This window comes from Paeniglutamicibacter gangotriensis Lz1y, from assembly GCF_000348945.1.
GTDB classification, from domain to species: domain Bacteria; phylum Actinomycetota; class Actinomycetes; order Actinomycetales; family Micrococcaceae; genus Paeniglutamicibacter; species Paeniglutamicibacter gangotriensis.
Genome location: NZ_AOCK01000005.1, coordinates 56,300 through 170,061 on the forward strand (window position 1 = coordinate 56,300; position 113,762 = coordinate 170,061).

Sequence of the window (113,762 nt, forward strand, 5' to 3'; positions counted from 1 at the left end):
GCTGGCCAAGTACAACGACGACTCGGTCACCAAGATCGGTTCCATGAAGGAACCTGACTTCGAAGCCATCTCCAACGGCAACCCCGATCTGATCATCATCACCGGTCGCACCGCCACCTCCTACGAGGAACTCTCCAAGATCGCCCCAACCGTTGACTTGTCGGTGGATATCAAGAAGCCACTGGATTCCTTCAAGGAGCAGGCAGGCAAGCTCGGGACGATCTTCGCTGCCGAAGACAAGGTCACCGAGAAGCTCACGGCACTGGAAGCCAAGATCACCGATACCAAGTCCAAGAGCGCAGACGCCGGCAAGGGCCTGATCGTCATGACCTCCGGCGGTGAGCTCACCGCCTACGGCGCAGGCTCACGCTTTGGCCTGATCCACGACGTACTCGGGGTGGCAACCGTTGCCGACATCAAGTCCGAGGGTTCCCACGGCGAAGCGATCTCCTTCGAGTTCCTCAAGACCAACAACCCCGATACCCTGTACGTGATTGACCGCGATTCGGCCATGGGCACCTCCGGCGACGCGGCCAAGGCCGTGCTGGACAACGAGCTGGTCAAGTCCACCAACGCCGCCAAGAACAACAAGATCGTCAACCTGGATTCCAACGCCTGGTACATGATCGGTTACGGCCTGAACAACACCGACAAGATGATCGACGAGGTAGCTGCGGCTCTGTAGCCACCGAGCCACAGTCCCAAGCATCAACATGAGCGCACCAGTACTCAGCCGACCGGCCGCCGCGAATCAGGATCCCGCGGTGGCCGTTCGGCGTTCCAAAAAGCCGTCAGAAACACTGTGGCTCATCGCCGGGACGATCCTGGTGGGGCTGCTCGCCGTAGTGAGCCTGTTCGTCGGGGTCTCCGATGTCACGCTCCCCCAGCTGCTGGCCGGGGAACCCGAGGCATGGGACCTGCTGTGGATCTCCCGGGTGCCACGCACCCTGGCCGTCATCCTGGCCGGCACGGCGGTTGCCGTAGCCGGGCTGATCATGCAGCTGATGGTGCGCAACCGCTTCGTCGAACCTTCCACGGTGGGCACCGTGGAGTCCGCGACCCTGGGCATCCTGGTGATCACCGTATTGATCCCCGCCGCCCCGATCATGCTGAAGATGGGCGTGGCCTCCGTGTTTGCACTAGGCGGCACCGCGCTCTTCCTGGCCGTACTGGGCAGGCTCCCGGCCCGCAACACGCTGCTGGTGCCCATCGTGGGCATCATGCTCGGCGGGGTCATCGGCTCGGTCACCACCTTCTTCGCCTACAAGTACGATCTGCTGCAAACCCTGAGCAACTGGATGATCGGCGATTTCTCCGGGGTGCTGCGGGGACGCTACGAGCTGTTGTGGATCGTCGCGGCGCTCACCCTGGCCGGGTACTTGGCGGCCGACAGGTTCACCGTGGCGGGTCTGGGCGCCGACTTCACCACCAACCTGGGGATGAATCACAAGGCCATCATGCGTCTGGGCCTGGTGTTGGTCTCGCTGATCTCCGCCGTAGTGGTCACCACCGTCGGTGCAGTCCCCTTCCTCGGATTGATCGTGCCAAACATCGTCTCACTGCTTTTCGGCGATAACCTGCGCCGTGCCGTGCCCTGGACCGCGCTCTTCGGGGCCGGCTTCGTATTGGTCTGTGACATCATCGGACGCACCATCCGATTCCCTTATGAGGTTCCCGTGGGCATGGTGATGAGCGTGCTTGGCGCCACCATCTTCCTGGCCCTGCTGCTAAAGACCAGGAAACGCAATGCCTAAGACACTTCCACCCGCCGTCGTGCGAACCCGCCGTCCAATTCCTTGGCGCCACTTCTCCCCCGCCATGCTTTCACCCAAACGGATTTCCCCCGCCGTGGTGATCACGGTGATGGCAGTGCTCACCTTGGTGTGCATCACCCTGTTCATGACCCTGGGGCTGCGCGGGAACCTGTCCTACGCACTGAGTCTGCGCGGGATCCGCGTCGGGGCGATGCTGGTCGTTGCCGTCGCGGTGGGCCTGTCCACGCTGATGTTCCAGACCGTGACGGCCAACAGGATACTGACCCCCTCGATCATGGGGTTCGACGCGCTGTACATCCTGATCCAAACCGCCCTGGTGTTCATGCTGGGCTCCTCCACACTGCTCACCGCCGCCCCCGGGCTGAAGTTCGGGGTGGAGGTCGGGCTGATGATCGTCTTCTCCGCGCTGCTCTACCGCTGGCTATTCACCGGCGGCACCGGCTCGCTGCACCTGATGCTGTTGGTGGGCATCGTGATCGGCACGCTCTTCCGCGGGTTCTCCTCGCTGCTGCAGCGCTTGATGGAACCCAGCGAATACATTGTTCTCCAGGACCTGTTCTTCGCCTCCTTCAACCAGGTCGAACCGTTGCTGCTGGGCATCTCCGCGATCATCGTGGCATTGGTCGCCGCGGTGGTGTGGAAGCTGCGCAAGAGCTTCGATGTGCTGGCGCTGGGCCGCGAGACGGCCATCAACCTGGGCGTGGACCACCAGCGCATCGTCACAGTGGTCCTGGTGCTCTGCTCGATTCTGGTGGCCGTCTCCACCGCGCTGGTCGGTCCGGTGACCTTCTTCGGGCTGCTGGTGGTGTCGCTGGCCTACCAAATGGTTCGCAAGTTCTCCCACGCCGCCCTGATTCCCATTGTCTGCCTGCTCGGGGCCATCACGCTGATCGGCGGCCAGCTGCTGCTCGAGCGGGTCTTCGGCTTCGCCACCGCACTGAGCGTGATCATCGAGTTCGCCGGCGGACTGTTGTTCCTCTACCTGCTGTTGAAGGGTTCCCTGAAGTGATCTGCATTGATTCGGTGACCAAGTCTTACTCCGGAAAAACCGTGGTGGACAAGGTCAGCACCACCATCCCTGCCGGCGGTGTCACTTCCATCATCGGGCCCAACGGCGCGGGCAAGTCAACACTGCTGTCCATGATTTCGCGGTTGATCCCCATGGACTCCGGCGCCGTATCCATCGCCGGGCTCGACATCGGGCGCACCCCCAGCAAGGACCTGGCCAAGTCCATGGCGATCCTGCGCCAGGAAAACCACATCACGATGCGCCTGCGGGTGCGCGACTTGGTGGGCTTCGGACGCTTCCCGCACTCCGGCGGACACCCGACCAGCGTGGACGAGGACCATATCCTGGCGGCCATGGACCAGATGGGCCTTGGCGAGATGGCGGACAGGTTCCTTGACGAGCTCTCCGGCGGGCAGCGCCAGCGTGCCTACATCGCCATGGTGCTGGCCCAGGACACCGACTACCTGTTGCTGGACGAACCATTGAACAACCTGGATATGAAGCACTCGGTGGAAATGATGCGCATGATCCGGCGCCTGGCCAATGAACTGGGCAAGACCGTAGTCATCGTCATCCACGACATTAACTTCGCTTCTTGCTACTCGGACAACATCCTGGCCATGCGCGAGGGTGCCCTAGTGCACCAGGGAACGCCGGCGGAAATCATGCGCGTCGAGGTGCTGCGCGATGTCTACGACATCGATATCCGCATCGAGGAGATCGACGGAAACCGGATTGGCGTGTACTTCGCATAACCCCCAACCTGCAAAAGAATTCATCCGAATGAATGAATCGTAGGTATTTCCGGGGATCCGACGGGTAAGTTTAGCCACAGTGCCCGTTGCCCGGTACCACCCATATTTGCTGGTTGACCTGTGAACTAACGTCAATGTGCGGCGATTTTCGCGGACGTGACTGCGCGGGGTCAGCAGCCAAAAGATGCAAAGATTTATGCATGAGTACGCAAAACATTGCACCGGGCGCCACCAGGCCCACGTTGCGTCAGCAATTGGGCGCACGCAAGCCCATTGAGGCATTCATCGCCGAGGCCGGCAACGGAACCGGTGATGGGCCCCAGCTGCGCCGCACCCTGGGCCTGCTGCACCTGACCATGATCAGCGTCGGAGCCACCCTGGGCACCGGGATCTTTGTGGTGCTTTCCTCCTCGGTGCCGATGGCCGGTCCCGCTGTTTGGATCTCCTTTGCCATCGCCGGGCTTGCGGCACTCTTTGCCGCCCTGTCCTATGCGGAGATGGCAGGTGCCGTGCCGGTGTCCGGATCGAGCTACACCTACACCTACGCGACCATGGGCGAGGGGCTGGCCTGGGTCTGCGGCTGGTGCCTGGTGCTCGAATACGCGGTTTCGGTCGCGGCGATCGCGGTGGGTGCCGGTGAATACCTCAATGAGATGGCCCGCGCACTGGGTGTGAATCTACCGGCTGCCTTGACCAATCCCCCAGGCGTCGACGGCGGGATGTTCAACGTCCCGGCCCTGGCCATCGTGCTGTTCGCCACGGTCCTGCTGGTGCGCGGCACCAAAGAGTCCGCGATGGTCAACACCGTGCTGGTGTTCATCAAGATCGCGGTACTGCTCTTCTTCATCGTGATCGCCTTCAGCGCGTTTACCTCCGGGAACTTCGATCCGCTGCTGCCGATGGGCACCGCGGGGGTCTCCGCTGCCGCGGCCCGCCTGTTCTTCTCCTACATCGGCTTCGATGCTGCCTCCACGGCCGGCGAGGAAGCGAAGAACCCGCAGCGGGATCTGCCACGGGCCATCGTGCTCTCGATGGTCATCATCACCACCTTGTACATCTTGGTGGCGATCGCTGCGATCGGCGCCCGCCAGTGGACCTGGTTCGAGGGCAAGTCCGCCGCGCTGGTACAGCTGCTCGAGGAAGTCACCGGGCAGGGCTGGGTGGCGCTGCTCTTCGCCGCGGGCGCGGTACTGGCCATCGTCTCCATCGTGATCACCGTGCTCTACGGGCAGACCCGCATCCTGGTGGCGATGAGCCGCGACGGCATGGTCCCTGCGGTGTTCGCACGCATCTCCCCGCGCAACGGCGCCCCGGTGGCAGGCACCTGGATCACCGGCGGCGCCGTGGCCGTGGTCGCCGGCCTGATTCCGTTGGGCCAGCTGGCAGATGCCACGTCCATCGGCACGCTCTTCGCCTTCTCCCTCGTTTCCCTGGCGGTGATCATGCTGCGTCGTACCCAGCCCGAGTTGCCGCGCACCTTCAAGGTTCCGCTCTACCCGCTGACCCCGATCCTCGCGGTAGTCTTCTGCGGCTATCTGATGTTGAACCTGGGGGCCACCACCTGGGTGGTCTTCGGGGTGTGGATGATCGTCGGTGCGGCGATCTACCTGGGCTATGGTCGGCGCAAGTCCAAGCTTGCCGCCGCCTGGGGCACGGTGCCGAAGAACTGAGTATGCACCGGTGCCACGGCACCACAGAATAAGTGAGGCCTTGGTCCTTCCGCATGCGGAAGGACCAAGGCCTCACTCGTTATCTGGGTTTCGGCGTGGCTGCCTCAGCAGCATGAGCGTCCCTCTGAGGGGTCTCAGGCGCTCGTGCTCCGGCTCAGGGTGCCTCGTACCGGGGTGAGGGCCACTGCGCCGCGCACGGCAAGCACCCCGGCCACCAGAGTCAGCAGAATGATGGCCACCGAAAGCGGCGCGAAGATGATGGCCATCCCCGCCAGCGGGAAGACCAGTGCCGCGCTGACGATGATCGCCCCGATGCCTACACCCAGCACCGGCCCCATCACAGAACCCACCCGGGCCCGTTCCATGGTGGCAGGTTCCATGCCCAGCCGACCCAGCCCGGCATAGAGTTCCGCACGGTCAAGTGTGGCCGCGGCCTGGGTGATTGCGGTGGAGCAGGCCACCGAGATAAACGACACGGCGATGGTGATCAGTACCCCGGTCATGACATCTGCCGAGAGCAACGCGTCGGGGCTTCCCGGATCGGATTCGACCCCGGTGGTGCGCATCAATGCCGCACCGCTGCCACCGACCACTGCCACAAAACTTGTCATCGCGATGCCCGAGACCTGGCGCCAAGCCTGTGCCGGGTTTTCCAGGATCATGCGTGCCGCGAGCAGATCGGCGGGCTTTTGCGCGGCCTTGAGCTTACGCTTCCCGATCAAGCCCACGGCCCACGGGCCGATCAGGTTCAGGGCGCCCAGTCCAAGGGCGAAACCGCCCAAAAGCACCCCGATCACCACGGCCAAGGATTGGAAGGCAGATAGCTGAGAAAAGACCAGCGTGATCATGGCAATCAGAACCACCACGATCAGCGCGCGGATCCAGCGCGGCTTGGGCGTGGTATTCCGATTGCGCACGCCCAACGGGGAAACGATGATCTTGCGCAGGCCCACGGACGCGGAGAAGGCTGCCACCAGCACCACCGCGAGCACCACCAAGGCCATGATGCCGGGGTTCAGCCACATCGCGGCGCCAATGGCCGATCCTTGGAACTGGATCAGTCCGACCACCGGGGCCAAGCCTGCATAGAGCAGCACGCCGCCCACGGCGCCTACCAGCGCCGTGGCACTTGATTCGATCATCGTCATGGCGATGACCAGCCCCGGGGTTCCACCCAACAGCCGGACGGTGGAGAGCCGAGTGTCTTGGCTGCGTGCCGAGAGCCGGGCCGCTGCCGCACCGAGGACCGCCAAGGGCACCAGCAGCAGCACAACCGCCAGCCCGGCAAGCGTCTGGTACAGGCCGGTAAGCTCGTTTTGCACCCGGGTGAAGGACAGGGCCCCGGCGGTGACGGTGAGCACCAGGGCGGAGACCAGGGCATAGGACCCTGCGGTCAGCAGCAGCGGGCCGCGACGGTCGGCAGTGGGTTTGCCCAGCAACCAGGCCAGCGAGACGGCGCGCATTAGTTCACTGCCCCGGGGAATCGGTTGGTTGCCGAGGATGCCGCGGCATCTTCGGAGACGATGCGCCCGTCGCGCAGCCGGATGACCCGGTCGCATCGTGCGGCGACGTCCGCGTCGTGGGTGACCATCACCAGGGTGTTCCCGCGTCCGACGGTGGAGTCCATCAGGATTGAGAGCACCTCGGTGCCGGTGCCCGAGTCCAGTGCGCCGGTGGGCTCATCGGCGAAGATTACCTGGGCGCCGGTGACCTGGGCACGGGCGATGGCCACGCGCTGGGCTTGGCCCCCGGAGAGCTGACCGATGCGCCGTTCTTCTATCCCGCCCAGTCCCAGGGCCACTAACCATTCGGTGGCCCGCGGCAGGGCAGCGGATCGCTGCACCCCGTTGATCATCAACGCCATCGCCACGTTTTCCACGGCGGTGAGCTCGGGGATGAGCAGGCCGGACTGGAAGACGAAGCCAAAGGATTCCCGGCGCAGCTTGGAACGCTCCGACTCCCCCAGCGCCGTGATCTCCCGTGAGCTGCCCGCCGCGGAAGTGAAGAGCACCGAACCGGAGTCCGGGCGCTCGATCCCGGCCAGGGTGTGCAGCAGCGTGGACTTGCCGGAGCCCGAAGGGCCCATAATGGCCACGGATTCCCCTGCCCGGATATCCAGGTCCACGCCGTCAAGCGCCAAGGCCGATCCATAGGCGCGGCGCAGGGCCCGGGCACCAAGCACGGGTGTTGAGGAAGGATGGGCCGCCTTGGAAGCGGCGCTCTCTGATGAAGGGTTTGCGGTGATCATGCCATTAGCTTTTCAAATCCGCGCCCCCGCGGCATCGGAGCAGGTGATGAACTGTTTTCCGCTGATCTCCTACCTAGGGTGGAGAATTCGTAAGCTTCCGGCTTGCGCTCAATTTCCTAGCGGAGAAACTTTCCTCATTGAACGCGACAATTTCAGTGACTGTTTCTCTGTCGAACCCTACCGGCAGGAGGTTGGATTCGGGATCCACGTTCTTGCTACCAAGCATTCCACGAGAACCCACGCCAACTATGCACCCGGGCGCCACCGTTGTCAGCGCAAATTTAGGATTTCTTGAATGTGGGCACTTGTCATTCTGAGGTAGGTGGATACTTCTGAGGTGGACACAAGTTTTAGGGACTGCCCACAACTAATATGCTCCCAAACGTAGGCATCGGGCAATGTTGGATCGTCGTAGATCTCAGCCTTGAGAAGTAGTGCGGCTTCTTCGTCCCGGCCAAGAATATGCAGGGCCAGCATACGCTGGAATGGGTCTTGTTACAGGGGGGAAGATCAAGGGTGTGGGGTTATCATAACAATGGTGATCACGCCTGGCTCTGGCCCGTACTGCCAAAAGATTCTCCACGCCGATGGCGTGTTGTTCTCAACGTAGGAATCCCAGACATCAGTATCTGCCGGGCCCTGCGCCGAATGGTATTTGTGGGACCTCAACCCAGGATACTTAGGATCTTCCTGCAACTTACCAAGGGCCTTTCGGACCTTTTTCAACCTTTCGGCTGAGTGCCCACTCTTACTAAGCCCTTGAAGATCCTTCTGAGCCTGTTTCGTAAAGCGCAAGTTGAACGCCATTAAGCGTCGTCATCTTTGTCGATGAACTGGGTGAAGTCTCCGAGATCATCGACGTCGCCAGCTGCGGCTTCCAGGAGTCCGCGGCTGAGGGCTTCGCGAACCTGCGCATTTTCCCAGATCAACAGTTCTCGGAGGGGCACGGAAGCCAACGGTGTCAACAGTATTTCCCCGTCGTCGTTGACGGCCACTGCGTATTTATCATCGTGCCGCACACCAACCTTGCCGAAGGCCATGCGTGAGCGCCCATCGGCGATCAGTTCTCCTGCAGGCACAAAGCCACGCTCGTCCATCTTGTTAATCCCCATCGTGGTTAGAACTGCTTGCACACCATTACAGCACGTGTGGGTAATACCCACAAGCCCAATTGATCCTTTCTTGCTCATAGCACAACGGGTGCGCTGAACCAGTAGCGAAAGATGGTGCTTGCTGGTTCGCATGGGTCAATTTCCCTTCTCGTCAAAGGGCTCAACCTCAGATTCCCCGCCGGTCACCAGAATCCCGGAGACTCCTTCGAGTCCAGATAGATGCGCCGGTTTCGCAGACCAAAGCCCCTTAGGCATCCGACATCAAAGCTCAACGCATGTTTTTCAGCGAGCATGAGCTGCACCTGCTCGGAACGTATGCGAAGGTCAGCCGAAGCTAGCATCGAAAAAACGTACCGTTGCTGGCGCCCATAGCCATGCGACATGATCATGCGTTACATTCTGAGGCTCCCCAAACTCGAGACAAATCCAGCGGAACCCTGGACAATCCAGTTGTAAGGGGAATCGAATGCGTTGCTACGCGGTTGTCCCTGGATGATGGAACTGATTCTCTATACCTCTGCCTTCTGCGCGCCGTGCGTGCGGGCCCGCTCCGTGCTCCGCGATGCGGGCAGGCTGCTGCCCCAAGCGACGATCCGCGAGGTCGACGTCCTCTCCCACCTTGACGAGTCCCAGGCCGCAGGAATCATTTCGACCCCCACCTTGGTGGTGCGCAGGGACGGCACCGAGGTGTACAGGGCTTCGGGTGTGCCCAGCGTGCAGCACGTGTTGGTCGCGGCGGCGCTCGCATTGGACCAGGAACCACGAGACTCTGGCTGCGCGGGTGCACCCGTTCCACTTCCTGCGGCTTCGGGCTAAGCTGTGCTGACCAGTACGTTTTGGGCCTTTCGAGTGTGGCCTACTGCTTGAATATCTGTTCTGCTCCGGTCAAGGGGTGTGTTCATTCCCCCCTGCCTGTGCATAGCCAAAGGGGGAATGGTTGGACATGGAAAACACGACTTCGTGGACGCGGTACCTGGGGGTTTCGCTGCGCCCGTTCTCGGGGCATGCGCCCCTTTCATTGATTCTGCGCGGCGCGCTCCAGGCCGCGATCTGCATCGTGCTGCTGGTGGTGGGCATCAGGATGCGCGCCGAGATGCGGCAGCTCGCGGCGGTGGATGCCGGGGCCGCCCAATTGGGCGGGTTCCTCGTCCTGGCCGGAGTCGTGCTGGTGGTGCTGGCACTGGCCGCACTGGTGAAGATCGCCGTGGGCATCCTGGATTTGGTGCCGCGCACCTCGGTCCCCGGAACCGTCATCAGCATCTCCGAGCGCAAGTTCTTGGACTTCCTGCCCGATGTGGTGAACAACGCGCTGTGGGACCGCAAGAACAACAACGTCGGGCTGTCCTGGGCCGAGCGGCGCAGGGTCCGCCACGAGCTGGTCATCGACACCGGCAACGGGACCCGGGCGTGGACGCTGCGGAACCGGCGGAAGGCCCGCGGGTTGCTTCCCGGGCAGGCGATCACCGTGGTCGCCAGCCCGCTGGTCGGCTACGTCGAGCGGATCGAGCCCCGGACCTGAGAACCGGCCCCGGGCATCGGGCGCACGGCGCTAGGTGAGGTTTTGGTAGGCCTCTGAGAGGGAAACCGGGACCATGGCGATCCTGGGCAAGTCCGCGTGGTGGGTGGCCGCCGGCTTGTACGTGCGTAGCAGCGCCTGCCCGTCGTCGTGCCAGGAAAACCTGGGACGCGCGAGCGCTACCTGGTACAACTCGTCGACCGTGTCCGGGTGCCGGTCCGCGAGATCCTCCAGGATGAAGCAGGGGATCTGGTCATCTTCCAGGTACCCACGCAGTACCGCGGCACCCGGATCCGGGGCATCGTCGGGTGGGGTGCGGTGGGCGTCTTCGAGGGCCTCGTAGTCCACCAGGAACACCGCTGATTTCACCGGGTGATGCACCAAACGTACCTCTTGTCGTGCGGCAAACCCGGCGGGGAAACTCTCATCCGGCGCCAGCCGGAGACCGCTGCGGGCGTCGTCTTCCGGCTCGTCGTTCCCGGCCGAAGCCTCGCGCCGGCTCGCTTCAAGAAAGGTGCGGTAGGCCTCAATCATCTGGGCGCCGGTTCCCTGCAGCACGTGGGAGCCGAAGAGTCCGCCGAAGATGCGGTGGTTCTGGGCCACGGTGGCCCGGGCCGCGGCAAGCTTCTGCGGATTGTGGAACGGCAGTGCGTGATCGAGACTCAGGAGACGCGCGGCCAGGGATTTGGCGGTGGCCGCATCCTGCTGGCCGAAATTTTTGGTGGTCCCGCTGAGCGTGTAGATGTTCCCAATCGGCACGATCCGCGTCATCGCGAATCCTCCGGAGGTTAGACTGGTGATCGCGTCCGCGCCCTGCGACGCGTAAGTCTCATAGTCGAGCTCGTCGATGAGGTTGTGCAGCAGGATCCGATCCCCCGCATGTTCGGTGACCTTGAAGACACCGAAGATCCCACGGTCGCGCCAAGACTCGTAGATGGCCCGGTCTGCATCGTCGAGCGTCTTGTTGGTGCGCAGGTAGCGTTCGATCAACGGCTCGGACCCGGGGCCCCGGTCGTAGAGAATCGATTCGATGGCTTCGAAGAGGGAATTCTCCCGGCTCAGCCCGGTTTTGAGCACGTCGCCGTAGCGTGCGGCCAGGCGTTTTTTTGAATCCGGGTGACGTGGCGTAGTCGATCAGTGCCGATTTGAGCTCGGCGGCCCGGTCCATGAGGGATTCAATGACTTCAGGTGTTGGACGTCCCATGCCCGCATCTTCCCTCGCGGGACCCCGAGCACGCAAACCATTCCGTGGCACGTTGTGCCCCATCCCACCGGGGCCTCGGTCAGACCAGTGCCCTGGACGCGCCGCACCCATGATCTTGTGCCGTGAGGTACGGAGACCATCGGTGCCAAGGACCGAAGCCAGTGGTGGCGCATGCCAGCATCTATGCGGCGGCGCGCCGCCGGTTCGCGGTGTGGGGCTTTATTGTGAAGAATGGGTCAGGTGATCCCCTCGCCCGTTGAACCCGCCACTGCCGCCTGCCTGCGACGCATCGTCGCCGATTCAACGAACCGGATCGCGTGGCTGCGAGCCCGTTCGCAGGGCATCACGGCCACCGACGTTGCCAAGTTATCGACCCCCAAGTCGATCCAGTCCGCGGCCTGGGACAAGCTCAACGGGTCCGGCTTCGGCGGGAACCCCTACACCGACCACGGGCGGGCCCGCGAACCGGTGATCGCCGCCTGGGTGCACGAGAACTTCGCCATCCAGCCCTCCAGCCAGCTCTTCCACGCCGCGGAGAACCACATCCACTTAGCCACCCCCGATGGATTGGGAATCAGGGAGCACGGACGGGTGGAACTGGCGGAAATCAAGACCACCAACAAACCGTTCAAGACCATCCCGCGCAGCTATCTGCGCCAGGTGTTCTGGCAGCAATACGTCCTGGGCGCCGAACGCACACTCTTTGTGTGGGAACCGCACCGCGACTTTGTGCCCACGCACGCCGAACCGCTGACCCGCTGGGTGGACCGCGACGACGCGGCAATCGCCGACTTGATTCTCAAGGCCGATGAGATGGTGGCGGTGCTGCGCGAACGCACCGCGGCCGCCCGCGAAGCCTACGGGGCCGCGGCCCTCTACCTTTAGGCTTGCGCCGTCCCGGGCATCAACGGCTTGGGAAGCGCGTCGGGGTAGTCCCGACGCAGCTCGGAGATCAGATGTTCGCGGATGAAGTTCCGCAACTCCCACAAATCCCCCGGGTTCCTGGAACTGAGCATGATCGTGACCTTCACGATGCCGCCGACGGCATCGGTCACGTTCAGGGTACCCACGCGTCCGTCCCACAGGTCGGTGGAAGCCAGCAGCTGCTCGGTGCGCGAGCGCAGGTGCTCGATGGGGGCGTTCCAGTTCAAATCCAGCAGCACGGTTCCGTTGATCTCGGTGCTGCGGCGCGACCAGTTCTCGAACGGGGTCGTGGTGAAGTAGGTGGAGGGGATGATCATCCGGCGTCCGTCCAGCAGCAGCACCACCACGTAGGTGAGGGTGATTTCTTCGATGTTCCCACGCTCGGCCTCCACCACCACGGTGTCGTTGACCCTGATGGCATCGGTGAAGGCGATCTGCAGCCCGGCAAAAATATTGGCCAAGGACGACTGCACGGCGAGCGCAGCGACCACGGAAATCAGCCCTGCGGAGGCCAATAGCCCCGCTCCCAGCGCCCTGACCTCAGGAATCGTGAGCAGCGCACCTGCCACCGCCAGGGTCACGATCAGTGCGGAGCCGACCCGGCGCAGCAAGCCGACCTGTGTTTGGATCTTGGCCAGGCGGCGCGGATTTCCCTCGTCGGTGCGGTATTTGGCCAGCAGCATGTCCTCGAGCAGGCCCATGGACACGATCAGCAGCCAGGCGATGGAGGCGATGAGCCCCAGCAGCAACAGGAACTGCCACAACTCCGTCCACTTCGTCTCCTCGAAGGCCACCGACACCGAGACCTTGGTGAACGCAAACGAGAGTGTCAGCAGCATCGGGCTGCGCCCGGGGTTCTTGGTGGTCTCCAGACCCGGGAATCGGCGGCGGAAACGGGCCATGACAAAGGCTATGACCACCGTAATGAGCAGCGCGGCCAGTAACCCGATCGCAACCACAATCCACGGGCGGAGGGGGTCAGGTAATGCGTTTGTGTTCTCCACGACCTCATTGAGGGCGTCGTCGAGTGTTCCAGGGACAAGAATCTGCATATCAACAAGGTTGTCACACACCGATGGATGCCCGCTGGACATCGGGTGCGGCACACCGTCCACATCACCTATGCATTGCAATGCGGTGCACAGTGCATAACCCCACTTGCGGCGCCCTTTGGGTGCGCGCATCCTGATCTCACCACCGAACCGAACCACGGTCGCACTAAGCGAGGAACATCATGAAAACCAGGATCGCCGCATCATTGTCCGGAGCACTGCTCTTGGCCGGTCTGGGCATCGCCCCGGCAGCACCGGCGGCACCCCACATTCCTGCCACCGTGTCGTATTGCGGCATCGTGTGGGGGTCGATGGCCGATTCGGTCGCCGGACAGGGAACCGCCACCATCTCCAATGTCCGCACCGGACGCCATGACTGCTTCGACCGAATGGTCATCGATCTCAACGGCAAGGTGAAAGGCTACGACGTCCGTTATGTCTCGGCCGTCTACACCGAAGGACAGGGCAAGCATGTTCCGCTGTCCGGGGCAGCAGATCTGCGCATCATCCTCAAGGCACCTGCCTACACCTCCTCCGGGACTCCGACCTACTACCCCTCCAACCGGCTGAACGTACGCAACGTCTCGAACTACAGCACCTTCAAGCAGGTCGCCTTCCTGGGCAGCTACGAGGGCCAGAGTTCCTTCGGGCTAGGTGTTCGCGCCAGGCTCCCGTTTAGGACCTTCGTGCTCTCCGACGCCGACGGCGGCAGCCGGATGGTCATCGACGTGGCCCACCGCTGGTAGTACAGCGGCACCACCCCAGCCCCGGGCGCGGGTCACGCTCCACCGAATCATGAGGGAGCGGGGCCCGCGCCTCGTCCCGTGCGGGACAGGTACGCCAAGCTGCATGACAAAACGACGTCATCCGGGGCAACCGACCGGCGGATGTGTCACGATTCATTTATGAGTATTGCCCGCCCATACAAGCAAGTCGATGTCTTCTCTTCCTCCCCCTACACCGGCAACGGCCTGGCCGTGGTGCTGGACGGGCAGGGGTTAAGCGATGCGCAGATGCTGAACTTCGCCAATTGGACCAACCTGGCCGAAACGGCCTTCCTGCTGCCGAGCACACACCCCGATGCCGACTACCGCGTGCGGATCTTCACCACCACCACCGAGTTGCCCTTTGCCGGGCATCCCACCCTGGGTGCCGCGCACGCCTGGCTCGAAACCGGGGGCGTACCCAAGAACCCCGCCGCACTGATCCAGGAATGCGCTGCCGGACTCATCGAGGTCCGCCGCGTCCCCGGCGAGGAAAGCACCGACACCGAAGCACTGGCCTTCAAGGCTCCCCCACTGGTGCGGACCGGGGCCCTGGAGGAGGACGTACTCGAATGGGCGTTGGGCGGCCTGGGACTGAAGCGTGAAGACGTGTTGGCGCACCAGTGGCTGGCCAACGGACCGAATTGGGCCGGGCTGCTGCTGCGCGACGCCGATCTGGTGCTCTCCTTGGAACCTGACTACGTGGCGTTGGCCGGGCTGGAAGTCGGGGTCATCGGACTGCACACCGTCGGCGAGCGACGGGCAGGATCCTACGACCCGGCCCAGCGCGAACAGCGTCCCGCCGGCGCCCGCGAGGAATTGCGTCCGGTCTCCGACGCCGATGCCCGCCGCTCGGAGCGTTTCGGCAACGTTGTCACAGGTGCCCCGGCAGACTACGAGGTGCGCGCCTTCTGCCCCGGCGAGGGCTTGCAGGAGGACCCCGCCACCGGGTCGCTGAACGCGGGCTTCGGTGAGTGGCTTGCAGGGGCCGGGCTGGCCCCGGAGTCCTACACCGTGCGTCAGGGCACCCGGCTGGGTCGAGCGGCGATCTTGCACGTGAACCGCGACGCGTCCGGGGTGTGGATTGCCGGACATTCGGTGACTTGCATCGACGGTGTCGTCAACCTTCCCTAGACATTCGAAGCGGATCGCGGATGATGGGCTGTGAGCTTCGGCTCAGGAACCCCTCAGCACCGGATGTCCGGGCGTAAACTCTAGCGGTGATGGTGAAACAGGATGTGACGGCACAGACCGAGGACAAACGCGCCTGGGGTGCCCTCTGGGCACTGGTCATCGGGTTCTTCATGATCTTGGTGGACTCCACCATCGTCTCCACCGCGATGCCGGCGATCATGCATGGCCTGGACACCGACATCAACGGGGTCATCTGGGTGAACAGCGCCTATCTGCTGGCCTTCGCCGTGCCGCTGCTGATCACCGGGCGCCTCGGCGACAGATTTGGTCCGCGCACCATCTACCTCATCGGCCTGGTGATCTTCACGCTCTCCTCGCTGTGGTGCGGTCTGGCGCCCGATGTCACCACGCTGATCATTGCCCGGGTGGTGCAGGGACTCGGAGCCTCGCTGATGAGCCCGCAGACCATGACCTTCATTACCCGCATGTTCCCCTACGCCCGCCGCGGCGCGGCCATGGGCGTATGGGGCGCGGTGGCGGGCATCGCCACGCTAGTGGGACCGATCGCCGGCGGCGTGTTTGTCGACACCCTGGGCTGGGAATGGATCTTCTTTGTCAACGTGCCAATCGGCATCTTGGCCATCTGGCGGGTGCTGCTCAAGGTCCCGGAGCTTGAGCGCCACTCGCATTCCTTCGATTGGCTCGGCGTATTCCTCAGCGCCGCGGCGATGTTCGCGCTGGTCTTCGGCATCCAGGAGGGCAACGGACATGACTGGAAGCCGTTCATCGGCCCCATCGGTTCCTGGCATCTGATCATCGGTGGCGTGCTGCTGCTCGGGGCGTTCATCTGGTGGCAGGCGGCGACCCGGGCCGAGCCGTTGGTGCCGCTGCGCCTGTTCAAGGACAAAAATTTCTCGCTGGCCAACATCGCCATCGCGTTCATGGGCCTGTCCATCACCGCCATGAGCTTCCCAATGATCCTCTACCTGCAGTCGGTGCGCGGGCTCACCCCGACGCTCTCGGCGCTGATGCTCGCTCCCATGGCCATTGTCGCCGGGGTGCTGGCCCCGGTCATCGGCAAAAACGTGGGCAAGATCGAAGCCAAGTACTTTGCCGTCCCCGGCTTCTTCCTCTTCGGCGCCTCGATCACCGTCTACGGGCTGATCCTGCGGGCCGACACCCCGTTCTGGGTCTTGCTGATCCCACCGGTGTTCATGGGGCTGGGCTCGGCGATGATCTGGCCCTCGGTCTCACTGACCGCCACTCGCGATCTGGGTCAGGCCGATGCTGGGGCAGGATCCGGGGTCTATAACACCACCCGGCAGGTCGGCGCGGTGCTGGGCTCGGCGTTGATCGCGTTGATGATGGAATCTCGGATCGCCGTGGAATCCGAGAAGGTCATGGCTTCGATGTCATCGAGTGCCGCGGCCGCCTCGGCCGGTGCCGGTGCCTCAAATGGGGAACCGGTTCCCGAGTTCCTGCATCAGGCCTTCTCGCTGGGCCTGGGTCAGTCGCTACTGCTTCCGGGCATCGTGGCAATGGCCGCGGCACTTCTGGCACTGATGTTCCGTCAGGGTGCACGCAAGAGCCAGTAGTGCTGTGAGTGCTGTGGGCGCCGGCGCCTCTTCTCAGAAACCCATGCCGCCCAGCCACCCGAGCAATTCCTCCTCGCGTTCGGCCGAACGCTGCCGACTCCATGGCCCCAGATCACGGGACTCGACCAGCTGGCCGTCGCGGAGGTACAGCCTACGGTCCATCAGGAATCCGCTCAGGACCAGCAGCACTCCCAGCGCGAGCGTGACGGATATGTTCTTGGTCAGGTCGTTGATACCGTACCGAAGGTAGAGGAAGTCAGGCTTTTTCATGGCAAGCTGCGAGATTCTTGGCTGTACAGGCCGCGGATCAGAACCCTGCCACCGACTCGGAGCCCGGGGACCCGGTGAAATTCAAGGCCCAGCTGCGGTGCGGTCGTTCCTCGTCCTGAATCTGCGTGTCTCATGGACAATAACCTAGGCGGGGGCGCTGCCCGGAACATCGGGGATGACCCCGATCTTGGCCCCTGTCCGGCCCTGAGCGCCGCAGGCCCACCACGGCCTCGGTCCGAGGAGGCCCCTCAGCATGAATCAACGTGGGTGAAACCTGCGGGAGGATTCGAGGACTAGAATCCCCTGATGATCTTCGCTGCTCTTTTCACCTATCCGCTGAGCGGGACGGATGATGGCACATGGCGAGATCGGCCGGCCGCCTTACAACGGACCCGGCCCGCGTCTTCGCCCGCTCACAAGACAGCAGGCACCGGGCCGATCGGCCCGGTGCCTGCTGTCTTGTTACTTCGCTGTGGCGCTACTTCTTGGCCTTGACGGGTACTTCCTTGATCTTTGTCTTGTGCTTGCCGCGACCGAAGACCAAGGCCACGGCGATGCCGGCCAGCCAGAAGTCCTTGGCCATCGGCACACCGTTAGGTGTGGGGCGGATGCCGTCGGACTCGGTCAGTCCCGGAGTCTTCAGGTAGGTCGCCACAAGTCCCGCGGCGAAGGCGCCCAGTCCCAGACCCACCAGGCGGGAGGGAAGGAACGGGGTCAGCAATGCAGAACCCACGGCGATTTCTCCGACGGCCAAGGCCTTGCCGAATACCGCAGGTTCCATGTTGTCCACCTGTGGGATGGCGTTGGAGGCCATCGACTGCAGGCCTTCGGCCGATTCGGCAGGAATGCGCAGCTTGCCGATGCCGCTGTTGAGGATATAGGCACCCGAGACGAGTCGTAGTGCTACGTTGGCGATGTTCAGGCCCATGGGGGTTTCTCCTGGTCGTTGACTGCGGATCGTGCATTGCGTACTACCCCCACCTTATGGTTTTCACCGCCCCCGCCGCTAGGGCCGCCCACGGTGTGGCGCGCCGGGTTGGGCTCCCCCGGGACCTAACCTGCCTCACATTGGGTTGGCCACACTTTTATCCCGCACCGTCATGCAGGGGCCGACCCACGGGTGCCTCGTGCTAGATTCGCGTGCATGATCACCTCCTCCGCGGTTCCCGATTCCGCGCTGCGCCTGCTCGTCGAAAAGGGCTTCGATGCCACCAGCGTCGATGCGTTGGCCCAGGCCGCGGGCATCTCTCGTTCCACCTTTTTCCGGCGTTTCGGTTCCAAGGAAGAAATGGTCTTCGCCGACATGGAGACCATCATCCACCACTTAGAAACGGTGCTGGCCACCTCCTCGGCAGGACCCGTGGCCTCATTGGTGCACGCCGGGCTGACGGTCTTCGACCAACACACCGCCAGGCCCGAGGCCGCCGAGCTGCGTCACCGGCTGCTACTCGATGTCCCCTCGCTGCGGGACCGGGAGCTGGTATCCATCCACCGCTATGAACGGGTCTTCCGCAACCACCTGCGCGACCGTGGCCTGTATTCGCTGACCCACGGCCGGGCCATGTGCATCGCGTTTGCTTCCGGGGTGGTCTCGGTACACAACGACCACCTGCGTCGCTGGCTGCGGCACCCCGAGGATGCCCGACGTCCCGAGCTGGAGCGCGAGCTCACAGCGCTCGGCTCGCTCTTTGCCCCGGTGCTCGAGCCCTCCACGGCGGCCCCGGCACCCGAACCGACCACCGTGGTCATCACCATTGCCGGTGGCACCCCGGACACCGAATCGGTGCTGTCCCAGGTGCGCGACGCCCTGGACCGCAACCACAAATGAAACGCAGTCCCTTGACGTGACACTGCGTTCCAGTATGCTGGTGCTCTAGCGACATTTCCGTCGATTTCGAAAGGGCACCAGCCACCCCATGAGCACTGAAGCCAGCCTGAACACCGAATTCCCTGCAGGCGTCGTTGAACCCGAGTACGAAGTGTGGGGCGAGGTGGACGTCGACCCGGCAGGACTCTTCGAGGACATCAACGCCGCGGACCGCGAATACTGGGACCGCGCCCGCGCTTTCGGGCTCGATGAGGTCCGCCCGGTCATCGACAAGTACTGGGACGCCGCCGACTACCCGTTGGACCTGGCCACGCGCCTGGGCGAACTGGATTTGCTGCGCGACGGCCTCCCCCTGACGGGCTACCCGGACATGAGCGTGCTCGCCGCCGGATTAGTGAACATGGAACTGTCCCGAGCCGATGGCTCGGTAGGCACCATCGCCGCCGTACAGGCGGGGCTGGCCCTGCGCTCCATCACCGAGTGCGGCTCCCCCGAGCAGATCGCCACCTGGGGTCCCAAGCTGGCTAACGCCGAAATCCTCGGCGCCTTCGCCCTGACCGAGCCCACCCACGGCTCGGACTCGGTCTCACTGGAAACCCGCGCGGTACGTGTTGACGGCGGATACCGGATCAGCGGCGAAAAGAAGTGGATCGGGAACGGATCCACCGGCGGAATCACCATCGTGTGGGCTCGCGACGAAGAGAACAAGGTCCGCGGCTTCATCGTCCAGCAGGAGTGGGAGGGCTACACCGGCACCACCATCGAGGGCAAGCTTTCGCTGCGCGCCATCTGGCAGGCTCACATCCGCATGGAAAACGTCTTTGTCCCCGACTCCCACGTGCTGCCCGGCGCCAACAGCTTCAAGGACACCGCCAAGGTCCTCTTCGCCACCCGGCTGGGTGTCGCCTGGTCCGCGGTGGGCCATGCCACCGCCTGCTACGAAACCGCCGTGCAGTACGCGGCTCAGCGCATCCAGTTCGGCCGCCCGCTGGCAGCTAGTCAGATCATCCAGGAGCGTCTGGCACGCATGCACTCGGAGCTGGCCACCATGCAGCTTTCTGTCATGCAGGCAACCCGCCGCGAGGAGGCCGGCACGCTGTCCCCGGTGCAGGCCTCACTGGCGAAGTTCACCTGCACCAGGTTGGCGCGCGGCATCGCGTCCAACGCACGCGACATGCTCGGCGGCAACGGTATCTTACTCAAGCACCGGGTCGCCCGGCATATCGCCGACATCGAGGCCATCCACACCTATGAGGGCACCGAAACCGTGCAGGCCTTGATCATCGGACGTTCCATCACCGGGATCTCCGCCTTCGCCTAGGAACACGACCCGGGGGCAAGGACACCACGATGGCGTCCTTGCCCCCGGCAACCAGACCGGCCCAGTTCGCGGCGGGTAGACGAATTTTCATATGATCATTGGATGATTCAATCCCCCGCGCCGCCGCTTGCCCGGTACGTCACCGAGATCTTGTCCCCGGCAATCCTGGTCAGCGTACTCTTGCTGCTCCAGCCGTTTCTCACCTCCGCAGTCACCTGGCCTCAGGCCATGGTGGCTTTTTCTTTGTTACGGGGCTGCCCTTTGGCTCGATGCTGTGGATGAAACACCGGGGCAAGATCTCCGATCACCACGTCGGGGATCGCCGGCAGCGGGCACCGGTGCTGATCATGGCCGCACTTTCGTTGCTGGTCGGCACCGTCCTGCTTTGGGTGCTTGATGCTCCCGCCGGACTGTTCAGCGCCGTCGGCACCATCTTTTTGGGGCTGCTGCTGTGTTTCCTGGCGAACCTCGTCTGGAAGCTTTCGGTCCACAGCGCTGTGGCTGCCTATGTGGCGTTGGAGCTGCTGACACCCGTGGGGCAGATCGGCTCCGCATTGGCGCTAGCGCTGGCGGCAACGGTGGGATGGTCACGCGTCGAGCTGAAGGACCACACCTCTACCCAGGTGCTGGCCGGGCTCGCGGTCGGCTGCGCCGTGTATGCGGTGGGGCTGCTGCTTCCCTGAGCTCAGGGGCTGCGCCACCCGCGGCCGGTGCTGTCAGTCAGAGCCGGGAACAATGACTTCATCCGGTGTACCGTCTGCTACCGGCCGCTTGGGGCGCCGCCCCAGCGTGGCGATGGCCGCGATGATCAAGAAGAAGCCAATGCTCGAGGCCACCGTGGGCTTGTCCCCCAGAAAAAGCACCGCGATCAACACCGCCGTGGCGGGTTCCAGCAGCGTGGCCACCACGGCATTGGCGCTCGAGGTGGTGCGCAGCCCGGCGTAGAGCAGCCCATAGGCCAGCGCCATGGTCACCACACCCAGGTAGATGATCATCAGCCACGATCCGGTATCAGTGGTTCCCAGCGGCTCGGCATTCACCCAGGCCACCACCAGTCCGGCCGGGACCAGACAGGCCGCAGCCACGATCATGGTGATGACCGTCAGAGCAAAAGGATCCAACACCCTCGACAGCGGCACCGCCGCATCGGTGGCCAGCGCAAAGGCAGTCCCCGAGATCAACGCGGCGATGATCCCGGGTACCGGGTGCGGCGCGGCCGAAACCTCGGTACCTGCCAAGCTGACCAGCAGCAACCCGGTCAGGGCCACTGCCACCGTGGCCAACTCACCGAGCCGCGGAAAGGCCCGGGACCGCAAGGCCTTGAGCACCAGCAATAGCATCGGGGCCAGACCCAGCGCAATCACCGTGCCAACGCTGACACCCGCCCACACCACCGCCAGGAAAAAGAAGAACTGGAACGCCGCGGTCAGCGAGCCCACGGCGAGGGCCGGCCGGGCGTGAACCCGGCCCAACACCCAGCATTCGCGCAGGCGCCCGGCCACCGCTGCGGCCACCAGCAGCACGAACGCCGCGGCAGCGGCCCGATAGGAGCCCAGCATCGAAGGGGAAAGCCCGGAGGCCTGGTGCGCGAGTTGTACGGCCGGGCCGATCGTTCCCCAGGCGATTCCCGCCAGCGCCACCAGCAGCAGGCCGGAGGGACGACGCCGTTGCGCCACGGGGGTCGGGGTGGGTGCGCTCATGCCCACCAGTGTGCCATGGGGGCCTGACATGGGCGGATTAGGGCTGTCACATGCGCTTTTTCACATGCCGGGTGGCGGGCGCGCTCCACGGGTCCTCGGGCCATGGGTGCTTGGGGTAGCGGCCACGGTTCTCCGCTCGCACCTGGGTGTAGGGCCCCGACCAGAAGGATGCCAGGTCGTCGGTGACGGCCAGCGGGCGCCCGGCCGGGGAGAGCAGGTGGAAGAGCACCGGCACCCGGCCACGCACCAAGGTCGGAGAAAGCGCCAAACCGAAGCATTCCTGCAACTTCACCGCCACCACCGGAGGTGCGGCCGGGTCGGCGACGTCAGGGTAATCAATGCGGATCAGCGAACCACTGGGCACCGCCAGGCGTTCGGGCACCAACGCATCCAGCTCCGTGGCCTCGGGCCAGGGCAGCAACCTGCGCAACGCATCGGTCAACGCCAGGGACCCGGCGGGCTTGCCGCCGGCGAGCGCCTCAAGTTCCGGGGCCAACCACGTCTCTGCACTCTCCAGCAGGGAGGCCTCATCCATGGCCGGCCAGGGGGCACCAAGTTCGCGGTGCAGCAGGGAAAGCCTGTTGCGCAGCAGCGTCGCGGAGGCGGAGAACTTCAGCATGCCCAGTCCTTGCTCCCGCAGTGCCGCCAATACCGCGGCGCGTCCACCGGCGCGGGTGGGCGCCACCGGGGTGCTGGATAGTTCGATGGCGCCGAGCCGGTGGACCCTGCGGGCACTGAGCTTGCCGCGGGCATAGACGGTGCTGGTGTCCTCGGTGTTAAGGTGTGCCGCGGCAAGTAGTGCCGTGTCTTCGTTCAGGGGTGCCGCGGCGCGGATCAATGCCCCGGTTCCTGCGGCATCGCGGCCCGCGGCCCGGGCGACCTCGGCCACGGCGATCCAATCGTGGTGGGCCAGCGGGCTTGAGGCAGGTAAGCCCGCCCGGGTCCCGGAGGCCAGCAGGTAGGTGGTTCCCGACGCGCCGTGGACGCGGCGGGCCACCTGGGCGGGATAGGCCAGCGCTACCACCAGACCCAAGCCGTCGGCGGCGGGTGATGCTGGACGCTGGGTTCCTGCTGATTGTCGGGCGAAACGCTCCAGCCGGGCCGTTTCACGTTTCCATGCTGCGGAGCCGGGGTGCCCGCCCTGGCGCAGCGAAGTCCATAGTGCCCCGAGGTCAGCAGCCTGCGCCCGGTAGTCTCCGGCCAGCAGTGCCACTACTTGCGCGGCCTGTGCGGCTCCCAACAGCCCCGTACCGTCGAGCAGCGCCCTACCCAACCGCGGGTCTGCGGGGATCAAGGCCAGGCGGCGGCCCAACGCGGTGGCGTGCCCGGCATCGTCGATGGCCCCGAGCTGGGCCAACACTGTGGTGGCAGCCTCGAGGCTGGAGACCGGTGGGGCCTCGGGCAGCCGTAGCCCCTGTCCTCCTGGGGAACCCCAGCAGGCCAGCAGCAGGGCCGCGGAGGTCAGGTCCGCCACGCTGATCTCGGCCCGTGGGTGTGCGGGGGCCGCGGCGAAGGTCTTTTCCCCGAAGCAGCGCACCACGGTGCCTGGGCCCTGGCGTGCGGCACGGCCTGCACGCTGGATGCTCGAGGCGCGCGAGGCGGAGACGGTGACCAGCCCGCTCATGGAGCGTGCTGCATCCCGGCGGGGTTCACGGGCCAGACCGGAGTCGATGACCAGGCGCACTCCGGGGACCGTGAGTGAGGATTCGGCCAGTGAGGTGGAGACGATAATGCGCGCAAGCCCGCCGGGTTCCCGTCCGGAGACCGCACGATCCTGCAGGGCCGGGGTGACTTGCCCGTGTAGTTCCAGCACCTCGGTGTCTTGCACCCGGGTGCGGATCTGCGCGGCGACCTCGGCAACTTCCCAGGCCCCCGGCACAAACACCAACGCGTCGATTCCTTGCTCCCGGCCCAGAGCCTCGGTGTGCGCGGCGGCGGCGGTGGCAGCCACATGACTCAGGAAGGTGCGTGAGACCCCGCGGTCGGTCAAGCGCGGTGCCGCGGCAGGCACCCACACGATTTCCAACGGGTGCAGCGCCGCGGGGCAGTCGATGACCGGGGCACTGCCTTCCCCGTTGGCTGACCCCAGCAGGGCCGCGAAGCGCGGCGCATCAAGGGTCGCGGACATCGCCACCAGCATCAGGTCTCCGCGCAGCTCATGGACCTCGCGCAGCAGGCCCAGCAACAGATCGGTTTCCAGCCCGCGTTCATGTACTTCGTCCACGATCACCGCGTCGACGGACTCCAACCCCGGATCCGCTAACAGGCGGCGCAGCAGGATCCCCGGTGTCACAAATTCGACGAGGGTCTCCGGGCCCGCGGTGCTTTCTCCGCGCACCGTGAAGCCCACTCGCTTCGCCGGGGCGCCGGCATCGAGGGAGGACAGCCGGCGGGCCGCGGAACGGGCCGCGACGCGGCGCGGCTGGGTGACCACGATGCGTGCCGGTACCCCGGTACGTGCCGTGATGTGGTTGGCCACCAGCGGCGGAACCAGGGTGGTCTTGCCGGTTCCCGGTGGGGCCTGGATCACCGCGGTGGCGCCGGCGCCCCCGGCCTCGAGCGCCGCGGCAAGCTCGGGCAGCGATTGGGCAAAGACCAGCCCGCGACCGATGGCGCCTAAGTCGAAGTCGTGGATGGGTCGGGGGGTTTCCTGCCGGATCTGCTGCGTGCTCACCTGCCCCATTATCCAGTGTTGCCACTGGGTCTCGGATTTACGAGACTGCTGAAGCCGATGCGCAGCCGGTGACGGAGGCTTTTCTCGGGGCCTTGGGACGCTGGCCGCCATGAGCCCTCCCTATCGGGGCCCGGTGTGGCCCGGGCATACTGGGAGGAACACGCTGCTCACGGCACCGCCACGACCACGAGCCAGGGAGGGCACCATGACTGAACTGCGCGGAACAGAAAATATTCACCGGCCCCATCCGGTGCTGGTGGGTGTTTTCCCGCACCCGCATCCCGAAGTGCTGGCCACTGCCGCCCGAATGGCCGTGGCCCTGGAGCTTGATCTGGTCTGTGCCTACGCCGTCTCTGGTCTGGAGCCATCCGAGTGGACGGCGACGGACAGCATCGATTTTGAAACACTGGACCGCGACGAGCAGCAGGAAATCGGTGCGGTGGCCGTGAACCAGCTGCGCCATGAGCTCGGTGCGGCGTTAGTGGATTCGCCGGTGCGTTGGAGTCTGCGGCTACTGGTGGGAGATCCTGCCGCCGCGCTTGAGGCGTACGCCGTTGAATTGGACGCCTCGATGGTGGTCCTGGGATCTCCCCGGCCGCGGCGCCTGGGCTTCACTTCCACGCGGCTGCGCACCTCGACTTTGGCTAAAGTACTTTCCCGCCGTTCGGTTCCGGTGTTGGTGGTTCCCCCGGTACTGCCGCCCGGGAAATCAGGAAGCAGCATGCTGCCCTGAGCCAAGGGGGGGCTCGTTACGCGGTGGCTCGCAGGAACGGGAGCAACTGCTCCAGGATCGGTTGCGGCGGGAAGAGCGTGCCGCCGTGGGTACGACCTTCCAGTTCGACCAACCGGGCGTGGGGCATCACCGCGGCCATAACCCGTGAGTGGTCGATGCGCGGCCGGTCTCGGGTGCCGGTCATCAGCAGTGTCGGAGTTTTCATCTGCGCCAGCAGCAGCTCGCTCACTGCGCTTCCGGCTTCGGTGGACTCGAAGTAGGCAGCCAAGGCCAGGGCATCGTTGGAGGCGAAGGCCAAACGAGTCGCCGGGTCCAGTTTCCCGCCGTCGGATTCCATGCCGGCAATGAAGGCGTTCATGTCACCCGTCTTCAGGGCCTCGAGGTAGCCTTCGAAGAAAAGCGTGCTGATGTGTTCTGCCTCGATGGCATGGGTCCCTCCCAGCATGGTCAGCGAACGGACCATCGCCGGGTGCTTGATGGCCAGCGACAGTCCCACTCGTGCGCCAAAGGAATAGCCCACCAGGTGCACCGACTCATGCCCGGTGGCTTCGAGCACCGCCAAGACATCCTGGAGCACCAGATCTATGCAATACGAGGCAGGATCATGCGGCTTGTCAGATCGTCCGTGGCCGCGCAGGTCCATCCGAATAGTGTCGAATTCCGGTTCTAGGGCCTTGACGTATCCCAGTCCACGCCAGATCGAACGCGACAGCGCGGAACCGTGCAGCATCAACACCGGTGGGGCCCCTGTATCGCTGGCGTCGAAGTAGATAGTCTGGGCATCAACCGGGTTCACTGCATGGGGCATAGGTACGAGCCTATGACATCGAGCCGGTCTTTTCCCAAGCGAAGGAAGCACCGATGAATGACGATCTGACTCCCGTGGTTATTGGCGGGGCACGCACGCCCTTTGGAAAATTCCGTGGGGCTCTTTCCTCGCTGTCCGCCGTCGAGCTCGGCGCCCACGCGATCACCGCGGCACTTGAGCGCAGCGGAGTTCCAGCAGAGCGCATCAACCACGTCATCATGGGTCAGGTCATCTTGGCCGGCACCGGCCAGGGACCTGCCCGTCAGTCCGCGCTGAAGGCCGGAATCGGCTGGGACGTTCCGACGGTGACCATCAACAAACTCTGTCTCTCCGGGCTGACCGCTGTGATCGATGCGGCCCGGATGATCCGGGCCGGCGAAGCGGATTTCATCGTGGCCGCGGGACAAGAATCCATGTCCAACGCCCCGCATCTGGTCCGCGGGATGCGCACGGGGCTGGCCATGGGAGATAAACCCCTAGAAGATTCGTTGAACCACGATGCCTTGGCCGACCCGTTTACCGGAGAATTGATGGGGTCGGCCACCGAGGCCGGCAACGCGAAGCTGGGCATCGGCCGGGCGGAGCAAGATGAGTATGCGGCCCGCTCGCACCAGCGTGCGGCTGCCTCCGCCCAGCAGTTGGGGGCAGAGATCGCCCCGATCACCATTCCGCAGCGCCGTGGCGAGGATCTCGTGATCAGTGCCGACGAAGGCATCAGGCCAGGCACCACCGCCGAACAGCTGGCCGCACTGCGCCCCGCTTTTTCCAAGGATCCTGCCGCCACCATCACCGCAGGTTCGGCCTCTCCGCTCTCGGACGGGGCCGCAGCGGTGGTCATTTCCTCCAAGGCGGCCGCACGCCGGGCGGGCCTGAGCTGGATGTGTGAGATCGGTGCCCATGGCCAGACGGCCGGGCCCGATGGCCAACTCCATTCCCAGCCGAGCTCCTCGATCCTGGCCGCGCTGGCCAAGGAGGGCCTTGCCGCCGAAGATTTGGATGCCATTGAAATCAATGAGGCCTTCGCCTCCGTGGTCCTACAGTCCGCAGCCAACCTGGGTGTGGATCCCTCGCTGATTAATACCGAGGGCGGCGCCATCGCCATGGGCCACCCGGTGGGGGCCTCGGGCGCCCGATTGGTCCTGCACCAAGCTATGGAGCTGGCCCGGCGCGGCTCCGGGACCGGAGTCGTCTCGTTGTGTGGCGGTGGAGGCCAAGGGGACGCCTTGGTCCTGCGCGCCTAATTTCACACGTGGTTACCGGGCACCATACAGCTGGCGTAAAGGTTTGGTTCCTAGAGTAGTAACTACCTCATGAAGGTGCGAGTGATGAGAGCACCGGTCGGATATAAGGCATTCCCCCAAGCCTTCCGACTGGTGCTCAACCCTTTAAAGCTCGCCCCGAGGTTCGGGTCCGAGTGCCCCTTTCAGCCCTCGACAAGTTCAGAAGTTCGGACCAGACTGAAACAACAGGCCTCACCGGCCCGACGGACCAGATGTTCTACGGATCAAGGAGCACACGTGATGAGCGAGAAACCAGTCGGCAACGACAACGAAGAAGAGACCGCCACGGAACCCGAACAGGTGGCCAGCGAACACGACGAGGCGTTGGTCGAGGAATGGGAAGACGAATCGTTCCCGGCCTCGGATCCGCCCTCAAATTATTGATTCCCTGCTCACTACCTACCTATCCCCAGCCTCCACACAGATTCTCCTCTTAGGCTGAAGAAACCTTCTCAAGGTGCGAGTGATCAGAAGAACCGGTCGCGGCGGAGTTTCACCTCCTTAGCCGTCTCGACCGGTTCTTCACTTTAAGCGGGATCGAAGGCCCCCAACGGCAAATTCTGTTTTCCACTGGATCAGGGCACGTCGGCATGGACTATCTAGGGCATGTGGGACAAGAATGGATGCGGATGAAGCCCTCAAGGCTTCGAAGTATTTCCTCCCCACCCCTCTGTCAGGAGAACACCACCACCATGGCCGAAGAACTCCGTTATGACCCCGTCCCCGATACCCACGCACCCTTCGTGGCGGCCGCGGACCGTTATGCCTCCACCGGGTACCGCCGGGTGGGAAACTCCGGGCTGATCCTGCCCCCGATTTCCCTAGGCCTCTGGTGGAACTTCGGTGACAACCGCCCCTTCGACACCCAGCGCGAGGTCCTGCGCCACGCCTTCGAGCACGGCATCACGCACTTCGATCTAGCCAACAACTACGGCCCGCCCCATGGATCCGCCGAGGAAAACTTCGGCCGGATGATGCGCACCGACTTCAAGGCCTACCGCAACGAACTGATCATCTCGTCGAAGGCCGGCTGGGACATGTGGCCGGGCCCATACGGCATCCTGGGCTCGCGCAAGTACATCATGGCCTCCGCCGACGAGTCCCTGGCCCGCATGAACCTGGACTACGTGGATATCTTCTACTCGCACCGCCCGGACCCGGACACCCCCATCGAGGAAACCATCGGAGCCCTGGACACTCTGGTGCGCCAGGGCAAGGCACTCTACGTCGGGATTTCCTCCTACTCGCCCGAGCGCACGGCACAAGCAGCCCGCGTGGCCAAGGACCTGGGGACCCCGCTGGTCATCCACCAGCCCTCGTACTCCATGCTCAACCGCTGGGTCGAGGACGGGCTGCTGGACACCCTGAGCGAACACGGCATGGGATCGATTGCCTTCACACCGCTGGCCCAGGGGCTGTTGACCAACAAGTATCTCTCCAACGAAGCGGCTGTACCCTCCGGCGGACGCAACTCGCTGCAGGGGCATCTCACCGAGGAGAATCTCTCCAAGGCCCGCGCTCTGGCGCAGGTCGCCGAATCCCGCGGCCAGTCACTGGCCCAGCTGGCCATCGCCTGGTTGCTGCGCGAGGGCGGAGTGACATCCGTGCTGCTGGGTGCTTCTTCGACGGCACAGCTCGATGAAAACCTCGGCGCGCTGGGCAACACCACCTTCAGCACCGAGGAACTGGAAAAGATCGACAGGATCGTTGCCGGCGAAGCGGGGATCGATCACTGGCGCTCCGCCGCAACCAGCTAAACACCGATCCAGACCTCCACGGAACCCTACGGACACTAAATCCGTAGGGTTCCGTCACTTTTGCCACCGATACCGAAGTTCCTCACTAAGCCGACAGCGGATATCCGCACAAAAATCGCGTGACCGGCTTCACAAATCGTCGCATTCACGACATGATGGACGAGTACGTGGCGCGCATCGCAGTTCCCTGCGGAACTCCGCCGCCCCAGCGACTACCAGAAGGAGCATGGCCGTGACCGCCAACGCCCAGACGCCGACCGCCACCGGATACCGAGTCCAAAACCCCGCCACCGGAGCCGTGGAGGAGGAATTCGATACCGCCACCGACGCCGAGATCCAAGACGCGATCACCGCCGCCCAGACCGGATTCCAGGGCTGGAGGAACGTCGACATCAAGGAACGTGCCAAGATCGTTGCCCGCGTCGGTGAGCTCTTCGCCGAACGCGCCGACGAATTAGCCGCGACCATCACCCAGGAAATGGGCAAGCCGCTCTCCGAGTCCAAGGGCGAGGCGGAGTACTGCCAGGAAATTTTTGAATACTTCGCCACCGAAGGGCCAACCTTGGCCGCGGACGCGGAAGTCAAGACCCTCAGTGGCGGCAAGGCCATCATCCAGCGGCTGCCCGTGGGCCCGCTGCTGGGCATCATGCCGTGGAACTACCCGTACTACCAAGTGGCCCGCTTCGCCGCGCCCAACCTGATGCTGGGCAATACCATCGTGCTCAAGCACGCCGAGACCTGCCCACGTTCGGCCTTGGCCATCCAGTCGATCATGGACGATGCCGGGGTGCCGGCTGGTGTGTACAACAACGTCTTCGCCTCGCACGACCAGATCTCCACCATCATCGAGGACCCGCGCATTCAGGGTGTCTCGCTGACCGGCTCCGAGCGTGCCGGGGCCATCATCGGTGAACAGGCCGGACGCAACCTGAAGAAGGCAGTGCTGGAACTGGGCGGTTCGGATCCGTACGTCATCCTGGATTCGGCAAACATCGCCGAGGACGCAGCCACCGCCTGGGCGACCCGCATGGAGAACACGGGCCAGGCCTGCAACTCGAACAAGCGCATGATCGTCATGGAGGACATCTTCGATGACTTCGTGGGCGAGCTGACCAAGCTGGCTATCGATCTGGTTCCGGGCGATCCTGCAAAGGAGGACGAGGGCACCTTCGGTCCGCTTTCTTCCCGCGCCGCCGCCGAGGGCCTTGCAGCCCAGATCCAGGACGCCGTCGACAAGGGCGCCACCGTGCACGCAGGGGGAACCCTGCACGAGGGTCCGGGCGCCTACCTCTCCCCGACGGTGCTCACCGGCATCACTAAGGGCATGCGCGCCTATTACGAGGAGCTCTTCGGCCCGGTTGCCGTCGTCTACAAGGCCACCTCCGATGAGGAAGCCCTGGAGATGGCCAATGACACCCAGTACGGTCTGGGCGGTGCGGTGTTCGCCACCGATCAGGCTCGCGCCGCTAAGGTCGCTTCCGGGCTGGATTCGGGCATGGCCAATGTCAATGTGCCATCTGCCGAGGGCGCAGAAATGCCCTTCGGCGGGGTGAAGCGCTCGGGCTTCGGTCGCGAGCTGGGCCCGTTGGGCATGGAAGAGTTCGTCAACAAGCGTCTCTTCTACGTGGCCGACTAACCACCTGCCGCACGCTGAAACACTCAAAGCGCGGCTGCTTCCATCCCCCGATTCGGGGACGGACGCAGCCGCGCTTTTCTGCTCTCGGAGCTGTTACCGGTCCCGGTCCAACGTGCCGATGGGCTGGTCAGCAGCATTGTAGATCTGCAGGGAATCGGTGCCCAGGGTCGCTGAGGCAGCATCCGCGAGCCAGGTGTCCACGCCCTCGCACAACATCCGGGTTCCGCCCAGCGGGCCGAACTCCAGGGTGTCGCCGGTGCGTTCCCAGCTTCCAATCAGCCGGTTACACCCATCGGTGCCGCTGAGCTTGCCGTCCTGTTCCAAGACCAAGTTGGGTTCGCCGGGTACATCCGAACCCCAGCTACCCACCGGATCCAGTGGCGCATCGCCCGAGGAAGCACAGGCAGTGCTCAGCAGCACGGCGGCCAACACGGCGATCAATGCGGTTTTTTTCATTTTATTTACCCACGTATTCGAAGTGCCAGGCCTCGGCGTACGGCGATCCCTCTTCAAGGTTCTTTCGGTGCACCCAATTGAACTTCTTGGAATGCGTCTTCAGCCATTTGTAATATTTGCCGCGAAAGGAATAATTGTAGGTTTCGGGAGTATCGATCGCCGTGCCCCAGCCATGGTTGGAGGTGCCGGGACGCGCGGCAATATACGGGCCGAGCTCGCCCCAGTAGTAGTCCTGCGTCGCACGGGTCCGGTAGGCCAGGTCGATGTCCATGTTGCGGCCGAACTTCTTCTTGAAGGCGGTGTTCAGCCGGGTCAGGTCCCTCAGCGCGGGGGCCGCGATGAGGGTTTTTTCCTTATCCCAGCCGATGGCCACGAGCATCTTTTCCTGGATTTTACCGTTTGGCTGCGCCTTCAGCGTTTTCGCCCGGTGCTTGCCGGGGTTGGTTGAAGCTCTGGATTTGCGCGCTAACTGGCTGGTCTTCATCCACCCGGTCATGCCCTGGGTGCGTACGAAGACCCAGCCCTTGACGGAACCGGCGGTCTTCTCCGATTTCTTGTCCCGGTACACCACCGAGTTCCGCGGGATATCCCCGACGCGGATCTTGCCCTTGACGCTTTCGTACAGATCCTCGCCGGAGACCTTGGTCCAATATCTATCGGTCAGGCCCGCACGGTTGGTGGTGTATTTTTTGTCGCTGTAGATTTCCCGTCCCGGCTTTTTCGCGACGATCTTCAGGTATTTGCTTTGCACCCATCCGGTCTTTCCGCGACGGGTGATCTGGGCGTATCCCCTCGAAATTCCTTTGACGGTGTAGATACCGTGCTTAGGCACCGTGGCAAGACTCTTGGAAGTGGTGTTGGGCTTCGTCCGCAGGCGCAGTGCGGCGGAGGTCTTGCCCAGATCCCCGCGCATGAGGCTTTTGGGCGCGGCCGTGACCGCGCGCAGGTACGTGTTCGAGGCCCAACCGTTCTTGCCTGCATAGCGCAGCTGGCTCCACCCGGATTTCGTTGAGCTCACCACCAGAGTGGTGCCCTTGGGGATGACGACCAGCTTTTTCCCGACCGTTGACGGCTTGGAGCGCAAGTTCAAATTCGCTGTGGTTTTTACCGACTTGGCCTTGGCGCTCTGAACCTTGGATGAGGGAACCAACGTCGAGGTGATCCCGCCCGGAGCCAAAACTGCATTCCCCACTGGCCGCGGTGCCTCCATGGCCTGAGCCGGAGCCAACGTGGAAACCACGAGGACGGCGCCCAGCACCCACGCTGCGCCACGGCGCTTGATTCCCCAAGAATGCGTCCTTCGGTGTTCATCTTGCATGTTTCCCCCAGCTCACGCGGTTCTACGTCTCCTCCGGACACGGGGTCGAGTGGACACCGCGCGGTTCGCTATTAGACTAACCTTTTTCCTAAGAGGTTAGTCTGGCAGCCGCGCCGCGTCACCAAGTGCGTAGTGTGGTGTTTTTGTCAATTACGAGGAGTCACTGGATGTCAGCCAAATTTGGATTCAAGAGGAAGCCGCGCCAGCGCCCGGCTCTCGAGCCCACCGAGGCTGGTTTGGTCGCTGTCCCGCCGTCCCATAGCGTCCCGGGGATGTGGATCGACCCGTTGGGTCGTGTGGCCACCCGTTCGGTCCAAATGTTGGTAGTTCTGGTGCTTGCCTCGGCGGTGGTCTTCAGCCTGCTGCGATTGAGCCTGATCGCCCTGCCGGTGCTCATTGGGCTGATCCTCTCCTGCGCTTTGTGGCCGTTGGTGCGCCTGCTGCGCAAGGTCATGTCGCCGCTGCTGGCCGCATGGTCCGTATTCCTTGGCTCGTTGCTAGTGCTCGGAGGCATCGGCACCGCACTGGTCTACTCGGTAATCGCCGAATGGCCGGATCTGGTGGACAAGGGCGCCGAGGGCTTTGGAACACTCCAAGAGATGCTCAACCGGCTGCCGTGGAGCGTCTCTGATGACCAGATCGATCAGGCCGTCAGCCAGGTCACAGGCTTCCTGACCAGTTCACAGTTCGGTGCCGGGGCGCTGAGCGGACTATCCGCCGCCGGCAACTTCTTCACCGGTCTGGTGTTGCTGCTGGTGATCTTGTTCTTCTTCCTGAAGGACGGCGACAAGATCTGGGCGTTCTTCCTGTCTTGGATGCCGGACCACCAGATGCATCGTTGGCTGTCCACCGGTGAACGCGCCGTCCAGACGTTGGGCGGTTACATGCGCGGAACCGCGACCATCGCCGCCGTCGATGCCATCGGCATCACCGTCGTGCTGTTGATCTTGCGGGTGCCGCTGGCCATTCCGCTGGGCGTGGTGACGTTCATGGCCTCGTTCATCCCGATGGTAGGTGCGACCTTCGCCGGGATCCTGGCGACCTTGATCGCGTTGGTGACCAACGGTCCCGTGGTGGCCTTGATCGTGTTGGGCGCGGTGATCGTGGTGAATCAGTTGGAAGGCAACTTCCTGCAGCCGGTGGTCATGGCGCACGCATTGAACCTGCACGCACTGGTGATTCTGCTCGCGCTGGCCGCTGGAACCGTGCTCGGAGGCCTGGTGGGCGCCGTGATCGCGGTGCCATTGACCGCCGTGGCGTGGGCGCTGGTGAAGATCTGGTCCGGCCGTGACGTACCTGCGGCCCTCTCCGATGCCGAAACTCGCAAGAGTAAGAAGAAATCGGACGCGCAGCCGAGCGAGGAACAGGTCCTGGCTCATGCCGAGGTCGGTGCCGCCGATGCGGCTAACTCGGTCAACGCCGAACGCGAATCCGTCGCCGGGAACCCGGATTCCACCACCAAGGGACCCCTGAAGTAGGGAACATTTAGAGCAATGGGCCGTGCAAAGCCAACCACCAAGGTTGGCTTTGCACGGTCCGTTGTCGTTAAACGGCAGGTGGTTCAGCCCAGGTGCGTGCTGTGGACCCAGCCTTCAAGCCGGCCGGCCTGGACCTTGGTCCACTGTCCACGGCTGGCCAACACCCGGACTTGTTCCCCTGCCGCAAGCTGGGCCACTACCCGGTAGTTCGCGGATGACCCTCGGTACAGGGTCGTGTCAGAGGTGGTAACCGGCGTGGTGGAGGCCAGATAGCGCAATTGCAATTGGCTCGCCGGGACCCAGCCGGAGTCTTGATCGAGCATGATCCTGCACCACGGCCCTAGTTTCCCGTTGACCCGCACCAGGGTGCCGGCCTGCATGATGCGCAGGACCGGGAACCTGTCCCCTGCGTCCCGGCGGACGTTCAGCCGCACGGTGGTGGTGTATTCGGTCGGAGCCATGGGCTGGATGCCTGTGGCCGGGCGTCGCACGGTGACCCGTGCCAGATAGGCGCTGGGAACCCAGCCGACGTCCTTGCCGGTGGAGAGCTTGGTCCAGGTGCCAACCTCTTCGAGCTTGCGGACCTGGATGTTGGCGCCCAACACCCGCAACACCGAGTAGTTGGTGCCCGAGCCCTTGCGCAGGTTCAAATCAGCGGTGCTGCGATGCGTGGGAACGAAGTCCTCGTCTGGAACCTCCGGGGCGCTGGGTGCACCTGCGGACCGAGAATCGTGTTGCCCAGAGACCGGGCGCACCGGCACCTGGGCGCGAGCACGGGGCGCTTCAAGTTTTTCGAGGCATTGGGTCGGGAGCCAGCCGAAAGCCTGTCCGTGCTGCACGCTGGCCCACAATCCACTCACACGCAGCAGCTGCACCGGGGTGTCGGGTGCCAGCAGGTATTGAGTGGCGTAGTGTCGCCCCGCGCCCTTGCGAAACTTCAATTCGACGGTGGTGCGGTGGCTGGGTCCAGTGAGCCGGTGAGGTTCGGGAAGGTTCTCGGTGCGTGCCGAGTCGAACTTCTTCATCGTTTCCGGCCCGGGGTTGGCGCACTGGGGCCCGGGTTGCACGACGCGAGGCGTGAACGGACGTGGAACACGTTGTTGATGACCTCGCTGGGTAACTCGATGGGATGGGACACGGACGTGTGGAACCAAAACTGCCCCGGGACGCCGACATTCGACGCAGACCGGGGCATGGAAAAGCAGACACGCCTTCCCCTATGGTATTGCACCAACGCCGAAGGCCCCCAGCCAGAAGCCGGGGGCCTTCGTCACATCATTTTTTCAGCGCTGATTAAGCCTGGCGGGAGGCCAGTTCGCTGTCGAGGCGAAGCAGCCCGTTGCCGTCATTGCTGATCATCTTCACGCGGTCGAGAATCTCGCCAACAGTGGCTTCCTCTTCGACCTGTTCCTCGATGAACCAGTTCAGCAGCGGTATCGAATCGATTTCGCCCTCGTTCTGGGCCAGGCGGTAGAGGTCCCGGATCGATTCGGAGACCTTCTTTTCGTGGGCAAGCGAGGCCTCAAAGGCGGCCTCAACTGTGAGCACGGACAAGGCCGGGGCACCGATGGCGCCGATGGCCGGGTGCGCGCCACGGTCGGACATGTGCGTGATGAACTTTTCCGCGTGTTCCACTTCCTCGGCGGCCTGGGCACGGAACCATCCGGCGATGCCTGGCAAGCTGAGCATATCCATTTCGATGGCCAGCTGGCGGTACACCGTCGAGGCTGCAAGTTCCAGGGTGATTTGGTCGTTGAATGCGTCTGCGAGCTTTCCATTGAGTTCCATGGCACTCACGCTACCGACTCTTTCATCCCTTGTCACCGAAGTATGGCCGTACTTACCTCGCGGTAATTATGGCATGATTCGGAGCATTTCGGAGGCAAAGCAAGGTGATGCTCACCTTGGTAGCTGGGCATCAGGGTGTTGATTCTCCGGGTGCAGGTTGCGCGCTGCCGCGTTCGCTTTGTGTGCCGCGGCGACCATTGCTGCCATGATCCAGCTGAAGCCAACAGCCAACATGGCGTAGGCGGGCACCGGACCGCTCACTGATTCAAGGAGTGTTGCAGCCAAGGCCGCCAGGGCGAGCAGAAGCACCGGGGGAAGCATGTGGCACAGCGGGCCGGCCGCGGCATGGTGCCCGGCCCTCCAGCAGTCTTCGCAGTGCATGGTGGAGCTGGTACGGATGCCAATCGCCGGGTTGATATCGTATTTTCCGCGCTCGACCGCGCCGTTGATCGCCGCTACCGACCAAGCGAACAGCGCCACCAGCGGAGCCATGACCAGCACCGTGATCTGGTGTTCGCTCACCTATCGGCGCCCAATTCATCGGTGTGCATCTTGGCCAGCATGGTGTTTCCGTCACGCATTCCTAGCAACAGGCCAACGAGCATCACGAGAACGCCCAGCATCAGGGAAACCGGCTGAAGGTAGTCCAGGCTCGGGGCCAGCAGCGCGGCGACGCCGCCTGCTGCGATGATCACCGCGGCGGCCACGCAGCCGATAATGCCTTTGTGGGAGGCTGCGTGGTGTCCCAGCAACCAGCATTCATCGCAGTGCGAGAAGCTAGCGGTGCGGATCCCAATCCAGGCGTTTCGCTTAAGCTGCCCGGTGCCAGCAGCCTTCATCGACCAGGCCAGCCCTGCCATGATCAGCACCAGGAAAAGGCTCGTGATCAATTCGGTTAATGCCTCGCCATTCATTCCTGCTCTTTCCTACGGTTCGGATGCCTACATTTGGCCCCGAGGGGCGGGGTTTAGCCACTGAGTCCGGCGCGGCGCAGGGCCTCGGCCATAGCGGTGTGGCCGCCAGCAGCCTTGGCTACCGGCGTTGCTGCCGGTTTGGCTCCCCGCTGCTTTGTCGGTGTCTGGCGCGGGCCACGTGGTCCGCGCTCGACCTTCTCCGCCTTGGCACCGGGCTCGTCATCCAGACGCAACGTGAGGGAAATGCGTTTGCGTGCCGGATCCACTTCCAGGACCTTGACCTTGACCACTTGTCCGGAGGTGACGATCTCGCGCGGATCAGAAATGAATTTGTTGCTCATGGCCGAGACATGCACCAAACCGTCCTGGTGCACTCCCACATCCACGAACGCGCCGAAGGCAGCCACGTTGGAAACTGTCCCTTCAAGGATCATGCCGACTTCCAAGTCGCCGATCTTCTCCACGCCCTCCTTCAGGTTTGCGGTTTTGAAGTCGGGGCGCGGGTCGCGGGCCGGGCGCACCAGCTCGGCGATTACGTCCTTGACGGTGGGCAGACCGAACTGTTCGGTGACGAAGTCAGTGGCGTTCAACGACCCCACCGAGGTGTTCGCCGCGGTGGCGGCCTTGAGCAGGGCCTCGGCGAGCCCGTAGGCCTCGGGGTGCACGGCCGAGGCGTCAAGCGGTTGTTTGCCGCCGGTGATGCGCAGGAAGCCTGCGCACTGCTCGAACGCCTTGGCTCCCAGTCGCGGGACCTTCAACAGTGCCTTGCGGCTGATGAACGGACCGTTGGTGTTGCGGTGCTCGACGATATTGCGGCTGAGCAACGACCCAACGCCAGCGACCCGGGCCAACAATGCTGGGGATGCGGTGTTCACATCCACGCCCACGGCGTTCACGCAGTCCTCGACCACCGCATCGAGCGACCGGTCAAGCTTTGCCGGGGTCAGATCGTGTTGGTACTGGCCCACTCCGATGGATTTGGGCTCGATCTTCACTAGCTCGGCCAGCGGGTCCTGCAACCGGCGGGCGATCGACACCGCCCCTCGGATCGAAACGTCTAAGTCTGGCAGTTCGGCGCTGGCCAGTGCCGATGCCGAATACACCGAGGCGCCAGCCTCCGAGACAATGACCTTTGCGGGCTTGTTGGTCAGCTTGGTTATCACTTCTCCGGCCAGTTTGTCGGTTTCCCGGCTGGCGGTTCCGTTGCCCACGGCGATCAATTCGGTGCCGTGCTTGGCGGCCAGAGCCACCAACGTGTCAACGGACTGCGACCACTTGTTGGCCGGGGCGTGCGGGTAGATCGTGGCGATGTCCACCACCTTGCCCGTCGCATCCACCACGGCGACCTTCACCCCGGTACGCAGCCCAGGATCCAGGCCAAGCACCGCGCGGTTCCCTGCCGGTGCGGCCAGCAGTACATCGCGAAGGTTCGCGGCGAAGACCTTCACGCTGGCTTCCTCCGCGGCCTCGAACAACCGTGTGCGCAAATCAGATTCGAGCCGTGCGAGCAGGCGCCCGCGCCAAGCCAAGCGCACGGTCTGGGCCAACCATTTCCCGGCCGGGGCATCGGCGGCCGCGGTGATGCCCAGGGATTTGGCCACTGCGGCCTCATAGGTGGCACGGGCTTCTGCCAGTCCCGCATCGTCGCGCGGATCTGCCTCGGCCAGTTCAAGGTTCAGCACTCCCTCCCGTTCCCCGCGCAGCAGCGCCAGGATCCGGTGCGAGGGCTGGGTGGCCACTGGCTGGACGAAGTCCTCGTAGTCGGAGAACTTGGCGGCTTCCGCCGCTGGGGCCCCTGCCATGGTCCGGGAGGCGATCTTGCCGCGGGTCCAGAGCCGCTCACGCAATTCTGAGACCAGTACCGCGTCCTGCGAGGCGCGTTCGGTGAGGATGGCACGGGCCCCGGCCAAGGCTTCGCTGGCGGCGTTGATCTCGTGTTCGGGGCTCAGGAAGGCTGCTCCGAGCGTCTCGGGGTCTTGGGAGGGATCGGCGATCAGTGAGTCCGCCAACGGTTCGAGTCCCGCCTCCCGGGCGATCTGCGCCTTGGTGCGTCGCTTGGACTTGTAGGGCAGGTAGAGGTCTTCGAGCTCGGCCTTCGTGGTGGCAGCCCCGATGACCGTGGCCAACTCCTCGGTGAGTTTGCCTGCCTCATCGATGGCTTTAAGGATGGTTGCACGGCGTTCCTCGAGTTCGCGCAAGTAGCGCAGCCGTTCCTCGAGCATCCGCAGTTGCGTATCGTCGAGGGTCCCGGTGACTTCTTTGCGGTACCTGGCAATGAAGGGAACGGTCGATCCGGCATCAAGCAACTCGACGGCGGCTTTCACCTGCCATGGAGCGACGCTTGCCCCGGCTACCGATAGTTCTGCGGCGATGGTCTGGATTATTCTGCTCTGGCTCACCCACCCTAGTTTGCCGCATGGACCCCACACCTTGCATCCACCGGGACCCGGATCCGGGTGTGTCGCTCCCGCGGCGTTCATATGGTTGGGCAACGGGATCCACCGGTGCTAGGTTGGGCCAAGGACTCGACACGGGGTGCCGCCTGGCGGCTGAGAGTTAGACCCGTTGAACCTGATCTCGATAATCCGAGCGAAGGGATGCCGGTCCGGCATGGCCCCTGGTCGTACCCCGATTCCGGGGCGCCCGTGAGCGGGTTCAATGGCATCCTTTCGCCCAACCGAAGGATGCCTCAAAATGCTTATCAAGGACCAAATCGTACTGGTAACAGGTGCCGGCCGAGGGCTGGGCAGCGAACTGGCACGGGCTTTTGCGCGCGAAGGCGCGCGCCTGGTGCTGAACTACCGATCCAGCGAATCCACGGCGCGGGACCTTGTTGCCGAAATCGGTGCCGACCGTGCTCTCGCCCTCCGTGCCGACGTCGCTGATGCCGGGCAGGTCGCCGCGCTGGTGGCCACTGCAACTGAACACTTTGGCACCCCGATCACCACGGTGATCAACAATGCCCTTCCTGATTTTTCCTTCAACGGTGATGCCCGTGCCAAGGCCGAGGGAATCGATTACACGCAATTCGGTGCACAATTCACCGGAGTCATCGGAGGTGCCCTGAACACCATCCAGGCAACGATCCCGGGCATGAAGGAAGCGGGCTTCGGCAACATCGTGAACATCGGCACCAACCTCTTCCAGAACCCCGTGGTCCCGTACCACGACTACACGGCGGCCAAGGCGGCGTTGCTGTCTTTGACCCGCACCTTCGCAGCGGACCTCGGCCCGGAGAACATCCGAGTCAACATGATTTCCGGTGGCCTGCTGCGCACCACCGATGCCTCGGCCGCCACCCCGGAAGAGGTCTTCGAGCTGATCGCTGGCTCCACTCCCCTGCGCCGGGTTACCTCCCCCGCCGAGTTTGCCGACGCGGCACTGCTCTTTGCGTCGCCATGGTCGCGTGCGGTGACGGGACAGAACCTGGTGGTCGACGGCGGACTAGTGATGAACTAGACGGGAGGGTAAACAGCCATGAACAGCACACGTCAATTGCATCTAAATGCCTTCATCTATGGGGCAGGGCACCACACCATGGGCTGGCGCCACCCCGATTCCAGTGCCAACCGTGTCGGAGACATCGCCTACTACGAGGAACTTGCCCGGCTGGCCGAACATGGTTGCTTCGACGCGGTCTTCTTCGCCGATGGCCAAAGCGTCAACCACGAATATGCTGCCGGCATCCCCTGGTTCCTGGAGCCGGTGACGGCGCTCAGTGCCATGGCTCGGGCCACCAGCAACATCGGGCTGGTCACTACTATTTCGGCCAGCTTCTACAGCCCGTTCCACGCCGCCAGATTGTTGGCCTCGCTTGATCACATCAGTTCCGGACGCGCGGGGATCAACGTGGTGACTTCCATGTTTGATGCCGAGGCCCGCAACCATTCCATGGATGCCCTGCCCGGGCATGCGCAACGCTACGAACGAGCCGAGGAATTCGTTGAAGCGATGCAGGGGTTGTGGGATTCGTGGTCGGATTCGGCGCTGCCCGTCGACCGCGAGGCCGGCAGCTATCTTGACCCCACGCAGATTCGCCCCATCAACCACCGCGGGAAGCATTTCTCGGTGGCAGGCCCGCTGAGTGTCCCGCGGTGTCCACAGGGGCGTCCGGTGCTCTTCCAGGCTGGCTCCTCCGAAGCCGGCCGGTCCTTTGCCGCTCGGCATGCCGAAGCCATCTACTCGGTGTCCTGGGACCTGGAATCGGCTCTGGAGTATGCGGTCGACCTCCGAGCGCGGATTGATGATGTCGGAAGGGCGGGGACACAGGTCCCCATCCTTCCGGGGCTGGTCGCCTACATCGGGGCCACACGAGCCGAAGCCCTAGGCAAGAAGGAAGCCTTGGATTCCTACCTGGATTTTGACTCTGCCATTAAGCAGCTCAATATGTTTACCGGACAGGACTACTCCTCGCATCCATTGGGGGCGCTGGTTGCTCCGCTGCCGCCGGTCTCTGAGTTCTCCGGACCGCAGGGCCGCTACCTCACGGTGCAGCGCATCATCGAGACCAAGCAACCCACGCTGCGAGAGTTGTTAGGATTCCTGGCGGCAGGTGGCGGACATGCCACGATGATCGGCACCCCGACGGAGATCGCCGATGAAATCGAGCAATGGTTCCTGGCCGGTGCCTGCGACGGCTTCAACCTCATGTGTCCCAGTTTTCCCGCGGGTTTGGAAGACTTCGTGGATCTGGTCGTGCCCATCCTGCAGGAACGTGGCCTGTTCCGCACCGCGTACCCGGGGCAAACTCTGCGCGATTCCTTGGGCCTGACCAGGCCGGAGCGGTTGGACTCGGCGATGGTTCGCGGTTAGGTGTGCCCATGCTCCGAGGGGAGGCACCGGGTTTTCCCAGTGTTCTCCCTTCGGTGGCCACTATTATGGAGCTCATGAAATTTACACGCTCCACCGGAGCCACGCTCCTTGCCTCCGCCGTTATGCTGCTCTCCGTGACCGGCTGTGCGACGATCGCCGACACGGCTTCCTCCGCGGCCTCGTCGGCCGCCACGCAGCTGGTCGATGGCGCCAAGAAGGAACTGATCAAGAAGGTGTGCGAACCCATCAAGGACGGCAGCATCAATGCCTCCGACCTCAAGATTGTCTCGTCCATGGTGGACTCGGTCCGCGAGGGCGGTCTGCCCAAGGAATTCGTCAGCGCCCTAGACGATGTGGCTGCTTCCGGTGACGAGGTTCCCGCCGAGCTTCAGGAGCGACTCGTCACGGCTTGTGACAACGCGTTGGTCTAGTGCACGCAGGTAAGAGTCGCAATCACCAACAGCCGGACCCCACGACTGACTAGACTGGCGGAATGAAGCAGGCATCAAAGGCAGTCAGGATCGACGCATGGCTGTGGTCGATTCGAATCTATAAGACCCGTTCGGCGGCGACGACCGCTTGCCGTGCCGGCCATGTTCGGTTGAACGACAAGCCCGCCAAGGCCGCCCAAATCATTGTTCCCGGTGACACCATCAGGGTCAGACAGTCAGGCTTCGACCGAATCCTGGAAGTTTCCGCGGTGATCGCCAAACGGGTTGGTGCCGACATCGCTGCCCGTTGCTACATTGACCACACCCCGGTCCGCCCCAAGGAAGTCATTCCGCAGGTTCCCGTCAGGGACCGGGGAACGGGGCGCCCGACCAAGAAGGACCGGCGTGAGATGGAAAGGCTTCGAGACCAGTTCCATCAGACCGGCGACTACCATGGGAATAGCTAGCTGAAAATGCGGCTGTGACCTTGTCATGGCTGTTGTCGCGACTGAGGAGAACTATGAGCCGGAACAAGTCCTGGAACGAACTATCTGTCGTATCGCGCTGGCGCATCGCCGTCATGGGCATCACGCAGTTGACTCTCCAATTCGTGGCATTGCGAGATCTTGTCAAACGTCCCGCCGCCGAAGTCCGGGGAGCAAAGAGTGCCTGGGCCGCGGCCTCATTCATCAACTTCCTCGGCCCCGTCGCCTATTTGGTATTCGGACGCATGCGCCGAGTTAAGTAGTTCCTACTCGAAGGTGGGAGCGATCTGACGAACGTCACGACCCGACCATCCCGGAAGTCGACACCGCTTCCGGAAAAGACAGGGTCCTTCGGAAGTTTCTTCCGAAGGACCCTGTCTTTGCTTTGGAGTATTGGCTTCAGTGGAATTCAACGATCGGTGCTTCGTGTTGGCTTTGTCGCTCTCTGAAGTGGAAATCGGCCACCGCCGTTTGCCAGCCGCGCTCAGATTTCCTGCACCCTTGCCGGAGCACAGTCAGCGACGTCTCTTCGGCTCATTCGGAGTTCGCATTGCTGCCCGCGTTAGCCAACCGTTCCTGACGAGCGGGGCTGCGGATTCTTCACTGTCATTACTTCCCACTGGTCCGGTCGATGACGCCTGAGCATTCGTTGACGACCGCTTCATCGATCTGGACATTCGATTCGCCCCCGCCGCTCACCACATCGGAAAGCTCAAATTACTGTTCATCATATAACCGATGCTCAAAGTCGTTAGCGCGTGTATGCTTCGCCTTCCAGCGCACCCGATCGATGTCTTCGCCGAAGTAGGCTGTGGCGAAGATCGTGGAACCACTCGGTGTCAGCAACCGTGTCCAGCTGACAGTGCTAGCTGTCCAGGCCGGCCTATTAGAAGAATCGCGCACCAGCGTTCCACTGAGCACCGGCCCCAAACGACACGCGACTCCTCGGGCCTGACCACTTAGCCAGCATCAGTAACCCAGCCGAGCATCAAAGACGTTGATCATTTCCTCGCCAGAGAGGTATCTATGCAGGTTCTTGGTAAAGAGCTCCACGAGGCGGGCATTTTCCGCGTCGACGTTTGCCGCGGTGTGCGGCGAGAGGATGAGGTTGGGCGCGTTCCACAAGGGGTGTCCCGCCGGCAGCGGCTCCGGATCCGCAACGTCTAGAATCGCGCCACCCAGATGGCTACCGGCCAGGGAATCAACGAGTGCCTCTTGGTCAACGACCGGTCCTCGCGACAGATTAACGAGCAGCGCACCTCGCTTCATTTCCGAGATTCTCTGCTTGGAAAAAAGTCCCACAGTTTCATCCGTCAGTGGGCAGGAAAGCACGACGATGTCGTAGTTCCCCAGCTCGCAGTCTTCTAGGCGGATGGACCGTTCGAACGGTTCTCCTAGCGTTCGCACTCCGCGTGTTGTCCCGTCACACGCCACCCCCATGAAAGTCAGGGTTTCGGCCACTTCTCGGCCGATGCTTCCGGCACCGATGATCAAGGCTTTATGGCCATGTAGCGTTCGTGACGAACCGTTGGTCCATTTCTGATTTCGTCGCTGGGATTCCAGGCGCGGTAGTTCGCGAACAAAATGCAGCAACCCGGCAAGCGCAAATTCAGCCAGAGGCTTGGCATGGACACCCGCAGCAGTAGTGATCCGGACGTCTCCGTCGGTGTGCCCCATGGCTTCGGCGCGGGCACCTACCCCTGCTTGGGTGGCCTGGATCCATTCAAGACGTGGGCTATGTTGCTGCCAGGCAGCTGGTTGCCACCAATCGAAATCAAACATAATAGTCGCCTGGCCCAGGAAGCCGTGCCATTCGTTCAGCTGATCCTGTGTGAGTTCGCGCGGTACGCCCCAGTGATCGGCACCGAACTGCGGGATGGGCAACAGCTCGGGCCGGTAGATGACATCAACTTCGGGGACGTCTGCGATAAGACGGTCAACCAGCTCCGGTTGGAGATACGAACAAATCAACACCTGTGGGCGCATGGAACTCTTTGACCTCTTTCTTGTGGGTGGCCGGGATGCGTGAACAACATCAGCGGTAGTTTTTCTGCGTCACGAGAGCGACACGTCCAAAACCGGGCTCGCCCAACAGGCTATCGTGCCTGATTTCGATAGGCTGAGCTCATGACCACAAACGTCGATGATCGCACTGGACCTCGAGAGAACCCGGTTCCACGGCACCATCAACTCATCGTTTCGTTGTTCGGTCTATATGCCCGCCAACACGGGGGCGCTTTGGCCGTCGCCACGATTATTTCCCTGATGCAGGACATCGGAGTGGAGTCCAGCGGAACCCGGTCATCGATCTCACGGTTGAAGAAACGCGGGGTCATTGACAGCGTGCAGGTCAATGGCCGCAACGGCTATGCGCTGGCACCATCGGTCATTGAAACGTTCATCGAGGGTGACGAACGCATTTTCCACCCGCGCCGGGCAGCAAAGGGCGACCAATGGCTGCTGGCGACTTTCACCGTCCCGGAATCTCAACGCAATATCCGGCATAAGATCCGCTCTTCTCTGGTGCGTATGGGTTTTGGTTCGGTCACCCCGGGATTATGGATAGCCCCTGGTCACCTGCGCGACGCGGTCTTGGCCTACTTTGATACCCGCGGTCTGACCGAATTTCTCGAGTTTTTCATGGCCGACCACGTCGGTGGTGCCGATCTTCAGCAGAACATCGGCTCATGGTGGGATCTGCCCGCCCTTGATGACTTGTACTCCGACTTTCTGGCCCACAACCGCGGACTGTTGGAATCGTGGACGCGGAGGGTGGAGCTCAGTAACGATACGGAGTCCGATGCCAGTGCCTTCGCCGATTACCTAGTCTTGGTCACCCAATGGCGACGCTTGCCGTATCTGGACCCGGGACTCCCGATCGAGTTCCTTCCGGAAAACTGGAATGCGTTGGAAGCGGAAGAGCTGTTCCAGAAGCTCCACGCCCTCTTGGCCTCTCGCGCCGAACGCCACGCCGACCGCGCCATCGGCGAGCATATGCTCGCCGGGTAGCCAAGCGGCTACGCCACATGCAAGAAGCCGTGCCATGCAGCCATTCCCGCAAAGGGATTTGGTTGCGCGGCACGGCTTCTTTGTTGTTAAAAGATGCCCCGGCGAAAGCTACGCGCGGTCCTGAATCACCGCAACGCCCTGAATTTCGATCAAGGCTTCCTTCTGCCACAGGCGGCTGACACCGATTCCGGCCAGCGCGGGGTATTTGCTGCCCGCCATCTCGCGCCACAGGCGGCCAATCTCGCGACCATTGGCCAAGTAGTCATCCACGTCGGTGAGGTAGATGGTCACCGATACCAGGTCCTCGGGGAGCCCGCCGGCCTCGACGAGCGTGGCCAGGACGTTGGAGAAGGCCTGCCGGAACTGGTCCACGATGTTGCCCGGGACGATCTTCATGTCCTTGTCCAAGGCCGTCTGGCCACCTAAATACACAGTATTTCCCGCGAGCACTCCGTGCGCGAAGCCCGAGGGCTTGCCCAACGTCTCGGGGTTGATGGTGAGGTTCTGGATGAGGGTGGTTTCGGTCATCGTGCTCTCCTGTGGGTTTCGTTGGCGATCGCGGGTGTTCCGCTCTGGCGCCGGACTAGTGATGCGTGTTACATTGAGGATACGTGACGGCAGTCAAAAAGTCGACACAATAGATTTGTTAGATGGCGAAGGGGCCTAGAGAATGAAACTCGCAACGGTACGACACGGTGGACGCACCACCGCCGCGCTGGTGGTGGCAGGCGGCTACCAGCCTCTGCCCGCACGAAACCTCAGCGAGCTGCTCTCTCTTCCGCAGTGGAAGGAAATCCTCAAGGATGCATCCTCCGGCCATTGTGGACCCGATGCCCTGCCCGCATCTGCGATCGAGCTACTGAACCCGGTCCCGAACCCGACAAAGGTCATTTGCTGCGGTCTGAACTACGCCGACCACATCCTGGAGATGGGCAGGGAACTCCCCGAGTACCCCACGCTTTTCGCCAAATTCGCCGATACCCTCACCGACCCCGAGGCGCAGATCCCGGCCGATGAATCCATGGATCTGGACTGGGAAGCGGAGCTGGCCGTTGTACTCGGTTCCACGCTGCAGGACGCCACCGAGGACGAGGCCGCGGCGGCAATCGCCGGGTACACCGTGGCCAACGACATCTCCATGCGCGACTGGCAGCGCCGCACCCTCCAGTGGTTCCAGGGCAAGTCCTTTGACCGCACCACTCCGCTGGGCCCGGTGCTGGTCACTGCCGATGAACTCGACCCGGTGGCCGGCCTCGAGGTCATCTGCACTCTCAACGGCGAGGAAGTCCAACGCGGCAACACCAAGACCCTGGTCTTCTCCGCGGCCCGCCTGTTGTCCTATATCTCCACTTTCACCATCCTGCGTCCCGGCGACGTCATCCTCACCGGAACCCCCGGAGGGGTCGGCATGGGCATGGTCCCGCCGCGCTTCCTGCAGGACGGGGACGAGCTTCTCACCGAGATCCCCGGAATCGGGACCCTAAAAAACCGCATCAGCCTGCGCGTCGCCGCAACCGCCTAGACATGTTTCCACACACCACAACCACGCATCGAACCACAGAGGCAGGAGCCGAACCCATGAGCAATTCCACCCCCATCATCCACCGCAGCGAGGGTGACAACTCGATCTACGCCGGCGCCGACGGGAACGTCGTGCCGGTAGTCACCCGCAAGGGCGAAGAAGACACCAACACCGCTCAGTCCGGTGACTGCATCCGCGTCTCTGGGGTCAGCGTCCAGCACACCCCAGCCACCAAGATCTGGTTCGGCCAGGTATCCAACACCCCCGGCTACCGTTCGCTGCCGCACCACCATGGCGAGGCCGAGACCGGCGGCTACGTGCTGCGTGGGCACGGACGGATCTACTTCGGCGAAGACTACGGACAATTCCTGGATATGACCGCCGGAGACTGGGTCTTCGTCCCGCCGTTCATGCCGCATGTTGAGGCCAATATGTCCGTCACCGAGGAACTGGTGTGGCTGACCGCCCGGACCCCGGAAAACATCGTCGTAAACCTCGACGAAGTAGCAGATTCAACGTTGGAAGGATACCGCCGGGCATGAGCTCACAAATTTTTCTCGACGCCATCGACCTCACCGCTTGCGAGGCCGAGGTCTTTGACACCGCCTTCACCGCGATTCCCCAGCATGTGCCGTGGCCCAAGGCCTACGGCGGGGACATGGTCGCCCAGGGTGCCTCGGCCATGATGCGCTCGGTGACCGATGACCGGGAACTGCACTCCATGCACTCCTACTTCCTGCGCCCGGTGGATATGCACGTACCGGTCCGCTATGAAGTCGAGCTGATGCGTGATGGCCGCGGATACTCCACCCGGCAGGTGCGCGGCTTCCAAAATTCGAAGGCCGTCTACACCTCCATCGGCTCCTTCCATGTCCCGGAAGAAGGTCCCGAGCATGCAAGCACGGCCCCTGCCGAATACCTGGATATTGATCCCGAGACCCTGGCCAGCGCCGCCGCGGTGCTCGCCGAGGCCGAGGGCCCGGCCGCCGACTACTGGTCAACGGGCAGGTCCTTCGACATGCGCCATGTCCCCGGTCCCCTGTACGTGAAGTCCGACGGTGTCGAATCCGCCCACCAGGCGGTTTGGGTCAAGGCCTTCACCGAACTTCCCGACGATCCCATCACCCAGCGCGCTGCCCTGGCCTATGTCTGCGACTACACCATCCTCGAACCCCTGCTGCGCACCCAGGACCTGTCCTGGAGCACCGAGGGACTGATCACCGCCAGCTTGGATCACTCCATGTGGTTTCACCGTGCCGGGCGCGTGGATCAATGGGTGCTCTACGTCCAGGAAGCGGTCTCCAGCCAGAACAACCGTGGCCTGGCCCTGGGCCGCTTCTACACCCGAGAGGGTGCACTGCTGGCCACCGTCGCCCAGGAAGGCATGATCCGCGCACCGCGCGGCTGACCCTTCAGAACCGGCACCAACGCCCCCACTGACATCGACTCCTGGAAAGAGACGGCACGTTCATGGAACTGACACATTCGGCCCACCAAGACACCTTCACCCGCGACCACCTGCCCCCGCACGACTTGTGGCCCACCTTGGAATTCACGCTGCCCGAACTCCAATACCCCACCCGGCTCAACGCCGCCACGGTGCTGATCGACGAGGCCGTAGCGAAGTTCGGGGCGGACTCCCCCGCACTGCTGGCCCCGGACGGAACCCGGCAAAGCTACGGCGAACTGCTCACCCGCGCCAACCAGGTGGCCCAGGTCCTCACCGAGGACTTCGGAATCATCCCGGGAAACCGGGTGATGCTGCGCGCCCCCAATAATGCTTGGCTGGTCGCCTGCTGGCTGGGAGTGCTGAAGGCCGGCGCGGTGGTCGTCACCACCATGCCCGCCCTGCGCGCGGCGGAAATCACCAAGCTCGCCGAGCTGACCGGGCCCTCACTGCTGCTCAGCGACCACCGGTTCATGGACGATGCCCGCCTTGCTGCGGGCACCAACTTCCCGGTCGTGTCTGTCGGGTCCAGTGATGCCGCCGATCTGGTGGCCCTGACGGCAACCAAGTCCGGATCCTTCACCAACGTTGACACCGCTGCAGATGATGTGGCGCTGCTGGGACCCACCTCCGGGACCACCGGGGTCCCGAAGATCACCATGCACTTTCACCGTGACATCCTGGCCAACGCCGACACCTTCGCCAAGCACATTCTTGCGCCCACCGCCGACGATGTTTTTGCCGGCTCCCCTCCGCTGGCCTTCACCTTCGGACTCGGCGGACTGGTGGTCTTCCCGCTGCGCTTCGGCGCCAGCACCCTGCTGACCGAACGCACCACCCCTCTCGAGTTGGCCCAACTCTCCCACGATGCCGGGGCCACGATCTTGTTCACCGCTCCCACCGCCTACCGGGCCATCCTCAAGGAAGGCCAAGCCGAACTGCTGCGTCCGCTGCGGCTGGCGGTCTCGGCCGGGGAACACCTGCCGGCGGCAACCTGGCAGGCAGTCAAGGACGCCACCGGGCTGGAACTGATCGACGGCATCGGCTCCACCGAACTGCTGCACGTCTTCATCTCCGCCGCCGGGGACGCCATCCGCCCCGGCACCACGGGCAAGGCGGTGCCAGGCTACCGCGCCACCATCCTGGACATGGAGGGCAACGAGCTGGGACCCGACGAGGTCGGCCGGCTGGCGATCATCGGCCCCACGGGCTGCAGGTACCTCGACGACGAGCGCCAGCACGCCTACGTGTCCAACGGCTGGAACGTCACCGGGGACACCTTCGTGATGGACGCCGAGGGCTACTTCACCTATCAGGCGCGCAGCGACAACATGATCGTCTCCTCCGGCTACAACATCGGTGCCCCCGAGGTCGAAGAGGCCCTCATCCAGCACCCCGACGTGCTGGAAACCGCGGTGGTGGCCAGACCCGACGAGCAGCGCGGATCGGTGGTCTGCGCGTTCGTGGTGCTCACCGAGGGCATCGAAGGAAACCCCGCCAAGGCCAAGGAACTCCAGGACTTCGTCAAGTCGGTCATCGCACCCTACAAGTACCCGCGCGACATCCGATTTGTCGAGGAACTGCCCCGGAACCCCAGCGGCAAGCTCCAGCACTTCAAGCTCCGCGACGCCTTGGTCCAGTCTCCCGCCTCCTGAGCACTCCCTCCTATTTCTTCCCCGCTATCCCCCCTGGATTCCAGGCAGCACCGCACGCCCCTTGAAAGGAACCACCATGAAAATCGCAGTTGTTGGCGGCGGCCCCGGCGGCCTCTACTTTTCGGCCCTGATGAAGCAGCTGGACCCCACCCACGAAGTGACTCTCTGGGAGCGCAACGCCGCCTCGGACACCTTCGGCTTCGGTGTGGTGTTCTCCGATGAGACCCTGGGCGGAATCGGCAACGCCGATACCGTGATCGCCGATTACATGTCTCGGCGCTTCGCCCGCTGGAGTGATATTGACATCCACTTCCGCGGTGAAATGCACACCGTTGGAGGTCAGGGCTTTGCCGCGATGGGCCGCAAGGAACTGCTTCAATTGCTGCAGCGCCGCGCCATCGAGCTCGGTGTCGACGTGCGTTTTTCCACCATCGCCCCGGATGTCGAGGAACTCTCGGCCAGCTACGATCTGGTGCTCGCCGCCGACGGGTTGAACTCCTCTATCCGCACCCGCTATGCAGAGTCCTTTGTACCGTCGCTGGATCCGCGTACCTCCAAGTACATGTGGCTGGGCACCGACCAGGTCTTCGAGGCCTTCAAGTTCTTCGTCAAGGAAACCGACGCCGGCACCATGCAGATCCACGGCTACCCGTATTCGGATGAAGGCTCGACCTTCATCGTGGAAATGCATGAGGATGTGTGGCACGCCGCGGGCTTCGATGAGACCGCCAACGAAACCTTCGCCCCCGGGGTCAGCGATGAGAAGTCGGTGGCCAAGGTCAAGGAAATCTTTGCCGAGGAACTGGCCGGTTACAACGTGCTGACCAACAACTCGAAGTGGATCAACTTCACCACCGTGCGCAACGAAAACTGGCGCCACGAAAACATTGTGCTGCTCGGAGATGCAGCGCATACCGCGCACTTCTCCATCGGCTCGGGCACCAAGCTGGCCATGGAAGACTCGCTGGCCCTGGCTGCCTGCCTGCACGAACACGCCTCGGTCGAAACGGCGTTGGAAGCCTATGAGACCGAGCGCCGTCCGGTGGTCGCCTCCACCCAGCGCGCGGCCCAGGCCTCTCTGGAGTGGTTCGAGAACATCGGTCAGTACAAGAACCAGGACCCGGTGCAGTTCTGCTTCAACCTACTCACCCGTTCTCGCCGCATCACCTACGAAAACCTCAAAATGCGCGACACCGACTTCGCGGCCACCGTCGATAAGGACTTCGCGAGGCTCTCCGGCTCCGAGCAGATCGCTCCGGCGATGTTCCAGCCGTACAAGATCGGCCAGATGGAACTGGTGAACCGCGTGGTGGTCTCCCCCATGGACATGTACTCGGCGACCGATGGGGTACCAGGGGACTTCCATCTGGTGCACCTGGGTTCCAAGGCCATGGGCGGCGCCGGGCTAGTGATGACCGAAATGGTCTGCGTCTCGGATATTGGGCGCATCACCCCCGGTTGCACCGGCCTGTACACCGACGAGCAAGCCACCGCGTGGAAGCGCATCACCGACTACGTGCACAGCAACTCGCGTGCCAAGATTGGCGCGCAGATCGGCCACTCCGGCCGCAAGGGATCCACCCGCTTGATGTGGGAAGGCATTGATGAGCCGCTGGAGAGCGGCAACTGGGAGGTACTGGCCCCCAGCGCCATCTCCTACGGCGATGGGTGCCACGTCCCGGTGGAGATGGACAGGGCCATGTTGGATACGGTCCGCGACGAGTTTGTGGCAGCGGCCCGCCGAGCCGATGCTGCTGGATTCGACATGCTCGAGCTGCACGCCGCCCACGGCTACCTGCTCTCATCGTTCCTCTCTCCGCTGTCCAATGCGCGCACCGACGAATACGGCGGATCGCTGGAGAATCGCCTGCGCTACCCGCTGGAGGTCCTGGATGCTGTGGCAGCGGTGTGGCCGGCGCACAAGCCCATCGGCGTGCGCATCTCCGCCACCGACTGGACCGAGGGCGGGAACACCGAGGACGATGCCCTGCTGATCGCCGAGGCGTTCATCGCCCACGGGGTCAAGTCCATCGATGTGTCCTCCGGGCAGATTGTGCGCAATGAACGCCCAGCGTTCGGGCGCAGCTACCAGACCCCGTTCGCTGACAAGATCCGCAACCAGATCGCCGCCGCGGCCGGGGTCGCGGTCATCGCGGTGGGTGCAATCTCCTCCTACGACGATGTGAACTCGGTCCTGCTGGCCGGACGCGCGGACCTGGTGGCCCTGGGCCGCACGCACCTGTACAACCCCGCCTGGACGCTGCAGGCAGCCGCGGAGCAGGAATACGTCGGCGACGGCGCCACCTGGCCACTGCCGTTCAAGGCCGGAGCCCGCAAACCGCCCAGCGCGCGCACCGACGCGGTCCGCCCACGCTTGTCGCTGCTGAAGGAAGACGAACTCGACGAGCAGGTCCACCTGCGCTGGACGCCGGCCAAGGACAAGGCAACCGAGAACTTGGTGCCGAGCGCCTGAGCCTGACGGCAAGAAGGGGCAGTGGTTCAAAACGCCAAGCCGGCTCAACGAATCATTGCCCCTTCGTTTTCAGCGTCCCACCAAACGATCATGGTGTTCCCCAGCGCTCCCGGCGTGTTGAAGGCTTCCGGTATCAGAGTCCCTCGGGCGAATCCGGAATCTCCCGGCCGATGCGCCTGCGCAACAAAAAACTGCGAGGATGCCCAGAACAACGGTGACAACGAGGCTAAGTGCCAGATCCCACCCAGGCTCATGGGATAACACCAGGCGCGGCAGTCCCACGCCGAGGACGATGAGCCCGGTAACGGCGAGTGTCTTTGTGGAGCTGCCCAAAAAATAACCGGTTCGTGGTGCCGGGCTTGCGAACCAGACGGCTATGCCCACCGCGCAGGCCACGACCGCGATCACTGTCAATTGCGGAATCAGGTCATGGTTGTTGCCGGTGCGAGCTGGCCTGACGATCGAACAAACCGCCCCCCCATGCCAGCGATAATGAGCACGGAAAAAGCCAGAGGGCGAAGAGAAACTTTGGCATGACCTCACCCTAGGGCATTCCCCTTGGCGCACGTTTTACACGTTCGGAACGATCAGCCCACCCTTAGCCCGGATCCTGGGCATCGGCTGCGGGTGTTCGGAAGTACGGGGCCGTGCTGGAAGCGATGGAGGCGATCGCGGCCACGGTGGCCACGGTGGCCGCAGCCGGGCGTGGGAAAGTATGAGTCCAATCCGGAGGATGCTGCGGCCGTGGCCGCGGGGTCCGAGGACCGTGTCCGTAAGTGATAGTCGTCGGGACGCTTTCTATCAGATAGCCCTGCAAGTGATAGGAGTCATGATCTTATCTAACAGGTCGTTCAGCTCAAGAAGTGATAGTCATAGCCAGAACTTCTATCAGATAGATGCATAAGTGATAGAATGCGGTGAGAACTCTTACAGATAACGAGACCAGGATGACTCAGCAACCGCTCCATGTAGATGGGAAATTCGGGCACGTCCATAAGGACGAGGTCGACATCTCGCTTGCGTCCAGCAATTCATGGCCAGAAGCTGAGTTTGAAGAAGTGACCTGGAATGGTGGAGCCGGAGATTTTCACGACCTCAGATTCGTGTCCGGAATGCGGGGCCAGAATTACAAAGCCTTCGTCCCTCCGCGCATCGCAAATGTTGACTACACACCTTCGTCTGCAGTTGCGTCTCTCGCCGAAGAAGCGAGCCGCGAGATCAGTCGCTTTGATGAAAAATATGGTGCCAGAGTCGGCCCGTTTGCAACGATCATGCTCCGGTCCGAGTCCGTTGCCTCGTCCCAAATCGAAAACTTGACTGCCAACGCCCGTAGCCTGGGCGAGGCCGAACTTGGCGTCGAAGATAAGCTGAACGCCACACTCGTGGTGCGAAACGTTCGGGCAATGGAATCGGCTCTTGCGGCCTCCGAGAGTCTTGACACTGGAAGCATTCTCGATATGCATAAGGCCCTGATGGAGGGCACGAGAGACGAAGCCACCGCTGGTTCATGGCGGCAGGAACAAGTCTGGATTGGAACTAGTTCAAGCAGCCCCATCGGTGCGGACTTCATTCCTCCCAATCACGACAGAGTCCCCGCTTTGATGGAGGATCTGACGGTCTACGCCCGAAGAGTTGATGTGCCCCCTATGGTTCAGGCTGCGATCGCCCACGCCCAGTTTGAGACCATCCACCCCTTCACCGATGGAAACGGCCGAACAGGGAGGGCGTTGATCCACTCGATGCTCAAGCGGCACGGCGTTGCTCGCAATGTATCAACGCCGGTTTCGGCCGGACTGCTTGCGAACATCAGCTCCTACCACCGCTCTCTTGACGCGTACCGCGACGGAAACCCCGAGCCGATTGTCACGCTCTGCTCGGAAGCCTCGTTACGGGCCATCAAGAACGGCACACAGCTTGCCGAGGACGTCACTTCCATTGCAGATTCCTGGACGACCACAATCAAGGCTCGCAAGGACGCTGCCGTCTGGAAAGTGCTCGATCTGCTGGAAAGTCGTCCAGTCGTCAACGCCGCGGTCCTGGAAAAAGAGCTAGGACTCGACTACCTCAGGTCCAAGCGAGCTATGGATCTGTTGGCTGAAAATGGAATCGTCATCGGTGTCGACAAATACAAGCGGGGCAGATTCTGGCGCGCCCCCGAAATGCTGACCGCTTTAGACGCCTTCGCAGAACGTGCAGGGCGCCGGCAGCAGTCGGGCACCGTCTAGACGTGAGTTGTCGGCAACGGGCGCGCGACTCCCGCTGGCAAATACTCAGTGCCCCTTGAACGCCTCCGCGAGCCACCAGGATCCTGAGTCCGAGGCGATCTTCGCGTCGATCACCAGAGGCTTGGCAGGGTTTGAATCCAACCACGTTTGCACGGCGTCCAAATCAGCCAAGCTCCGCACGGTGATCCCCTCGGCACCGAAACCGCGCCCGATCGCTGCGAAGTCCGTGTCGGGGAACTGCACCGAACTCATGTCAGCATCTGCGTCATCGGCCCCGAAGTGGTGGACCTCCGCCGAATATGCAGCGTCGTTGTAAACGATGCATACCAACGGCAGAGAAAGGCGCACAGCGGTGTCCAGCTCGGCGATGGCCATGTGGAAGCCGCCATCCCCGGTGCCCAGCACCGGCATCCTCCCCGGTTGGGCCAGCGCCGCACCGATGGCCGTCGATAATCCCAACCCGATGGACTGAAATGCCTGGGTGAAGCAGAACCCGAATTCGTCGGGCACCGAGAGGAACTGGCTGGGATAGCCCATGAAATTCCCCGAATCCACACTCACGATCCGCTCGAGCGGCAAAAGCTCGTCAAGCCGCTTGGTCAGGGCCCGTGGATCGATGCGCCGGGCATCGGAGAGGTCCTCAAATTCGACCTGGTTCCAGTCGATCGATTCCTTGATACGCGCGGCGACCTCGGTGCTGCGGTAGCCCTCGCGGGCCTGAACGTTTCGGTCGAGCAGAGATTCAAGAACGTCCGCGGCACACTGCGCAGAGTCCCCCACCAGCCCGAGATCGATGGGCCGATTGGCACCCAGCGCCTGGTCTTCTAGATCGATCTGCACCACTGTGGTGCCTGTACCGATCAAGTGACCGTGCCGCATCGTCCACATGTTCAACGCACACCCAAAGGAAACGATCACATCCGCCCCGGTAATCAGTTCGGCGGCCAGCGGCGAGGAGAACCCTCCGGAAATCCCGAGGTTGAATTCGTCCTCGTTGAACAACCCCTTGGCCACCGCGGAGGTCGCCACCAGTGCGCCGGTATGCTTTGCCAGAGCCAGGATCTCGTCCCTAGCGCCGCGTCCTCCACGCCCTGCCACAAACACCGGGCGTTCGGCCCGTTCCAACTGCTCAGCCAGTGCTGCCACCGACGCTCGCGAGGCCCTGATCGGCTCCAGGGTGTCAAACACCACCGGTGTGCGGGCCTGCTCCTCACTAACTTCTTGGGCTTGGACATTCAGTGGAAGACTCAGCACCACGGTCCGCCGGTCATTGACCGCCCGCTTGTAGGCACGCACGGTGTCGGCGACAGCGGTTTCAGCACCGTGAACTCGCTCGGGGATCGCGTAAACGGAGGCGGCGAAGCCGTCCTGGTCCATGGCAAAGTTCGAATACACCGCAGATGGCGCAGCCTCGGCGGCCAGCACGATCATCGGGGTGCGGGATTTGGCCGCCTCCCCAATTCCGGTAGCCGCGTTAGTCAGCCCGCAGCCTTGATGCACCGAGACCAGTGCGACTTGGTCGCTGGAGCGGGCGAAGGCATCGGCCATGGTCGCGGCCCCACCCTCGTGCCGGGTCGCGGTGTAGGGCACACCGTGCTCGATCAGCGCATTGGTGAGCGTGAAGTTTCCCGAGCCCACCACCCCGAAGCAATGTCCTACCCCCAGCTCGGCCAGGGTTTTTCCGACAAGTTGTGCAACGTTCATGAATGCTTCCTTTGTAGCTGGGATGTGGCTGGTGGTGTGATTGCGGTCGTCGGTGCGCGAAGGCTCGCTTGGTGGCAGGCCAGCGTGCGCGATGGCGGCTCGCCAAAACGCTTGGTGTAGTAGGCGGAAAACCGGCCAAGATGTTCAAAGCCGACTCGTGCCGCCACGGAACTCACGCTTGGCCTGGCCTCGGGGTTCCCCGCACTGAGCAGGTCCCGGGCAGCGAGCAGGCGGACCTCGCGCAGATACTGGGCCGGGCTCATGTCAACATGCTGCATGAACACCGTCTGGAGTTGACGCGGGCTGATTCTGACCGCATCGGCGACCGAGCCGATCCCGCTGATCTGGGGGTGGTGTTCCTTGATGAAATCCAGGGCCGCGTCCAGGTAGGCGGGACGCACGGGACCGATTTCGCGGCGCGGTTCAAAGCACTTCAAGTGCGGACCCAGGCCCAGAAGCAACGTGGAAAAGAGCGTGCTCAGCAGCGCTTCCGCGGCACCCGGCAGACTGGCTGCATCGTTTTGGTCGATGATTCGGCAGCTTTCGATCCAGGTGCTCGCAAAGAGCTCGGGGGCGGCAAGCTGCAGGGGGCGTTCGGAATCCAGGTGGATGTGGCGCTGCAATTGGCGGCCGCTGATGGTGGAAAACCTCTGGCCCGCCACGGATGCATCAAGTGCCCCAATCAGCGCGCCGCGCTCCGGGTCGGGGACCATCAGCGTGTGTTCGGTGGAGCTCAGTGCGAACGGGGTGCTTGCCATCCATTGGCGGGAGGAGGATTCGACGAACATCGGGCCCTGTGGAATGACCACCAGGATCCGTTCCCCGGAGGGCGGGGACTTGATGGTCACCCCGGCACCGTAGCGGACGTCGACAAAGGCGATGGGTCCCAGTTGGGTTCCGTGCACGCGACCCTGCAGCTGATGTCCTTTGTGCAGCTTCACCAAGTGCTCGTCGTGGGTGAGCTCGTTGACGGCGTGGCGGATCACCGCGGGATCGGTGCTCGATGCCACGGGGTGCTTCCCGAGAAGCTGTTCTTGCTCGGGGCGTTCCGGCGCCACTACCTTCAACGAGCTCAACGACGCTCTCCTCACATGTGCTTTCTTGCTGGTGCTTGTCGTGCTGGGCGGCGGGCTCGTCCGTTGAAAGGCAAACCCGCCGATTTTCCTAGCGCGGCAACCGGATGCCGCGTGCTTCCAGCCGCGGCAAGACTTCCTGGCCGAAATACTCCAGTTCGCCCACATAGTCGACGAACGCCAGCGTCATGCCGTCGAAACCTGCCTTGTGCAGTGCCACAATCTGGTCCGCGACGTCGTCGGGTGTGCCGACCAGCGGCAACGAGCCGTGGCCGGATGCAAAACGGTCGCGCATGGTGGCGAGCATTTCCGGGGTGAAGGACTGGGCATGCATGCCCTGGAGCGTCATCAGGTAGTCCACGGCACCCCAGTCGGCATTCTCCCGGGCGTAGTACTCGAGGTATTCCTCGGCTTCGGCCCGGGTGGGGCGGCAGACGACGTGTCCCAGCGTGAACACCCCGACTTCCCTGTTGAAGTGCTCGCGGGCCTGTGCCTTCACGGTGGAGACGATCTGCGCGCCGGTTTCGGCGTCGGGCACGATCGTGAACACGAAGTCAGAGTTCCGTGCCGCGTAGGCTCGGCCCTGTCCCGAGGAACCGGCATTGAGGATCGGCACCCGATTGCCGTGCGGCTTCGGCTCGGACTCGGCGCCACGCAGCTTGAAGTGCTTGTTTTCAACATCGAAGATGCCGGGCTCTTCCCAGGCCTTGAGCACCACATTGCACCATTCCTGTGCGAATTCGTAGCGTGCGTCGTGTTCGTGGTCCAACAGCGCGCCCATGGCTTCATATTCGGGCTGGTTCCAGCCTGCAACGATGTTTAGGCCGGCTCGCGAGCCGCCGCCGAGCTGATCCAGGGTGGCCATCTGCTTGGCCGTCACCATCGGGTGGTTGAACGCGGTGTGGACCGTCGAAAAAACGCTGATTCGCTCCGTGCTGCTCAGAATAGCAGCGGCCCAGACGATCGGGTCGAGCACGCTTCCGTGGAAGTTGGTGTCGCCCTTGTAGCCAATCCACCGGGCAATGGGCAGCAGGAAATCGATGCCGATCTTGTCCGCAAGCTGTGCCATTCGCAGATTTTCACCCCAGGTGGCACCCCAGCGTTCTTCGATCTTGGTTACCGCTAGGCCACCCGAGCAGTTCGAAGAGAAGAGCCCGAGCTTGAAATCCTTGCCATCAAGAATCTGACGAGTCACGATTTTGTCCTGTTCTGTTTCGGTGGTCATGGTGGTCACCTGTTCTCAATGGCGTGCACTTCGCCAAGCATGATGAGGTGGTCTCCACCGTCATAACGCTTGACCAATACACAATCCATGCGCGTTCCTGCCAGTACCAATGCGGGACTTCCCACCGACGTCAGGGGTGCTTCCAGACCGCGGAATTTCTCCGCGCCTCGCTGCGCGAACCGCGTGATCCATTCCTGTTGGCCTTCGTCGAGAATGTGGACCGAGAAGGCCTCGGTGGTGCTCCACGATTCGATGGATGAAGACTTGCGGTCCACGCACCAGGAAACGAGCGGCGGATCCAGCGAAACGGAGTTGAAGGAGTTGCACACCAGGCCGACGGGTTGGCCGTGTGCGCCAGTGGCGGTCACGATGGTTGTCCCTGTTTTCCAGGCCTGCATGCCCGCTCGCAATTCCTCGGGCCGGACCGTGGTGGTCCGGCCCCCGTCAGTGGAAGAAAGACTCATATTGGCATCCCTAGCAACGACAGATTTCCCAACGCAATTGCGCTGTTGCATCCATGCTGTCAGCGACTGTGACGCGGATCTATCCGTTTCCGGATGACCGTTGTCCGCTTTGCGCTGCGTACCGGAGCTGAACTATTTCTGGACCATGGCCAGCACACGGGTCGGCGCACCGGTCCCGCCGACGATCGGCAGCGGGGCCACCACGATCAAGGCTCCGTGGGTGGGCAGCTTGTCGAGGTTCTTCAGCGAGGTAATCCCATACTTGTCGGCTCCCAACAGGTGGTAGTGCATCGGGAACGGCGGGTTCAGCACGGCGGCGTTGCCGGCGTCGATGCCCACGGTTTCCACGCCGATGCCGGAGATCTCCAGCTCCTCGGCGATCCACTTGGCACACTCGGCGGTGAAGCCCGGGGTGTGGGAGCCGTTTTCGTCCAAGTTCAGGAAGGCCTGCTTGTCGTGTCCGAACTTGTCCCAGCCGGTCCGGAAGAGCAACCAGGCGTTCGTCGGGAAGTCACCGTTTTCTTCCTGCCACGCAACCAAGTGCTCCACGTCGATGAGAAAGTCAGGGTCCGCCGCGGACTCGGCACTGAAGTCCAGCACCACGGCCGGTCCCACCAGGCGAGCCGGATCCAGCTGGGAGACGTCCTTGCCCTCACGACCGGAAATCCAGTGGATGGGGGCGTCGATGTGCGTGCCGATGTGCTCGCCGGTGTGGATGTTGTGGTGCTTCCAGAACGGGCCGGTCTCGTTGTATGCGGAGACCTCGTCGATGCTGAAGTCGATCAGGTTCGAGAACGGCTCGGGCAGCACCAACGTCGGGGTCTCTGCGGACAGCGGGGCCGTCAGGTCGTGGATTTCAACGGCACCGGTGGCCAGCGACGCAAGGACTTGTTGTACGGGACTCATCGGAACTCCAGTGTTTGGGATGGAGGGCGCCTACGCGTCCACCGGTCTTGACTGTCGAAATATTGTGACGATCGTCACGGACATGCGACTTATGAACAACCTACCAGCGCGTCGGGGCTAACAGAACCCCCTTCTCACATTGCGGATCATAGGCGTTTGGAACGTTTACCCGCGCGGATCAATTGCTGGGCCACCAGGTGCCCGGAACCTCCGCCCAGGCCGGGTCCCGGATGCGTTGCCGCGCCGATGTGCCAAAGGCCCTTCACCGGCGAGCGCCCCTTGCCCAGCCTCGGAAGCGGGCGCCACAAGAGATTTTGATACAACTCGGCAGCCCCGCCGTACGGGTCGCCGGCCACGGCATTCCGGTTTGCCTGGCTGAGCTGCTGCGGGCTGAACGCCTTGGTGCCCAGCGCCAGTTCGCCAAGTCCCGGTGCATACTGCTCAATGGTGGACAGCACGCGCTGGATGAATGCTTCGGTGAGTTTTTCGTCCCACCCCGCACTGGTGTCGAGTTCCCCCGCGGCGTCGCCGTCGGGTTCGAAAGGAAGCTCCTGCAGTTGGAGCCACAGGGTTGCTTGGCCCTCCGGTGCGCGCGAGGGATCGAGCACGCATTGCTGGCCCACCACGATGGTCGGGTTTGCCGGAAGCAGCCCGGCCTCGGCCTGTGCGCAGGCGATGGCAGTTGAATTTGAACCCGTAGAGATGTGGACCAGCGGGGTTTGGGCCAGCCGTTCGTCGCTCCACGGCACGGGGCCCGAAAGCGCGACGTGTATTTGCATGGCTGCGCGGCCGGGCCGGTGGGCGCGGACCTCCCTCCGGGTTTGTTCCGGAACCACGGGTGCCTCGAGCAATTCGGTGTAGAGCTGCGGCACCGAGACGGAGGCCAGCACGCCCTTGCGTGCAGTGATGGTTTCATTTGCGGTCCGCACGGCCCTTGCCCTGCCGCCGGTGACAACCACGCCCTCGGCGCGGGTGCCTTTGCGGATCACCACGGCGTGGTCGGTGAGCAGTGATTCAAAGGCCGCAACGAACCGCGCGGCCCCGCCCTGCACCACGGGCAAGCCGAATTGATGTATACTCGCCGACATCACGGGAAGCATGACTCCGCCGCTGGCCTGTTCGGGGCCGATCCCCGCATGCAGAAGCCAGGGCGCCCACAACTGGTCGACCTCGTTTCCGGTGAAGCTGCCGCGAGTCAGATTCCGCCCGCTCATCAGGCCTTGGCGTACCAGTTGCTGCGCCTTCGACAGGCCCATGCGCACCATCTTGAAGCCAAGCCTCGCGGCGCTTGGCAGGTTCATTTCGCCGCCCAGTGCCCCGAAGACGACCGGGGCTTGGTCCCCGAAATCCATTAGCAGGCGTGCATAGGCTTCGCGGTCGGAGCGGTGTTCGAAGGCGCTTGCCGTGGCTTCCGGGTCCCGGGTCGCCAGCACCGTGGTGGTGGCGCCGGCCGCGTCGGTGCCGATGCTGGCGCACACCCATGGGATGCCAGCATCCTCGGTGTTTCTGTAGCGTAATCCCCGCACATGCAATTCCCGGCCCAGCTCCGCATAGGCGGCACCCGCAATGAACAGTGGATGCCAGGAGGAGAACGTGTCGTGGATGAACCCGGGCACCGTCAGTTCGCCGGAATCGATGAAACCGCCGAGCTTGTCATGTTCCTCGAGCAGCACCACGCTTGCCCCGCTGCGCGCCAGTTCGGCCGCCGCGACCAGGGAGTTGATACCCGAGCCAATCACCACATAGTCGGTTTCCATGTTCTCACTCATCTCTAGGTCACGGTCTTAACTGAAATCAGGGTGCAGGGCGGTGCGGTGGTAGGCCCCGGCGTGGAACACCAATGGATCCCCGGAGGTTTTGGAGTACTTTTCCACCTCGCCCACGTAGATGACGTGGTCGCCGGCCTCGTGCCTGGCCACGGTACGGCACTGAAACGTGGCCACGGCGCCCTCCAGCAGCGGAACCCCGGCGATTCCCTCCGAGCAGTCGACGCCCGCGAATTTGTCGTCGGCAGGGGTTGCGAATTGGCGCGAAAGCACATGCTGAGAGGATTCAAGCACGTTGATGGCAAAGTGCGTTGAGGATTCGAAGTCATCCAACGACGGGGCGAACTTGCTGGGGCACCAGAGCACCAACGGCGGATCCATCGACACCGACGTGAACGAGTTCGCGGTCATGCCCGCCTTGGTCCCCTGTGGGGTGCGGGTTGTCACGACGGTGACGCCGGTGGCGAATTGGCCCAGCGTGGAGCGGAAGTCGCGCATGTCGAAGGTTGCGCTTTCCTCGGCCACGGCGCGTTCGACGAACGCTTGGGCTTCCTCCGGTTCGAACCACCACGGGAAAAGGGTGCGCGGGTCGTCGAATCCATTGGTCAGCGCGGTGGCCAGGGACTCGTGGTCTTGCGCCTTGGCGAGCACCTCCAGCTGCCAGGGTTTGCGCTCTCGCAGCATGGAGTTGGTCCACACCGTGGAGAATTGTCCCCAGCCGCGCCAGAATTCATCGAAAGTGTGCTCCATCCACGCGGAGTCGAAGTCCTTTTCGCCCCGGGCTTCTATGGCACGGGCATAGTGGTCGGCGGCAAGCGTTGCGTTGTTCGAACCCTGGCCGGTGAGTGAATCGTTGAGCATGATCGCATCACCCAAGCCCATGATGGTCCGGCCGCTCGGCAGCGTGCCCACGGCCGAACGGACCACTGGGTTGATGCGGCCACGCAAGCCCGCTCCGGGGTCATTCAGGGTTGAAGTCTCGAAGCGCGGGTATTCGTGAGGGAAATGCCGGCGCAGGATGTCCAGGGTCATCGCCAGGTGTTCCTCGGGGCTGGACACGGTGTCCCAGCAATCCATGGGCCCGCCGGGGACACCCTCGAAAACCATCATCTGGCAGGGACCGTGGATGCTCATGCCGGGGAAGGTGAAGAACTCTCCGACGCCGGGCACCATGTTCATCCTGATCTTCGTGGCGTCCTCGCGGTCCTCGGTGCCCTGCGCCGGCTTCACATAGGTGACGGCAACCGCGCGCTGCGCACGGTCGAAGGGCGACTTGGCGCGGTCGGTGGCGAATATCTGGCCCAGTTGGCCCTTGCCGGTGCCCACCACCACGAGTTCGTAGAGCGCGGTGAGCTCTTCGAGCCTGCGCACGGAGAGCTTCTCGATGCGGAAGTCGCCCCCGCGGCCAATGAAGGTTTCGATCCAGTGCGCGCATTTCACGCGTTGGTCAACCGACAGCGCCGGGCGGTCAAGTGTGCCTTGCCAATCGATTTCCTCCCGGTCCGGCCCCGCCGCGATGTTCAGGTGCAGCCCGGTGATACCCATTTCATGGGTGGTAGCCAGCGGAATTTCCAGCGGTTGCTGGACCCGCAGCGAGGAGGAGAAGACGCATTGGCTCGAGGTGATCGAGCCGGTGCGGATCTGTTGGGCCGGGCGGTCGGAGAACAGTGTGACGTTGTGCCCCGAGCGCTGCAGGGCGAGGGCAAGCTGGGCACCGGATTCTCCGGCCCCAACGATGGCGATCGTACGCATTGAAAACTCCAGTGGTGTGGGAAGTATGTGGAGGGGAGGGCGTGCTGGCGCTAGTGCACCGTGTTGAAGGATCCGAGATAGGCCTCTGCCGCCTGTTCGTCGAGAAACCACTGGGCGAAGTCCGGCGGGAAGTCAAACCCGTTGGCAAAGCGTTTGGCGATTTGGTCGTTTTCCTGTGCCGCGCCCAGCAGCGTCATCGCGTGCGGCGTGGGTGGCGCGAGCATTGCATTGGTCCAGGCGGCCACGTGTTGCGCGTCTTCCCAGTAGCTTTCGAATAGGCCCTGCTTGAAGGCATCGTCGAAGGCGTTTTCGCCCCGTTCGAGAATTCCGGCCAGGTAGGCTGCTGCACACTTGGAGGCATTGTTGGAGCCCTGCCCGGTGATCGGGTCGTTGAGCACCACCACGTCGGCCATGCCCAGCACGGTCTTGCCGGAGGGCAGGGTGGCCAGCGGGTGGCGCACGGTCGGCGGGAAACGTCCCTGAAGCACGCCGTTGCGGTCGGTGAGCTGGACATCGGCACAGCGTTCCGCTTCCCATGGCAGATAGGTGCGCAGGATGCGCAGCGAATTTTCCAGGTGCTCCTGTGGGCTCAGCCCCTTCCATGAATCTATGTCGGAACCCGGCAGCCCCTCGAACACCATGATCTCGCAGGGGCCGGTGACCGTGAGCGCAGGGAAGACGAAGTACTCCCCGACACCCGGGATCACGTTGAAGTTCACGGCCGAGAATTCCTCGCGCGGCTTCATGCCGGTCACGTAGGTCAAGGCGAGGGCCCGCTGGGGTGCGGCGTACTGGCTCCGCTCGGCATCGCGTTCGAAGAGCTGGGCAATCTCGCCCTTGCCGGCAGCAACGAGCACCAGTTCGCTGGTCTCGGCGTAGCGTTCGAGGTCCTCGACACCAGCGTCCTCGAAGACCAGTGTTCCTCCGCGGGCCTCGAAGATTCCCATGAGTGCGGGAAACTTGACCCGCTGGTCGATGGATTGGGCCGGCGCATCGAGCCGGTGAGCCCAGCTGATGGCCTTGACGCCCGGTGCTTCCGGCGGGGCGACAGCGAAGGATATGCCCTCAACCCGCGGGGCGTCGGGCCACAGGTCAAGACCCAGGTTGCGTTCGTGCCCCAGGGCCGCGTCGAACATACACTGGCTGGAAGCTATGGAGCCGGTGCGAATTTGTTCCGGGGTGCGGTTGGAGATCAGTGCGACGTCGTAGCCGGCGTCGATCAGTCCGATGCCGAGCTGAAGTCCGGATTGTCCTGCTCCAACGATGGTGATGGTGCGTGGTGCCATGGTCTTGGTTCCTTGCTCTCGCTAAACGGTGTGTGGGAGTGTGTTGCGCAGGACGACTAGTTTGCTGCCAACAGCGGGATGGCCGGCTCATTGCGCTCCGGTCCGAGCGCCGAGTATCCGCCATCGACGGCCCAGTCGGCGCCAGTGACAAATGAGGTTTGGTCGGACAGCAGGAAGGCCACGACGTTGCCTACTTCTTGGGGGCGCCCGACCCGGCCAAGGAGGTGGAACGGGGCCGCCACGGCATCGGTCTTGGCCAGGTCGCCGCCGGTGAGCGTGTCCATGATCTTGGACCAGGTCCAGCCCGGGCTGACCGAGTTCACCCGGATGCCCTCGGCCGCAAGGTCCGCGGCCATGGAACGGGTGACCTGCACGAGTGTTGCCTTGCTGGCGGGGTAGAGCCAGCGACCGGTCTGCGAGATGCCGCTGGAAATCGAGGTGAAGTTGACGATCGACCCGTGTCCGGACGCCGCAAGCATCGGGCGTGCCAAGCGGGCAAGCATCACGGCGGAGACCACGTTGATGTTCAGCGCGCTGAGCCAGTCGGCCCTGTTCGATTCGATGCCGTCATCGAGGTAGCTGCAGGCCAGGTTCACCAACCCGTCGAGCCGCCCGTGGGTCGCCTCGATGCCAGCCATGAGGGTTTCAAGGGCAGCGTCGTCGGTAATGTCCAGCACATGGAATTCAACCTCGGGATGCTGCACCTGCAGCTCGGCCCCGCCGACTTCATCGATGTCTACCACGATGACGCGGGCTCCCGACTCGATGAGCGATCCGGCAACCCCGGCGCCGACCTTGGTGGCTCCTCCTGTGAGCAATACGACGCGATCCTGCAGCGAATTCATGGCTTTCCTCCCGACAGACGATGTGTGACCTGTGTCATAATTAGTGGCCTGAGAAAAACCTACGTGCCGGGACCACGTCTCCACTATCCGTTTTGCGCACATTGCATCCGATGCGCGCAAAGCAAAAGCACTGCACATGCGAAGGAGAACTCTGCATGCTGAGCCAGCAGCACGCCATTCCTTCAGCCATCCGCGTGCTTGACGCTTTGCCGACACTGCAAACCCCGGACCCGATCGAAGCACAGGAACGCATCAGCCAGCTCTTTTGCCCGCACACACTCCGGCCACTTTCGAGCCGCGGCACGGTGAAGCTGAACCTGCGCTCGACCGGCACGGGTTTCGGGGTGCACCTGCTGGACTATGGAACGGCGGTGCGCATATCCCCCGGCGCATTGGAAACGTTCTTCATGGTCCAGGTTCCGCTCGCCGGCAGCGCCCAGCTGCACAGTTCGGGATCAGTGGTCGAATCGACGCCCACCGTGGCTTCGATTCCCCCGATAGACGATGACTTCTCCATGACCTGGCAGGCGGGAACGCCGCAATTGATTGTCACGGCCCCGCGCGAGCTGCTTAACAATGCAGCCTCGGCCCTCTACGGGGCAAAATTGGAGGCTCCGCTGAAACTGGCGAAGAGCATGAACATCGACACCCCGGAGGGCCAGTCGTTCATGCGCGCAGTCTTTGAATATCACGACGTGGTCAACACCCAGGGCGCCGCACAAACCCCTTACGCCCGGCGCCTGCACGAAGAGTTGGTGCTGGCACGTTGGCTCATGGCGGCGAAATCCAACTTTTCCGCGGCCCTGGCCCAATGGGAGGCCCCGGTGGAAGAAACCAGGAGCTCCCCACTGGTCATGGCATTCACCGACCTCCTGGAAATCCACAGCGAAGAGGACCTCAGCGTTGGCGACCTGGCCGAGGCGCTGGGCGTATCGATTCGCACCCTTCAAGTCGCGCTAGCCAAGGAACTGGGCTCCACCCCGTCGCAGATGCTGCGCGAGGCGCGCCTGGTCCACGCCCACGCTTTGCTCACCGATGCCGATCCGCGCACCGATAGTGTGACAAGCATTGCCGAGCGCTGCGGATTCGGGCACCTGGGCCGTTTCGCGCAGTCCTACCGTAGGCACTTCGGCTTCCCGCCCTCGCAGACCCTGCGCGGCTCCTCCAGGTAACCCTTCGTCTGCTAGTTCTCCAGGGCCGCGCGAAGAGCTTCCGGCCAGGGCGCAGATTTCTCGCTGCCTTTGGGCACGCAAACCGTAATGAAGCGTCCCTCGGCCGCCAACGCCCAGCCGCGGTTCCCGTGGGGGTGCCCCCACACCTTGAAGGCGAAGTTCATCGAGCTGGTTCCGAGGCGTTCCACCACCACGGCTGTGGTGACTGCCTGCCCGAAGTAGAGTTTCGCGCGATAGTCGATTTCATGGCGCACCCGCGGTGCGCTGCCGAAGTACTCATCAACGCCCATTTCCCGGAAGAGTTTGGCTTCGGCGGCCTCCACAAACCGCATGACCACGGAGTTGTGCTGGTGTCCTGCGGCATCGGTGTCGACCCATTCGATATGGCGTTCAAGTGCGCTTCCGGCCAGTCCGGAAGCCAGGAACTCCTTCACCGCGGCGGAAACCTGGGGCATCGATCCAGTGGCCTCATCTTTCGAGTTTTCGTTCATCGTCAACCAATCTCCATTCAGGTCTTGTAACGTACGTCACTTTAACGCCATAATACAAGCGTTCGTTGTTCCACCACCATCATTTCGCGAAACCTTTACCCACAAGGAGCTCTCAGCATGGCGGCAACACCAACCAGCAGCGACTGGAAGATCCCCAAACGCACCACCTCCATGGTCCTCTTCGCTTGCTGGCTGGCCATCCTGGCCGAGGGCTACGACGTCGGAGTCCTCGGAGCGGTCCTCCCGGCCCTATCGGAATACAAGGAGTGGTCGTTGACGCCGATGGAGCTGGGCGGGCTCGGGGCCTATGCCTTGGTCGGCATGCTCTTTGGTGCATTGTTCATCGGAACTCTCAGCGACATCATCGGCAGGCGCAAGATGCTGCTGCTCTCCATGGTGATCTTCACGATCACACAGGCCGGTGCGGCACTGGCCCCGACCCCGGAAGTGTTCGGCGCCTTCCGCTTCCTCGGCGGTTTGGGCATGGGCGGCATCATCCCCGTCGCTGCGGCACTGACCATTGAGTACTCGGCTCCCCGGAAGCGTTCGCTTAACTACGGGATCATGTACTCGGGTTACTCACTGGGCATCGTCGCTGCAGCCCTGGTCGCAATGGCGCTGCTTCCCGTTTTGGGCTGGCGCTGGGTGGTAGCCGTGGGCACCTTGCCCGTGTTGATCCTCCCGGTGGTCGCCTGGATGCTTCCCGAATCCCTTGAGTACTTGGTCTCCAAGGGCCGGATCGCCGAGGCCAAGACCTTGGCCAAGAAGTTGAATGTCCGCGACTACCGTCCCGTGGCACCGGCGAACCCCGGCCGACGCATTCCCTGGCGCGAGGTTATGGCCTCAATGTTCTCCGCTAAGTACTTGCGATCCACGGTGTTCTTTTGGATCTCACTCTTCTGCGGCATGGTGCTGGTCTATGGCCTAAACACCTGGCTGCCACAGATCATGCGCAAGGCCGGTTACGACCTGGGCTCCTCCTTGGCGTTCCTGCTGGTCTTCTCCCTCGCCTCGGCGGCCGGAGGTCTGGTACTCGGATCATTGGCCGACAAATTCGGACAAAAACCCATTCTCGTCATTTTCTATCTCTTGGGTGCCGGCGGCATCCTGTTGCTAATGTTCCCGAACACTATGTTCATCAACCTCTGCTTTGTGGCATTTGCCGGTATCGGGTCAATCTCCACCTCACTGGTACTCACCGGATACATCGCCGATTATTACCCCGCCGCCCAGCGTGGCACGGCCACGGGATGGGCCTTGTCCTTCGCCCGCATTGGAGCGATCTCGGGGCCGATCATTGGCGGCTGGATTGCCTCGACCGGCCTGAGCTTCGAGTTCAACTTCGTTTTCTTCGCCATCGTCGGGGTGGTTGCAGCCATCGCGGTGGCACTGATCCCCAAACGGGTCGTCGAATCGCCATCCGCGATGCCGAGCCTCGAGCGCGAGGCCGCGCTGGACTAGGACCACAAAGTACCATACCCACCGCCTGTCGCACCACAAAGGTGCGAGGGTCGGTGGGTACGGGAGGTCCGAAGCGTCAGGCAGAGATGCGGCCGCGCGCCTGCACCCGGATACGAGCATCCTCAAGCTCCATGCCCGCCACCATGGCAGCGAACCCGCGGTGATTGCGGCTACTCCACACCATCACCAGGATCACGATCACCAAGCCGGTGAGCAGTAGCCCACTGAACGGGAAATCCAGTCCGGTGAGGATGCCATAGCCACCGATCCCTGCGACAAAACGCAGCGGGCGTGCCAGCACCGCGGGAATCCGCGTGGGACGTCCGCGCAACAAGGTGGCGCTTTCACCGACGGTTTGCCCGCTGGCCATGATCCAGATCAACTGAACCGCCAGCGGCACCCACAGCGCGAGCATGGTCTGGATGTTTTGGTCGAGCTCTTCAAAGGGGACGTGCAAAATGTACCTCTGCCAGGCTGCCCAGCCCATAGCCAACAATGAGCCCAACAGCGCCAGGAAGAGCATGTCGCAGAGCATTCCCAGTAGGCGCCTGCCGGCCGTCACTGCACGTGGCTGCGCAGGGTCGATGCGCGAGGTACGAGGGCGGACGAACACCAGCGCCACAATAGAACCGATGAGCGCTCCGAGGGTGTTGACCATCAGGTCATCTACGTCGAAGAGTCGGTAGGCGCACGGGAACAATCCCCATACCCCGGTTTTTTGGGTCACCTCTATGAATAGCGAGATGGCCGCCCCGGTCAAGGTCGCTGCCACAATCTCGCGCCGGAACATGGCCCGCAGCAGGAACCCCAGGGGCATGAACAGTATGAGGTTGAACGCGACCTGCTGGACCGAAGGATTGCGCAGGATTTGCCCGACTGTGGCATGCGGGAACCCGCGCGCATCATTCACCGAGGCAAAGGGAGTTAGCTGCATCCCGACACAGCGGTAGCCCTCCTGCGGCAGCGGCATCAGCGTGTAAGTCCACAGCGACATTGCATAGATCGCCAAGGCGATCCAGCCCAGCAGCCACAGCGCACTGATGTGACCGCGCCGTCGATAGCTGATCGCGATAAAGGGGATGAGTAGGGCCACGGCCGCAAGGACGCCGATCACCATGGCGATGACTCCGAGCATGATTCTGTCTGACAGGCCACCAATTCTAGGGGAATGGCGCCTTCCGGCACGTCGTCGCCCTCTTGTGGAGAACCAAAACAAAAAGTACTTGTTTAAACGGAAAGTACTTGCGTACAATGGAGTCATGCGCACCCCGCGCTACTTTCCCTCAGGAGACACCCCATGGCCAACAGCAACCTTTCGCCCGCAGCGGCGCAGAACATGCTCAACGAGGCGGGCCGGCTTGGTGCGGCATCCCGCGCCGGCGCCAGCTGGCCACACGTCACCACGCTGCTGGGCATGGGCGCAATCTCATCGTTGTCGTTGCTTTCGTTCTGGCTGGTCGGCCAATTCAACGAGTCCCTCATCTGGGTCCCCCTGGTCGGGATGCTCGCCTGGCTAGGCGTGTTCATGGCCACCATGCTGCGCTTCGGCACATCAACCAAAAAGGGATTCAATACCCGCTGGGGAATCTTCATGGCCATTTGGGCAGTTCTGTGGACCATCGGCTGCGCGATCGGACTCAACTTCTTCCTGGACGACCTGTGGTTCTTCGCTGCGACTGCCGCGGCCATCATGATCGCGACGGTAATCGGAGCCTGGACCGAGGCCTCCAAATGAGTCTGCGCAAACCTACCTCCACTCCGGAAACGGCTCAGCCGGAGCACCCGCGCCACCAATTGGCCGAAGACCTTGCCCATCCGGTGAGGTTCTCCCTCACAGCCGCGCTGGCAGCCACCGACGAGACGGAATTCGCGGTGCTCCGCGACCATCTGCAGGTCAGCGATTCGGTGCTCAGCCGCCAGGCCTCCGCATTGGAGACCTCCGGCATCGTGCGCATCCGCAAGGGCTACATCGGTAAACGTCCGCGCACCTGGCTTTCACTGACCAAGGCCGGCCGGGACATCTGGGCCCAGCACCTGGCCGCGCTGCAGGCCATCGCCTCCGGCAGCTGAGTCGCCCTACCGTCCGGAGATCCGATTGGCCAGACGAGCCAGCGGCGAGGTGGTCATCCGGCCGTCAGCTTCTTGCGCGTCGGCCCGGTGGTAGAGGCCATACATGCCTTTCACCGCCAACCATCGCAGCGGCTCGGGCTCCCAGCGGCGCACCGTGCGGTTCACCCACGGCATCGCCGTGGCAGCGGTAACCCGGCCCAGCACCAGATCCGCCAGTGTCCGACCTGCCAGGTTGGTCGCGGTGACCCCGGTGCCCACATATCCCCCGGCAAATCCCAGGCCCGTGGCCCGGTCGTAGTTCACCGTCGCCCGCCAGTCTCGAGGCACCCCCAGCACCCCGGACCAGGCATGATCAATGCGTGCCGCGTCCGCCGCGGGGAACATCGAATGCAGGATCTCGGTCAATGCCTTGACGGTCGCCGGTTGCGTACTTCCATCCATGTCGGTGCGCGAACCGTAGCGGTAAGGCACCCCGCGGCCGCCGATGGCGATGCGGCCATCGTGGGTGCGCTGCGCATACACGTAGGCGTGCGCAAAGTCTTCTACGGTCTCGAGGCCCTCCCACCCAAGCTGTTCCCAGGTGTCTTCACCCAGCGGGGTGGTCACGATCATCGAGGAATTCATCGGCAACCAGTCGCGATGCGCCGAGGCCAGATTCGCGGTGAAGCCCTCGGTGGCCCGCAGCACGTGCCCGGCCCGCACGATTCCACGTTCGGTCACCGCGTACGCACTGGCCCCCTTGGCCCCGGGGTGGATCTCGGTGACCAGCGTATTCTCATAGATCTGCACACCGAGGCGCTCCACCGCGCCGGCTAGACCGCGCACCAGCCGCGCCGGATCAAGGCGCGCACAATGCGGGATGTGGATCGAACCCAGGGCACCTGCGACGTTGATCCGCGCACGAGTCTGCTCCGCCGAGAGTCGCACCGCTTCATCCTCGGGCCAGGCCGCTTGGTCCGCGGCCATCGCCTCGAGCCGGCCCAGTTGCGCCTGGTTGCGGGCCACCAGCAGTTCCCCGCCCTTGTGAATGTGCGCCTCGATGCCCTCCGCTGCGGCAACATTGATGACCTCGTCGATGGTGTCGTTGAGCATCCGTTGGAAGTCCCCCACTAGGGCGCGGCCATGGCTCTTGACGTACCCGTCGCGTCCACCGGTGATGTTGTTGGCCAACCAGCCACCGTTGCGCCCCGAGGCCCCGAACCCGGCGAAGCGGGATTCGAGCACCGCGATGCGCAATGTGGGATCGGCCTTGGCCAGGTAATAGGCGCTCCACAGCCCGGTGTACCCCGCCCCGACGATGACCACATCGACCTCCGCATCCCCGGCGAGCGCGGGGCGCGGGGTCGGCAGCCCATCGGCCGCATACCAAAACGACACGTTTCCGTTGGTGGTCATGGTTCGGCTTGTCCTTAGTTGAGGGTCAGCACCGGGACATCGGCCTCGAAGCCAAAGACCGCGGCATAGAACCCGAGCGAGGTTTCCAACGCGTTGATGATGGTCTCGGCACGGCGGAAGCCATGCTGCTCACCTTCGTAGAGCACGTAGGCGTGCGGGATGCCGTTGGCGGCCAGCGCGTCGGCGACCACCTGGGACTGGGCCGGGGGCACCACCTTGTCCTGGTCCCCCTGCAACAGCAGCACCGGGCAGCTGATGTCCGCCACGTGGTTGATCGGCGCACGCTGGGCGTAGAGCTCCGCGGCCGCCGGGTAGGGGCCGACCAGCGAGTCCATATAGCGCGATTCGAAGTCGTGCGTGTCGCGCACCAGGCCCACCAGGTCGGAGACCCCATAGCGGGAGATGCCCGCGGAGAAGGTTGTGGTGGTGGTCAGCGCGGACAGCACGGTCCAGCCTCCGGCGCTTCCACCCTCGATGGCCAGGCGCTGGGGGTCCGCCATGCCCGCCGCCACCAGGCCCTCGAGCACCGCGACGGTGTCCTGCACATCCACCACGCCCCACTGGCCGTTAAGCCGTTGACGGTAGGCGCGGCCGAAGCCGGTGGAGCCGCCGTAGTTCACATCCACCACCCCGATGCCGCGGGAAGTGTAGTAGGCGATGGACAGCGAGAGCTGGGCGAAGGCCTGGGACGTGGGCCCACCGTGGACGAAGGCCACAAAGGGGGGCAGTTCCCCTGCGGGCGCTTTCTGGTGGCCCAGTTTGGGCTCGTACACATGGGCGAAGACCCTCGAGCCGTCGGCCGTGGGAAATTCCATGGCTTCTGCCCCGGGCAGTGCCTCGGGATCGGGCAGCTGCGCCAAGGACAGCGAGATGTTTTGTGTCTTGCGGGTGTCCAGGTCGATCAGCCGCAGCCCGTCGCCTTCCACCAGCGAGGTGGCGGTGGCCAGCAGCTGGTTTCCGGCCAGCGCCGAGGGCGAGATCCGGGTGTAGGGAAGCACCAGCTGCTGGAGGTTCCCGCTGGGCACATCGAGGGTTGCCAGCGAGGTGCCATGGGTGCCATGGGTGAGCAGCAAGGTGTCCTCATCCATCACCAGGTACCAGCGCTGCCCCACGGCCCACAGGGGGCCGGCGAATTCTTCGGCACGCTCGCAGAGCTGACGCCCGGTGCCGGTGGCCAGGTTGTGCAGGTAGGGGTTCCACCAGCCGCTGGCATCGGAGATGAAGACCAGCCGGTCCTCATCAAGCCATTCCGGCTGCAGCACCGACTCGGTGGCGGATCCGGCCAGCACCGTGTCCTCGGTGGCCCGCAGTGAGTGGAGGTCGGCTACGTGCAGCTCGGTGCCGTCCCAGGGCATTTGCGGGTGCTCCCAGGAGATCCAGCTGATCCGGGTTGCCGAGGGGTTCAGCCGCGGGGCTGCGACAAAGCGGGAGGAGGCCGTGACTTCGATCAGTGCCGTGGGGTCGTTGGCCGCCGAACCATCCAGCGGGATCGCGGCGATGTAGCGGCGCAAGTCCGTGCGGTGGTCTTCGCAGATGGCCAGCACCTCTCCGGGCGTGGGGCCTTCGATGATCTCTGCGAAGCGCAGTTGCACATCTTGCTCGGCTCCGGCGCTCTCGGGTGTCAGCGGCAGCGGGGTTCCGCCCTCGGCGTCCACGGCGTAGAGGCGCTGGTCGGCGAAGTTCACAAATATCAAGCGGTGTCCGGCGTCGGTTGCCACGGCGGCCCAGGAGGCCCCACCGTATTCGTTGACGCGGCTTCGGATGTTGAAGGGTGCGGCAACCAGTTCGCGCGGTTCCGCGTCCGGGCCGATTCCCCGGGCCAACACCGTCATCCGCCCACCCTCGGCGGGGCGACCCTCCAGCCACCAGAGCTCGTCCCCGACGAAGGCACCTCCGCCCACCGGGGTGGTGCCGGCTGCGACATGCTCGGCGGTGATGGGAGAGGGCCAGGAGCCATAGGGCAAACGCGTATTCATGATGCGATCCTAGTCTTCGGGTGCCCGCTGCCGAGCCTTGCCCGGCACGGCTCGCCGTAGCGGCCTTCGGTGCGCAAAGCTTCGCCGCATGCCGCTGCCTGACTGCTCACGGTGACTTAAGAAAGTGTTAGGAATAGGGACATGACACTTGCTGTGCGCCCAATCACCTATATCTTGGTGTGTGACAAGGCTCTCGCAGGAAGTGAGTCGACCCTAGATCCGCAAGGACGCGTTCTCAGGACCGGCTCCCTCCCCTGCACCACCGGCGGACACCATCCGCCACTGAACATCTAACGGGTACTCTGCCGGCCCGAAGGATACGCGGGACCGTGCCGGTTATGCCCCTTCACTCGCAGGTGGCATCACGTGCACCGACGGCAACGACAACGGTTAGGAACCACAGGCTGATGCCAACAGAAGACAAAGTCCCACCGGTCGGGACATCGCATGCCGACCGCATCGACGACGACGGCGGCAAGGCCGCCAAATGGAAGATCGTCGGCCCCGGCCTGGTCGTCGCGGCCACCGGCGTCGGCGCCGCCGACATGGTCGCCACCCTGGTGGCCGGTTCCCGCTACGGCTACGCGCTGCTCTGGGCGGTGATCGTCGGCGTCATCCTGAAGATCATTCTGGTCGAGGGCGCCGGGCGCTTCACCCTGGCCACCGGCAAGACCATCTTCGAGGGCTGGAAGTCCCTGGGCAAGTGGACCACCTGGTACTTCGGCCCGTACATCATCATCTGGGGCTTCGTCTACGGCGCCACCGCGATGTCCTCGGCCGCGATGCCGCTGGCGGCCATGTTCCCGGCCGTCGATTTGAAGGTCTTCGCCGTGGCCATGGGCCTGGCCGGCTTCGCCATGGTCTGGTTCGGCCGCTACTCCTTCTTCGAAAAGATCACCGCGGTACTGGTGGGCATCATGTTTGTCACGGTCGTCGGTCTGGCGATCATCGCTGTGCCGAACATCCCCGAGATGTTCAAGGGGTTGATCCCCATGATCCCCTCCGGCGGCGTGGTCTACACCCTGGCACTGGCCGGCGGTGTGGGCGGCACCATCACCCTGGCCGCGTACGGCTACTGGCTGCGAGAAAAGGGCTGGTACACGCCCAAGTGGATGAAGGTCATGCGGATCGACAACTCCATGGCCTACGTCCTGACCGGCATCTTCGTGATCGCCATGCTGATCGTCGGCGCCGAGGTCGTGCGCGCTGCAGGCGTCTCGCTGTCCGCCGGCGACGCCGGCCTGCTGGATCTGACCACGGTGCTGAACGAGAAGTACGGCGACGTGGTGGGCACCGGGTTCCTCATCGGATTCTGGGCAGCCTCCTTCTCCTCGATCATCGGGGTGTGGAACGGGGTCTCGCTGATGTTTGCCGACTTCTGGGGCAACATCCGCGGTAAGGAATCCGGGCACCCGGACACCCGCGTGGGCGGCAAGTACTTCAAGTTCTACGTCATCTGGCTGACCTTCCCGCCGATGGTCCTGTTCCTGCTGGACCAGCCGATCGGCCTGATCCTGGCCTACGGTGTACTCGGCTCGCTGTTCATGCCGTTCCTGGCCATCACGCTGCTGGGCCTGCTTAACGGCAAGCGGATCCCCAAGGTGTGGGCCAACAAGCTGCACACCAACATTCTGCTGGCCATCACTGCGGCACTGTTCATTTCCCTGGGTGTCCAGCAGCTCTACAAGGCTGTCTCACCCCTCTGGGGCGGTTAGCACCCACCGTCCATATTCCTCGGGGTCCGGCACCGCAAGCACCTTGTGGCACCGGGCCCTGAGGTCTCTCCGGACCTCCTCGACGTGGACAACTATGCGGCAGACGGCGCAGACTGGCCCCATGGATTTCTACGCGGTGTTCCTGCGCGGTGTGAACGTCGGCGGGGTCAAGGTGCTGATGCAGGAGCTCTCCGCGCTGCTGCACGACGCCGGGTTCAGCCACGTGCGGACCTTTTTGGCCAGCGGCAACGTGGTGCTGGGTGCCACGGGGAGCGACCCGGCCCGGATCAAGGAACGGATCGAAGCAGCACTTGACGAACACTACGGACGGCAGATCCCGGTGATCGTGCAGGACGCAGCGCAGCTAGGAAAGTTTGTTGCGCAGTATCCCTTCGTGCCGCCTCAAGATGGGATCGCCCGGCACCGCTACCTGGTGCTCACCGGCACCCAGGCTGACGCCGCCGCCATTTTCGACAGCGCTCCGGAACCCACCGCCGCCGAGCGCCTGGCGGTGCTGGATCACGGCATCTGCTGGGAGGTGCACCGCGGAGAGAGCCTGGGAACCCCTTTGGCCAGGCACTTCGCCATGGTTGCCTCCAAATTCTTGGTGACCACCCGGAATATGAACACCGTCGAAAAGATCGAGGCGGCGCTGCGGGCGGCCTCCGCATAGCCATCCGCCCCGAGCCGGCGCCCATGGCGTAATGTGCTGTTGCGTCGGCTTCGTGATTGTGCGAACCCCAACCAGAGGAAGAGCTCCACCCGTGACCATGCCCCTGCTCTTCGATCTGCTCGGCGTTTTCTTCTTTGGCGTCTCCGGGGCGCTGTTGGCCGCCAGACGCGGCTTCGACATCATCGGCTCGTTGCTGCTGGCCGGGTTGACCGGCATCGGCGGGGGCGTCGTGCGCGATGTCATTCTGGGCGAGGTACCCACGGCCTTCGCCAACCCGTTCTATTTCATTCCGCCGATCCTCGCGGCATTGCTGGTCTTTTTTATGGCACCCGGGGTGCAACGGCTTAAGCGTCCGCTGTTGGTCTTTGACGCCGCGGGACTCGCCCTGTTCTGCACCTCCGGGACAATCAAGGCCTTGGAGAGCGGGATGAATCCGTTTGCTGCGACGCTGCTGGGAGTGACCACCGCGGTGGGCGGTGGACTGTTGCGCGATGTGGTCGCGAACAAGACCCCTTCGATCTTCGACCCGCGAGACATCTATGCTGTCCCGGCCATCCTCGGCGCCGGACTCGTGGCCGTCATGTGGGTCAGCGGCGTCCATGGCTGGGTCTGGGAACTCGTCGTCGCCGCGGTGGTCTTTTCCCTGCGTCTGCTCTCACTGAAGTTCCGCTGGCATGTGCCCAAGGCCGTGGGCCCCTGGCATCACGACGCCGAGCTGCAGTGAGTACCGGCCCCGGGGGCTGATCAGTTCACGCGTTCGAGCTCGCCAAAGGTCTCCACATCGCCCTTCCGGTCCTCGATCCTGCGCGGCCCGTTGATCATCACCGCACCGGTGAGCATCACCAGCAGGCACAGGCCCAGCATCGCAAACGAGGCACTCCAGCCGCCGGTGGCGTCCTTGACGATCCCAAAGAGCAACGGCGCGATCGCCGCGCCCGCATAACCGAGTCCCTGGCTGAAGCCAGCGAGCACTCCCGAGCCGTAGGTGCTGCGCGAGCGCAGGTTCATCATCAGCAGTGCGATCCCGAAGGTTCCCTGGCCCAGACCGGCAAACACCACCCACAGCAAGGTGTTTTCGGCCGGCGAGAGGTACATGCCCAGGTGCCCGGCGATCCAGAAGGCGGTAAAGACCAGCACCGCGACGATCGGGTTGCGCAGCTTCGGAACCCACAAAGGCACCAACAGGCTCACCGGCAGCCCGAGGATCGCAAACAGCGCAAGCATCGAGCCGGCGGTCGCCGTGTCCAGCCCCTGCTCGGAGAGGTACGGCGGGAGCCAGGTGAAGTACACGTAGGTCTGCGCCGAGTTTCCGGCCAGGAAGATCGCTAGGCCCCAGGCGACAGGCGACTTCCAAGGATTGATGCGCGCCGGAGGCGCCGCGGCCAGGCCGTTGACCAGCGGGGTGTCAGGGCGCGGGTGTTTCCGGTTCCGCTGGATCTGGATGACCCACGGCACCAGCACCACTGCCGAAAGCAGCGCCCAGGCCGCAATGGAGGTCCTCCAGTCGCCGGTGGCATCGGACAAGGGCACGGAGAATTGCGGGGCCATCCAGGTGCCCACCGCCAACATCGTGACGTAGCCGGAGGTGACGATCGCCAGGTAGTCCGGGAAATACTTCTTCACCAGCGGCGGCAACACCACGTTGCCCATGCCGTACCCGGCCAGGGTGATGACCGAGAGCAGCAGGAAACTGCTCACGTCTCCCACCACGGCGCGCAGCAGCTGCCCGGCGACCGCCAGCAGCACCGCGGTGATGAGCACCTTTTCCAATCCCCACCAGCGGATCAGCCGCGGGGTCAGCAGCCCGAAGGCAGCGAATACCACGGGGGCGAGCATGGCCAGCAGGCCGGTGGAAAACGAATTGAAGCCCAGTTCCGGGCCGATGCTCCCCAGCAGCGGGGGCACCGAAACGACAGCTGCGCGCAGGGACAGCGCCATAAGGAAGATGCCCAGAAGAGCTCCGATCCGTCCGGCCAGCTGTTGTCGTGGTGGGGTCAGTGCCATGGGGCCTAATTACCGTTCTTGAGTCGTTCCACTTGGTTCAGTAGATGTTCGAGGTCTTTGGCGAACGTGCCCTGGGACCATGGCCCTGGCAGGGAGGTCTGGTAATACAGGCCCTCGCCGATGAGCATGATGGTTTCGGCCACGTATTTGTCCTTGACCTCGACGCGGATCAGGTCCAGCCATCCGGCATGCACCACGTCCAGGGCCTCGATCGATGCCTCGTGCCCGCTCTGGGCCAGGCGCAGCACGGCCAGGAAGTATCGGTCCAGGTCGCTGCCCATGATGGTGGAGGTGCGCACGAAGTACCGGGCTGCACCTTCCGGGGAGGCGCCCATACGTTCGAGGTCCTCCGCGTGAGCCTGCAGCAATCCTTCGATGACTCCCTGGGCCAGGGCTTCCTTGGAGGCAAAGTGGTACAACAAGCCACCCTTGGAGACTCCGGCCAGGGCGGCGGTGGCTTCGATGGTCGCGGCGCGTTCGCCTTCATCGCAGAGCATCGAAGCGTAGGCGTCGACGATCTTTTCCTTGGCTAATGGCGGTCGAGACATGTAGTGAACCTTATCCTTTTCCTGTCGGCATCGTCACATTGATACTGTACCGTCCGGACGGTACAGTTATCTTCATAAAATCCCTGCTCCATCACCCCCTTTCAGGAAACAGATCATCATGAGCGCACACCACGTGGGGGGCCCCACCCGGAACCCAGAGATCGGCACCATGCACCGCCGACGTTGGGCGGCACTTGCCGTGCTCATGTTCCCGGTCCTGCTGGTTTCGGTCGACAACACCGTGCTGAGCTTCGCCGTGCCGGCGCTCTCCGAGGCCCTGACCCCCAGCGGCAACCAGTTGCTGTGGATCATCGACATCTATCCTTTGGTACTCGCCGGGCTCCTGGTGCCCATGGGGTCACTGGGTGACAGGTTCGGACGCCGCAGGATGCTACTCATCGGTTCCAGCGGATTCGCCGCCGTCTCGGTGGCCGCGGCCTTTGCCACCAGTGCCGAGCAGCTGGTTGCCGCCCGCGCTCTGCTGGGCATCTTCGGTGCCATGCTGATGCCCGCCACCCTTTCGCTGATCCGCAACATCTTCACCGATCCGATCGAACGCCGCAAGGCCATTGCCGTGTGGGCCGCCGGGTTCTCCGGAGGCGCCGCGCTGGGCCCGATCGTCGGAGGCTTCCTGCTGGAGCACTACTGGTGGGGCTCGGTGTTCCTGCTGGCGGTGCCGATGCTGCTGCCACTGCTGGCCTTTGCCCCCTGGTTGGTGCCCGAGTCCCGCGACCCGAATCCCGGGGCCATCGACGCGATCTCCATCGGTCTGGTCATCATGACCCTGCTGCCGATCGTCTACGGCATCAAGCAACTCACCTCAGCCTCTTCACCTCTGGTCCCGTGCGTGGCCATCGCCTTGGGCATTGCCGCAGGCGTGAGCTTCACCCGTCGCCAGCTCAAGCGCAAGAGCCCCATGTTGGATGTGCGGCTGTTCCGCAATGCCAGCTTCTCCTCGGCTCTACTGGTGAACCTCCTGAGCATCTTTGCGATGGTCGGATTCATTTACTTCATTTCCCAGCACCTGCAGCTGGTGGCCGGCTACACCCCGATGATGGCCGGGATCCTGCTGCTGCCCGGCTTGGGACTGACCATCGCCTTCGGCCTGCTTGCCGTGGTCCTCACCAAGCGCTTCGCCGTGAAGCATGTGATGGTGTGGGGGCTGGGGCTCAACGCCGCTGCCTATGGCATTGTCATGCTCACCGGACAATCGGGCTCGGTCCCGATGCTCATGATCGCCTTCAGCGTCCTGGGTGCAGGCGTGGGCATGAGCGAAACGCTCTCCAATGACCTCGTACTCTCCGCCGTCCCACCGGCCCAGGCCGGCGCCGCCTCGGCCATCTCCGAAACCGCCTACGAGGTCGGCTCGGTCTTGGGAACCGCGGTGCTCGGCTCGATCCTCAATGCCGTCTACCGGGTTAACGTCGAGGTCCCGGCCCGGCTGGGCGCCGACGCCGTCGAGACCGCCCGCCAGACGCTGGGCGGGGCCCACGAGGTCGCATCAACCATGAGCGGACCCGCTGGGACCAGATTGCTTGAGTCAGCCGCGCACGCCTTCGACAAGGGCGTGCTGTACACCTCGACGATCGCCATGGTGCTGGCTCTGGCCTCGGCGATCATCGTCACCATCGTGCTGCGCGACCGCAAGGCTCCCACCGTCACCAACGCTTGACCTGTGGAACCCGGCCCTGGTGGCCAGGGTCACTCCCCCGCATCAACCCCTCCGTTACCGCCGGGGAAGCGCCTGAGATTCAACAGTTCAAGCGCCGTGACGAGGACTTCGCCAGGTAAATACCAGGGGGTATTCGGGTTAACTTTTTCTCGAAAGAGACCCCGTGGTGGCAAGTGGCCGCCAAGTAGCGTAACGTAGAGCTTGTAGTTCTAGTTTTTCTCGCAGTAAAGCAGTGCAAATACCCCCTTGCCGGGGCGAGTACCTTTCTGAACCGCGTTGAATCACGTAGCTGCAAGTGGATTCCACAGTGGACTTCACTCCCCTACGTCCCATTTCAGGACAGTCTCGAAAGGACACCCCCATCATGGCAACAGGTACCGTTAAGTGGTTCAACGCCGAAAAAGGCTTCGGCTTCATCGCTCCGGACGACAACTCGGATGATGTCTTTGCACACTACTCCGCCATTCAGTCGAACGGCTTCCGCTCGCTCGAAGAGGGCCAGCGCGTAGAGTTCGAAGTTACCCAGGGCCAGAAGGGCCTGCAGGCCACCGATATCCGCGCTGTCTAAGCTCGGGCATCACCTGCAGCTTCTAGCTGACTAATATGGGCGTCGCTCCTTCGGGAGTGACGCCCATATTTGCGTTAACACCGAATTACCAAGTGAACGACCCATGCTCTGCATCCTTGGTCTCCAGATGGAACACCAGATCTTGTTGCCCTTGCGGCGCCACGATGACGAACCATTCCTCCATTCCGGATGATTCGTCCGCCACGGGCCCAAGCCTGCGCACGACCAGGTTCAAAAACACGCCGTCCTGCGACGTCGAGGCCCGCTGCACCACCACCAATTCACGCCGGATATTCGTGACGTACCCCTGAGCTCGGGCCGCCTTGAGGTTGTCCAGGTTCTCCCCGATCAGCTCCTTCCGAAATATCGCCACAGTCTGGTCCCCACCGGCTGCCAAGAGCGCAGACCCGTGAATACCCCCGATGATGTCCGCCAGATCCACCAGACAATGTTCGGGCAAGTCCGGGTCCGTCCAATCGGGCTCGTTGGCGACCATGGCGCTTCCAGCGTTCGACCACTCATCCACCGCCGTCAACAAGTCGGCGGCACTCTGTGCTTCGCTTCGGGCATCCAAGCCTTCGGACTCGAGAAGTGAACCTGTTCGAGGGCAATCAGGCGGCAGCTGGGCCAAGCGGTCTGGAACGTGGACGGTGGACGGCACCGGTTCGGGAGGGTCTGGAACCAGCACGGTGCACGCTCCCAAGAAACCTGCCAGCAGGGTGCCGGCCAGCAGGCGAGCCAGCTGCTTCATGGCCCTGATGATACCCGCGTCCGAGGTAGGCGAGTGTGTTCTTCTATACCTCCGGGAATGAAAACGCGCGAGTGCTCGTTGCCGCAACTGTGAGCATTCCATTGTCGATCCTTGATCTTGCCCCTATCCGCCGCGGCGGCACCGCCGCCGAGACCTTCGCGCAGAGCGTTGAACTGGCGCAAACCGCAGAAGCCACCGGATACAACCGTGTCTGGTACGCCGAACACCACAACATGGGCACCATCGCCTCCTCGGCGACCTCGGTGCTCATCGGCCACATCGCCCACCACACCAAGAGCATCCGTCTGGGTGCCGGTGGCATCATGTTGCCCAACCACTCACCGCTGGTGATCGCCGAACAATTCGGCACCTTGGAAACTATCTTCCCGGGCCGCATCGATCTAGGGCTGGGACGTGCCCCGGGCACCGACCAGGCGACCTTCCGCGCCCTGCGCCGCGATCCCGCGGCCTCCGACGCATTCCCCCACGATGTCCTAGAGCTCCAGGGATTCCTCGGGGAAACCTCGCGGATCGCAGGCATCAACGCCTATCCGGGCCGTGGCACCAACGTCCCGCTCTTCATCTTGGGATCAAGCCTTTTCGGCGCTAAGTTGGCAGCCCAGCTGGGCCTGCCATATTCCTTTGCTTCGCACTTCGCCCCCGATGCCCTCGTCCAGGCCACCACCGTGTACCGCAACGAGTTCCGGCCTTCCGAGTTCCTGGCCGCGCCGTGGGTGATTGCCGGGGTAGGGGTCGTTGCCGCCCAGACCAACGCGGAGGCACATGCCACCTTCGAGCAGGTACGCCGCGACCGCATCCGGATGATGCTGGGCCGCAACCGGAGTACCGAATTCACCGACGAAGAGGTGGAAATGCTGCTTGATACCCCGCATGGGGACTCGATCATGAACATGCTCAAGTACACCGCCGTCGGCGACGGGGCAACGGTGGCGCAGTACCTCGAGGGGTTCGCTCGTACCGCGCAGGCCGACGAGCTGATCACCGTACACAGCACCAGCGATCCCGCCCAGCGCCTCGAATCGGTGAAGATCACCGCCGAGGCCATGTCCTTGGTCCCGGCGAACTAGTAACACCCAACAACATGACAACGGCCGCCGGGGAAACTGTTCCCCGGCGGCCGTTGCTCTGTCGCGTGTCAGCTAGCTGACCAACGGCCAGTTTTCACTCTTATCTCTCGGGAACATCCCTGAGCTGTTGCCCCACCTCCGATCCACCCGCGCCAAGGCTCCCCCGCGACACCGGGTCTTTACACCAGCACTCGACCGACGGCATCCGGAAGGTCTACGGTTGAAATGGACCCAACGATGAGGTGTCAAAGTTGGCGGATTTCAACGAACTGGTGGCCTCGGCGCGGACTGCCTACGTCCGCGGGGATTGGCCTGCCTCCTATCGATTGCTCAGCAACGCAAGGTCTCAGTCGGAATTGGCCACCGCTGATCTGAATCTTTTGGGCCGTTCGGCATGGTGGATTGGCCGTGTCAGGGAATCTTTGGAGATCTCAGAAGAGGTTTTCAACCGTTTCCAAGACGCCGACGATGCACAAGGTACCGCCAGACAGGCACTTAATCTCGCGTTACCGTGGCTCATCGGCGGGAACCCGGTCATCGCCTCGGGGTGGGTCAGCCGCGCCCGGAGGATCTTGCAGGAACTGCCCGAGTGCCCCGAACACGGCTACCTGATCTATGTTGACGCGGCCTTCGCTTTGAGTTTCGGGGATCTGGCCCCGGCACGAGAGGCCGCTGCCGCGCTGCAGGAGATGGGCCGGCGCCTACATGCGCCGGCGCTCAAGGCATTCGGGCTGGTCATCTCCGGGCTGGTCGACCTCCGCAGCGGCAACACCGTGTCAGGTTTTGCCCAATTAGACGAGGCAATGCTGCCGGTGCTGGCGGGCCAGCTACCGCCGGAGTGGGCCGGCGACATCTATTGCAACGTGATCCACGCATGCCATGAGCTGGCGGATCTGCACCGGATGCGGGCCTGGACCCAGGCCACTGAACGATGGTGCGAGCAGTTTCCCGGCGAGGTGGTGTTCTCCGGGATCTGCCGAATCCACCGGCTGCAGCTGCTGAGCCTCGAAGGCGGCTGGGAATCCGTGGAACATGCCATCGAACAAAGCGGTGCCGAACTCGTGGGCCGGAGCAACTGGGTTGCCGGAGAGGCCTTCTACCAGCTCGGCGAGCTCCGCAGGTTACGAGGGAATGCCAAGGGCGCACGGAGCGCCTATGACAGAGCCCGCGAGCTGGGAACCGAACCGCAACCCGGGGAGTCGCTGCTCCAGCAAGCCGCCGGGGACCATGATGCGGCCTGGGCGGGATTGTGCGCGGCGTTGGCCGGGCGGGACAGGCTGGCGGGTGCCCGGCTGTTGGAATCAGGGGTCGGGATCGCCCTCGAGCTCGGGCAGCTTCAGGATGCCGAACGCCTATGCATGCAGCTCGAGGAAACGGCCGAGGTGTTCGCCACCGGGGGTATAAGAGCGTGGGCCGGCCGGGCTCGGGCCGCCGTGCTGATTGCCGCCTCGCGGTACGCCGAGGCCCTTCCCCTGTTGCAGGGCGCCGCCCGCGAATACGCAGGGTTGCATTCCCGCCATGAAACGGCCAAGACCTACGAGCTGTTCGCGCAGGCGCACCGCGGCCTGGGACAACCCGAAATCGCCGCAGCGGATGAAGCGACGGCACTGGCCATCTATCGGGAGCTGGGAGCCCTTCCGGATGCGCGGCGCCTGACCGGTGCAACAAACCCGGGTGGCCTCACCTCCCGGGAAGTTGAGGTCTTGGCATGCATCGTCGGCGGCTCCACCACCAAGGACACCGCCGAGGCGCTTTTCATCAGTCAGAAGACCGTCGGGCGCCACCTGGCGAACATCTTCACCAAGATCGGTGTCTCCTCGCGGACCGCTGCTGCTGCGTGGGCCCACGAGCACGGGGTCCAAGCGCGCCGCTGAGCACCGCACCGAGAATCAATGCCGAGGCGGTCCACCAAGGATAGGTAGGAACCGGCCCTTCCTCGTTCCTACATGATTCGACCCAGCCCGGCCTTGCCTCACTGGGTATCCTGCCCGACGCGCGGATCCCCGCGGGCGCCTAGCGTGGAAAGTGCAAGATCCCCACGGAGGAACCAGGAGGACCGGACATGGACATCGACGCGGCAGTTCTGGCCGGCAGCATCTCCAGCATCATCTTCGTGGGCAGCGTCTTGCCGATGGTCATCAAGGCGGTGCGTACCCGGGACATGGCTTCGTACAGTCTGGGAAACCTCTTGCTGGCCAACACGGGCAACCTCATCCATTCCGTCTATATCTATAGTTTGCCCGTTGGCCCCATCTGGGTACTCCATGGCTTCTACGTGGTCACCACCGGCTTCATGCTGACGATGTATCTGCTCCATGCGGGCCCCCGGCCACCGCGACAGCCCTCTGCCACGGCCGCTGCGGCAAGACTCAGCGTCCTGGACGCAGGAGCCACGGCCGATCTCGTAGTCGCCGCACATCCGGGGCCACTGCGCCCCACCCCAATCAAGGAAGAACCATGAGCCTCGACCATGAAACCCCCACCCTCTCGACCGAACCTCGGCAATTCGACGCCGAGGCCGCTTCGGCCTTCGCCGGACGCTTCCTCGGGATCCTCAACGACGCAGCAATCGCCCTGTTGACCAGTATCGGCCACCAGACCGGGCTGTTCGAAACCCTCGCTGGATTGCCCGCGGCCACCAGCGAGCAGATCGCCCACGCCGCAGATCTTGACGAACGCTACGTGCGTGAATGGCTGGGCGGCATGACGACCGCCCGCGTCGTTGACTACAACCCCGTAGCCAAGACGTATCTTCTGCCGCGCGAACATGCCGCAGTGCTGACCAGCGCCGCCGGCGCCAGCAACGTTGGCCTGTTGATGCAGCACATCTCGATGATGGGCGAAGTGGAGCAACAGATTATCGACAAGTTCCGGCACGGCGGCGGGCTGGCCTACGCCCAATACCCCCGCTTCCACCGGAACATGGCCGAAACCAGCGCTGCGGTGCACGACACCGCACTGCTGGATTCGATCCTTCCCCTGGCAGCGGACTTGCCGGGGCGGCTGAAGGCCGGAATCGACGTGGCCGACATCGGCTGCGGCCGCGGCCACGCGGTCAACCTCATGGCCGGGGCCTACCCCGCCAGCAGGTTCACTGGATACGATTTTTCCGAAGACGCCATCGCAGCCGCCCGCTCCGAAGCCCAGGACCTGGGACTGGCAAACGCTCTCTTCGAGGTGCTCGATGTCGCAGAGCTGGACATCGATTCCGGCTTCGACGCGGTGACGGCCTTCGACGCCATCCATGACCAGGCCCATCCGGCCAGGGTGCTGACCATCATCCGGCGGGCGCTGCGACCAGACGGGGTGTTCCTGATGGTGGATATCAAGGCATCGAGCAAGGTGGAAGAGAATATCGGGGTCCCGTGGGGCAGCTACCTGTACGCGATCTCAACGTTCCACTGCATGAGCGTTTCACTTGGGCTCAACGGAGAGGGATTGGGCACGGCCTGGGGATCACAGCTTGCACTGTCGATGCTCGCCGATGCCGGCTTCGGCTCGACCGAGTACAACGAGATCGATTGGGACCCCTTCAACGCCTACTTCGTGGCCAGGCCGTAGGGCCCGACCATGCAACGGCCGCCGGGAATATATTTCCCCGGCGGCCGCTGTCATGTCGGTAGTCATTTCATCGGGCGCCTATCTGCCCGGCAGCACCCAGCGGCGTACGCCCATCACCATGAGGGTGATCAGCAGCAGCGTCAGCAGCCCGTCGGCGGCAATGTAGAAGTAGTGCCAGCTCGATCCGCCGGATTCCACCCCGGCCAGCACGGATTCGGTCCGCTTGGACAAAAACGGCCTGATCAAGGCGACCTTGGCGAGCAATACCAGACCCAGCGAGGCAACCACCCACAGGTAGGCCCTATCCAAGCCGCGCTTGACGCAGGAGGCGGCCAGCACGATGAAGAAGATGACCTCCACGATGTTCATCGCCGCGAAAACCAATTGCCCGATCCCCAGGCCCAGGGCCAAGGTCATGCCAGGTCCCAAGAACTTCAACGGGGTTTCGATGAACGAAATCCCCATGATGAGTCCCATCCACAGTCCCGGTACCAGGATCCTTCCCGCGGCGGCAAGCAATGCCGGTCGGCTGATGGCCGGGGTAAAGAATCGGGGGGTTGTGTCACTGTCCATATACTGACCTTACCCCGGCGGAAGAGCCGGATCCGCGCACAAAAAAGTGCCCATTCCCATACGCGTCGATGGGACATAGGCTGTTATCAAGCGGGGTTCAGTCACATATCCCGGACGTTCGAAGAAAGAGGGACATGATGGGCAACAGCTTTGATGACACCATCTTTGATGAGCCAATTGACGATGACATGTACGAGCCCGACGACGGCCGGGACGGACAACCCTATGAAGGTTCCTCCGACAGTCCGGAGTCGATGACGGCCATGGACCCGCTGCGCAAGCACCTGTACCTGCTCGACGATGACCTCACCGCCGCGGACACGGATCAGGACGAGGAGACCGTCGAAGAGGAATGGACCGCGGACGAAGTCCTCGAGGAAGAGACCCAGTAGGGTCCCCGCCCGTCTAGGATAGGACGAGCGCGGTCAGTAAGAGGTCCGCGCTCTCACCTCTTCCAAGGCACAGGAGCCCTAATGGTCAACCCGGTACATTTGCGCACCCTGCTGGAAGTGGTGCGACACAAATCCTTTGCCTCTGCCGCGCTGACCCTGGGTTACACCCCCTCTGCGGTCTCCCAGCAGATGTCAGCGTTGGAACGGGACACCTCGACCACGCTCTTTGCTCGTGGAGCCAAGAGCATCGAGCCGACCCCTGCCGCGCTGACCATGGTGCGGCACGCCAAGCGCGTGCTCACGGACATCGATGCGCTGGTGGCCGCCACTGCCTCTCCCGACTTGGATCCCAGCGGCAAGCCGCTTCAGGAACTGCGCATCGGGATCTTTCCGTCCTTGGCCACCTTCGCGCTGCCACGACTGCTTGGCTCCCCCGATTGGGAACAGCTCGGCATCGCGCTACGCGTGAACGTGGGTGAACCGCACCAAACCATTGCCGGGCTGCGCCAAGACGGAGACCTGGATCTGGCGCTGATCTTCCAGGTCGGTCAGGCCGGGCTCGCCTGGCCTGCCCAGCTCGAACGCCAGTGGCTGGGTGACGACGCGTTCCGCGTGGTGGTACCCGCCGCCTGGAAACTCGACGGCAGCTCGGTATTTTCCACGGCCCAGCTCGCCGATATGCCGTGGATCATGCACCACCCGGGCACCTCCGATGCCACGATGATTTCCCGGCTCTTCTCCGCCTTCAACGTCCATCCGCGGGTGGTTGCGCACTGCGATGACTTTAATGCCTCGCTTCACATGGCCAGTGCCGGTCTGGGTGCGGCGTTGGTCCCGGAGCTGGCCATGCTGCAGGCTCCCGAAGGCATCCAGGTAATCAATGCCCCGGAGATCCGTCTGGCCCGCAGCATCTTCGCCCTGCGCCCCGAAAACCGGGAAAATCACAAGGTCGGGGTGTTCATGGACCGACTCACCAAGGTCTTGGCCGAATGGAGCATTGGCCCCCATCGGTCTTAGCCCGGCACACCTCCGCCCCGGGTTAAACGTCGAGCACCACCAGGATGCCGACAACACCGAGGCATAGCACCGCGGCACTCATGGAGAATACCGCCACAACATCTGCCCGCAGCCTGTCGGCAGTGATCCCGTGAGAGGCCACGGCGTAACGGTAGCGCTGCGTGGCATAGATGCCACCGGCAGCCAGCAGTGCCAACAGGATCATCGCCACGATCCCGATCCCGTAGTGCGGCAGCCAACGCACGAACACCAGGGCGGCCACGCAGAGCGACAGCGTCGTTCGACCCCAAGACATGACCGTGCGCTCGGGTTGCAGGCCAGGATCCTGGTGCAGGGGTTCGGGCGCGGATACGCTCATTGGCTCACGGCGATCAGCACCGCCACCACGGCCGCGGCCAGCGCGCCGCCCAGTCCCAGAATGGGGATGATCAATGGCAACGGCATCGGCCGCGAATGACGCATGGACATCTCGACGCCGCGCCAACGCATGGCAGCACCGCCGCTGATCAGCATCCCGATGATGATCAGCAACACCGAGATCCCGGTGCGCAACGGACCCGGGAAGGCGTCCGCCGCGAAGGCCTCAAGCGCAATGCCTCCGGCCAAAAAGGCCAGCGCGGTGCGGATCCAGGCCAGGAACGTACGTTCGTTGGCCAGCGTGAAGCGCGGGTCGGGCTCCTTGCCCCCGGGCAACACGCGCCGGGCGATGGACCCACGCTCGTCATTAGGCTCGGTCGATGACATGTACCGGCGTGCTCCCTTGTGGTTTGTCTCCTCGGAATCGGTGATACCCACCACTACCGGAATTTACTTCTCAGGATACCGGGCAGCCGTAGCTACGCGCCAACCCTCCCACGTCACGTGAACACGCGGTGTGCAGCGCCCCCAGACAGCTACGGAAGGGAACAAGCCACCAGGAACTGTGGGACTTCGTGTCACTGTCGGGGGTTTCGCCTCGGAGCCAATTCGGCGATATCTTGGCATCACCCCCTTCATCGGCATTGCAACGAATCAGGATGATCACGATCACCAGCCACATCCACTCCACCCGCATCGGACCTCTGGGCCTGATTGAGCTGCGGCGGCCCACGAGCATCAACGCACTGACCTTCTCGATGCTTCAGGAACTGACCCGGGTGTTCACAACCTGGCGGAACGACCCAGCAATCTCGATGGTGGTACTGCGCGGGTCCGGGGAGCGAGGCTTCTGCGCCGGCGGGGACATCAAGGACTTCCACGCAGCGGTCTCCGGCGGGGGCCATGCGGAGTTCTTGGCGTTGCTGTCCCTCGAGTTCGATCTCAACGAGATGATCGCTACCTACCCCAAGCCGGTCCTCACGCTGGTCCATGGGTTATGCATGGGCGGCGGGATCGGGCTGGCATCGCACGCCTCGATCCGTGTCACCACACCGGAGGCAAGCTACGCGATGCCCGAGACCCGCATCGGCTACAGCCCCGATGTGGGCGGGACACACCTGCTCGCACGCGCCCCGGGGCATCTGGGCGAGTATCTGGCGCTGACCGCCTCGACATTCACCGGCACCGACGCCGTAGAACTTGGCTTTGCCGACATGTTGGTGGACCCCACCCGTTTTGCCGAACTCCTCGATTCCTTGGATGACTTTATCGCGATGCCTGCTGCAGAGATCGCTGCCGGGATCGAGGTCCTCTTCGGGTCCTTCGCCCCCTCGCCGCTGGCCTCCGCACGGCCATGGATCGACGCAGCCTTCAGCGCCCCGGATCTTCCCGGAATCTTGGATCGCCTCGATGAGATGGTTCATCCTGCCGCGGCGCAGACCGCCGCCGCGATCCGTGCCAACGCCCCGACCTCGCTGGCAGGTGCTCTTGCGGCCGTGCGCGCGGCACGGGCCGAGGATCATCTGCGCTCGGCATTGGATCGGGAACTGCGGCTGGCCGACTACCTCATGCACCGCCCAGACCTTGCCGAGGGGATCAGGGCGCAGGTCATCGACAAGGACCGGAATCCCCGGTGGAACCCGGCGCGTTTCGATGAGGTGGATACCGCAGCAATCGCCGGACTCATCGAGGGCCCTGCCTAACGGCAGTCAAAGACTTACTCTTTCATCGAGCGCAGCGGGCGTATCCCGGCTAGCGTTGCCGCGGCCATGGCCGAACCCAACACCAAAAACGCCCCGCCGGCGCCCAGCGCGGTCGCGAAGATGCCCACGCCCACCGGGATCACCGATTGTCCAAGCCGGTTGCCCAGCAACCTGATCGACATCCAGGTCCCCCGGGTGCCGTCGCTGGCGGCGGTGGAAACCACCGTCATGCTCAACGGCTGGCCCAGGCCCAGGCCGAGCCCGGCCCCGATAAGCAGCGCCGCCATCAGCGGCACCGGCAGTTCTAGCACCAGCAATCCGACCAGCACCGCCGAGATACCGGTGGACCCCAGCAGCAACCTGGCTCTGCCCACCGAACGCACCAGAAAATCCATGCCCAGGCGCGAGAGCACCGTGGCGACGGCACGCAGCGCTAGCAGCATGCCGATGGTTTGGGTGGAGATGCCGCGTTCGACTCCGAGTGCCGGGAGGTAGACCTGCATCAGGTCGATGGTGCACAGCACCATCATGCTCAGCCCGATGGAGGCGATCAGGGTGTTGCGGGCCGCCGGCTCCACCGCCAGGGCGGCGCGCAGCTTCACCGGCGCCGGTTCCCTGGTGGCGCTCACCTGCCGGCGGTGCCGCATCATGAAGAAGGTGGCCACCAGCAGTGCCAGCGAGGAGGCCAGGTAGGCGCGCAGCAGCACCGCGGTATCCGGGATGACAGCCGCTCCGCCTAAGAATCCGAGCAGCAGTGGCGCCGCGGCCTGCGCCACTGCCGTGACCATGGTGTAAAAACCGAAGACTTTGTCCATGTTCCGGCTCTGAGCCGAGGCCAACCGGCTCTGTTCCCCGATCAGGCTCATCAGGTGGCCCACACCCAGGATCAGGTTCCACCCCAGTAGTGCGGGCAGCGATGGGGAGGCAAAGAGCAATCCGGCCCCCGAGCCGAGCATCAGCAGCGCGCCGAGAAGCAGCACCTGCTTTTCATGCCCGCGGTCGGTGGCCCGTCCGATGGTGATGGCTAGGAAAACCGGCAAGATCGAAAAACTGGCCACCACCAGACCCAGCAGCCCGGGGTCCACGCCCAGTTCCAGTGCCCGGTAAGAGGTCGCCGGGCGCACCAGATACACGGCACCCTGCAGAAAGAAGGCATGGGCGAGCACCGAAGGGAAACCGATACGCGGCGCGTTGGGGTGCATGGACCTGATTATTCCGCGCTCCCGAACCGCGCCGCGCATTCATGACGCGTTCTCAAAGAGTTGGTGGCGTGACCTTTGCTGCCGGGCGACCTTCGGGGCGTTCGGCGTGCGGGTGCACCGGGGCGACAATGTGGCGCGTGGAGTCCTTGGGTTCCACGCGCTGTGGCGCCACGGTCCCCACCACGACGGGTTCCGGTTCGCGTTGGGTCGGCCACGGCATCGGGGCATGCTCACCGAAGGCGTCGGCGTCGGCTTCCTCCCAATCCATGGCCCAGCCGCGCGGCGGGGCATCGAGCAGTTCGCCGGGGGCCAGCCAATTGTGCAGGACCGCATAGCTGCGGGTCGTGAGGTGGTCGACGCGTCGGCGCAGCATCCGGGTGTTCAGCTGTGCCGGGGAGCTCACGCCCATGGAGGCCATTAGCTGCGCCGCTTCCTGAACGGTGAGCTTGTGGTAGTTGTAGACCCGGTTGCCCTTGTCCTCTACATCAAGTGCCCGCATCAGCCGCGGGTCCTGGGTGGCTACGCCCACGGGGCAGCGGTTGGTGTGGCATTTCTGCGCTTGGATGCAGCCGGTGGCCATCATCATGGAGCGGGCGCTGAAGGTGAAGTCTGCGCCCTGGATCAGTCGTTTGACCACGTCGGAGCCGGTGGCGATCTTGCCCGCGGCCCCGATCCGGATCTTGCTGCGCAATCCGCAACCGACCAGTGCGGTGTGCACCAGCATCAGTCCCTCTGTCAGCGGGGTACCCACGTGGTCCTCGTACTCCAACGGAGCTGCTCCGGTGCCGCCCTCAGAACCGTCGATGGTGATGAAGTCGGGGGTGATGCCCGTTTCCAGCATGGCCTTGCACATTGCCAGCACGTCGGTGCGCGAGCCAACGCAGAATTTGAACCCCACCGGCTTTCCGTCGGATAGTGAACGCAGCTTGGCGACGAATTCCATCAACTCACGGGGAGTGGTGAAGGCCGAGTGGGAGGCGGGGGAAATGCAGTCGACGCCCATCGGGACCCCGCGTGTCATGGCGATTTCTTCGGTGATCTTGGCGGCCGGCAGAACACCGCCGAGGCCGGGCTTCGCACCCTGCGAAAGCTTGATGGTGATGCCTTTAACGCGTTCATTTGCTGCCTTTTGGGCGAACACCTCCGGGTTGAAGTTCCCTTCCGCGTCGCGGCAGCCGAAGTATCCGGAGCCGATTTCCCAGAAGAGGTCGGCCCCGTACTCCAGGTGGTAGGAAGCCAACCCGCCCTCTCCAGTTTCCTGGACGAATCCGCCCATCGCGGCACCCTTATTCATGGCCTGCACCGCGTTCTTGGACAGCGCTCCGAAGCTCATGGAGGAGACATTCATCAACGACATGTCATAGGGCTGGGTGCAGTGCGGTCCCCCGATGCGCACCCGGTGCTGCTCGTCGGTCACAGCGACGGGGGCAGTGGAGTGCAGCAGGAACTCGTAGCCCACCGCATTCACATCACGTTCGGTACCGAAGGCCTTGTGGCTGTCGGCCCCCTTAGCCCGTGAGTAGACCAGCGAGCGGGTGTCCCGGTCAAAGGGGCGGCCATCGGTGTTGGGCTCAATGAAATATTGCTGGATTTCTGGGCGAATCGATTCAAAGAGAAAGCGCATGCGTCCCAGCACAGGGTAGTTCCGCAGGATCGCGTGTTTGGTCTGGAACACATCATGGATCCCTAGCGCAAGCAGCAGGACTGCCACCGCGGCAATGACCCACCAGCCTTCCGGTCCGACGGATGCCGCCACGATTGTGATGAAGCCGAGCAGGGACAGTAACGCCAAAATCAGAAATCTCACCATCGTTCGAGCCTACAACCTCCAAACCCCTGTTCCATATGATTCAAGGCTTCCAGCCCCCTCGCGACCTCCTGATGCCCCCGAGCATGAACGTCACAACTTACCGTCGAGTAAGTTTTTTCCTCAAAACCCTTGCAAACCTACCCGCGAGTAAGTTCAATGGTTCTAGTCCATTCTGTTATCCAGATCACACCCTGACCGCGATTCTGGCCACACCGGCCGCAGGACCACCCAGCTCCACCGGGCCATGGCGCCTGACGTACTTCGGTGCGCCCAAAATCGCCACGGTCTTCCACCGCACCACCAACGATTTCAACCCCAAGGAGTCCAGTTGAATGCACATCTGGCGGCCAAGCGGCATACATTGCTGCACGCCATCATCACCGTTTTGCTCGGCCTGTTCCTGATCGCCTTCGTGGCTTTCTACGCAATGTTTTCCTCGCAGGTTGCCACCGGCGCCTCCGACTTGAACAACGGCATGGGCAAGGCCAATGACGGCGTAGCCAAGCTTGCTGACGGTTCCACCTCGGCGGCCTCGGGCGCCGAGGAACTCGCAGCTGGGACAAGCGCCTTGTCCTCCGGCTCGCAGGAACTCGCCGATGGTGCACAAAGCGCCGCAGATGGAGCCACCAAGCTGGGCGAGGGCGCAACCTCACTGCATGCCGGCACCTCCAAGCTGTCGGTCGGTGCCCAGGATGCAGCCACAGGATCTTCCAAACTCGGCCGCGGTGCCGCCGACCTGGCAACCGGAGTGAACAAGCTGGCCACCGGATCCAACTCCGTCGATGCGGCCGCCGGACAGCTCGATGCCGGGGCCGGCAAGCTGGCCACCGGGGCCAAGGATGCACAGGTAGGCGCCGATGCGCTCAGTGATGGTTCTTCCAAGCTCGCCACCGGAGCCGGAGACCTGGCCGCGGGTACCGCCACCTTGGACGCTGGGGCGAAGTCCCTGAAGGACGGTTCACTGAAACTCTCGGCAGGCATGTCAGAGCTGGGAATTGGAGCAGGTCAGGCTAACGCCGGCGCTCAGGATCTTTCAGCAGGCGCGCAGCAGGTCGCCACCGGTGCAGGTGCAGCCCATGACGGCGCACAAAAACTCGCCGCCGGAACCGAAGCGGCCAAGGCTGGAGCCGAGAAGCTCGCCGCCGGCACCACGAGTGCAGCAGCAGGTTCCGACGCGCTGGCCGCAGGAAGTGGCAAGCTCCTCGGAGGCGTGGAAGAACTAGCCAGCAAGGCCCCTGCCCTGCTTGAAGGCGTAGCCTCCCTGAAAAACGGTTCCGGACAGCTGGCCACCGGCAGCACCAAGCTGGCCAAGGGAACCAAGTCACTGTCCGCCGCCGCTCCGCAGCTGAGCGAAGGCATCGCCGCCGCCAACCAGGGCGCTGCCGGTGTTCAAACCGGTGCCAAAAACCTGTCCGCCGGATTGACCGAGGCTGATTCGAAGACCGGAGATCTTACCGACGGATCCACGCGTCTGGCCAAGGGCATGGGCGACCTCGCGGCATTGATGAAGAAGGACCCGGCCGTCCCCGCCGGTCAGCTGATGGAGAAGATCAATGCGCTCAACGAAGATTCCCAGGAACTCAACGGCGGCATGAAGAAACTGCATGCCGGTACCACGGAGCTGAAGGCCGGGGCCAAGAAACTTGCCACCGGCAGCGACCAGCTCTCCAAGGGCATGGCAACTCTGAAGTCCAGCACCAAGGACCTTCCGGCCCAAACCAGCGCGCTGAACGACGGTGCTCAGGCCTTGAAATCCGGTGCCGCCACGCTTGATGGCGGACTGGGTGAACTCAGCGACGGGTCAAAGGAACTGGGCCAAGGCATTGGGGCTCTGAAGGCCGGAGCCACCGATCTGAACGCCGGTGCCCAGGACCTCAATTCAGGGCTCGGTGCTCTCGATGCGGGATTCAATGACAAGAAAAAGGGTCTGATGGCCGGCATGGGCTCATTGGGCAACGGCGCCACGGAACTGGCCGAAGGCACCGATGCGCTGGCCGCCGGCACCACCAAGCTCAGCACCGGTGCAGGTTCCTTGGCCACGGGAACGGCATCACTTGAGGACGGAGCAGGCAAGCTCACCAACGGTGCCCAGGATCTGGCCGAAGGCGGGACTACCCTAGCCACGGGCACCTCAAGCCTGAATGACGGTGCCGGCAAGCTGGATTCCGGTGCGAAGGAACTTGCCGCTGGCGGCAAGAAGCTGGCTGCCGGGACCGATATGCTCGCCAGCGGAACCGGCGAGCTCAAGGCAGGCACCTCCAAGCTGGCGGCTAACACCCCCGCACTGGCCCAGGGCGCAGAATCGGCAGCAGCCGGTGCCGCCAAGATCCAGACCGGTGCCAGCAGCTTGGCGGAAGGAAACGCAAAGCTTGCTCGTGGTGCAGGAGATCTGGACGCCGGGGCAGCCAAGCTGGCCGGCGGAACCGAAACCCTAGAGTTGGGCCTCGAAGCCCTACGCAAGGGGTCCGGGGATCTCTCCACCGGTGCCGTCCGTCTCGACGAAGGTGCCACCACGTTGGCCGCGGGCAACTCGGAGCTCGCAAACGGCTTGTCCACGTTGTCCGAGGGCTCTACCCAACTGGCCAGCGGCACCTCGAAGTTGGAGGCCAGCACGCAAGCGGTTTCTGCGGCCAAGATCAGCAGCGGCCCCAGCGCCCTGTTGCTCTTGATCCCGTTGGCACTGTTGCTGATCCCGGCGCTGATCATGGCTCGCAACCGTCGCTACCTCCGCCGCTAAGCGCTAGCAAAAGAAAGCCGCACCACCGTTGATACGGCCGTGGCCCGCACCGAACGTCCCGGTGCGGGCCACGGCCTTTTCGGTCGCATCCGTGGGGCGAGTCGTCACTGTAATAGGTCTTCGGTGCGGCAGGCACTAGCGTGGAGCCGGTCGCAAAATTAGTTCGAAGTGAGGATATTCGTGGGAACAACAATCCGCATTGGCATTGCCGGTTATGGAAACCTAGGGCGCGGGGTGCAGTCCGCCATCGCCAAGAACCCCGATATGGAATTGGTGGGCGTCTACACCCGCAGGGACCCGGCAACACTGTCCTTGCCCGGGGGTGCCTCAGCCTTCCACATGGATGAGCTGGTCAAGCACACAAACGACATCGATGTGCTGATCCTTTGCGGCGGTTCCAAGTCCGATCTGCCCGAACAGACCCCCGCGTTGGCCGCTCTCTTCAACACCGTCGATAGCTTCGACACCCACGCGAAGATCCCCGAGCATTTCGCTGCGGTCGACGCCCCGGCCACCACTGCCGGTAAGACCGCGCTGATCTCCGCCGGTTGGGATCCGGGAATGTTCTCCATCAACCGCGTCTACGGCGAGGCTTTGCTTCCCGACGGCGAAACCTACACATTCTGGGGCCGCGGCCTAAGCCAGGGCCACTCGGATGCCGTCCGCAGGGTTCCTGGCGTTGCCGCAGGTGTCCAGTACACGATCCCGAGCACCGAGGCCATCGCCAAGGTCCGCGCCGGGGACCGCCCCACGCTCAGCACCCGCGAGAAGCACGTGCGTGAATGTTTCGTCGTGCTCGAGGACGGTGCCGACGCCGAGGTGGTCAAGACGGCCATCGTGACCATGGAGCACTACTTCGATCAGTACGAAACCACGGTGAACTTCATCGATGCAGCCACGCTGGCTTCGGAGCACTCCTCAATGCCGCACGGCGGATTCGTCTTCCGCAGCGGCAACACTTCCGACTCCCACGCACAGGTCATCGAGTACTCGCTGACGCTCCAGTCGAATCCTGAATTCACTTCCAGCGTGCTGGTGGCCTATGCCCGCGCGGTGCACAAGATGAACCAGGCCGGCCAGATCGGCGCCAAGACGGTCTTCGACGTCGCTCCCGGCCTGCTGTCCCCCAAGTCGCCAGAGCAGCTGCGCGCCGAAATGCTGTAGTTCGCACGTTCAACAAGGAGTTCTAGTGGGCGCGGGCCATGAGGTCCGCGCCCACTGGCGTTTCCGTGCTCCGGTGATTATTTGCGGCGTTTGACCCGTCGCGGCTTCTGCAGCCAGCCCCTGAGCAATTGCGTGGTGACGGGCAGGAAGATGTAAGTCATCAGCGGAGTCAGGATGGCGATGTTCAGCAGCACGGCCAACACCAGGGGCCAATCGGCCAACAGCGGCATCAACAACAGGTTGGAGAGCAGGCTCAACGGGAAAAACGGGAGGAAGATACTCACCGCTTGTTTCCAACGCGGCGGAACCACCGTCTCGGTAACGGTCAGCTGGGTGTCTCCGTGTTGCTCGAACCAACCTTCGATCCCCGTACGGTGCTCCACCTTGGTGATTTCAACAAGTTCTGCAGCGCTGTCAATCCACCAGCTGCGTTCCTCGGATTCGTCCCAGGCTGCCAGCGTTTTCTCCGAGGAGAAGCGGTAAAGCACGTGCCATTCATTGGAATCAGGTGCCGTGCGGATCCACCCGGACCCAAGATAGCCGTTCCATTCGCGGGCCAGTTCCTGGCCGGCCTGGACCCAGGCATTGAAGCGACGGTGGTGTTCGGGCAGTACAGTCCGGGTTATGGACACGGTGATGGGGTTCGCTTGTGGCATTCCCATAATCTAGTGCCTTCGGCCGCCTCCCGGCGACTCTTCCTTGGCACGGCGGCACCGCAAGAATAGGAGTCTTCGGGGTAACAGAGGATCGGCGGGCCGTCCCCATCACCAGGCGATGCACCAACAGCGCACTAGACTGCACTTATGCTGGACAATTCGTTCTCGCCGACCGCCAGCTGAAGCCGTGCCCACCTTCGTGATTGGACAACCCGTGTTTACCGGCCTCAGTGCTTTCCCGCTCACCCCACTGCGCGATGACGCCTTCGACGAGGCCGCTTATGCGGGCCTAGTCACCCGGTTGGCAGAGGCCGGGGTCGACTCCATTGCGGCCCTCGGATCCACCGGGTCCTACATGTACCTGGAGCGCAACGAGCGCCGTCAGGCCGCCCGGGCCGCGGTGGAACATGCCGGGGCGATCCCCGTCATCGTGGGGATCGGTGCTTTGCGAACCTCCCAGGTCCAGGCCCTGGCTTACGACGCGCAGGAGGCCGGCGCCTCCGCGGTTCTGCTCGCCCCCGCCACCTACCAGGGGCTCGGGGATGACGAGGTGTTCTCTCTGTTCGAGGATGTTACGGCAGGTTTGTCTGTGCCCTTGGTGGTCTACGACAACCCCGGGACCACCCATGTCACGTTCACCGACGAGCTCCATGCCCGTATCGCTTCCCTGGCCCACGTGGCATCGATCAAGATTCCCCCGGTCTCCACAGATCCCGATGCGGCGGCGGCGAGGGTGCGGAACCTGCGTGACCGTATCCCGGCCGAAGTGACCATCGGGGTCTCGGGCGATGGTTCGGCGGCGGCCGGCCTCCAGGCCGGATGCGACGCTTGGTACTCGGTCATCGCAGGCACCCTCCCGGCACCGGCGCTGGCGATCACCCGCGCCGCGCAGGCCGGAGACTTCGAAGCGGCCCTCGCGGAATCAGCCAGGCTGGCTCCCCTGTGGTCATTATTCGCCGAGCACGGCAGCTACCGGGTCACCGCCGCGATCGCCGAGCAACTGGGCTTGGTCGCCGGGTACAGCCTGCCGCGCCCCGTCCAAGGACTCGGGACTGCAGCGCGTGTACGCGTTGCGGAGATCATTGATGAACTGCATCTGGTCCCCTGACCGATCAACCGGGCAACCTGGTGATCGGGGCTCTCGGCGAGCGCTACGACCAGCCCACCACTAGCCGCGCAGCCTGCGTAGGTATCGTCGGATCCACCCCGGTGATCTGGGCGAAGCGCTTCAGCCTGTTCATCAGGGTGTTGCGGTGGCAATACAACCGATCCGCTGCCTGGGCGATGCTGCCGGTTTCTAGATAGGCCACTACCGCTTCGCCAAGCCTGCGTCTCTCGGTGGTCCCGCAGTCCTCGAGGGAACGTTCAACGTCTCCGAGCCCCGGCGCCCCGGACCGCTCGAGCTCACGGCGAGCCATGCGGGCCCAGCCCCGCGACCAGGTCATCGCCCCGCGTTCCTCCGGTTCGAGCAGCTTTGCCAACGAGGCGGCGACCGTCGCAGTCTGCGATACCCGCTCAAGGGTGCACCCCTCTCCAATCAATCCGCAGGTCAACCGTTCAAGGCTTGCATAGAGCCGGCCGGCTCCGGAGCCTGCACGAACCCCCAGTGGAAAGAAGACCACCAGAACGTCGGCCCGTGAATAGCTCAGCACCTCGTGACCTGCCTGCGCATTGGCTAGCGCCAGGCGCATGGCCGGGATGTTCTCCCACGAAGCGACGGCAACCACGTATTCGGTATCCAGATCCTGACCCAGCTCTTCGGCAATCCGTTCCAAGTCCGCCGGAGTCAAGTTCTTTTCGCTGAAGAGCGTGGCCAGGTAACCCTGTCGCATGTTTGCCGCTTCGGCCTGGATCCGACTCAGTTCATCGACGTAGGCCTGCTGGGTCTGGCCCGCGTAACCGTCAACAACTTCCCACACCCTGGCGGTGTGTTCCACCAGCAAGGGCGCATCCTCCGGTACGGCGATCGAGGTGATAGCCTCCCAGATCACCGAGAAATCCAGCCGGATCGCTGTCATCAACGCCTCGATCGGCACTCCTGCCCTCGCCCTGGACACCCCCACGTCCAGCGCAATCGCATCACGCTGCTCCAGGTACTCCGGGGCATCGGCATCGACCTTCATCGCCAGGATCAGTGCCTCGAAGGATGCGCTGCCGGTGCGCCTGATCTCGCTGATCGGCAGCGGCGACTGCGCATAGACCGGAATGTCACCCAGACGCTCAAGGAATTCTTCGGTCAGGTTCCCGACATCGAGCCTGTTCAAGAGCGCAGTCCAGCGCTCCTCACCGCCCTTTTGTCTGTTTCGCGTATTTACGATGCCATAATCCGATCCCATCACCCCATAATATGTGCTTTTGCACTGATAGTGGCGTACAACTCGTGATGAATCGTGCGCTGCATCACGCCGAACATTTGGCAAGATGGTCTCAGTCCCCCGGCATTCGGATGGCCGACATCAATCCAGCGGCCCTCCCCTTGAGATCAGGCAGAAACTTCCCATGAACCACACTTCAACACTCGAAGCGGGTGCAACCCAACAGATCTCCGACAAGGAGGCGACCAAGGTTGCCATCGGCGCCCTTATTGGCACGGCCATGGAGTGGTACGACTTCTTCCTCTTCAGCGCCGCAGCCGCGCTGGTGTTCAACGTCCAGTTCTTTGAAAGCCAGAACGCCACGGCAGCGGCCATGGCAGCCTTCGCAACCTTCGGCGTGGGACTCGTGGCCCGCCCCATCGGCGGCATGATCTTCGGTGTGATGGGAGACAAGATCGGGCGCCGCAAGACGCTCATGGTCACCATCGTCGGCATCGGCATCATCACCGGGCTCATCGGTATGCTGCCGACCTATGCCGCCATCGGGATCGGCGCGCCGATCCTGCTGGTCTTCCTGCGCATCGCCCAGGGCCTGTTCGTGGGCGGCGAGTGGTCCGGCGCCATGACCATCGTGGTGGAGAATGCGCCACTGCACCGCCGTGCCCGCTACGCGGCACTGCCGCAGATCGGCTCACCCATCGGCACCATCCTGTCCTCCGGCGGCTTCTTCCTGATGACGGTGTTCTTCTCCCAGGAAAGCTTCGATGCCTGGGGCTGGCGTGTCCCGTTCCTGGCCGCGATCCCGATGCTGCTGGTGGCTCTCTACATTCGTAGTCGCCTCGACGAGTCACCGGTCTTCAAGGAACTGGTGGCGAAGGGTGAAACCGAGAAGGCCCCGATCCGCACCACGCTTGTTGAATCCTGGAAGCACATCATCATCGGCATGGCCGCCGGAATGCTCGGGATCGGCGGCTTCTACCTGGTGACGGCCTTCGTGGTCTGGTACGGCGTGAACATCCTTGACTACAAGCCATCGCTGATGCTGCTCGGTGGCATCATTGCCGCCGTCGTCGAAATCCCGGTGCTGATCCTCGGCGGGCGCCTCGGCGAGCGCTTCGGTTCCTCCAAGGTCATCACCTACGGAGGCATCCTCTCCGCGATCGTCGCCTGGCCGGCCTTCCTGCTCATCGATTCCGGTAGCGAGGTGCTGGTGGTCGTTGGCATGACCCTGGCCGTCGCTGCGCTCTCCCTGCCCTACGCCGCTTCCGGCACCGTGCTGACCGGCTTGTTCCCCGCCAAGACCCGCTACACCGGTGTGGGCTTCGCCCAGAACACCGCGGGGATGATCTCCGGGTTCATCCCATTGGCCGCCACCGCTCTGGTTGCGTCCGCGTCGGGCCACTGGTGGCCCGCGGCAGCCATGCTCATCTTCCTCTCGCTGTTCACCGCCGTTGCCGGTGTCATCGCCCCGCGGATGAGCGTCAGCCTTCCCGGGTTCAAGCACTAAGCATTGCATCACGGTTTCCCCGCGTGCCGTGGCCGCGGGGAACCAGGGCTCCATCATCTTTACTACGCTCCACCACAAAGGATCAGCACAGCACATGACCACCTCAGCCGGACACCTCATCGTCAAGACCCTCGAATCCCACGGCGTATCGCGCGTCTATGCGGTTCCGGGCGAAAGCTACCTCGACGTGCTTGATGGCCTGCACGATTCGACCATCCACACAGTGGTCACCCGCCACGAGGGCGGCGCCGGCTTCATGGCGTTGGCCGAGGGCCGACTGAGCTCGACCCCGGGAATCGCCATGGTCACCCGTGGACCCGGTGCCGCCAATGCCATGATCGCCATCCACACCGCTTGGCAGGACGCCACGGCCATGGTCCTGTTTGTCGGGTTGATCCCGTTGGCTGACCGCGGCCGCGATTCCTTCCAAGAGTTCAGCCTAGAAGGTTGGTTCTCCACCACCGCCAAGGCCGTCTATGTCCTGGACGACGAACATCAGGCCGGCGATCTGGTGGCCCGCGCCATGCGGCTTGCCTCCACCGGGCGTCCGGGACCCGTGGTTGTGGGCCTACCCGAAGACGTCTTGGTCCGGCTGACCGATTCTCCCGTTCCCGCGGTCCTCCCCCTGCCCGAGGCCGCACCGAGCACGGCTGCGCTTCAGAAGCTGTCCATGATGCTGAGCACCGCACAGCGTCCGGCGATCATCGTGGGAGGAGACGGCTGGGATGCCGATTCTTCGGCCGCATTAGCGCAGTTCGCCGTCGACGCCCACATCCCGGTGCTGGCTGATTGGCGCGCCTACGATGTCATCGACCACGATTCTCCGGCCTACGCCGGATGGTTGGGCTATGGCCGGGCCGAGCGCACTGTTGCGGCACTGAACGATGCGGACTTCTTGGTGTTCATTGGCTGCACGCGTTCCGATGTGCTCTCCGAGGGCTACAAGGCCGCGTTGGACACCCCCACCGTCGTGGTCTCGCTCGATGCTGAGTTGGTCGGCCATGCCGGACGCATCGACGCGCAACTGTGCGTGGGTCCCGCCGAGTTCCTCGCCGCACTGCCCTCCGGCGACACCCTGCGTGGAACCCGTGGAACTGAATGGATACAGCGTCTGCGCACGGAGCAGCTCGGATTCACCACCCCCGGACCCGACGGCGGCACCGGCGTTGACCTGGGCATCGCCTTCGAAGCACTAGAAGCGGCCCTGGACCAGGACCGAATCATCACCTACGGCGCCGGCAACGCCACACTGTGGGGCCACCGCTACCTGTCCCACCATGGACCCCGGTCCCTGGTGGGCCCGCGCAACGGGGCCATGGGGATTTCCGTTCCGGCCGCTGTGGCCGCGAGCATCATGCACCCGGGACGCCACGTCGTGGCCATCTGCGGTGACGGCGACTTCTTCATGAACGCCCAAGAACTTTCGGTCGCCTTCGCCCATGGCGGTACTCCGCTCATCATCGTCATCGACAACGGAATCTTCGGCACGATTGTGGCCCACCAACAGCAGCACTACCCGCAACGACCCTCCGGCACCTCGATGGAGAACCCGAACTTCGCCGAATGGATCCGAGCATTCGGCGGGCACGGGGAGTTCGTGGAATCCACCGAAGACTTCGCCGCGGCGCTGGACCGGGCCATGGCCAGCGGGCTGCCGGCAGTGCTCCATCTGAAAACCGATCCCACCACTATGGGCCCGGGCACCGTGGCACACCGTGCGGAGGTCTCGGCATGAGGCTCGACCTGCTGGTGCGCGCCGGCACCATTCTCACCATGGACGAAGCCCGCCCGACGGCCAGCAGCATGGGAATCATCGGCGGACGCATCGTGGGGTTCGACGAGGAACTTGAGGGCTGCACCGCGGATGCCACCGAGGACTTCGGCACGGCATGCATCACCCCGGGGTTCATCGACGCCCATTGCCACACCACGTGGTGGGGACTGGGACTTTCCTCCCTTGATCTCTCCGGTGCACGGGGCCTGGAGGAACTCTATGCCCTGCTCGAATCCGAAATGATCAGGCTCGAATCCCGCCCCGATGCATGGCTCAACGGCACCGGATTCAACCACAAGCACCACGACGGACTGTTCCCGGACATCGCTAGGCTCGATGCGATCACCGGGGACCGCCCACTGTATTTGCGCCACGTCTCCGGGCATGCTTCCCTCACCAACACCGCCACGCTCCGTCTGGCAGGTGCGTTGGACCCGGGATTCGAGGATCCCGTGGGAGGTGCGGTGGTGCGTGATGCCCAGGGATCTCCCACCGGGTTGGTCGAGGAAGCAGCCCAGGGGATCATCCAGAAAATGGTGCTTCCGTACTCCGTGGAGCAGCTCGTTGACGCCGTGGACGCGGCCACCACGCGCTATGCGGCAGAAGGCATCACCTCCTTTACCGAGGCAGGGATCGGCGGCGGATGGATCGGCCATTCCCCCATCGAAGTCACCGCCTACCAGCAGGCCCTTGCCGCAGGAAAACTGCGTGCCAGGGCACAACTGATGCCGGCCCTCGACGCGTTGCGCCCCCAGCAGTCACACCCGACAGATGCCCATGGAACGGGGACCGGACGCGGGCTGGACTTGGGTCTGGTCGCGGGATTCGGCAACGAACAGCTTTCTTTGGGACCGGTCAAGGTCTTCATGGACGGATCACTTTTGGGCGCCACCGCCGCGGTGACCGAGGATTATTGCGGACACGAGCACAACACCGGGTATCTGCTTGATGACCCCCAGGCCTACCGCGAACGAGTGGCCGCCGCCTACCGCTCCGGCTGGCCCATTGCCTTGCATGCCATCGGGGATGCGGCCATCGATTTAGCGATCGAGATCATTTCCGGGCTGCAGGAAAAGCACGGTCCCAACGCGCTGCCCAACCGTATCGAGCACTTCGGCATCGCCCGGCCCGACCAAGTCGAGGCCGTGGCCCGGCACGGCATTGCGGTAACCCCGCAAGCCTCCTTCATCGGTCCGCTCGGAGACCAATTCGCCAAGCTGGTCGGCCCCGAGCGCGAGGGTTGGCTCTATCGCGGCCAATCACTGCTTGATGCCGGAGTTTTGGCGGCGGGCAGCTCGGATCTCCCCGTGGCGGATAACAACGTGCGTCGGGCCATGGCCTCGGCCGTTGACCGCATCACCGACAACGGCAAGGTGTTGGGCGGGGCCTCCGAATGCATCTCCCCTCTCGAAGCTCTCCGTCTCTACACGGTCAATGCCGCCAGGGCCACCGGCCTGCTGGCAGACCGCGGATCTTTGGAACGCGGGAAGCTGGCCGACTTCGTGGTGCTTTCCGGTTCCCCGTTGGATGCCACGGATATTGCCGCACTCCAGGTCCAAGGAACCTTCGTCGGCGGCAAACAGAGCTACGCCGCTACCCATTCCAGCGCATTTGCCGCCAGTTGAAGCGCTCCCCACAACGTCCTTTCACTCATTTGCAGGAGATCTCATGAACCAGTCCAACACTTCATTCCTTGCCGATTTCCGCTCTATGAGCAGCATCGGTGCCACCGCGGGCGGCGGCGTGGACCGGCAGGCAGCCACCGTGGCAGACGGACAGACCCGCAATTGGTTCCGCGGTCTGGTGGAAGGCCAGGGATTCACGGTGCGCTACGACCAGATCGGCAACCAATACTCGATGCTCGAGCTGGTGCCCGGTGCTCCCTGGATTGCGGTCGGGTCCCACCTGGATTCGCAGCCGTTGGGCGGACGCTTTGACGGCGCCTACGGCGTACTGGCCGGAGCACATGCCGCCCAACGAATCCAAGATTCATTTGCCGTCGCGAAAGATTCCGCGGTCTTCAACATTGTGGTCATCAACTGGTTCAACGAAGAAGGGTGCCGGTTCAAGCCCTCGATGATGGGCAGTTCCGTCTACACCGGCAAGATCCCCGCTTCCCAGGCGTTGGACACCACGGACCCCGACGGGGTCACGGTTCGCGAGGCACTCGAAGGCATCGGAACCATTGGCGACTTCGAGCTCCCCGTCTCCGCGTACATCGAGATACACATCGAACAAGGCCGCTCCTTGGAAGATCGTGGGCTGGGGATCGGGCTGGTCGAATCGACGTGGGGAGCCAACAAATACGAGTTCATCGTGCACGGGGATCAGGCGCACACCGGTGCCACGATCATCGCCGACCGCCAGGACGCGCTGCTCGGGGCGTCCGCACTGGTTGTTGCCGCTCGCGAGATCGCCTTGGAGTACTCGACCGACGAGCACATGGTGATCACTTCCTGCGGTGAATTCAACGTGTTCCCGAACTCACCGGTGGTGGTGGCCAGCCGAGTGAATTTGTTGGTTGATGTGCGTTCAACAGACCCGGACGTCCTGGCGGCAGCAGATGCGGCTCTTCACACCAGGGTGTCTCAGATCGAGAAGATGGCGAACGTACGCATTGAGCGCGGCGCTGAGCATGTGTGGGATGCCAAGTCCTATGATTTGGCCGGGCTAAAGCTCGCCGCGGAGGCGGCCGATTCGCTGGGGCTGAGCCACGGCGTGGTGCGGACTTTGGCGGGCCACGATTCCACGAACATGAAAGATGTTGTGCCGACCATCATGCTGTTTGTCCCCAGTGTGGAAGGAATCAGCCATAACGAACGCGAGCTGACACATGATGCGGATATGGTGGCGGGCGTTGATCTGTTGACGGAGGTGCTGACGCGCGTGGTTCGGGGCGAGTTTGTTTCGGATTCGGCCACGACAAATAGGGCCTCTACAGATTCGGTATCGGTCTCCAGATAATTCCTCGGCGGGCGCGCTGTTCCCATGATCATGGCTGCGCCCGCTGGATGCCCGGGGTTATTCTCGTTGAGGTCCCGGCCTCCGGGACAATGGAGGCGTCAACTTCGTCGGGGTGCTGATCCCCAACAACGGTGGTGCCTTCGAAATATGAGAATGACCGCTCAGGGTGATGATTTGGAAGCTATGCCGATCCCCCGGCACCGGCATTTCCACCCATCCGGGTGCTTCCTTGTTCTGATTACACGGACCGCACCTAGCTGATGCATTCGCTGCGGTGGTCTTTCCGTTCTTTCGCACCTGCACCACATGATCCATATCCCGGATCGCCCCGTTGCAATACGGGGTACGGCAATATTGGTCGCGGAAAGAAATAAAACGCTTCAGGTTCCCACCAAAACGACGGGATTTGGAATCCATCGCCACCAATTCCCCGGTCGTGGGTGCCACGAACAGACGCCTCCACCACGTCTGAACCGGATCTTGGGGATCCCCGGCCAGAAGTTTGCGACCCTTCGCCGCACTAATGTATCCGGCACCCGGAAGCAGCACCGGATTGTCGGATCCGCCGCCGAGCGTCGCGTGATCCATGACCACCAGCAACTGCACCGGGACACTGCCACCGGCCTTCAGCCCGGTCATCTCCTCATACACCGAATCGATACCGATCTGTGAGGCGTTGCGCTCATCATCGGGATTCTCCCGGGCCTCTTCGACCTTGCGGGCGATCACCTGCCTGAGCGCGATGCCTTGCTCTAGTGGGGCGGTGCCGGAGATCCTTACCGAATACTTATCGATCTGGTAGATATCCAGGTGCCGGTCCTTCTCGGCTTTCGCCTCGAGGTCCTCTTCGACGGCTGGTTCCAAGATCAGCGCCCAGTAGGTGACCATCTCGCGTAGTTTCGCGGTTCCGGCGGTGAAGCAGGTGTGGGTCTCTTCCCAAAGCAGTTCATCGATCATCCTCCGACTGTCCACACTGAGGTGGCGGATACCGCTGATGATCACCTTCACCTGCTCCCAGGTCACCTCGCCGTTGCGCATGCCTTGAATGGTCCGGGGAAGATCCTCGACCAGGATCCGGTATTCGTTGGCTGTTTGCGCTCCGCGGTGCCGGGAGACATGCATGGCCAAAGCAATATCAGCGTTGGAGCCCCATCCGGGGTTCTTCTCCCGCACCCCCAGCTCCCGGCGGTAGCTGATCAGGGAATCTTGGTAGCTGATCGCGTGTTGGGCCTGCATAGCGGTGACGACAGATTTCAGTGCTTCGCAGGCGCGGACTACGGCCATTGCTTCGTGGGTGTCGGCTAGGACGCCGAAGGTGTTCACCGCGGCGGCCAGGCCCAGGAGCCCTGCGGGGCCCTGAGCCGTAACATGTTCAACGATTAAGGCGTCAATGTTTGTGCCGCGGGCTAGAAGTTCTGCGTAGGTCACCTCACCGGCGGGAACGGCCGGGGTTTTCCCGGTCGAGGTGGCCTTGCGAGATGACTTCTTTGCCATACCTCAATGCTAGAACGTCGCACCGACAGTTTGGATACGAGTTTCGATCTGCACGAAAAAAGATTCGAGTCGTGGTGTTGGCCGTTCCGCTTAGGACCCCAACAGTTGCGCCAACGTCTTCGGCGGGACCCCGGTGATTGCTTCGATGTCTCCACTGACGTTTTCCAAGGCGCCCGAAGCAATCGCCGTATAGGTCGAGACCCACGCATCAAGTTGCCATTGCGGCACTCCGAACGACGCACGCGAGGTGTACGCCTGCTCGATCGTCTCGTTGACGAATGACACGGGGACCGGCCCGACCCTGCTGAGAACCTGGGCGACCTCGGTGAATGACAAGGCCTCGGGGCCCGTCAGCTCGTAGGTCATATCAAGGTGCGCATCTGGGGCACGCAGGATCTCCACTGCGGTTCGGGCAATGTCCTCCCGGGCCACCACTGCTACTTTTCCATCACCGGCGGGACCACGGATGATTCCGTCCGTACCCACCAGCCCCGTCATGAAATCCGCGTAGAAACTGTCGCGCAGGAACGTGTAATAGAGTCCCGAAGCCCGAATGTATTCCTCGGTGGCGTAGTGGTCTCGAGCCAGGGTGAATACTGCATCCTGTGCCGCACCGACAAACGACACGTACACCAGGTGGCGCACCCCTGCTGCCACCGCAGCATCAACGAAATCGCAATGCTGATCCAGTCGATCCCGGCTTTCGGAGGCCGAGACCATGAAGACCGTCTCGGCTCCCAGCAGTGCGGTGCGGGTGGCGGTGGTGTTCTCGTAAGCTGCCTGCAACACCGTGGCACCAACCAACGGGGGCGCGTTCCGCGGAGTCCGGGCCAGCACCCGTTGCTTCACTCCCGCCTCGGCCAGCAGCGCTGCGACCCTGCCGCCAAGAATCCCGGTGGAACCAGTCACGGCTAAGGGTGGAGGAACGATGATCATGCCTCCATTGCACCATCGAATCCCGTTCCCGGCACAGCACGCGCGCCTGTATGACAACGCGTCGGAATACCCGGGTTAAATTTGTGGAATCAACACGGCAATGCGCATGGATTTTCGGGCCGTGTGGGGAGATGCTTGGAATATGAAAACGCTCAACCACAGCGCCGTGTATGTGGAAACGACACGAGCCAACATCCATGACATCGTCCGCACGCTGATCGATGCCGTCGGCGCGGAGACGGTAGGGCACATCGCCGGGAGCACGGACGCCACCGCGCCGCACCGTTGGGCGCATCCACAGGGTACGGAATTGGACATCCTGACCAAGGAGCGGTTGCGTCTGGGCTACAGGGTGTGGCTGACGCTGCAGTCCTTGGAGGACCCACAGGCGGCGGTCGACTGGCTTATGGCGCCCAACCGGGCCCTCGACGAGGAACGGCCCATGGACTTCATTGCGCGCTTGCATGCGCAGCAGGTGGTAAGCACCGCCGAAACCTTGGTCACCGGGGACGCGACGCGTTAATCCCGCAACGCCAGGTCCCTGCCCTCGATTTTTCCCGTTCCCCCGCATAGCCGGCCAGCGTGGTCCGATCAAGCCTGCCCCGGCCTCTGCAGCGCACGGTGCGTCGGACAGGGAACCGCAGTCGCCCATGGGCATCGAACAGATGGTCCTGCTCAAGGCCGCAGTGGCGAGCAGGGAGTCTCTTGCCGCCGTCGGGGGAAGACCTCATCGAGGCCGACAAGAACTTCCACCGAACCTTCTTTGAACTGCTGGGTAGCCAGCTGCTCAGCAATCCGCCGGGTGCGCTCCGGGATGCTTACTGCACGCTGCACATAAGCATCGGCATCGGCATCGGCATCAAGGACGAATCCAATCTCCATCTCGCCGAGATCACCCAGGCAAGCCGCGACCCCTTCGAGGAAGTGAAGGCCGGCAACAAGTCACTGGCGAGCGAACTACTGAATCGCCATTTCGATGGCTTCCGTGAACAGCTCGCAAGCTTCAACGCATCGGAGTTCTAGAGCCAGAGATGCGGTGCGGGCTTGCGCGCACCTGGCAGCGCGGTGTCTTCGCGCCAGCGCGCCACCCAGTCGGGAAGAACCAGGTCCGCCGGGACTTCCACGCCCATCATGGCGAGAATTTCTTCGTTGGACACGGGCCCCTTCTTGGAAAGTAGGCGCGTGGCCATGGTCGCCTGGACGTAGATCTCACCGTCGGCCACCATGCGCTGCTCGAAGTAGATGCACTTTTCGTCCATGCCCAGGATGCGCGTTTCCTGGGTGAATTTCTGGTTGAAGACCACCGATTTGCGGAAGGTGATGGTCTCGGCCTGGACCACCGGGGTCCACTTGTTCTTCTTCATGACGTCCCACACCCCGGCACGGACCATCAGGTCGAAGCGCCCAAGGTCAAAGAGCGAAAAGTACATGCCGTTATTGATATGGCCGGCCACGTCGATGTCCGTGATCAGTGCCCTCATGGGTACCGATGAGGTCTCGAACATCGAGAGCTTGGGGCGCTTGCCTGCGGTGGCGAGCAGGAGCAGAAGGCGAAAAAGTACATGCATAAGCCCCATCCTACTCATGGGTAACTTACTTGTCTGCCACACTTCGAAAAGATAATCATTGACTGGTGCCTATGAGGTCCTTCAAAGTTGAATCCAAACACCACCGCGCTTCGGTCATTTGCCTAGCGTGACTACCGCATCCTCCTGATGACGATGGCCCTACCCAGCTTTCTCTCGTGACAACCGCGCCACTAGCAGGCCCGCTGGGATTTATGCTGATCGGAGTCAACACCACGGATCCGATCGGTTGTTTCGCTGGGACAGAAATACCGCGATGTACTCGGGGTTCATTGGAACAGCGTCGCGGCACCGCCACGGACCGAAGCCTGAGTTGGGCTTTTGAACGCCTGTGGAAAACCTCTGCCAATCACCCCAGGAAGAGGCTACGATGGCTGCTAATCGGCACCCAACGAATCGTAGGGACCTGGCATGTTTGGGAAATATAGGACGATCCTGCTCGTCGCTTGTTCGGGTGCGCTGGTAGTTTCGGCGACCGGATGTGTTGGAAACGCAGATCCAGTCGACCCCGCTGAGACTTCACCGGCACCAACCACTTCAGCGGCAAGTTCCCCACCTACAGCTTCTCCAAGTCCGACAGCAAAACCGACGTCCACACCCGTCCCCGCGAGTTCAAATGGGCCGGCCAAGAACTGGCCCGTTCCGAAAATGCCTGAGTCGGCGAAGGAAAAATCGGAAGAGGGCATCTCAGCCTTTGCTGAGCATTACTACGATCTCGTCAATTACACGATACAAACTAATGACACGAAACCGATCAAAAAAGTCACGAATCGATCGTGTACAGAATGTGGCGAAGGGTTCATTGATCCGTTCGACAACAATTTGAAAGCCGGTTCTTGGCTCGCTGGAGCGGATTTTGAAATAACCGTCACAAAGTCAATCCTGCAACCGAAAAATGGGGTCGTTCTCTACACCTCAAGCCAAGGTGAAATGGTTGCCTATATGAGTGATGGCACGCGGCAAGGCGTGTTCCCAGCGAGCACTGAACCGTTTCCGGCTTCGATGCTACTGAGTTGGGACGATGGCTGGCACGTAGAGACGCTTGAATACTTGGAAGTGAAATGACATGTCCCGCCGAATTTGTGGCTTAGCCATAGTTGGCGTTCTTTCAATACTTGTATCCTCCCTCACAGTCGCCGAACCAGCACATGCACAAACGGGGTGCGTAGAGTACGAGAGAATCGGGGGTCGCCACTTGGTTATAGAGGTCACGTGCCCACCGCAGAATGTTGAGGATTCTTCCAACTTCTCTCATTTACCAGGAAAATCCAAAACAATATCCAACGGCCCGAAACTCCGCTACGACGTCGAATACTTCAGCGAGTGCACCCCCGATCTCACGCTGCGACTATCATGCAACGCCATCGCAGATCCCACCTGCCCGAATGGAGGATATCGAACCATTCGGAGCATCCGAGCAATCAATGGTCCACGAGCCGGGCAAATCATTTCAACGACCCAGTATTGCGAATTTGAACCACCGACGACAATTCCCGGCGCAGAAAATGATATCGCCAGAGTTAGCCTGAGCGAGTTTCGCAAACTACCAATCTTGGCATCGAGCATCGTGAGCCAGCCGGAAGGGTTCTCCCTTCGAAACGGCCACGCGCATATGTATGCGGAATCGACTATTCAAAACTTCAATATCACCCTCTTCGACCAAGACATCCGGGTGCGTGCAATCCCAGTTTCGTATGTCTGGGGATACGGCGACGGTTCTTCCCGAACATTCGCCTTCCCAGGAGGCCCTGTGGCCCAACGTGGCTTTGACGAGGCGACTAGCACCAGCCATGTCTATGCCGATACCGGCAATTTCGGTGTTGGACTCACGACCAGATTCCGCGGAGAATACTCGACTGAAGGCGGCCCGTGGACCCCGATCCCCGGGGTGGCGAGCGTTCCTAGCGAACAATCCGCGATGAGCGTCTGGCGGACCAAGAAGATCTTGGTCGCCGAAAATTGCAACCAGGGCCCGAGCTCTCCGGGCTGCGCATCACTGATCGACAGATAGGCCAGCACTCGCGCGACGGTGCCCCCGCGCCAAATGAACAGGTGTTTTATCGGTATGGACGGGTGATGAACTCGATGAATTGCCTGGCCGGATCCAGCAGGTAGATACCTCGGCCGCCGTGCTCCGTGTTCGTCTCCCCGGGCCGAGTGCACTGCGGGTCGGCCCAGTGCTCGATGCCTCGGTCTTGGATCCGGACATGGATGCGTTCGAAGTGGGCATCGTCAACTAAGAAAGAGTCATGCTGCGGCGGAAAGTCGATGGGCGGCTCGGCAAATTGCAGCATCACACCATCGTCCAACTGGACGTTGGTGAATGGTCCCCAGCTTTCGACGGGGTGTGCTTCGGCGAGTTCGATGAAGAAGCGTGCCGAGGCCTCGGCGTCTTTGGCGGCAACGATGGTGTGGTTGAAGGAAATGCTCATCGTGTGGTCCTACTCCAGTTGTTCGGAACGTCCGCAGGATGCAGGCAACACATGGCCCTAAAATCTGGCAAAGGTATGAAGTAGAGTGTGCACCGGATTTGGAAGGGCTCTCGCTGAAGGCAAGAACGTCGCCTCCCGGGATTGCGTCCGCGAACGGCACCCGGAGGCAACAACGTGAGTTGCTTGCTTCTCTTATCAG

Annotated in this window: 105 protein-coding genes and 1 riboswitch (1 of these 106 cut by a window edge); of the genes, 59 read left to right on the forward strand and 46 right to left on the reverse strand. The window is 63.2% G+C overall.

What is annotated here, in order from left to right; genetic code table 11:
- From ADIAG_RS09400 to ADIAG_RS09420, 5 genes are all read left to right on the forward strand, one after another.
- Nucleotides 1-685, forward strand: the 3' portion of a protein-coding gene (locus tag ADIAG_RS09400; protein ID WP_007271113.1) for a siderophore ABC transporter substrate-binding protein. Its footprint begins 260 nt before the window's first position; 685 of the gene's 945 nt are visible here — the last part of the coding sequence; its start codon lies beyond the left edge, outside the window; its stop codon occupies nt 683-685.
- Between the two features lie 28 nt (nt 686-713).
- A complete protein-coding gene (locus tag ADIAG_RS09405; RefSeq protein ID WP_083874055.1) occupies nt 714-1,754 on the forward strand; it encodes an ABC transporter permease in 1,041 nt (346 codons plus the stop codon).
- Nucleotides 1,747-2,784, forward strand: coding sequence for an iron chelate uptake ABC transporter family permease subunit (locus tag ADIAG_RS09410; RefSeq protein ID WP_007271115.1), 1,038 nt, complete (start codon nt 1,747-1,749; stop codon nt 2,782-2,784). The genes ADIAG_RS09405 and ADIAG_RS09410 overlap by 8 nt, the downstream gene beginning before the upstream one ends.
- On the forward strand, nt 2,781-3,539 hold the full coding sequence (locus ADIAG_RS09415; RefSeq protein WP_007271116.1) for an iron ABC transporter ATP-binding protein: 759 nt from the start codon (nt 2,781-2,783) through the stop codon (nt 3,537-3,539). Before ADIAG_RS09410 ends, ADIAG_RS09415 begins: the two co-directional genes overlap by 4 nt.
- A 200-nt stretch (nt 3,540-3,739) precedes the next feature.
- Nucleotides 3,740-5,209: an amino acid permease gene (locus ADIAG_RS09420; protein WP_007271117.1), complete on the forward strand. Its 1,470-nt coding sequence runs from the start codon at nt 3,740-3,742 to the stop codon at nt 5,207-5,209.
- Nucleotides 5,210-5,343: 134 nt separating this feature from the next.
- Here ADIAG_RS09420 and ADIAG_RS09425 read toward each other — a convergent pair whose 3' ends face one another.
- The 3 genes from ADIAG_RS09425 to ADIAG_RS09440 form a co-directional block, all read right to left on the reverse strand.
- Nucleotides 5,344-6,672 carry a hypothetical protein gene (locus ADIAG_RS09425; RefSeq protein WP_007271118.1) on the reverse strand — a complete coding sequence of 443 codons (1,329 nt, stop codon included), beginning with the start codon at nt 6,670-6,672 and terminating at the stop codon, nt 5,344-5,346.
- Nucleotides 6,672-7,457, reverse strand: a complete 786-nt coding sequence (locus tag ADIAG_RS09430) for an ABC transporter ATP-binding protein (protein ID WP_007271119.1) — start codon at nt 7,455-7,457, stop codon at nt 6,672-6,674. The genes ADIAG_RS09425 and ADIAG_RS09430 overlap by 1 nt, the downstream gene beginning before the upstream one ends.
- Nucleotides 7,458-8,263: 806 nt before the next feature.
- Nucleotides 8,264-8,569, reverse strand: coding sequence for a hypothetical protein (locus tag ADIAG_RS09440; RefSeq protein ID WP_235045874.1), 306 nt, complete (start codon nt 8,567-8,569; stop codon nt 8,264-8,266).
- Between the two features lie 492 nt (nt 8,570-9,061).
- On the opposite strand from ADIAG_RS09440, the gene ADIAG_RS09450 reads away from it, so the two are divergent.
- Entirely contained in the window at nt 9,062-9,385 is a 324-nt protein-coding gene (locus ADIAG_RS09450) for a thioredoxin family protein (RefSeq protein WP_007271123.1), read from the forward strand.
- Between the two features lie 127 nt (nt 9,386-9,512).
- Complete coding sequence (locus ADIAG_RS09455; RefSeq protein ID WP_007271124.1) at nt 9,513-10,088, forward strand: hypothetical protein; 576 nt, start codon at nt 9,513-9,515, stop codon at nt 10,086-10,088.
- 30 nt (nt 10,089-10,118) lie between these two features.
- Here the strand turns inward: ADIAG_RS09455 and ADIAG_RS09460 are convergent, their stop codons facing one another.
- Complete coding sequence (locus ADIAG_RS09460) at nt 10,119-11,162, reverse strand: hypothetical protein (RefSeq protein WP_007271125.1); 1,044 nt, start codon at nt 11,160-11,162, stop codon at nt 10,119-10,121.
- Between the two features lie 358 nt (nt 11,163-11,520).
- On the opposite strand from ADIAG_RS09460, the gene ADIAG_RS09465 reads away from it, so the two are divergent.
- The gene (locus tag ADIAG_RS09465) at nt 11,521-12,174 is read left to right on the forward strand and encodes a YqaJ viral recombinase family protein (RefSeq protein WP_007271126.1); all 654 of its coding nucleotides are present in this window, start codon (nt 11,521-11,523) and stop codon (nt 12,172-12,174) included.
- Here ADIAG_RS09465 and ADIAG_RS09470 read toward each other — a convergent pair.
- Nucleotides 12,171-13,265: a mechanosensitive ion channel family protein gene (locus ADIAG_RS09470; protein ID WP_152426110.1), complete on the reverse strand. Its 1,095-nt coding sequence runs from the start codon at nt 13,263-13,265 to the stop codon at nt 12,171-12,173. The genes ADIAG_RS09465 and ADIAG_RS09470 overlap by 4 nt on opposite strands.
- A 182-nt stretch (nt 13,266-13,447) precedes the next feature.
- On the opposite strand from ADIAG_RS09470, the gene ADIAG_RS09475 reads away from it, so the two are divergent.
- The 3 genes from ADIAG_RS09475 (at nt 13,448) to ADIAG_RS09485 (ending at nt 16,758) form a co-directional block, all read left to right on the forward strand.
- Nucleotides 13,448-14,011, forward strand: coding sequence for an AMIN-like domain-containing (lipo)protein (locus ADIAG_RS09475; RefSeq protein WP_007271128.1), 564 nt, complete (start codon nt 13,448-13,450; stop codon nt 14,009-14,011).
- A 159-nt stretch (nt 14,012-14,170) separates the two neighbouring features.
- Complete coding sequence (locus ADIAG_RS09480) at nt 14,171-15,163, forward strand: PhzF family phenazine biosynthesis protein (RefSeq protein WP_007271129.1); 993 nt, start codon at nt 14,171-14,173, stop codon at nt 15,161-15,163.
- A 104-nt stretch (nt 15,164-15,267) separates the two neighbouring features.
- Nucleotides 15,268-16,758: a DHA2 family efflux MFS transporter permease subunit gene (locus ADIAG_RS09485; RefSeq protein ID WP_043474407.1), complete on the forward strand. Its 1,491-nt coding sequence runs from the start codon at nt 15,268-15,270 to the stop codon at nt 16,756-16,758.
- A gap of 33 nt (nt 16,759-16,791) precedes the next feature.
- Here ADIAG_RS09485 and ADIAG_RS09490 read toward each other — a convergent pair whose 3' ends face one another.
- Both ADIAG_RS09490 and ADIAG_RS09495 read right to left on the reverse strand, forming a co-directional pair.
- Entirely contained in the window at nt 16,792-17,028 is a 237-nt protein-coding gene (locus tag ADIAG_RS09490) for a hypothetical protein (protein WP_007271131.1), read from the reverse strand.
- Between the two features lie 478 nt (nt 17,029-17,506).
- A complete protein-coding gene (locus tag ADIAG_RS09495; RefSeq protein WP_007271132.1) occupies nt 17,507-17,956 on the reverse strand; it encodes a DoxX family membrane protein in 450 nt (149 codons plus the stop codon).
- A gap of 216 nt (nt 17,957-18,172) precedes the next feature.
- Between ADIAG_RS09495 and ADIAG_RS09500 the strand changes: the two genes are divergently transcribed.
- The 3 genes from ADIAG_RS09500 to ADIAG_RS09510 all read left to right on the forward strand — a co-directional run bounded on the left by ADIAG_RS09500 (nt 18,173) and on the right by ADIAG_RS09510 (nt 20,860).
- Nucleotides 18,173-18,856, forward strand: a complete 684-nt coding sequence (locus ADIAG_RS09500; protein ID WP_007271133.1) for a TetR family transcriptional regulator — start codon at nt 18,173-18,175, stop codon at nt 18,854-18,856.
- An 88-nt stretch (nt 18,857-18,944) separates the two neighbouring features.
- On the forward strand, nt 18,945-20,177 hold the full coding sequence (locus ADIAG_RS09505) for an acyl-CoA dehydrogenase family protein (protein ID WP_007271134.1): 1,233 nt from the start codon (nt 18,945-18,947) through the stop codon (nt 20,175-20,177).
- Between the two features lie 269 nt (nt 20,178-20,446).
- Entirely contained in the window at nt 20,447-20,860 is a 414-nt protein-coding gene (locus tag ADIAG_RS09510) for a hypothetical protein (protein WP_007271135.1), read from the forward strand.
- Nucleotides 20,861-20,893: 33 nt separating this feature from the next.
- Here ADIAG_RS09510 and ADIAG_RS09515 read toward each other — a convergent pair whose 3' ends face one another.
- Together ADIAG_RS09515 and hrpB are read right to left on the reverse strand one after the other, a co-directional pair.
- Nucleotides 20,894-21,877 (reverse strand): DMT family transporter, encoded by a 984-nt coding sequence (locus tag ADIAG_RS09515; protein ID WP_152426111.1) that lies wholly within the window; start codon nt 21,875-21,877, stop codon nt 20,894-20,896.
- A gap of 46 nt (nt 21,878-21,923) precedes the next feature.
- A complete protein-coding gene (gene hrpB / locus ADIAG_RS09520; RefSeq protein WP_152426112.1) occupies nt 21,924-24,560 on the reverse strand; it encodes an ATP-dependent helicase HrpB in 2,637 nt (878 codons plus the stop codon).
- 196 nt (nt 24,561-24,756) lie between these two features.
- Between hrpB and ADIAG_RS09525 the strand changes: the two genes are divergently transcribed.
- A complete protein-coding gene (locus tag ADIAG_RS09525; protein ID WP_007271138.1) occupies nt 24,757-25,284 on the forward strand; it encodes a universal stress protein in 528 nt (175 codons plus the stop codon).
- A 16-nt stretch (nt 25,285-25,300) separates the two neighbouring features.
- Here ADIAG_RS09525 and ADIAG_RS09530 read toward each other — a convergent pair whose 3' ends face one another.
- Nucleotides 25,301-26,092 carry an alpha/beta fold hydrolase gene (locus ADIAG_RS09530; protein ID WP_007271139.1) on the reverse strand — a complete coding sequence of 264 codons (792 nt, stop codon included), beginning with the start codon at nt 26,090-26,092 and terminating at the stop codon, nt 25,301-25,303.
- Nucleotides 26,093-26,145: 53 nt separating this feature from the next.
- Between ADIAG_RS09530 and ADIAG_RS09535 the strand changes: the two genes are divergently transcribed.
- The 4 genes from ADIAG_RS09535 to ADIAG_RS09545 all read left to right on the forward strand — a co-directional run bounded on the left by ADIAG_RS09535 (nt 26,146) and on the right by ADIAG_RS09545 (nt 30,765).
- Nucleotides 26,146-27,333 (forward strand): acetyl-CoA C-acetyltransferase, encoded by a 1,188-nt coding sequence (locus tag ADIAG_RS09535; RefSeq protein ID WP_007271140.1) that lies wholly within the window; start codon nt 26,146-26,148, stop codon nt 27,331-27,333.
- Between the two features lie 279 nt (nt 27,334-27,612).
- A complete protein-coding gene (locus ADIAG_RS21855; RefSeq protein ID WP_007271141.1) occupies nt 27,613-27,756 on the forward strand; it encodes a hypothetical protein in 144 nt (47 codons plus the stop codon).
- A gap of 308 nt (nt 27,757-28,064) precedes the next feature.
- Nucleotides 28,065-29,129: an aldo/keto reductase gene (locus ADIAG_RS09540; protein WP_007271142.1), complete on the forward strand. Its 1,065-nt coding sequence runs from the start codon at nt 28,065-28,067 to the stop codon at nt 29,127-29,129.
- A 226-nt stretch (nt 29,130-29,355) separates the two neighbouring features.
- Complete coding sequence (locus ADIAG_RS09545) at nt 29,356-30,765, forward strand: NAD-dependent succinate-semialdehyde dehydrogenase (protein WP_043474347.1); 1,410 nt, start codon at nt 29,356-29,358, stop codon at nt 30,763-30,765.
- Between the two features lie 93 nt (nt 30,766-30,858).
- Here ADIAG_RS09545 and ADIAG_RS09550 read toward each other — a convergent pair whose 3' ends face one another.
- Entirely contained in the window at nt 30,859-31,221 is a 363-nt protein-coding gene (locus ADIAG_RS09550; RefSeq protein WP_007271144.1) for an META domain-containing protein, read from the reverse strand.
- A gap of 1 nt (nt 31,222) precedes the next feature.
- Entirely contained in the window at nt 31,223-32,539 is a 1,317-nt protein-coding gene (locus ADIAG_RS09555) for an SH3 domain-containing protein (protein WP_007271145.1), read from the reverse strand.
- A 167-nt stretch (nt 32,540-32,706) separates the two neighbouring features.
- Here ADIAG_RS09555 and ADIAG_RS09560 point away from each other — a divergent pair, with 167 nt between their 5' ends.
- A complete protein-coding gene (locus ADIAG_RS09560) occupies nt 32,707-34,017 on the forward strand; it encodes an AI-2E family transporter (protein ID WP_007271146.1) in 1,311 nt (436 codons plus the stop codon).
- Between the two features lie 83 nt (nt 34,018-34,100).
- Here the strand turns inward: ADIAG_RS09560 and ADIAG_RS09565 are convergent, their stop codons facing one another.
- The 5 genes from ADIAG_RS09565 to ADIAG_RS09585 form a co-directional block, all read right to left on the reverse strand.
- Complete coding sequence (locus ADIAG_RS09565) at nt 34,101-35,042, reverse strand: SH3 domain-containing protein (protein WP_007271147.1); 942 nt, start codon at nt 35,040-35,042, stop codon at nt 34,101-34,103.
- 268 nt (nt 35,043-35,310) lie between these two features.
- Entirely contained in the window at nt 35,311-35,805 is a 495-nt protein-coding gene (locus ADIAG_RS09570; protein WP_007271148.1) for a ferritin, read from the reverse strand.
- Nucleotides 35,806-35,916: 111 nt separating this feature from the next.
- Nucleotides 35,917-36,327 (reverse strand): SdpI family protein, encoded by a 411-nt coding sequence (locus ADIAG_RS09575; RefSeq protein ID WP_007271149.1) that lies wholly within the window; start codon nt 36,325-36,327, stop codon nt 35,917-35,919.
- Nucleotides 36,324-36,719 (reverse strand): SdpI family protein, encoded by a 396-nt coding sequence (locus tag ADIAG_RS09580; protein WP_007271150.1) that lies wholly within the window; start codon nt 36,717-36,719, stop codon nt 36,324-36,326. The genes ADIAG_RS09575 and ADIAG_RS09580 overlap by 4 nt, the downstream gene beginning before the upstream one ends.
- 53 nt (nt 36,720-36,772) lie before the next feature.
- The gene (locus ADIAG_RS09585) at nt 36,773-39,199 is read right to left on the reverse strand and encodes a Tex family protein (protein ID WP_007271151.1); all 2,427 of its coding nucleotides are present in this window, start codon (nt 39,197-39,199) and stop codon (nt 36,773-36,775) included.
- 41 nt (nt 39,200-39,240) lie between these two features.
- Nucleotides 39,241-39,334: riboswitch (TPP riboswitch) on the forward strand.
- 79 nt (nt 39,335-39,413) lie between these two features.
- Here ADIAG_RS09585 and ADIAG_RS09590 point away from each other — a divergent pair.
- The 5 genes from ADIAG_RS09590 to ADIAG_RS09610 all read left to right on the forward strand — a co-directional run bounded on the left by ADIAG_RS09590 (nt 39,414) and on the right by ADIAG_RS09610 (nt 42,710).
- Nucleotides 39,414-40,178: a 3-oxoacyl-ACP reductase gene (locus tag ADIAG_RS09590; protein ID WP_007271152.1), complete on the forward strand. Its 765-nt coding sequence runs from the start codon at nt 39,414-39,416 to the stop codon at nt 40,176-40,178.
- Nucleotides 40,179-40,196: 18 nt separating this feature from the next.
- Nucleotides 40,197-41,531: an LLM class flavin-dependent oxidoreductase gene (locus ADIAG_RS09595; protein WP_007271153.1), complete on the forward strand. Its 1,335-nt coding sequence runs from the start codon at nt 40,197-40,199 to the stop codon at nt 41,529-41,531.
- A 74-nt stretch (nt 41,532-41,605) separates the two neighbouring features.
- Nucleotides 41,606-41,962 (forward strand): hypothetical protein, encoded by a 357-nt coding sequence (locus tag ADIAG_RS09600; protein WP_152426113.1) that lies wholly within the window; start codon nt 41,606-41,608, stop codon nt 41,960-41,962.
- A 62-nt stretch (nt 41,963-42,024) separates the two neighbouring features.
- Nucleotides 42,025-42,429: an RNA-binding S4 domain-containing protein gene (locus tag ADIAG_RS09605; protein ID WP_007271155.1), complete on the forward strand. Its 405-nt coding sequence runs from the start codon at nt 42,025-42,027 to the stop codon at nt 42,427-42,429.
- A gap of 53 nt (nt 42,430-42,482) precedes the next feature.
- Nucleotides 42,483-42,710, forward strand: a complete 228-nt coding sequence (locus tag ADIAG_RS09610) for a PLDc N-terminal domain-containing protein (RefSeq protein WP_007271156.1) — start codon at nt 42,483-42,485, stop codon at nt 42,708-42,710.
- 706 nt (nt 42,711-43,416) lie between these two features.
- Here the strand turns inward: ADIAG_RS09610 and ADIAG_RS09615 are convergent.
- A complete protein-coding gene (locus tag ADIAG_RS09615) occupies nt 43,417-44,433 on the reverse strand; it encodes a D-2-hydroxyacid dehydrogenase (protein WP_007271157.1) in 1,017 nt (338 codons plus the stop codon).
- Nucleotides 44,434-44,574: 141 nt separating this feature from the next.
- Here ADIAG_RS09615 and ADIAG_RS09620 point away from each other — a divergent pair, with 141 nt between their 5' ends.
- A complete protein-coding gene (locus ADIAG_RS09620; RefSeq protein WP_007271158.1) occupies nt 44,575-45,456 on the forward strand; it encodes a PaaX family transcriptional regulator in 882 nt (293 codons plus the stop codon).
- A gap of 108 nt (nt 45,457-45,564) precedes the next feature.
- On the opposite strand, the gene ADIAG_RS09625 is transcribed toward ADIAG_RS09620, so the two are convergent.
- Nucleotides 45,565-45,984 carry a RidA family protein gene (locus tag ADIAG_RS09625; protein ID WP_007271159.1) on the reverse strand — a complete coding sequence of 140 codons (420 nt, stop codon included), beginning with the start codon at nt 45,982-45,984 and terminating at the stop codon, nt 45,565-45,567.
- Nucleotides 45,985-46,126: 142 nt separating this feature from the next.
- On the opposite strand from ADIAG_RS09625, the gene ADIAG_RS09630 reads away from it, so the two are divergent.
- The 6 genes from ADIAG_RS09630 to ADIAG_RS09655 all read left to right on the forward strand — a co-directional run bounded on the left by ADIAG_RS09630 (nt 46,127) and on the right by ADIAG_RS09655 (nt 54,778).
- The gene (locus tag ADIAG_RS09630) at nt 46,127-46,978 is read left to right on the forward strand and encodes a fumarylacetoacetate hydrolase family protein (protein ID WP_007271160.1); all 852 of its coding nucleotides are present in this window, start codon (nt 46,127-46,129) and stop codon (nt 46,976-46,978) included.
- Between the two features lie 56 nt (nt 46,979-47,034).
- Nucleotides 47,035-47,520: a cupin domain-containing protein gene (locus ADIAG_RS09635; protein ID WP_007271161.1), complete on the forward strand. Its 486-nt coding sequence runs from the start codon at nt 47,035-47,037 to the stop codon at nt 47,518-47,520.
- Nucleotides 47,517-48,386, forward strand: coding sequence for an acyl-CoA thioesterase (locus tag ADIAG_RS09640; protein WP_007271162.1), 870 nt, complete (start codon nt 47,517-47,519; stop codon nt 48,384-48,386). The genes ADIAG_RS09635 and ADIAG_RS09640 overlap by 4 nt, the downstream gene beginning before the upstream one ends.
- A 62-nt stretch (nt 48,387-48,448) precedes the next feature.
- Nucleotides 48,449-50,080: an AMP-binding protein gene (locus ADIAG_RS09645; protein WP_007271163.1), complete on the forward strand. Its 1,632-nt coding sequence runs from the start codon at nt 48,449-48,451 to the stop codon at nt 50,078-50,080.
- 76 nt (nt 50,081-50,156) lie between these two features.
- Nucleotides 50,157-52,553: a bifunctional salicylyl-CoA 5-hydroxylase/oxidoreductase gene (locus tag ADIAG_RS09650; protein ID WP_007271164.1), complete on the forward strand. Its 2,397-nt coding sequence runs from the start codon at nt 50,157-50,159 to the stop codon at nt 52,551-52,553.
- A gap of 947 nt (nt 52,554-53,500) precedes the next feature.
- Nucleotides 53,501-54,778, forward strand: a complete 1,278-nt coding sequence (locus tag ADIAG_RS09655) for a Fic family protein (RefSeq protein ID WP_007271165.1) — start codon at nt 53,501-53,503, stop codon at nt 54,776-54,778.
- Nucleotides 54,779-54,823: 45 nt separating this feature from the next.
- On the opposite strand, the gene ADIAG_RS09660 is transcribed toward ADIAG_RS09655, so the two are convergent.
- The 9 genes from ADIAG_RS09660 to ADIAG_RS09700 all read right to left on the reverse strand — a co-directional run bounded on the left by ADIAG_RS09660 (nt 54,824) and on the right by ADIAG_RS09700 (nt 65,799).
- Nucleotides 54,824-56,482, reverse strand: a complete 1,659-nt coding sequence (locus ADIAG_RS09660; protein ID WP_007271166.1) for a thiamine pyrophosphate-binding protein — start codon at nt 56,480-56,482, stop codon at nt 54,824-54,826.
- The gene (locus ADIAG_RS20165) at nt 56,479-57,558 is read right to left on the reverse strand and encodes an AraC family transcriptional regulator (RefSeq protein ID WP_007271167.1); all 1,080 of its coding nucleotides are present in this window, start codon (nt 57,556-57,558) and stop codon (nt 56,479-56,481) included. The genes ADIAG_RS09660 and ADIAG_RS20165 overlap by 4 nt, the downstream gene beginning before the upstream one ends.
- Nucleotides 57,559-57,646: 88 nt before the next feature.
- The gene (locus ADIAG_RS09670) at nt 57,647-58,780 is read right to left on the reverse strand and encodes an LLM class flavin-dependent oxidoreductase (RefSeq protein WP_007271168.1); all 1,134 of its coding nucleotides are present in this window, start codon (nt 58,778-58,780) and stop codon (nt 57,647-57,649) included.
- A 5-nt stretch (nt 58,781-58,785) separates the two neighbouring features.
- Nucleotides 58,786-59,244, reverse strand: a complete 459-nt coding sequence (locus ADIAG_RS09675; protein ID WP_007271169.1) for a flavin reductase family protein — start codon at nt 59,242-59,244, stop codon at nt 58,786-58,788.
- A 132-nt stretch (nt 59,245-59,376) separates the two neighbouring features.
- On the reverse strand, nt 59,377-60,150 hold the full coding sequence (locus ADIAG_RS09680; RefSeq protein WP_007271170.1) for a cyclase family protein: 774 nt from the start codon (nt 60,148-60,150) through the stop codon (nt 59,377-59,379).
- Between the two features lie 146 nt (nt 60,151-60,296).
- Nucleotides 60,297-61,919 (reverse strand): phytoene desaturase family protein, encoded by a 1,623-nt coding sequence (locus tag ADIAG_RS09685; protein ID WP_043474351.1) that lies wholly within the window; start codon nt 61,917-61,919, stop codon nt 60,297-60,299.
- A gap of 15 nt (nt 61,920-61,934) precedes the next feature.
- A complete protein-coding gene (locus ADIAG_RS09690) occupies nt 61,935-63,668 on the reverse strand; it encodes a flavin reductase (protein ID WP_007271172.1) in 1,734 nt (577 codons plus the stop codon).
- Nucleotides 63,669-63,718: 50 nt separating this feature from the next.
- Nucleotides 63,719-64,954, reverse strand: coding sequence for a styrene monooxygenase/indole monooxygenase family protein (locus ADIAG_RS09695; protein ID WP_007271173.1), 1,236 nt, complete (start codon nt 64,952-64,954; stop codon nt 63,719-63,721).
- 56 nt (nt 64,955-65,010) lie between these two features.
- Complete coding sequence (locus tag ADIAG_RS09700) at nt 65,011-65,799, reverse strand: SDR family oxidoreductase (RefSeq protein ID WP_007271174.1); 789 nt, start codon at nt 65,797-65,799, stop codon at nt 65,011-65,013.
- Between the two features lie 155 nt (nt 65,800-65,954).
- Between ADIAG_RS09700 and ADIAG_RS09705 the strand changes: the two genes are divergently transcribed.
- On the forward strand, nt 65,955-66,971 hold the full coding sequence (locus ADIAG_RS09705) for an AraC family transcriptional regulator (protein ID WP_007271175.1): 1,017 nt from the start codon (nt 65,955-65,957) through the stop codon (nt 66,969-66,971).
- Between the two features lie 11 nt (nt 66,972-66,982).
- Here ADIAG_RS09705 and ADIAG_RS09710 read toward each other — a convergent pair whose 3' ends face one another.
- The gene (locus ADIAG_RS09710) at nt 66,983-67,462 is read right to left on the reverse strand and encodes an acyl-CoA thioesterase (RefSeq protein WP_007271176.1); all 480 of its coding nucleotides are present in this window, start codon (nt 67,460-67,462) and stop codon (nt 66,983-66,985) included.
- Between the two features lie 117 nt (nt 67,463-67,579).
- On the opposite strand from ADIAG_RS09710, the gene ADIAG_RS09715 reads away from it, so the two are divergent.
- Nucleotides 67,580-68,923, forward strand: coding sequence for an MFS transporter (locus tag ADIAG_RS09715; protein WP_007271177.1), 1,344 nt, complete (start codon nt 67,580-67,582; stop codon nt 68,921-68,923).
- Between the two features lie 76 nt (nt 68,924-68,999).
- Here ADIAG_RS09715 and ADIAG_RS09720 read toward each other — a convergent pair whose 3' ends face one another.
- Nucleotides 69,000-70,058 carry a VanZ family protein gene (locus ADIAG_RS09720; RefSeq protein WP_051059890.1) on the reverse strand — a complete coding sequence of 353 codons (1,059 nt, stop codon included), beginning with the start codon at nt 70,056-70,058 and terminating at the stop codon, nt 69,000-69,002.
- Between the two features lie 162 nt (nt 70,059-70,220).
- Here ADIAG_RS09720 and ADIAG_RS09725 point away from each other — a divergent pair, with 162 nt between their 5' ends.
- Nucleotides 70,221-70,658 carry a hypothetical protein gene (locus tag ADIAG_RS09725; RefSeq protein ID WP_007271179.1) on the forward strand — a complete coding sequence of 146 codons (438 nt, stop codon included), beginning with the start codon at nt 70,221-70,223 and terminating at the stop codon, nt 70,656-70,658.
- The gene (locus tag ADIAG_RS09730) at nt 70,655-70,993 is read left to right on the forward strand and encodes a winged helix-turn-helix domain-containing protein (protein ID WP_007271180.1); all 339 of its coding nucleotides are present in this window, start codon (nt 70,655-70,657) and stop codon (nt 70,991-70,993) included. Before ADIAG_RS09725 ends, ADIAG_RS09730 begins: the two co-directional genes overlap by 4 nt.
- 6 nt (nt 70,994-70,999) lie before the next feature.
- Here ADIAG_RS09730 and ADIAG_RS09735 read toward each other — a convergent pair whose 3' ends face one another.
- The gene (locus ADIAG_RS09735; protein WP_007271181.1) at nt 71,000-72,388 is read right to left on the reverse strand and encodes an NAD(P)/FAD-dependent oxidoreductase; all 1,389 of its coding nucleotides are present in this window, start codon (nt 72,386-72,388) and stop codon (nt 71,000-71,002) included.
- A 14-nt stretch (nt 72,389-72,402) separates the two neighbouring features.
- Nucleotides 72,403-74,364, reverse strand: coding sequence for a S9 family peptidase (locus ADIAG_RS09740; protein WP_007271182.1), 1,962 nt, complete (start codon nt 74,362-74,364; stop codon nt 72,403-72,405).
- A 407-nt stretch (nt 74,365-74,771) separates the two neighbouring features.
- On the opposite strand from ADIAG_RS09740, the gene ADIAG_RS09745 reads away from it, so the two are divergent.
- From ADIAG_RS09745 to ADIAG_RS09755, 3 genes are all read left to right on the forward strand, one after another.
- Nucleotides 74,772-76,079, forward strand: coding sequence for an Nramp family divalent metal transporter (locus tag ADIAG_RS09745; RefSeq protein WP_007271184.1), 1,308 nt, complete (start codon nt 74,772-74,774; stop codon nt 76,077-76,079).
- 121 nt (nt 76,080-76,200) lie between these two features.
- Nucleotides 76,201-76,752: a DUF1697 domain-containing protein gene (locus ADIAG_RS20170; protein WP_051059891.1), complete on the forward strand. Its 552-nt coding sequence runs from the start codon at nt 76,201-76,203 to the stop codon at nt 76,750-76,752.
- A gap of 97 nt (nt 76,753-76,849) precedes the next feature.
- Nucleotides 76,850-77,476 carry a trimeric intracellular cation channel family protein gene (locus ADIAG_RS09755; protein WP_007271186.1) on the forward strand — a complete coding sequence of 209 codons (627 nt, stop codon included), beginning with the start codon at nt 76,850-76,852 and terminating at the stop codon, nt 77,474-77,476.
- 20 nt (nt 77,477-77,496) lie between these two features.
- Here ADIAG_RS09755 and ADIAG_RS09760 read toward each other — a convergent pair whose 3' ends face one another.
- The gene (locus ADIAG_RS09760; protein WP_007271187.1) at nt 77,497-78,756 is read right to left on the reverse strand and encodes an MFS transporter; all 1,260 of its coding nucleotides are present in this window, start codon (nt 78,754-78,756) and stop codon (nt 77,497-77,499) included.
- A 5-nt stretch (nt 78,757-78,761) separates the two neighbouring features.
- Nucleotides 78,762-79,304 carry a TetR/AcrR family transcriptional regulator gene (locus ADIAG_RS09765; protein WP_007271188.1) on the reverse strand — a complete coding sequence of 181 codons (543 nt, stop codon included), beginning with the start codon at nt 79,302-79,304 and terminating at the stop codon, nt 78,762-78,764.
- A gap of 118 nt (nt 79,305-79,422) precedes the next feature.
- On the opposite strand from ADIAG_RS09765, the gene ADIAG_RS09770 reads away from it, so the two are divergent.
- Both ADIAG_RS09770 and cspE read left to right on the forward strand, forming a co-directional pair.
- Nucleotides 79,423-80,976 (forward strand): MFS transporter, encoded by a 1,554-nt coding sequence (locus ADIAG_RS09770; RefSeq protein ID WP_007271189.1) that lies wholly within the window; start codon nt 79,423-79,425, stop codon nt 80,974-80,976.
- A 364-nt stretch (nt 80,977-81,340) separates the two neighbouring features.
- The gene (gene cspE, locus ADIAG_RS09775; protein ID WP_007271190.1) at nt 81,341-81,544 is read left to right on the forward strand and encodes a transcription antiterminator/RNA stability regulator CspE; all 204 of its coding nucleotides are present in this window, start codon (nt 81,341-81,343) and stop codon (nt 81,542-81,544) included.
- 85 nt (nt 81,545-81,629) lie between these two features.
- Here the strand turns inward: cspE and ADIAG_RS09780 are convergent, their stop codons facing one another.
- A complete protein-coding gene (locus tag ADIAG_RS09780; protein WP_007271191.1) occupies nt 81,630-82,295 on the reverse strand; it encodes a hypothetical protein in 666 nt (221 codons plus the stop codon).
- A gap of 89 nt (nt 82,296-82,384) precedes the next feature.
- Here ADIAG_RS09780 and ADIAG_RS09785 point away from each other — a divergent pair, with 89 nt between their 5' ends.
- The 4 genes from ADIAG_RS09785 (at nt 82,385) to ADIAG_RS09800 (ending at nt 86,944) form a co-directional block, all read left to right on the forward strand.
- Nucleotides 82,385-83,383 carry an LLM class flavin-dependent oxidoreductase gene (locus ADIAG_RS09785; protein ID WP_043474452.1) on the forward strand — a complete coding sequence of 333 codons (999 nt, stop codon included), beginning with the start codon at nt 82,385-82,387 and terminating at the stop codon, nt 83,381-83,383.
- A gap of 242 nt (nt 83,384-83,625) precedes the next feature.
- Nucleotides 83,626-85,257, forward strand: coding sequence for a LuxR family transcriptional regulator (locus ADIAG_RS09790; RefSeq protein WP_007271193.1), 1,632 nt, complete (start codon nt 83,626-83,628; stop codon nt 85,255-85,257).
- Between the two features lie 188 nt (nt 85,258-85,445).
- Nucleotides 85,446-85,844 carry a PQ-loop repeat-containing protein gene (locus tag ADIAG_RS21860; protein WP_007271194.1) on the forward strand — a complete coding sequence of 133 codons (399 nt, stop codon included), beginning with the start codon at nt 85,446-85,448 and terminating at the stop codon, nt 85,842-85,844.
- A complete protein-coding gene (locus ADIAG_RS09800) occupies nt 85,841-86,944 on the forward strand; it encodes a class I SAM-dependent methyltransferase (protein ID WP_007271195.1) in 1,104 nt (367 codons plus the stop codon). The genes ADIAG_RS21860 and ADIAG_RS09800 overlap by 4 nt, the downstream gene beginning before the upstream one ends.
- A gap of 78 nt (nt 86,945-87,022) precedes the next feature.
- On the opposite strand, the gene ADIAG_RS09805 is transcribed toward ADIAG_RS09800, so the two are convergent.
- The gene (locus ADIAG_RS09805) at nt 87,023-87,517 is read right to left on the reverse strand and encodes a hypothetical protein (protein ID WP_007271196.1); all 495 of its coding nucleotides are present in this window, start codon (nt 87,515-87,517) and stop codon (nt 87,023-87,025) included.
- Nucleotides 87,518-87,651: 134 nt separating this feature from the next.
- Here ADIAG_RS09805 and ADIAG_RS09810 point away from each other — a divergent pair, with 134 nt between their 5' ends.
- Nucleotides 87,652-87,909 (forward strand): hypothetical protein, encoded by a 258-nt coding sequence (locus ADIAG_RS09810; protein ID WP_043474353.1) that lies wholly within the window; start codon nt 87,652-87,654, stop codon nt 87,907-87,909.
- Nucleotides 87,910-87,990: 81 nt separating this feature from the next.
- On the forward strand, nt 87,991-88,926 hold the full coding sequence (locus ADIAG_RS09815; protein WP_007271198.1) for a LysR family transcriptional regulator: 936 nt from the start codon (nt 87,991-87,993) through the stop codon (nt 88,924-88,926).
- Nucleotides 88,927-88,948: 22 nt separating this feature from the next.
- Here ADIAG_RS09815 and ADIAG_RS09820 read toward each other — a convergent pair whose 3' ends face one another.
- Nucleotides 88,949-89,284, reverse strand: coding sequence for a DUF202 domain-containing protein (locus ADIAG_RS09820; RefSeq protein WP_007271199.1), 336 nt, complete (start codon nt 89,282-89,284; stop codon nt 88,949-88,951).
- Nucleotides 89,281-89,670 (reverse strand): YidH family protein, encoded by a 390-nt coding sequence (locus ADIAG_RS09825; RefSeq protein ID WP_007271200.1) that lies wholly within the window; start codon nt 89,668-89,670, stop codon nt 89,281-89,283. The genes ADIAG_RS09820 and ADIAG_RS09825 overlap by 4 nt, the downstream gene beginning before the upstream one ends.
- Before the next feature lie 272 nt (nt 89,671-89,942).
- Here ADIAG_RS09825 and ADIAG_RS09830 point away from each other — a divergent pair, with 272 nt between their 5' ends.
- A complete protein-coding gene (locus ADIAG_RS09830) occupies nt 89,943-90,986 on the forward strand; it encodes an enoyl-CoA hydratase/isomerase family protein (protein ID WP_007271201.1) in 1,044 nt (347 codons plus the stop codon).
- A 14-nt stretch (nt 90,987-91,000) separates the two neighbouring features.
- Here the strand turns inward: ADIAG_RS09830 and ADIAG_RS09835 are convergent, their stop codons facing one another.
- Together ADIAG_RS09835 and ADIAG_RS09840 are read right to left on the reverse strand one after the other, a co-directional pair.
- Entirely contained in the window at nt 91,001-92,188 is a 1,188-nt protein-coding gene (locus ADIAG_RS09835; protein ID WP_051059892.1) for an MFS transporter, read from the reverse strand.
- A 52-nt stretch (nt 92,189-92,240) separates the two neighbouring features.
- On the reverse strand, nt 92,241-93,998 hold the full coding sequence (locus ADIAG_RS09840) for an FMN-binding glutamate synthase family protein (protein ID WP_007271203.1): 1,758 nt from the start codon (nt 93,996-93,998) through the stop codon (nt 92,241-92,243).
- Between the two features lie 328 nt (nt 93,999-94,326).
- Between ADIAG_RS09840 and ADIAG_RS09845 the strand changes: the two genes are divergently transcribed.
- A complete protein-coding gene (locus ADIAG_RS09845) occupies nt 94,327-96,735 on the forward strand; it encodes a YhgE/Pip domain-containing protein (protein ID WP_007271205.1) in 2,409 nt (802 codons plus the stop codon).
- A gap of 180 nt (nt 96,736-96,915) precedes the next feature.
- Entirely contained in the window at nt 96,916-97,899 is a 984-nt protein-coding gene (locus ADIAG_RS09850) for a diaminopimelate dehydrogenase (RefSeq protein ID WP_007271206.1), read from the forward strand.
- Nucleotides 97,900-97,976: 77 nt separating this feature from the next.
- Here the strand turns inward: ADIAG_RS09850 and ADIAG_RS09855 are convergent, their stop codons facing one another.
- Entirely contained in the window at nt 97,977-98,555 is a 579-nt protein-coding gene (locus ADIAG_RS09855; RefSeq protein ID WP_043474472.1) for an antibiotic biosynthesis monooxygenase, read from the reverse strand.
- A 214-nt stretch (nt 98,556-98,769) separates the two neighbouring features.
- Between ADIAG_RS09855 and ADIAG_RS09860 the strand changes: the two genes are divergently transcribed.
- Entirely contained in the window at nt 98,770-99,663 is an 894-nt protein-coding gene (locus ADIAG_RS09860; protein ID WP_007271208.1) for a dihydrodipicolinate synthase family protein, read from the forward strand.
- Nucleotides 99,664-99,706: 43 nt separating this feature from the next.
- Here the strand turns inward: ADIAG_RS09860 and ADIAG_RS09865 are convergent, their stop codons facing one another.
- Complete coding sequence (locus tag ADIAG_RS09865) at nt 99,707-100,819, reverse strand: PucR family transcriptional regulator (protein WP_051059893.1); 1,113 nt, start codon at nt 100,817-100,819, stop codon at nt 99,707-99,709.
- A gap of 235 nt (nt 100,820-101,054) precedes the next feature.
- Here ADIAG_RS09865 and ADIAG_RS09870 point away from each other — a divergent pair, with 235 nt between their 5' ends.
- The 4 genes from ADIAG_RS09870 to ADIAG_RS09885 all read left to right on the forward strand — a co-directional run bounded on the left by ADIAG_RS09870 (nt 101,055) and on the right by ADIAG_RS09885 (nt 107,115).
- A complete protein-coding gene (locus tag ADIAG_RS09870) occupies nt 101,055-102,377 on the forward strand; it encodes an MFS transporter (protein ID WP_007271210.1) in 1,323 nt (440 codons plus the stop codon).
- Nucleotides 102,378-102,471: 94 nt separating this feature from the next.
- A complete protein-coding gene (locus tag ADIAG_RS09875) occupies nt 102,472-104,112 on the forward strand; it encodes a thiamine pyrophosphate-dependent enzyme (protein ID WP_007271211.1) in 1,641 nt (546 codons plus the stop codon).
- On the forward strand, nt 104,109-105,776 hold the full coding sequence (locus ADIAG_RS09880) for an amidohydrolase (RefSeq protein ID WP_007271212.1): 1,668 nt from the start codon (nt 104,109-104,111) through the stop codon (nt 105,774-105,776). The genes ADIAG_RS09875 and ADIAG_RS09880 overlap by 4 nt, the downstream gene beginning before the upstream one ends.
- Before the next feature lie 43 nt (nt 105,777-105,819).
- On the forward strand, nt 105,820-107,115 hold the full coding sequence (locus tag ADIAG_RS09885; RefSeq protein ID WP_007271213.1) for a M20 family metallo-hydrolase: 1,296 nt from the start codon (nt 105,820-105,822) through the stop codon (nt 107,113-107,115).
- 57 nt (nt 107,116-107,172) lie between these two features.
- Here the strand turns inward: ADIAG_RS09885 and ADIAG_RS20175 are convergent, their stop codons facing one another.
- Nucleotides 107,173-108,609 carry an HNH endonuclease gene (locus ADIAG_RS20175; protein ID WP_007271214.1) on the reverse strand — a complete coding sequence of 479 codons (1,437 nt, stop codon included), beginning with the start codon at nt 108,607-108,609 and terminating at the stop codon, nt 107,173-107,175.
- A 90-nt stretch (nt 108,610-108,699) separates the two neighbouring features.
- Nucleotides 108,700-109,545, reverse strand: coding sequence for an SDR family oxidoreductase (locus tag ADIAG_RS09895; protein WP_007271215.1), 846 nt, complete (start codon nt 109,543-109,545; stop codon nt 108,700-108,702).
- A 142-nt stretch (nt 109,546-109,687) separates the two neighbouring features.
- Here ADIAG_RS09895 and ADIAG_RS20180 point away from each other — a divergent pair, with 142 nt between their 5' ends.
- Nucleotides 109,688-110,068 carry an antitoxin Xre/MbcA/ParS toxin-binding domain-containing protein gene (locus tag ADIAG_RS20180; protein WP_161623954.1) on the forward strand — a complete coding sequence of 127 codons (381 nt, stop codon included), beginning with the start codon at nt 109,688-109,690 and terminating at the stop codon, nt 110,066-110,068.
- A gap of 182 nt (nt 110,069-110,250) precedes the next feature.
- A complete protein-coding gene (locus ADIAG_RS09905; RefSeq protein ID WP_007271217.1) occupies nt 110,251-110,568 on the forward strand; it encodes an FCD domain-containing protein in 318 nt (105 codons plus the stop codon).
- Here ADIAG_RS09905 and ADIAG_RS09910 read toward each other — a convergent pair.
- Nucleotides 110,565-111,113, reverse strand: a complete 549-nt coding sequence (locus tag ADIAG_RS09910; RefSeq protein WP_007271218.1) for an acyl-CoA thioesterase — start codon at nt 111,111-111,113, stop codon at nt 110,565-110,567. The two genes, ADIAG_RS09905 and ADIAG_RS09910, sit on opposite strands and share 4 nt — an antisense overlap.
- 429 nt (nt 111,114-111,542) lie before the next feature.
- Between ADIAG_RS09910 and ADIAG_RS22380 the strand changes: the two genes are divergently transcribed.
- Both ADIAG_RS22380 and ADIAG_RS21415 read left to right on the forward strand, forming a co-directional pair.
- Nucleotides 111,543-112,196, forward strand: coding sequence for a DUF6318 family protein (locus tag ADIAG_RS22380; RefSeq protein WP_007271219.1), 654 nt, complete (start codon nt 111,543-111,545; stop codon nt 112,194-112,196).
- A gap of 130 nt (nt 112,197-112,326) precedes the next feature.
- Nucleotides 112,327-113,142 carry a hypothetical protein gene (locus ADIAG_RS21415; protein ID WP_152426115.1) on the forward strand — a complete coding sequence of 272 codons (816 nt, stop codon included), beginning with the start codon at nt 112,327-112,329 and terminating at the stop codon, nt 113,140-113,142.
- A gap of 46 nt (nt 113,143-113,188) precedes the next feature.
- Here the strand turns inward: ADIAG_RS21415 and ADIAG_RS09925 are convergent, their stop codons facing one another.
- Entirely contained in the window at nt 113,189-113,563 is a 375-nt protein-coding gene (locus ADIAG_RS09925) for a VOC family protein (protein ID WP_007271221.1), read from the reverse strand.
- Nucleotides 113,564-113,762: the final 199 nt, after the last annotated feature.

Coding starts and splice junctions, on each gene's coding strand:
- ADIAG_RS09405 (WP_083874055.1), top strand. CDS start 714: ATGAGCGCACCAGTACTCAGCCGACCGGCCGCCGCGAATCAGGATCCC.
- ADIAG_RS09410 (WP_007271115.1), top strand. CDS start 1,747: ATGCCTAAGACACTTCCACCCGCCGTCGTGCGAACCCGCCGTCCAATT.
- ADIAG_RS09420 (WP_007271117.1), top strand. CDS start 3,740: ATGAGTACGCAAAACATTGCACCGGGCGCCACCAGGCCCACGTTGCGT.
- ADIAG_RS09425 (WP_007271118.1), bottom strand. CDS start 6,672: ATGCGCGCCGTCTCGCTGGCCTGGTTGCTGGGCAAACCCACTGCCGAC.
- ADIAG_RS09430 (WP_007271119.1), bottom strand. CDS start 7,457: ATGATCACCGCAAACCCTTCATCAGAGAGCGCCGCTTCCAAGGCGGCC.
- ADIAG_RS09440 (WP_235045874.1), bottom strand. CDS start 8,569: ATGGGGATTAACAAGATGGACGAGCGTGGCTTTGTGCCTGCAGGAGAA.
- ADIAG_RS09450 (WP_007271123.1), top strand. CDS start 9,062: ATGATGGAACTGATTCTCTATACCTCTGCCTTCTGCGCGCCGTGCGTG.
- ADIAG_RS09455 (WP_007271124.1), top strand. CDS start 9,513: ATGGAAAACACGACTTCGTGGACGCGGTACCTGGGGGTTTCGCTGCGC.
- ADIAG_RS09465 (WP_007271126.1), top strand. CDS start 11,521: ATGGGTCAGGTGATCCCCTCGCCCGTTGAACCCGCCACTGCCGCCTGC.
- ADIAG_RS09470 (WP_152426110.1), bottom strand. CDS start 13,265: ATGCAGATTCTTGTCCCTGGAACACTCGACGACGCCCTCAATGAGGTC.
- ADIAG_RS09475 (WP_007271128.1), top strand. CDS start 13,448: ATGAAAACCAGGATCGCCGCATCATTGTCCGGAGCACTGCTCTTGGCC.
- ADIAG_RS09480 (WP_007271129.1), top strand. CDS start 14,171: ATGAGTATTGCCCGCCCATACAAGCAAGTCGATGTCTTCTCTTCCTCC.
- ADIAG_RS09490 (WP_007271131.1), bottom strand. CDS start 17,028: ATGAAAAAGCCTGACTTCCTCTACCTTCGGTACGGTATCAACGACCTG.
- ADIAG_RS09495 (WP_007271132.1), bottom strand. CDS start 17,956: ATGGGCCTGAACATCGCCAACGTAGCACTACGACTCGTCTCGGGTGCC.
- ADIAG_RS09500 (WP_007271133.1), top strand. CDS start 18,173: ATGATCACCTCCTCCGCGGTTCCCGATTCCGCGCTGCGCCTGCTCGTC.
- ADIAG_RS09505 (WP_007271134.1), top strand. CDS start 18,945: ATGAGCACTGAAGCCAGCCTGAACACCGAATTCCCTGCAGGCGTCGTT.
- ADIAG_RS09510 (WP_007271135.1), top strand. CDS start 20,447: ATGCTGTGGATGAAACACCGGGGCAAGATCTCCGATCACCACGTCGGG.
- ADIAG_RS09515 (WP_152426111.1), bottom strand. CDS start 21,877: ATGAGCGCACCCACCCCGACCCCCGTGGCGCAACGGCGTCGTCCCTCC.
- hrpB (WP_152426112.1), bottom strand. CDS start 24,560: ATGGGGCAGGTGAGCACGCAGCAGATCCGGCAGGAAACCCCCCGACCC.
- ADIAG_RS09525 (WP_007271138.1), top strand. CDS start 24,757: ATGACTGAACTGCGCGGAACAGAAAATATTCACCGGCCCCATCCGGTG.
- ADIAG_RS09530 (WP_007271139.1), bottom strand. CDS start 26,092: ATGCCCCATGCAGTGAACCCGGTTGATGCCCAGACTATCTACTTCGAC.
- ADIAG_RS09535 (WP_007271140.1), top strand. CDS start 26,146: ATGAATGACGATCTGACTCCCGTGGTTATTGGCGGGGCACGCACGCCC.
- ADIAG_RS21855 (WP_007271141.1), top strand. CDS start 27,613: ATGAGCGAGAAACCAGTCGGCAACGACAACGAAGAAGAGACCGCCACG.
- ADIAG_RS09540 (WP_007271142.1), top strand. CDS start 28,065: ATGGCCGAAGAACTCCGTTATGACCCCGTCCCCGATACCCACGCACCC.
- ADIAG_RS09545 (WP_043474347.1), top strand. CDS start 29,356: ATGGCCGTGACCGCCAACGCCCAGACGCCGACCGCCACCGGATACCGA.
- ADIAG_RS09550 (WP_007271144.1), bottom strand. CDS start 31,221: ATGAAAAAAACCGCATTGATCGCCGTGTTGGCCGCCGTGCTGCTGAGC.
- ADIAG_RS09555 (WP_007271145.1), bottom strand. CDS start 32,539: ATGCAAGATGAACACCGAAGGACGCATTCTTGGGGAATCAAGCGCCGT.
- ADIAG_RS09560 (WP_007271146.1), top strand. CDS start 32,707: ATGTCAGCCAAATTTGGATTCAAGAGGAAGCCGCGCCAGCGCCCGGCT.
- ADIAG_RS09565 (WP_007271147.1), bottom strand. CDS start 35,042: ATGAAGAAGTTCGACTCGGCACGCACCGAGAACCTTCCCGAACCTCAC.
- ADIAG_RS09570 (WP_007271148.1), bottom strand. CDS start 35,805: ATGGAACTCAATGGAAAGCTCGCAGACGCATTCAACGACCAAATCACC.
- ADIAG_RS09580 (WP_007271150.1), bottom strand. CDS start 36,719: ATGAATGGCGAGGCATTAACCGAATTGATCACGAGCCTTTTCCTGGTG.
- ADIAG_RS09585 (WP_007271151.1), bottom strand. CDS start 39,199: ATGAACGCCGCGGGAGCGACACACCCGGATCCGGGTCCCGGTGGATGC.
- ADIAG_RS09590 (WP_007271152.1), top strand. CDS start 39,414: ATGCTTATCAAGGACCAAATCGTACTGGTAACAGGTGCCGGCCGAGGG.
- ADIAG_RS09595 (WP_007271153.1), top strand. CDS start 40,197: ATGAACAGCACACGTCAATTGCATCTAAATGCCTTCATCTATGGGGCA.
- ADIAG_RS09600 (WP_152426113.1), top strand. CDS start 41,606: ATGAAATTTACACGCTCCACCGGAGCCACGCTCCTTGCCTCCGCCGTT.
- ADIAG_RS09605 (WP_007271155.1), top strand. CDS start 42,025: ATGAAGCAGGCATCAAAGGCAGTCAGGATCGACGCATGGCTGTGGTCG.
- ADIAG_RS09610 (WP_007271156.1), top strand. CDS start 42,483: ATGAGCCGGAACAAGTCCTGGAACGAACTATCTGTCGTATCGCGCTGG.
- ADIAG_RS09615 (WP_007271157.1), bottom strand. CDS start 44,433: ATGCGCCCACAGGTGTTGATTTGTTCGTATCTCCAACCGGAGCTGGTT.
- ADIAG_RS09620 (WP_007271158.1), top strand. CDS start 44,575: ATGACCACAAACGTCGATGATCGCACTGGACCTCGAGAGAACCCGGTT.
- ADIAG_RS09625 (WP_007271159.1), bottom strand. CDS start 45,984: ATGACCGAAACCACCCTCATCCAGAACCTCACCATCAACCCCGAGACG.
- ADIAG_RS09630 (WP_007271160.1), top strand. CDS start 46,127: ATGAAACTCGCAACGGTACGACACGGTGGACGCACCACCGCCGCGCTG.
- ADIAG_RS09635 (WP_007271161.1), top strand. CDS start 47,035: ATGAGCAATTCCACCCCCATCATCCACCGCAGCGAGGGTGACAACTCG.
- ADIAG_RS09640 (WP_007271162.1), top strand. CDS start 47,517: ATGAGCTCACAAATTTTTCTCGACGCCATCGACCTCACCGCTTGCGAG.
- ADIAG_RS09645 (WP_007271163.1), top strand. CDS start 48,449: ATGGAACTGACACATTCGGCCCACCAAGACACCTTCACCCGCGACCAC.
- ADIAG_RS09650 (WP_007271164.1), top strand. CDS start 50,157: ATGAAAATCGCAGTTGTTGGCGGCGGCCCCGGCGGCCTCTACTTTTCG.
- ADIAG_RS09655 (WP_007271165.1), top strand. CDS start 53,501: ATGACTCAGCAACCGCTCCATGTAGATGGGAAATTCGGGCACGTCCAT.
- ADIAG_RS09660 (WP_007271166.1), bottom strand. CDS start 56,482: ATGAACGTTGCACAACTTGTCGGAAAAACCCTGGCCGAGCTGGGGGTA.
- ADIAG_RS09670 (WP_007271168.1), bottom strand. CDS start 58,780: ATGACCACCGAAACAGAACAGGACAAAATCGTGACTCGTCAGATTCTT.
- ADIAG_RS09675 (WP_007271169.1), bottom strand. CDS start 59,244: ATGAGTCTTTCTTCCACTGACGGGGGCCGGACCACCACGGTCCGGCCC.
- ADIAG_RS09680 (WP_007271170.1), bottom strand. CDS start 60,150: ATGAGTCCCGTACAACAAGTCCTTGCGTCGCTGGCCACCGGTGCCGTT.
- ADIAG_RS09685 (WP_043474351.1), bottom strand. CDS start 61,919: ATGAGTGAGAACATGGAAACCGACTATGTGGTGATTGGCTCGGGTATC.
- ADIAG_RS09690 (WP_007271172.1), bottom strand. CDS start 63,668: ATGCGTACGATCGCCATCGTTGGGGCCGGAGAATCCGGTGCCCAGCTT.
- ADIAG_RS09695 (WP_007271173.1), bottom strand. CDS start 64,954: ATGGCACCACGCACCATCACCATCGTTGGAGCAGGACAATCCGGACTT.
- ADIAG_RS09700 (WP_007271174.1), bottom strand. CDS start 65,799: ATGAATTCGCTGCAGGATCGCGTCGTATTGCTCACAGGAGGAGCCACC.
- ADIAG_RS09705 (WP_007271175.1), top strand. CDS start 65,955: ATGCTGAGCCAGCAGCACGCCATTCCTTCAGCCATCCGCGTGCTTGAC.
- ADIAG_RS09710 (WP_007271176.1), bottom strand. CDS start 67,462: ATGAACGAAAACTCGAAAGATGAGGCCACTGGATCGATGCCCCAGGTT.
- ADIAG_RS09715 (WP_007271177.1), top strand. CDS start 67,580: ATGGCGGCAACACCAACCAGCAGCGACTGGAAGATCCCCAAACGCACC.
- ADIAG_RS09720 (WP_051059890.1), bottom strand. CDS start 70,058: ATGCTCGGAGTCATCGCCATGGTGATCGGCGTCCTTGCGGCCGTGGCC.
- ADIAG_RS09725 (WP_007271179.1), top strand. CDS start 70,221: ATGGCCAACAGCAACCTTTCGCCCGCAGCGGCGCAGAACATGCTCAAC.
- ADIAG_RS09730 (WP_007271180.1), top strand. CDS start 70,655: ATGAGTCTGCGCAAACCTACCTCCACTCCGGAAACGGCTCAGCCGGAG.
- ADIAG_RS09735 (WP_007271181.1), bottom strand. CDS start 72,388: ATGACCACCAACGGAAACGTGTCGTTTTGGTATGCGGCCGATGGGCTG.
- ADIAG_RS09740 (WP_007271182.1), bottom strand. CDS start 74,364: ATGAATACGCGTTTGCCCTATGGCTCCTGGCCCTCTCCCATCACCGCC.
- ADIAG_RS09745 (WP_007271184.1), top strand. CDS start 74,772: ATGCCAACAGAAGACAAAGTCCCACCGGTCGGGACATCGCATGCCGAC.
- ADIAG_RS20170 (WP_051059891.1), top strand. CDS start 76,201: ATGGATTTCTACGCGGTGTTCCTGCGCGGTGTGAACGTCGGCGGGGTC.
- ADIAG_RS09755 (WP_007271186.1), top strand. CDS start 76,850: ATGCCCCTGCTCTTCGATCTGCTCGGCGTTTTCTTCTTTGGCGTCTCC.
- ADIAG_RS09760 (WP_007271187.1), bottom strand. CDS start 78,756: ATGGCACTGACCCCACCACGACAACAGCTGGCCGGACGGATCGGAGCT.
- ADIAG_RS09765 (WP_007271188.1), bottom strand. CDS start 79,304: ATGTCTCGACCGCCATTAGCCAAGGAAAAGATCGTCGACGCCTACGCT.
- ADIAG_RS09770 (WP_007271189.1), top strand. CDS start 79,423: ATGAGCGCACACCACGTGGGGGGCCCCACCCGGAACCCAGAGATCGGC.
- cspE (WP_007271190.1), top strand. CDS start 81,341: ATGGCAACAGGTACCGTTAAGTGGTTCAACGCCGAAAAAGGCTTCGGC.
- ADIAG_RS09780 (WP_007271191.1), bottom strand. CDS start 82,295: ATGAAGCAGCTGGCTCGCCTGCTGGCCGGCACCCTGCTGGCAGGTTTC.
- ADIAG_RS21860 (WP_007271194.1), top strand. CDS start 85,446: ATGGACATCGACGCGGCAGTTCTGGCCGGCAGCATCTCCAGCATCATC.
- ADIAG_RS09800 (WP_007271195.1), top strand. CDS start 85,841: ATGAGCCTCGACCATGAAACCCCCACCCTCTCGACCGAACCTCGGCAA.
- ADIAG_RS09805 (WP_007271196.1), bottom strand. CDS start 87,517: ATGGACAGTGACACAACCCCCCGATTCTTTACCCCGGCCATCAGCCGA.
- ADIAG_RS09810 (WP_043474353.1), top strand. CDS start 87,652: ATGATGGGCAACAGCTTTGATGACACCATCTTTGATGAGCCAATTGAC.
- ADIAG_RS09815 (WP_007271198.1), top strand. CDS start 87,991: ATGGTCAACCCGGTACATTTGCGCACCCTGCTGGAAGTGGTGCGACAC.
- ADIAG_RS09820 (WP_007271199.1), bottom strand. CDS start 89,284: ATGAGCGTATCCGCGCCCGAACCCCTGCACCAGGATCCTGGCCTGCAA.
- ADIAG_RS09825 (WP_007271200.1), bottom strand. CDS start 89,670: ATGTCATCGACCGAGCCTAATGACGAGCGTGGGTCCATCGCCCGGCGC.
- ADIAG_RS09830 (WP_007271201.1), top strand. CDS start 89,943: ATGATCACGATCACCAGCCACATCCACTCCACCCGCATCGGACCTCTG.
- ADIAG_RS09835 (WP_051059892.1), bottom strand. CDS start 92,188: ATGCACCCCAACGCGCCGCGTATCGGTTTCCCTTCGGTGCTCGCCCAT.
- ADIAG_RS09840 (WP_007271203.1), bottom strand. CDS start 93,998: ATGGTGAGATTTCTGATTTTGGCGTTACTGTCCCTGCTCGGCTTCATC.
- ADIAG_RS09855 (WP_043474472.1), bottom strand. CDS start 98,555: ATGCCACAAGCGAACCCCATCACCGTGTCCATAACCCGGACTGTACTG.
- ADIAG_RS09870 (WP_007271210.1), top strand. CDS start 101,055: ATGAACCACACTTCAACACTCGAAGCGGGTGCAACCCAACAGATCTCC.
- ADIAG_RS09875 (WP_007271211.1), top strand. CDS start 102,472: ATGACCACCTCAGCCGGACACCTCATCGTCAAGACCCTCGAATCCCAC.
- ADIAG_RS09880 (WP_007271212.1), top strand. CDS start 104,109: ATGAGGCTCGACCTGCTGGTGCGCGCCGGCACCATTCTCACCATGGAC.
- ADIAG_RS09885 (WP_007271213.1), top strand. CDS start 105,820: ATGAACCAGTCCAACACTTCATTCCTTGCCGATTTCCGCTCTATGAGC.
- ADIAG_RS20175 (WP_007271214.1), bottom strand. CDS start 108,609: ATGGCAAAGAAGTCATCTCGCAAGGCCACCTCGACCGGGAAAACCCCG.
- ADIAG_RS09895 (WP_007271215.1), bottom strand. CDS start 109,545: ATGATCATCGTTCCTCCACCCTTAGCCGTGACTGGTTCCACCGGGATT.
- ADIAG_RS20180 (WP_161623954.1), top strand. CDS start 109,688: ATGAAAACGCTCAACCACAGCGCCGTGTATGTGGAAACGACACGAGCC.
- ADIAG_RS09910 (WP_007271218.1), bottom strand. CDS start 111,113: ATGCATGTACTTTTTCGCCTTCTGCTCCTGCTCGCCACCGCAGGCAAG.
- ADIAG_RS22380 (WP_007271219.1), top strand. CDS start 111,543: ATGTTTGGGAAATATAGGACGATCCTGCTCGTCGCTTGTTCGGGTGCG.
- ADIAG_RS09925 (WP_007271221.1), bottom strand. CDS start 113,563: ATGAGCATTTCCTTCAACCACACCATCGTTGCCGCCAAAGACGCCGAG.